At 68.5% G+C, this 115,343-nt stretch carries 89 protein-coding genes, 8 pseudogenes and 1 riboswitch (2 of these 98 cut by a window edge); of the genes and pseudogenes, 62 read left to right on the plus strand and 35 right to left on the minus strand.

Annotated elements, in window-relative coordinates; genetic code table 11:
• A protein-coding gene (locus J7E87_RS05715; protein ID WP_215090585.1) for a sensor histidine kinase crosses the window boundary here: on the minus strand, nt 1-1,239 show its 5' portion. It extends 405 nt beyond the left edge of the window; the window shows 1,239 of its 1,644 coding nt (coding positions 1-1,239); the start codon lies at nt 1,237-1,239; its stop codon lies off the left edge, out of view.
• A gap of 321 nt (nt 1,240-1,560) precedes the next feature.
• Between J7E87_RS05715 and J7E87_RS05720 the strand changes: the two genes are divergently transcribed.
• The 6 genes from J7E87_RS05720 (at nt 1,561) to J7E87_RS05745 (ending at nt 12,181) form a co-directional block, all read left to right on the plus strand.
• Nucleotides 1,561-5,850, plus strand: a complete 4,290-nt coding sequence (locus tag J7E87_RS05720; protein ID WP_215090587.1) for a discoidin domain-containing protein — start codon at nt 1,561-1,563, stop codon at nt 5,848-5,850.
• Between the two features lie 66 nt (nt 5,851-5,916).
• Complete coding sequence (locus J7E87_RS05725; protein ID WP_215090589.1) at nt 5,917-6,924, plus strand: LacI family DNA-binding transcriptional regulator; 1,008 nt, start codon at nt 5,917-5,919, stop codon at nt 6,922-6,924.
• Nucleotides 6,925-7,140: 216 nt separating this feature from the next.
• Nucleotides 7,141-8,562: an extracellular solute-binding protein gene (locus tag J7E87_RS05730; RefSeq protein WP_215090591.1), complete on the plus strand. Its 1,422-nt coding sequence runs from the start codon at nt 7,141-7,143 to the stop codon at nt 8,560-8,562.
• A 3-nt stretch (nt 8,563-8,565) separates the two neighbouring features.
• A complete protein-coding gene (locus J7E87_RS05735; RefSeq protein ID WP_215090593.1) occupies nt 8,566-9,525 on the plus strand; it encodes a carbohydrate ABC transporter permease in 960 nt (319 codons plus the stop codon).
• A gap of 16 nt (nt 9,526-9,541) precedes the next feature.
• Complete coding sequence (locus J7E87_RS05740) at nt 9,542-10,420, plus strand: carbohydrate ABC transporter permease (RefSeq protein ID WP_215090595.1); 879 nt, start codon at nt 9,542-9,544, stop codon at nt 10,418-10,420.
• Nucleotides 10,421-10,576: 156 nt separating this feature from the next.
• Entirely contained in the window at nt 10,577-12,181 is a 1,605-nt protein-coding gene (locus J7E87_RS05745) for an alpha-amylase family glycosyl hydrolase (RefSeq protein WP_215090597.1), read from the plus strand.
• 126 nt (nt 12,182-12,307) lie between these two features.
• Here J7E87_RS05745 and J7E87_RS05750 read toward each other — a convergent pair whose 3' ends face one another.
• Nucleotides 12,308-13,543, minus strand: coding sequence for a citrate/2-methylcitrate synthase (locus J7E87_RS05750; protein WP_215090599.1), 1,236 nt, complete (start codon nt 13,541-13,543; stop codon nt 12,308-12,310).
• Between the two features lie 86 nt (nt 13,544-13,629).
• Here J7E87_RS05750 and J7E87_RS05755 point away from each other — a divergent pair, with 86 nt between their 5' ends.
• On the plus strand, nt 13,630-14,793 hold the full coding sequence (locus J7E87_RS05755; RefSeq protein WP_215090601.1) for a citrate synthase/methylcitrate synthase: 1,164 nt from the start codon (nt 13,630-13,632) through the stop codon (nt 14,791-14,793).
• A gap of 348 nt (nt 14,794-15,141) precedes the next feature.
• Nucleotides 15,142-16,203, plus strand: coding sequence for a GTP-binding protein (locus J7E87_RS05760; RefSeq protein WP_308312862.1), 1,062 nt, complete (start codon nt 15,142-15,144; stop codon nt 16,201-16,203).
• On the opposite strand, the gene J7E87_RS05765 is transcribed toward J7E87_RS05760, so the two are convergent.
• Complete coding sequence (locus tag J7E87_RS05765; protein ID WP_215090605.1) at nt 16,200-18,650, minus strand: DNA topoisomerase (ATP-hydrolyzing) subunit A; 2,451 nt, start codon at nt 18,648-18,650, stop codon at nt 16,200-16,202. The genes J7E87_RS05760 and J7E87_RS05765 overlap by 4 nt on opposite strands.
• 159 nt (nt 18,651-18,809) lie before the next feature.
• Between J7E87_RS05765 and J7E87_RS05770 the strand changes: the two genes are divergently transcribed.
• The 4 genes from J7E87_RS05770 (at nt 18,810) to J7E87_RS05785 (ending at nt 23,614) form a co-directional block, all read left to right on the plus strand.
• Nucleotides 18,810-20,183, plus strand: coding sequence for a pitrilysin family protein (locus J7E87_RS05770; protein WP_215091247.1), 1,374 nt, complete (start codon nt 18,810-18,812; stop codon nt 20,181-20,183).
• Nucleotides 20,180-21,568, plus strand: coding sequence for a pitrilysin family protein (locus J7E87_RS05775; protein WP_215090607.1), 1,389 nt, complete (start codon nt 20,180-20,182; stop codon nt 21,566-21,568). Before J7E87_RS05770 ends, J7E87_RS05775 begins: the two co-directional genes overlap by 4 nt.
• 229 nt (nt 21,569-21,797) lie before the next feature.
• A riboswitch (cyclic di-AMP (ydaO/yuaA leader) is annotated at nt 21,798-21,962 on the plus strand.
• Between the two features lie 12 nt (nt 21,963-21,974).
• Nucleotides 21,975-22,745 carry a M23 family metallopeptidase gene (locus J7E87_RS05780; protein WP_215090609.1) on the plus strand — a complete coding sequence of 257 codons (771 nt, stop codon included), beginning with the start codon at nt 21,975-21,977 and terminating at the stop codon, nt 22,743-22,745.
• A 191-nt stretch (nt 22,746-22,936) separates the two neighbouring features.
• Nucleotides 22,937-23,614 (plus strand): GntR family transcriptional regulator, encoded by a 678-nt coding sequence (locus J7E87_RS05785; RefSeq protein WP_215090612.1) that lies wholly within the window; start codon nt 22,937-22,939, stop codon nt 23,612-23,614.
• Between the two features lie 218 nt (nt 23,615-23,832).
• Here J7E87_RS05785 and J7E87_RS05790 read toward each other — a convergent pair whose 3' ends face one another.
• Nucleotides 23,833-24,114: an HPr family phosphocarrier protein gene (locus tag J7E87_RS05790; RefSeq protein ID WP_215090614.1), complete on the minus strand. Its 282-nt coding sequence runs from the start codon at nt 24,112-24,114 to the stop codon at nt 23,833-23,835.
• 162 nt (nt 24,115-24,276) lie between these two features.
• Here J7E87_RS05790 and J7E87_RS05795 point away from each other — a divergent pair, with 162 nt between their 5' ends.
• The 4 genes from J7E87_RS05795 to J7E87_RS05810 are packed head-to-tail and all read left to right on the plus strand — an operon-like array spanning nt 24,277 to nt 29,909.
• Nucleotides 24,277-27,363: a GNAT family N-acetyltransferase gene (locus J7E87_RS05795; RefSeq protein WP_215090616.1), complete on the plus strand. Its 3,087-nt coding sequence runs from the start codon at nt 24,277-24,279 to the stop codon at nt 27,361-27,363.
• A gap of 37 nt (nt 27,364-27,400) precedes the next feature.
• Nucleotides 27,401-27,985, plus strand: coding sequence for a DUF5998 family protein (locus tag J7E87_RS05800; protein ID WP_215090617.1), 585 nt, complete (start codon nt 27,401-27,403; stop codon nt 27,983-27,985).
• Complete coding sequence (locus J7E87_RS05805; protein ID WP_215090619.1) at nt 27,985-29,178, plus strand: alkaline phosphatase family protein; 1,194 nt, start codon at nt 27,985-27,987, stop codon at nt 29,176-29,178. Before J7E87_RS05800 ends, J7E87_RS05805 begins: the two co-directional genes overlap by 1 nt.
• Nucleotides 29,179-29,228: 50 nt before the next feature.
• Nucleotides 29,229-29,909 carry a thymidine kinase gene (locus tag J7E87_RS05810; protein ID WP_215090620.1) on the plus strand — a complete coding sequence of 227 codons (681 nt, stop codon included), beginning with the start codon at nt 29,229-29,231 and terminating at the stop codon, nt 29,907-29,909.
• On the opposite strand, the gene J7E87_RS05815 is transcribed toward J7E87_RS05810, so the two are convergent.
• Entirely contained in the window at nt 29,881-30,654 is a 774-nt protein-coding gene (locus tag J7E87_RS05815) for a VOC family protein (RefSeq protein ID WP_215090622.1), read from the minus strand. The two genes, J7E87_RS05810 and J7E87_RS05815, sit on opposite strands and share 29 nt — an antisense overlap.
• A 226-nt stretch (nt 30,655-30,880) precedes the next feature.
• Between J7E87_RS05815 and J7E87_RS05820 the strand changes: the two genes are divergently transcribed.
• Nucleotides 30,881-31,711 carry a sulfurtransferase gene (locus tag J7E87_RS05820; RefSeq protein WP_215090623.1) on the plus strand — a complete coding sequence of 277 codons (831 nt, stop codon included), beginning with the start codon at nt 30,881-30,883 and terminating at the stop codon, nt 31,709-31,711.
• A 63-nt stretch (nt 31,712-31,774) separates the two neighbouring features.
• On the opposite strand, the gene sepH is transcribed toward J7E87_RS05820, so the two are convergent.
• From sepH to J7E87_RS05835, 3 genes are all read right to left on the minus strand, one after another.
• A complete protein-coding gene (gene sepH / locus J7E87_RS05825) occupies nt 31,775-32,821 on the minus strand; it encodes a septation protein SepH (protein ID WP_215090624.1) in 1,047 nt (348 codons plus the stop codon).
• A gap of 502 nt (nt 32,822-33,323) precedes the next feature.
• Nucleotides 33,324-34,643 carry a D-arabinono-1,4-lactone oxidase gene (locus J7E87_RS05830; protein ID WP_215090625.1) on the minus strand — a complete coding sequence of 440 codons (1,320 nt, stop codon included), beginning with the start codon at nt 34,641-34,643 and terminating at the stop codon, nt 33,324-33,326.
• Nucleotides 34,603-35,844, minus strand: coding sequence for an MFS transporter (locus tag J7E87_RS05835; RefSeq protein WP_215090626.1), 1,242 nt, complete (start codon nt 35,842-35,844; stop codon nt 34,603-34,605). Before J7E87_RS05835 ends, J7E87_RS05830 begins: the two co-directional genes overlap by 41 nt.
• 187 nt (nt 35,845-36,031) lie before the next feature.
• Here J7E87_RS05835 and J7E87_RS05840 point away from each other — a divergent pair, with 187 nt between their 5' ends.
• Together J7E87_RS05840 and J7E87_RS05845 are read left to right on the plus strand one after the other, a co-directional pair.
• A complete protein-coding gene (locus J7E87_RS05840) occupies nt 36,032-37,159 on the plus strand; it encodes a ferrochelatase (protein ID WP_215090627.1) in 1,128 nt (375 codons plus the stop codon).
• 9 nt (nt 37,160-37,168) lie between these two features.
• A complete protein-coding gene (locus tag J7E87_RS05845; protein WP_215090628.1) occupies nt 37,169-37,969 on the plus strand; it encodes an inositol monophosphatase family protein in 801 nt (266 codons plus the stop codon).
• Between the two features lie 129 nt (nt 37,970-38,098).
• Here J7E87_RS05845 and J7E87_RS05850 read toward each other — a convergent pair whose 3' ends face one another.
• Complete coding sequence (locus tag J7E87_RS05850; RefSeq protein WP_215090629.1) at nt 38,099-38,281, minus strand: hypothetical protein; 183 nt, start codon at nt 38,279-38,281, stop codon at nt 38,099-38,101.
• A 313-nt stretch (nt 38,282-38,594) separates the two neighbouring features.
• Here J7E87_RS05850 and J7E87_RS05855 point away from each other — a divergent pair, with 313 nt between their 5' ends.
• The 4 genes from J7E87_RS05855 (at nt 38,595) to J7E87_RS05870 (ending at nt 42,110) form a co-directional block, all read left to right on the plus strand.
• On the plus strand, nt 38,595-39,248 hold the full coding sequence (locus tag J7E87_RS05855; RefSeq protein WP_215090631.1) for a response regulator transcription factor: 654 nt from the start codon (nt 38,595-38,597) through the stop codon (nt 39,246-39,248).
• A 6-nt stretch (nt 39,249-39,254) separates the two neighbouring features.
• Nucleotides 39,255-40,490 (plus strand): HAMP domain-containing sensor histidine kinase, encoded by a 1,236-nt coding sequence (locus tag J7E87_RS05860; RefSeq protein ID WP_215090633.1) that lies wholly within the window; start codon nt 39,255-39,257, stop codon nt 40,488-40,490.
• 392 nt (nt 40,491-40,882) lie between these two features.
• Entirely contained in the window at nt 40,883-41,179 is a 297-nt protein-coding gene (locus J7E87_RS05865) for a DUF4193 domain-containing protein (protein WP_142213239.1), read from the plus strand.
• A gap of 13 nt (nt 41,180-41,192) precedes the next feature.
• On the plus strand, nt 41,193-42,110 hold the full coding sequence (locus J7E87_RS05870) for an EcsC family protein (protein WP_215090635.1): 918 nt from the start codon (nt 41,193-41,195) through the stop codon (nt 42,108-42,110).
• Nucleotides 42,111-42,122: 12 nt separating this feature from the next.
• On the opposite strand, the gene J7E87_RS05875 is transcribed toward J7E87_RS05870, so the two are convergent.
• Nucleotides 42,123-42,581 carry a DUF3093 domain-containing protein gene (locus J7E87_RS05875; RefSeq protein ID WP_215090637.1) on the minus strand — a complete coding sequence of 153 codons (459 nt, stop codon included), beginning with the start codon at nt 42,579-42,581 and terminating at the stop codon, nt 42,123-42,125.
• 114 nt (nt 42,582-42,695) lie between these two features.
• Here J7E87_RS05875 and J7E87_RS05880 point away from each other — a divergent pair, with 114 nt between their 5' ends.
• The 7 genes from J7E87_RS05880 to J7E87_RS05910 all read left to right on the plus strand — a co-directional run bounded on the left by J7E87_RS05880 (nt 42,696) and on the right by J7E87_RS05910 (nt 49,304).
• Nucleotides 42,696-43,259 (plus strand): PaaI family thioesterase, encoded by a 564-nt coding sequence (locus J7E87_RS05880; protein ID WP_215091249.1) that lies wholly within the window; start codon nt 42,696-42,698, stop codon nt 43,257-43,259.
• A complete protein-coding gene (gene dut / locus J7E87_RS05885) occupies nt 43,259-43,771 on the plus strand; it encodes a dUTP diphosphatase (protein ID WP_215090639.1) in 513 nt (170 codons plus the stop codon). The genes J7E87_RS05880 and dut overlap by 1 nt, the downstream gene beginning before the upstream one ends.
• A 1-nt stretch (nt 43,772) precedes the next feature.
• Complete coding sequence (locus tag J7E87_RS05890) at nt 43,773-44,567, plus strand: DUF3710 domain-containing protein (RefSeq protein WP_215090641.1); 795 nt, start codon at nt 43,773-43,775, stop codon at nt 44,565-44,567.
• 203 nt (nt 44,568-44,770) lie between these two features.
• On the plus strand, nt 44,771-47,314 hold the full coding sequence (locus J7E87_RS05895) for an ATP-binding protein (RefSeq protein WP_215090643.1): 2,544 nt from the start codon (nt 44,771-44,773) through the stop codon (nt 47,312-47,314).
• An 85-nt stretch (nt 47,315-47,399) separates the two neighbouring features.
• Entirely contained in the window at nt 47,400-48,086 is a 687-nt protein-coding gene (locus J7E87_RS05900) for a response regulator (RefSeq protein ID WP_215090645.1), read from the plus strand.
• A gap of 57 nt (nt 48,087-48,143) precedes the next feature.
• On the plus strand, nt 48,144-48,560 hold the full coding sequence (locus tag J7E87_RS05905) for an OB-fold nucleic acid binding domain-containing protein (RefSeq protein ID WP_215090647.1): 417 nt from the start codon (nt 48,144-48,146) through the stop codon (nt 48,558-48,560).
• A 3-nt stretch (nt 48,561-48,563) separates the two neighbouring features.
• Nucleotides 48,564-49,304 (plus strand): DUF3159 domain-containing protein, encoded by a 741-nt coding sequence (locus J7E87_RS05910; RefSeq protein ID WP_215090650.1) that lies wholly within the window; start codon nt 48,564-48,566, stop codon nt 49,302-49,304.
• 88 nt (nt 49,305-49,392) lie between these two features.
• Here the strand turns inward: J7E87_RS05910 and J7E87_RS05915 are convergent, their stop codons facing one another.
• Nucleotides 49,393-50,070 carry a TrkA family potassium uptake protein gene (locus J7E87_RS05915; RefSeq protein ID WP_215090652.1) on the minus strand — a complete coding sequence of 226 codons (678 nt, stop codon included), beginning with the start codon at nt 50,068-50,070 and terminating at the stop codon, nt 49,393-49,395.
• Nucleotides 50,070-50,738 (minus strand): TrkA family potassium uptake protein, encoded by a 669-nt coding sequence (locus J7E87_RS05920; protein ID WP_215090654.1) that lies wholly within the window; start codon nt 50,736-50,738, stop codon nt 50,070-50,072. Before J7E87_RS05920 ends, J7E87_RS05915 begins: the two co-directional genes overlap by 1 nt.
• A 176-nt stretch (nt 50,739-50,914) precedes the next feature.
• Between J7E87_RS05920 and J7E87_RS05925 the strand changes: the two genes are divergently transcribed.
• Together J7E87_RS05925 and J7E87_RS05930 are read left to right on the plus strand one after the other, a co-directional pair.
• Nucleotides 50,915-52,963, plus strand: coding sequence for an APC family permease (locus J7E87_RS05925; RefSeq protein ID WP_215090656.1), 2,049 nt, complete (start codon nt 50,915-50,917; stop codon nt 52,961-52,963).
• 103 nt (nt 52,964-53,066) lie between these two features.
• Nucleotides 53,067-54,395: a class I SAM-dependent RNA methyltransferase gene (locus J7E87_RS05930; protein ID WP_215090658.1), complete on the plus strand. Its 1,329-nt coding sequence runs from the start codon at nt 53,067-53,069 to the stop codon at nt 54,393-54,395.
• A gap of 725 nt (nt 54,396-55,120) precedes the next feature.
• Here the strand turns inward: J7E87_RS05930 and J7E87_RS05935 are convergent.
• The 3 genes and pseudogenes from J7E87_RS05935 to J7E87_RS05945 form a co-directional block, all read right to left on the minus strand.
• Nucleotides 55,121-55,915: pseudogene (locus J7E87_RS05935) on the minus strand (IS256 family transposase); the annotation flags it as partial.
• A gap of 112 nt (nt 55,916-56,027) precedes the next feature.
• The gene (locus J7E87_RS05940) at nt 56,028-57,134 is read right to left on the minus strand and encodes an IS110 family transposase (protein WP_251017012.1); all 1,107 of its coding nucleotides are present in this window, start codon (nt 57,132-57,134) and stop codon (nt 56,028-56,030) included.
• 218 nt (nt 57,135-57,352) lie between these two features.
• Nucleotides 57,353-57,747, minus strand: a pseudogene (locus J7E87_RS05945) (transposase); the annotation flags it as partial.
• Nucleotides 57,748-58,232: 485 nt separating this feature from the next.
• On the opposite strand from J7E87_RS05945, the pseudogene J7E87_RS34855 reads away from it, so the two are divergent.
• A pseudogene (locus J7E87_RS34855) lies at nt 58,233-58,418 on the plus strand (ISKra4 family transposase); the annotation flags it as partial.
• 63 nt (nt 58,419-58,481) lie between these two features.
• Here the strand turns inward: J7E87_RS34855 and J7E87_RS05955 are convergent.
• From J7E87_RS05955 to J7E87_RS05975, 5 genes and pseudogenes are all read right to left on the minus strand, one after another.
• Nucleotides 58,482-59,199 (minus strand): annotated as a pseudogene (locus tag J7E87_RS05955) (class I SAM-dependent methyltransferase).
• 419 nt (nt 59,200-59,618) lie between these two features.
• A complete protein-coding gene (locus J7E87_RS05960) occupies nt 59,619-60,362 on the minus strand; it encodes a dienelactone hydrolase family protein (protein ID WP_215090662.1) in 744 nt (247 codons plus the stop codon).
• Between the two features lie 90 nt (nt 60,363-60,452).
• On the minus strand, nt 60,453-60,740 hold the full coding sequence (locus J7E87_RS05965) for a CbrC family protein (RefSeq protein ID WP_215091251.1): 288 nt from the start codon (nt 60,738-60,740) through the stop codon (nt 60,453-60,455).
• 64 nt (nt 60,741-60,804) lie between these two features.
• Nucleotides 60,805-61,669, minus strand: a pseudogene (locus tag J7E87_RS05970) (WD40/YVTN/BNR-like repeat-containing protein); the annotation flags it as partial.
• Between the two features lie 149 nt (nt 61,670-61,818).
• Nucleotides 61,819-63,009, minus strand: a complete 1,191-nt coding sequence (locus tag J7E87_RS05975) for a cytochrome P450 (protein ID WP_308312875.1) — start codon at nt 63,007-63,009, stop codon at nt 61,819-61,821.
• Nucleotides 63,010-63,761: 752 nt separating this feature from the next.
• Between J7E87_RS05975 and J7E87_RS05980 the strand changes: the two genes are divergently transcribed.
• From J7E87_RS05980 to J7E87_RS05990, 3 genes are all read left to right on the plus strand, one after another.
• A complete protein-coding gene (locus tag J7E87_RS05980; protein WP_251017055.1) occupies nt 63,762-64,355 on the plus strand; it encodes an ATP-dependent Clp protease proteolytic subunit in 594 nt (197 codons plus the stop codon).
• A 64-nt stretch (nt 64,356-64,419) separates the two neighbouring features.
• Nucleotides 64,420-65,076 carry an ATP-dependent Clp protease proteolytic subunit gene (locus tag J7E87_RS05985; RefSeq protein WP_215090667.1) on the plus strand — a complete coding sequence of 219 codons (657 nt, stop codon included), beginning with the start codon at nt 64,420-64,422 and terminating at the stop codon, nt 65,074-65,076.
• A gap of 544 nt (nt 65,077-65,620) precedes the next feature.
• Nucleotides 65,621-66,346: a dienelactone hydrolase family protein gene (locus J7E87_RS05990; RefSeq protein WP_215090670.1), complete on the plus strand. Its 726-nt coding sequence runs from the start codon at nt 65,621-65,623 to the stop codon at nt 66,344-66,346.
• 182 nt (nt 66,347-66,528) lie between these two features.
• Here J7E87_RS05990 and J7E87_RS05995 read toward each other — a convergent pair whose 3' ends face one another.
• The gene (locus J7E87_RS05995) at nt 66,529-68,844 is read right to left on the minus strand and encodes an Rv1355c family protein (RefSeq protein WP_215090672.1); all 2,316 of its coding nucleotides are present in this window, start codon (nt 68,842-68,844) and stop codon (nt 66,529-66,531) included.
• Nucleotides 68,845-68,851: 7 nt separating this feature from the next.
• A complete protein-coding gene (locus tag J7E87_RS06000) occupies nt 68,852-69,556 on the minus strand; it encodes a hypothetical protein (protein ID WP_215090674.1) in 705 nt (234 codons plus the stop codon).
• A gap of 640 nt (nt 69,557-70,196) precedes the next feature.
• Between J7E87_RS06000 and J7E87_RS06005 the strand changes: the two genes are divergently transcribed.
• From J7E87_RS06005 to J7E87_RS06055, 11 genes are all read left to right on the plus strand, one after another.
• Nucleotides 70,197-71,264 (plus strand): methyltransferase, encoded by a 1,068-nt coding sequence (locus J7E87_RS06005; RefSeq protein WP_215090676.1) that lies wholly within the window; start codon nt 70,197-70,199, stop codon nt 71,262-71,264.
• A 248-nt stretch (nt 71,265-71,512) separates the two neighbouring features.
• On the plus strand, nt 71,513-72,259 hold the full coding sequence (locus J7E87_RS06010) for an SDR family NAD(P)-dependent oxidoreductase (protein WP_215090678.1): 747 nt from the start codon (nt 71,513-71,515) through the stop codon (nt 72,257-72,259).
• A gap of 70 nt (nt 72,260-72,329) precedes the next feature.
• Nucleotides 72,330-73,430: an SIS domain-containing protein gene (locus tag J7E87_RS06015; RefSeq protein WP_215090680.1), complete on the plus strand. Its 1,101-nt coding sequence runs from the start codon at nt 72,330-72,332 to the stop codon at nt 73,428-73,430.
• Nucleotides 73,431-73,484: 54 nt separating this feature from the next.
• Nucleotides 73,485-80,726 (plus strand): non-ribosomal peptide synthetase, encoded by a 7,242-nt coding sequence (locus tag J7E87_RS06020; RefSeq protein ID WP_215090682.1) that lies wholly within the window; start codon nt 73,485-73,487, stop codon nt 80,724-80,726.
• Nucleotides 80,723-81,898, plus strand: a complete 1,176-nt coding sequence (locus J7E87_RS06025) for an FAD-dependent monooxygenase (RefSeq protein ID WP_215090684.1) — start codon at nt 80,723-80,725, stop codon at nt 81,896-81,898. Before J7E87_RS06020 ends, J7E87_RS06025 begins: the two co-directional genes overlap by 4 nt.
• A 96-nt stretch (nt 81,899-81,994) precedes the next feature.
• Nucleotides 81,995-83,227: a cytochrome P450 gene (locus J7E87_RS06030; RefSeq protein WP_215090687.1), complete on the plus strand. Its 1,233-nt coding sequence runs from the start codon at nt 81,995-81,997 to the stop codon at nt 83,225-83,227.
• Nucleotides 83,220-84,290, plus strand: a complete 1,071-nt coding sequence (gene pdhA, locus J7E87_RS06035) for a pyruvate dehydrogenase (acetyl-transferring) E1 component subunit alpha (RefSeq protein WP_215090688.1) — start codon at nt 83,220-83,222, stop codon at nt 84,288-84,290. The genes J7E87_RS06030 and pdhA overlap by 8 nt, the downstream gene beginning before the upstream one ends.
• 3 nt (nt 84,291-84,293) lie before the next feature.
• Nucleotides 84,294-85,277 carry an alpha-ketoacid dehydrogenase subunit beta gene (locus tag J7E87_RS06040; protein WP_308312863.1) on the plus strand — a complete coding sequence of 328 codons (984 nt, stop codon included), beginning with the start codon at nt 84,294-84,296 and terminating at the stop codon, nt 85,275-85,277.
• A complete protein-coding gene (locus J7E87_RS06045; RefSeq protein WP_215090690.1) occupies nt 85,270-86,622 on the plus strand; it encodes a dihydrolipoamide acetyltransferase family protein in 1,353 nt (450 codons plus the stop codon). The genes J7E87_RS06040 and J7E87_RS06045 overlap by 8 nt, the downstream gene beginning before the upstream one ends.
• Before the next feature lie 71 nt (nt 86,623-86,693).
• Entirely contained in the window at nt 86,694-87,902 is a 1,209-nt protein-coding gene (locus tag J7E87_RS06050; RefSeq protein WP_308312864.1) for an aminotransferase class I/II-fold pyridoxal phosphate-dependent enzyme, read from the plus strand.
• Between the two features lie 71 nt (nt 87,903-87,973).
• Nucleotides 87,974-89,134, plus strand: a complete 1,161-nt coding sequence (locus J7E87_RS06055; protein WP_215090692.1) for an acyl-CoA dehydrogenase family protein — start codon at nt 87,974-87,976, stop codon at nt 89,132-89,134.
• A gap of 855 nt (nt 89,135-89,989) precedes the next feature.
• On the opposite strand, the gene J7E87_RS06060 is transcribed toward J7E87_RS06055, so the two are convergent.
• Nucleotides 89,990-90,256: a thiamine pyrophosphate-dependent enzyme gene (locus J7E87_RS06060; protein WP_215090694.1), complete on the minus strand. Its 267-nt coding sequence runs from the start codon at nt 90,254-90,256 to the stop codon at nt 89,990-89,992.
• Here J7E87_RS06060 and J7E87_RS06065 point away from each other — a divergent pair.
• Nucleotides 90,221-90,498 (plus strand): annotated as a pseudogene (locus J7E87_RS06065) (flavodoxin family protein); the annotation flags it as partial. The gene J7E87_RS06060 and the pseudogene J7E87_RS06065 sit on opposite strands and share 36 nt — an antisense overlap.
• A gap of 247 nt (nt 90,499-90,745) precedes the next feature.
• On the opposite strand, the gene J7E87_RS06070 reads toward J7E87_RS06065, so the two are convergent.
• From J7E87_RS06070 to J7E87_RS06095, 6 genes are all read right to left on the minus strand, one after another.
• Nucleotides 90,746-91,825 carry an ABC transporter ATP-binding protein gene (locus J7E87_RS06070; protein ID WP_215090696.1) on the minus strand — a complete coding sequence of 360 codons (1,080 nt, stop codon included), beginning with the start codon at nt 91,823-91,825 and terminating at the stop codon, nt 90,746-90,748.
• Nucleotide 91,826: 1 nt separating this feature from the next.
• Nucleotides 91,827-92,915 (minus strand): ABC transporter ATP-binding protein, encoded by a 1,089-nt coding sequence (locus J7E87_RS06075; RefSeq protein WP_215090698.1) that lies wholly within the window; start codon nt 92,913-92,915, stop codon nt 91,827-91,829.
• Nucleotides 92,912-93,757: a carbohydrate ABC transporter permease gene (locus tag J7E87_RS06080; RefSeq protein WP_215090700.1), complete on the minus strand. Its 846-nt coding sequence runs from the start codon at nt 93,755-93,757 to the stop codon at nt 92,912-92,914. Before J7E87_RS06080 ends, J7E87_RS06075 begins: the two co-directional genes overlap by 4 nt.
• Nucleotides 93,754-94,632, minus strand: a complete 879-nt coding sequence (locus tag J7E87_RS06085) for a carbohydrate ABC transporter permease (RefSeq protein ID WP_215090702.1) — start codon at nt 94,630-94,632, stop codon at nt 93,754-93,756. Before J7E87_RS06085 ends, J7E87_RS06080 begins: the two co-directional genes overlap by 4 nt.
• Before the next feature lie 80 nt (nt 94,633-94,712).
• Entirely contained in the window at nt 94,713-96,311 is a 1,599-nt protein-coding gene (locus J7E87_RS06090) for an extracellular solute-binding protein (protein WP_215090703.1), read from the minus strand.
• A 17-nt stretch (nt 96,312-96,328) separates the two neighbouring features.
• Nucleotides 96,329-97,354: an NAD(P)-dependent alcohol dehydrogenase gene (locus J7E87_RS06095; RefSeq protein WP_215090706.1), complete on the minus strand. Its 1,026-nt coding sequence runs from the start codon at nt 97,352-97,354 to the stop codon at nt 96,329-96,331.
• 180 nt (nt 97,355-97,534) lie between these two features.
• On the opposite strand from J7E87_RS06095, the gene J7E87_RS06100 reads away from it, so the two are divergent.
• A complete protein-coding gene (locus tag J7E87_RS06100; protein WP_215090708.1) occupies nt 97,535-99,319 on the plus strand; it encodes a sigma-54-dependent Fis family transcriptional regulator in 1,785 nt (594 codons plus the stop codon).
• A gap of 92 nt (nt 99,320-99,411) precedes the next feature.
• Here J7E87_RS06100 and J7E87_RS35835 read toward each other — a convergent pair whose 3' ends face one another.
• The gene (locus tag J7E87_RS35835) at nt 99,412-101,982 is read right to left on the minus strand and encodes an ATP-dependent Clp protease ATP-binding subunit (protein ID WP_215090711.1); all 2,571 of its coding nucleotides are present in this window, start codon (nt 101,980-101,982) and stop codon (nt 99,412-99,414) included.
• Nucleotides 101,983-102,491: 509 nt separating this feature from the next.
• Nucleotides 102,492-103,183: pseudogene (locus tag J7E87_RS06110) on the minus strand (helix-turn-helix transcriptional regulator); the annotation flags it as partial.
• A 206-nt stretch (nt 103,184-103,389) separates the two neighbouring features.
• Here J7E87_RS06110 and J7E87_RS06115 point away from each other — a divergent pair.
• The 3 genes and pseudogenes from J7E87_RS06115 to J7E87_RS06125 all read left to right on the plus strand — a co-directional run.
• A pseudogene (locus J7E87_RS06115) lies at nt 103,390-103,497 on the plus strand (carboxymuconolactone decarboxylase family protein); the annotation flags it as partial.
• Between the two features lie 69 nt (nt 103,498-103,566).
• Nucleotides 103,567-103,971 (plus strand): cupin domain-containing protein, encoded by a 405-nt coding sequence (locus J7E87_RS06120; RefSeq protein ID WP_215090713.1) that lies wholly within the window; start codon nt 103,567-103,569, stop codon nt 103,969-103,971.
• A gap of 95 nt (nt 103,972-104,066) precedes the next feature.
• The gene (locus J7E87_RS06125) at nt 104,067-105,104 is read left to right on the plus strand and encodes a zinc-binding dehydrogenase (protein ID WP_215090715.1); all 1,038 of its coding nucleotides are present in this window, start codon (nt 104,067-104,069) and stop codon (nt 105,102-105,104) included.
• A 119-nt stretch (nt 105,105-105,223) separates the two neighbouring features.
• Here the strand turns inward: J7E87_RS06125 and J7E87_RS06130 are convergent, their stop codons facing one another.
• The gene (locus J7E87_RS06130; protein ID WP_308312865.1) at nt 105,224-105,646 is read right to left on the minus strand and encodes a hypothetical protein; all 423 of its coding nucleotides are present in this window, start codon (nt 105,644-105,646) and stop codon (nt 105,224-105,226) included.
• Between J7E87_RS06130 and J7E87_RS36085 the strand changes: the two genes are divergently transcribed.
• Complete coding sequence (locus J7E87_RS36085; protein WP_215090717.1) at nt 105,597-105,734, plus strand: hypothetical protein; 138 nt, start codon at nt 105,597-105,599, stop codon at nt 105,732-105,734. The genes J7E87_RS06130 and J7E87_RS36085 overlap by 50 nt on opposite strands.
• 161 nt (nt 105,735-105,895) lie before the next feature.
• On the opposite strand, the gene J7E87_RS34875 is transcribed toward J7E87_RS36085, so the two are convergent.
• Nucleotides 105,896-106,051, minus strand: a complete 156-nt coding sequence (locus tag J7E87_RS34875) for a DUF6131 family protein (RefSeq protein ID WP_251017061.1) — start codon at nt 106,049-106,051, stop codon at nt 105,896-105,898.
• Nucleotides 106,052-106,457: 406 nt separating this feature from the next.
• Here J7E87_RS34875 and bla point away from each other — a divergent pair, with 406 nt between their 5' ends.
• On the plus strand, nt 106,458-107,339 hold the full coding sequence (gene bla, locus J7E87_RS06145; RefSeq protein ID WP_215091259.1) for a class A beta-lactamase: 882 nt from the start codon (nt 106,458-106,460) through the stop codon (nt 107,337-107,339).
• Between the two features lie 210 nt (nt 107,340-107,549).
• Here the strand turns inward: bla and J7E87_RS06150 are convergent, their stop codons facing one another.
• A complete protein-coding gene (locus J7E87_RS06150; protein ID WP_215090719.1) occupies nt 107,550-108,494 on the minus strand; it encodes a DUF5996 family protein in 945 nt (314 codons plus the stop codon).
• Between the two features lie 185 nt (nt 108,495-108,679).
• Here J7E87_RS06150 and J7E87_RS06155 point away from each other — a divergent pair, with 185 nt between their 5' ends.
• From J7E87_RS06155 to J7E87_RS06165, 3 genes are read left to right on the plus strand one after another with little or no spacing between them, the layout of a single operon-like run.
• Complete coding sequence (locus J7E87_RS06155) at nt 108,680-109,108, plus strand: hypothetical protein (protein ID WP_215090721.1); 429 nt, start codon at nt 108,680-108,682, stop codon at nt 109,106-109,108.
• Nucleotides 109,102-109,335 carry a helix-turn-helix transcriptional regulator gene (locus J7E87_RS06160; RefSeq protein WP_215090723.1) on the plus strand — a complete coding sequence of 78 codons (234 nt, stop codon included), beginning with the start codon at nt 109,102-109,104 and terminating at the stop codon, nt 109,333-109,335. The genes J7E87_RS06155 and J7E87_RS06160 overlap by 7 nt, the downstream gene beginning before the upstream one ends.
• Complete coding sequence (locus J7E87_RS06165; protein WP_215090726.1) at nt 109,332-110,303, plus strand: NAD(P)-dependent alcohol dehydrogenase; 972 nt, start codon at nt 109,332-109,334, stop codon at nt 110,301-110,303. The genes J7E87_RS06160 and J7E87_RS06165 overlap by 4 nt, the downstream gene beginning before the upstream one ends.
• A 46-nt stretch (nt 110,304-110,349) precedes the next feature.
• On the opposite strand, the gene J7E87_RS06170 is transcribed toward J7E87_RS06165, so the two are convergent.
• On the minus strand, nt 110,350-110,916 hold the full coding sequence (locus J7E87_RS06170) for a nucleoside deaminase (RefSeq protein WP_215090728.1): 567 nt from the start codon (nt 110,914-110,916) through the stop codon (nt 110,350-110,352).
• A gap of 100 nt (nt 110,917-111,016) precedes the next feature.
• On the opposite strand from J7E87_RS06170, the gene J7E87_RS06175 reads away from it, so the two are divergent.
• From J7E87_RS06175 to J7E87_RS06195, 5 genes are all read left to right on the plus strand, one after another.
• Nucleotides 111,017-111,982: an antibiotic biosynthesis monooxygenase gene (locus tag J7E87_RS06175; RefSeq protein ID WP_251017013.1), complete on the plus strand. Its 966-nt coding sequence runs from the start codon at nt 111,017-111,019 to the stop codon at nt 111,980-111,982.
• Nucleotides 111,983-112,122: 140 nt separating this feature from the next.
• Nucleotides 112,123-113,505 (plus strand): FAD-binding oxidoreductase, encoded by a 1,383-nt coding sequence (locus tag J7E87_RS06180; protein WP_215090730.1) that lies wholly within the window; start codon nt 112,123-112,125, stop codon nt 113,503-113,505.
• Between the two features lie 158 nt (nt 113,506-113,663).
• Nucleotides 113,664-114,356 (plus strand): YoaK family protein, encoded by a 693-nt coding sequence (locus J7E87_RS06185; RefSeq protein WP_215090733.1) that lies wholly within the window; start codon nt 113,664-113,666, stop codon nt 114,354-114,356.
• A 157-nt stretch (nt 114,357-114,513) separates the two neighbouring features.
• Nucleotides 114,514-114,945: a nuclear transport factor 2 family protein gene (locus J7E87_RS06190; protein WP_215090735.1), complete on the plus strand. Its 432-nt coding sequence runs from the start codon at nt 114,514-114,516 to the stop codon at nt 114,943-114,945.
• Between the two features lie 91 nt (nt 114,946-115,036).
• Nucleotides 115,037-115,343, plus strand: partial view of a cell division protein SepF gene (locus tag J7E87_RS06195; protein WP_215090737.1) — the 5' portion only. Its footprint extends 92 nt past the window's final position; the window shows 307 of its 399 coding nt (coding positions 1-307); the start codon lies at nt 115,037-115,039; the stop codon falls past the right edge of the window.

A 115,343-nucleotide genomic window follows, 5' to 3' on the forward strand; every position in this document is an offset into this window, starting at 1 on the left:
CGCGATGCGCAGCGAGACGCCGCGCTCCGCCGCCACCGTCGCCTTGCCCACCAGCAGTGCGGCCAGCAGGGGGTCATGGATCTTCTCGGTGACCTGCTCGGCGGTGGCCCGGTGCACGCCGACCACTTCGGTGACGAACTCCACTGCCTCCTCGTGCATCTCCAGTTCGAGGAGTCCGAGCAGGGTGTGCAGCCGGTTGGCGTGCTCATGGTCCTGTGCGCGCAGAGCGTCGATCAGCCCTCGGGTCGAGTCCAACTCGCGGCCGAGCTGTTCCAACTCGGTGCGGTCACGCAGGGTGACGACAGCGCCGCCGTCGTCGGTCGGCATCCGGTTGGCGATCAGCACCCGGCTGCCGCGCACGGTCAGCAGGTCCTCGCCGGTGACCCTGCCGGCCAGTACATCCGTCGTCCGGCCCTCGCCCAGCATCTCTTCGAGCGGCCGCCCCATCGCCTCGTCGCCGAGGCCGAGCAGCCGCTGCGCCTCGTCGTTCATCAGTCGGATCCGGCCCGCCGTGTCGAGCGCCACGACCCCTTCCCGGATGCCGTGCAGCATCGCCTCGCGCTCCGCCAGCAGCGCGGAGATGTCGGAGAAGGCCAGGTCATGTGTCTGCCGCTGGAGCCTGCGGGAGATCAGATAGGCGGCCAGGGCTCCGACGGCCAGCGCCCCACCGGCGTACGCGAGCAGCCCGGGGATCGCGGCCAGCAGCCGGGCGCGCACACTGTCGTACTCGATGCCGACCGACACCGCGCCGACGATCCTGTCCCCGTCGTCGCGCAGCGGCACCTTGCCGCGGGCGGAACGGCCGAGCGTCCCGCTGTCGATCTCCATCACCTCGTTGCCCGCCAGCGCGGCGCTGGGGTCGGTGGAGACGACGCGGCCTATCTCCCGGGGGGCGGTGTGGGACCAGCGCACCCCGCGCCTGTCCATGATCACGACGTACTCGGCACCGGTGGCCTCCCGGATCCGCTCGGCCTCGGCCTGTACCGGACCGGCGGCCGTCGGCCGTGAGGCGAGCAGCTCTTCGGCGACCTGTGGGGACGCGGTGGTCTCGGCGATGGCGAGCGCCCTGCGCATCGCCTGATCGTCGAGCTGGGCGCTGAGCGGCGCGAGGAAGAGGCCGGTGGCCAGCACAGTGACACCAGTGGCGATGGCCAGCTGCATCAGCAGGACCTGGGAGAAGACCCGCTGCGGCCAGCCGAACCGCCGGCGCCGGGCGGGGGCGGTCGGAACGGGGTTCATGACCAGGAACGGTAGATGGCCGAGCGGCCTTTGCGAAACTTCCATTCCCGCGCAAATGGTTTGCGCATTTTGCCGTCGACTTACGTCTTCTTGGAAATCAGTGGCAAAGGCGCTGGTGCCGCCGGACCCAGGGGTTCTGGGCGGATGAGGACGGGGTATTTGGCGCGGTCATGGCAGTAGACGATTTGGCATATCTCTGCAACTCTCTGACCGCCACGCGCAAAAGACTCAGTCCTACAGTGCACAAACGCCAGTTGCACAGGTATGCCGACAGAGCCGCGCCTCGTTGTGTCAGCGCACGGGGCCGAAGATCGGGGACTTATGAGACCGCAACGCTGGAGTTGGCGGGTGCTCTCCGCCGTGATCACCGCCAGTCTTCTGCTGATCGCCCGGCCGTCGCTCGCCGCATCGGCCGCCGACGGCCCCAACGCCGCCGCGGGCCGCCCCGCGGCGGCGAGCAGCGCCCACAGCGAGTACGCCGCCCGCAACATCACCGACACGGACCAGGCGACCTACTGGCAGAGCGCCGGTACGAGCTTCCCCCAGTGGGTGCAGGCCGACCTCGGCAGCGCCACCCGGATCGACGAAGTGGTCCTCAAACTCCCCGCCGGGTGGGAGAGCCGGCAGCAGACCCTCTCCGTCCAGGGCAGCGCCGACGGCACCAGCTTCGCGACCCTGAAGACCTCGGCCGCGTACACCTTCGGCCCGGGCCAGGCCAATACGGTGGCCATCGTCTTCCCGGCCGCCCAGACCAGGTTCGTGCGCGTCCACATCACCGCCAACACGGGCTGGCAGGCTGCCCAGCTGTCCGAACTCGAAGTCCACGCGGCCGGTGAGTCCTCCGTCAATCTCGCCCGAGGCAAGACTCTGACCGCCGGCAGCCACACCGAGGTCTACGCGGCGGCCAACGCCAACGACGGCAACCGGGCCAGCTACTGGGAGAGCCGCAACGGCGATCTCCCGCAGTGGATCCGGGCCGACCTGGGCACCTCCGTCCGCGTCGACCGGGTCGTCCTGCGTCTGCCCGACGGCTGGGAAGACAGAACGCAGACCCTGCAGATTCAGGGCAGCCTGAGCGGCGCGGACTTCACCGATCTGACCGCGTCCAAGGCGTACGAGTTCAACGCGGCCGGCGGCCGGTCGGTGACGATCTCCTTCGACGCCGCCATCACGCGATACGTGCGGGTACTGGTCACCGCCAACACCGCCCGGGCAGCCGCCCAGGTCTCGGAGTTCGAGATCTATGGCCCGGCGACCGGCGACACCCAGGCACCCACGGCTCCCACCGCGCTCGCCTTCACCGAGCCGGCCACCGGCCAGATCAAGCTGACCTGGGAGGCGTCCACCGACAACACCGCCGTCACCGGCTACGACATCTACGCCAACAACGAACTGCGCACCAGCGTCGCCGGGAACGTCACGACGTACACGGACACGCAGTCCACAAGCGTCACGGTGGCGTACTTCGTGCGCGCGAAGGACGCGGCAGGGAACCAGTCAGCCAACAGCAACACCGTGACCCGCAAGGCAGACACCGGAGACACCCAGGCACCGACCGCACCCGCGGGTCTCGCCTTCACCGAGCCCGCCGCCGGCCAGATCAAGCTGACCTGGGGCGCGTCCTCGGACAACACCGGGGTCACCGGGTACGACATCTACGCCAACAACGCGCTGCGCAGGAGCGTGGCAGGCAATGTCACGACCTATACCGATCCTCAGCCCGCGAGCGCGACGGTCTCGTACTTCGTACGTGCCAAGGACGCCGCCGGGAACGAGTCCGGCAACAGCAACACCGTGACCCGCAACGGATCCACGGGCTCGGCATCCAACCTCGCCGTCGGGAAGCCGATCAGCGCCTCCTCCGTGATCCACACCTTTGTCGCGGAGAACGCCAACGACAACAGTCTGACGACCTACTGGGAGGGCGCTGCGGCCAGTTACCCGGGCACCCTCACCGTGAATCTGGGCGCCAACGCCGACCTGAGCAGCGTGGTCGTCAAGCTCAATCCGGACAGCGGCTGGGGCACACGGACGCAGAACATCCAGGTGCTCGGCCGTGAGCAGAGCGCGCAAGGCTTCACCAGCCTGGCCGCTGCGAAGGACTACACCTTCAATCCGGCGAGCGGCAACGCGGTGACCGTCCCGGTCGACGCGCGAGTCGCCGACGTACAGCTGAAGTTCACCTCCAACACCGGCGCGACCGCGGGTCAGGTGGCGGAATTCCAGGTGCTGGGCGTTGCGGCGCCCAACCCCGATCTGGAGGTCACCGGTCTGACGGCGTTGCCCGCGTCGCCTGTCGAGTCGGACCCGATCACCCTGTCGGTCACCGTACGCAACAGCGGACCCGTCGCCTGTGCCGCGAGCGCGGTCGCGTTCCGGCTCGGCGGCACCAAGGTCGCAACGTCCCAGGCCGGCGCCCTGGCCGCCGGGGCACAGGCGACAGTCAGCGCGTCGATAGGGGCGCGTGACGCGGGCACGTACCAGCTCAGCGCCGTCGCCGACGAGGCGAACGCCGTCATCGAGCAGAACGAGACCAACAACACCTACACCAGCCCGGCTCCGCTGGTGGTGAGGCCGGTCGACAGCTCCGACCTGATCGCATCCGCGGTGAACTGGACCCCGAGCGGCCCCGCGGCCGGTGACACCGTGACCTTCTCCGTGGCCCTGAAGAACCAGGGAACGCTGGCCTCGGCGGGCGGCGGCCACGGCATCGCGCTCACCGTGACCGACTCCAGGGGCGAGACGGTCAAGACCCTCACCGGTGAGCACAGCGGAGCCATCGCCGCCGGCGCGACCACATCAGCCGTGAATCTCGGCACCTGGTCCGCCACCAATGGCTCGTACACCGTCAAGGTGGTCGTCGCCGACGACGCCAACGAGGTGCCGGTCAAGCGTGCCAACAACACGAGCACCCGTCCGCTGTTCGTCGGCCGCGGCGCCAATATGCCGTACGACATGTACGAGGCGGAGGACGGCACGGCGGGCGGCGGCGCAGAGGTCGTCGGACCGAACCGGACCGTCGGCGACGTCGCGGGCGAGGCGTCGGGCCGCAAGGCCGTGACCCTCAACAACACCGGCAACTATGTGGAGTTCACGACCAGGGCGAGCACCAACACCCTGGTGACGCGATTCTCCATCCCGGACTCCCCGGGCGGCGGAGGCAACGACTCGACGCTCAACGTGTACGTCAACGGCACCTTCCGCAAGGCGATCGACCTCACCTCCAAGTACGCCTGGCTGTACGGAGCGGAGGCCAGTCCCGGGAACTCTCCGGGATCCGGCGCCCCGCGCCATATCTACGACGAGGCGCACATCATGCTGGGCGATTCCGTTCCGGCGGGCAGCAAGATCAAGCTGCAGAAGGACGCGGCCAACGGCTCCAAGTACGCGATCGACTTCGTGAGCCTGGAGCAGGTCGCGCCCATCGCCAACCCCGATCCGGCGACGTACACCGTGCCGGCCGGATTCACTCATCAGGACGTCCAGAACGCCCTGGACAAGGCGCGGATGGACACGACCGGCACGCTGGCCGGCGTTTATCTGCCGGCCGGCGACTACCAGACGTCCAGCAAGTTCCAGGTGTACGGCAAGGCCGTGAAGGTGGTCGGCGCCGGGCCCTGGTACACCCGGTTCAACGCGCCGTCGACGCAGGACAACACCGATGTCGGCTTCCGGGCGGAGGCGTCCGCGAAGGGTTCGTCGTTCGCGAACTTCGCGTACTTCGGGAACTACACCTCGCGCATCGACGGCCCGGGCAAGGTGTTCGACTTCTCGAATGTCTCGGACATCGTGATCGACAACATCTGGAACGAGCACATGGTGTGCCTCTACTGGGGCGCGAACACCGACAAGATCACCATCAAGAACTCCCGCATCCGCAATATGTTCGCCGACGGCATCAACATGACCAATGGGTCGACGGACAACCTCGTGACCAACAACGAGGCGCGGGCCACCGGAGACGACAGCTTCGCGCTCTTCTCGGCGATCGACGCCGGGGGCGCGGACATGAAGAACAACGTCTACGAGAATCTGACATCGATCCTCACCTGGCGTGCGGCAGGCATCGCCGTCTACGACGGCTACAACAACACCTTCCGCAACATCCACATCGCGGACACGCTCGTCTACTCCGGGATCACCATCAGCTCCCTGGACTTCGGCTATCCGATGAACGGCTTCGGGACCGAACCAACGACGGTCGAGAATGTCTCGACCGTCCGGGCCGGCGGTCACTTCTGGGGAGGGCAGACCTTCCCCGGGATCTGGCTCTTCTCGGCCTCGAAGGTGTTCCAGGGGATCCGGGTGAACAACGTCGACATCGTGGATCCGACGTACAGCGGGATCATGTTCCAGACCAACTACGTGGGAGGACAGCCGCAGTTCCCGATCAAGGACACGATCCTCAGCGACATCTCGATCTCCGGCGCTCGCAAGAGCGGGGACGCGCACGACGCCAAGTCCGGCTTCGGGCTCTGGGCGAACGAGATGCCGGAGGCGGAGCAGGGACCGGCCGTCGGTGAGGTCACCTTCAACGGTCTGAGATTCAGCAACAACGCTCAGGACGTGAAGAACACGACCTCCACCTTCAAGATCAATATCAACCCCTAGGCGACCTGTCGCCATGAGCGCGGACTAGCGCAAGCCGCTTGCATGGCTTGCGCTAGTCTTGCGTGCATGACGCGACGACTTGCTCAAGTGGCGAAGAAGGTTGGGGTCAGCGAGGCCACGGTCAGCCGGGTGCTCAACGGCAAGCCGGGAGTCTCCGAGGCCACCCGGCAGTCCGTGCTGACGGCGCTGGACGTGCTCGGATACGAGCGGCCCACCCAGCTCCGCGGCGAGCGGGCGCGACTGGTCGGTCTGGTCCTGCCGGAGTTGCAGAATCCGATCTTCCCGGCGTTCGCCGAGGTGATCGGCGGGGCGCTGGCGCAGCAGGGGCTGACCCCCGTGCTCTGCACCCAGACCAAGGGCGGCGTCTCGGAGGCGGACTATGTCGAGCTGCTGCTCCAGCAGCAGGTGTCCGGAGTCGTGTTCGCCGGAGGGCTCTTCGCGCAGGCGGACGCCCCGCACGCCCACTACAGACTGCTCGCCGAGCGCAAGATTCCGGTGGTGCTGATCAATGCCTCCATAGAGAATCTCGACTTCCCTTGCATCGCCTGCGACGACGCCGTGGCGGTGGAGCAGGCCTGGCGGCATCTGGTCTCGCTCGGCCATGAGCGCATTGGCCTGGTCCTCGGCCCGCAGGACCATGTGCCGTCCCGCCGCAAGTTCGCGGCCGCCCATGCGGCCGCGAAGTCGGCCGGCCGTGAGCTGCCCGACGAGCGCGTCGAGCGCTCCATGTTCTCGCTGGAAGGCGGGCAGGCGGCGGCCACGCGACTGCTCGACCGTGGCGTCACCGGGATCATTTGCGCCAGCGATCCGCTTGCGCTGGGAGCGGTACGGGCCACACGCCGGCGCGGTCTGTCCGTCCCCGCCGACGTGTCGGTCGTCGGCTATGACGACTCCGCGTTCATGAACTGCACCGAGCCGCCGCTGACCACCGTCCGCCAGCCCATCGAGGCGATGGGACGGGCCGCGGTGGAGCTGCTCTGCGCGCAGATCCAGGGTGGCGCGGTGCCGCCGGGTGAGCTGCTCTTCGAGCCGGAACTGGTGGTGCGCGGCTCCACCGCCCAGGCTCCGCGCTAAGGCACCGGCCGGGCTGCCGCATCTGTACCGGCTGCCGTATCTGCACCCGCTGTCGCTTCTGCACCGGCTGTCGCGTCCGACGTGCACTCCACTGTCAATCATTTACGAAATTGGCGCTAGATATTGCGGACTCCTGTCGCCGGTGGTTGAGTGTGCCGCGCCCCCGCTGCGTGTCAGTTGAGGGTCGTCCACGCTCTTGCCCGAAGGGGACCACCGATGACAAGTGCTTGGTTCCGTCGTACTCGCCGTAGCGGTCGCAGCACCGCGACCGCCCTCGTCTCCGCGTTAGCCCTCACCGCCCTGGCCGCCTGTGGCACGAGCAGCAGCGGCAACAACGACAACGGATCCGGCGGCGGTTCGTCCGACCCGTCAGCGCCGCTGGACCCGAAGACCAAGCTGACCCTCACCATCGACTGCATGCCGCCGGCCGCCAAGGCCGCGGAGCTCAAGGAGTGGAACGAGGACGTCAAGGCGTTCAACAAGACGTACCCGAACATCAGGATCGAGGGTCGTTCGACGCCCGGTCAGTGTCTCGAGCCGCCGCGCTTCACCGCGATGCTGAAGGCCAAGTCCCAACCCGACGTGTTCTACACATACTTCACCGATCTTCAGCAGGTGCTGGACAACGCGGGCGCCGAGGACATCTCCGCGTACGTGAACGCCAAGACCGTCCCCGCGCTGGCGGACATCGACCCCGACGTCATGAACTCCCTCAAGCACGACGGGAAGCTCTACGGCCTCCCCACCAGCAACTACACCATGGGTCTGCTGATCAACCGCAAGCTCTTCGATCAGGCAGGACTCGACCCCGACAACCCGCCGAGGACCTGGGAAGAGGTCCGCGCGGCCGCCAAGAAGATCGCCGGGCTCGGCAAGGGCATCGCCGGCTACGGCGAGTACAGCGCCGGGAACACCGGCGGCTGGCACTTCACGGCCACCATGTACGGCCTCGGCGGCGACATCGTCGACGCGAGCGGCAGGAAGGCCGCCTTCAACAACGAGCTGGGCAAGCAGATCGCCGGGAACCTCCACGCCATGCGCTGGGAGGACGACAGCATGGGCAAGACTCAGCTGCTCAAGTGGGGCGACCTGCAAAAGCAGATCGCCGGCGACAAGCTCGGAATGTTCCTCGCCGCGCCGGACGACATCGCCTACATGGTCCAGCAACTGGGCACCAAGTACGAGAACTTCGGCATGGGGCCGATCCCCGGCGAGCGGAACACCCTCTTCGGCGGCAACAACTACGTGATCAAGAAGGGGATTTCCCCGGACAAGATCAAGGCCGCGGTCGCCTGGCTCACCCACAAGAACCTCACCGTGGGCAAGGGCCAGTTCGACTGGGCCCGTACCAAGGCGGATGGTCTGCCCGTCGGCGTCCCGCAGCCGAACTTCTGGCTGAACGCCAGCAAGACCAAGGACGACGCCGCGCGCGCGGCCAGCGCAACCATGCCGGTCGAGAACTTCAAGGCCTTCGTGGACAACCCCGTCAAGGGCAAGGCCGAGCCGCCCAAGGCCCAGGAGATCTACAAGGTCCTGGACAACGTGATGTCGGCGGTCCTGACCAACGAGAGCGCGGACGTGGCGGAGCTGCTCTCCACCGCGGAGACGCAGGTCAACCAGATCCTGGCGAACCAGTAGCAGATGCCGGCCCCCACGCTCTCCCCGCGCAAGGCCGCACCGCGCCCCCGGCACGGTGCCGGGCTCCGTACGAACGCATCGCGGGAGGCGTTCGTACGGGCCCTGCGCCACAACCTGTCGGCGCACGGCTTTCTGATCGGCGCCGTGCTCTGCTTCTCGTTCTTCTCCTGGTATCCGATGGTCAGGGAGTTCATCCTGGCCTTCCAGAAGACCGAGGGCGGCCGGACCACCTGGGCCGGCTGGTCCAATCTCACCACCGTCTTCAACGACCCCGCGTTCTGGCAGGCCTGGCGCAACACACTGCTCTTCACCGGCCTCGCGCTGCTCCTCGGCTTCGCCGTCCCGTTCGTCGTCGCGCTGGTACTCAACGAATTCAGGCACGCCCAGGGCTACTTGCGGCTGCTGGTCTATCTGCCGGTGATGCTCCCGCCGGTCGCGTCCGTACTGCTCTTCAAGTACCTGTACGACCCCGGATACGGACTCCTCAACCGGATCCTGGAACTGCTGCACCTCCCGCAGCAGCAGTGGCTCCAGGACCCCGACACCGCCATGCTCTCCGTCGTCATCGCCGCGACGTGGATGAACATGGGCGGCGCCACGCTGATCTACCTCGCCGCACTGCAGGGCATACGCGGGGAGCTGTACGAGGCGGCGGAGCTCGACGGCGCGGGCGTGCTGCGCAAGATCTGGTACGTCACCATCCCGCAGACCCGGCTGATCCTCTCGCTGATGCTGCTGATGCAGATCATCGCGACGATGCAGGTCTTCACCGAACCGTTCCTGCTCGCTGGCGGCGCAGGCCCGGAGGGCTCCACGACGACCGTCGTCTACCTCATCTACCAGTACGCCTTCAACTTCAACAACTACGGCGGCGCGGCCGCGCTCGGCCTGGTCCTGCTCGTACTGCTCGCGGGGTTCTCCGCGGCGTACGTACGGCTCAGCCGCGGCGGCGAGGACGAGTAGGGCGGGGGAGACGGACATGAGCAGCACACGGACACTCATCTCACCGGCCCAACTTGCCAGACCACGCGGGAGATTCCTCTACTGGGTCGTCTTCGCCCTGGTCGTCGGCCTCTTCACGCTGGTCTTCCTCGGCCCGCTGTACTGGATGGTCTCCGGCGGACTCAAGACCACCCAGGAGGTCGTCCAGTCACCGCCGACCCTTGTGCCCCGAACGGTCCACCCGGAGAACTACTCGCGGGCCTGGGACGTGATGGACCTGTCCCGGCTGCTGTTCAACACGCTCTACTACGCCCTCGGGGCCCTCGCCTTCCAGCTGGTTCTCGACGTCGCCGCGGCCTACTCGCTCTCCAGGCTGCGACCGGTGTTCGGCAGGGCCATCCTCGCGATGATGATGGTCACGCTGATGATCCCGGCCACCGTCCTGGTCGTGCCGCAGTATCTGACCGTGCTCGACGTGCCGATCGTGGAGCGCAATCTGCTCAACTCGCCCTGGGTGATCTGGCTTCCGTCCGTCACCAACGCCTTCAACATCTTCCTGCTGAAGCGGTTCTTCGACTCGATCCCGCGCGAGCTCCTCGATGCCGCGTCCATCGACGGGGCGTCCCGGATGCGGACGCTGTGGTCCGTCGTGCTGCCGATCTCCCGGCCGATCCTGGGCGTCGTCTCCATCTTCGCGGTCGTCGGCGTCTGGAAGGACTTCCTCTGGCCGATGCTCACCCTGCCCGATCCGGCCAAGCAGACACTCAACGTCGGCATCTACTCCCTCGCGAACGGCGTGCCCGAGAACGTACTGATCGCCGCGCTCGCCATCGCGTCCGTGCCGACGCTGCTGATCTTCCTTGTCTTCCAGCGCAACATCATGAGCGGTCTTACCGCGGGCGGCCTCAAGGGCTGACGCCTCAAGGGCCGGCCCCCGAGGACTGGTCTGCGCAAGTGCCGCCCGACGGCCCGTCGCACCGCTCATCCCTCACGCCTCCGTCGCCGGCCCGACTCCGGCGCCCCGCTGTCCGGGCCGGGCGACGGAGTCCCACCCTGCCCGAAAGGACCGCACGTGGCAGCTCCTCATTCGGATCAAGCGGAAGACTGGTGGCGCAGCGCCGCCATCTACCAGGTGTACGTACGGAGCTTCGCCGACGGCGACGGTGACGGCACGGGTGATCTCGCGGGCGTACGGGCGAGGTTGCGGCACCTCGCCGAACTCGGCATCGACGCGATCTGGTTCAACCCGTGGTACCTCTCCCCGATGGCGGACGGCGGCTACGACGTGGCCGACTACCGCGCCATCGACCCGGCCTTCGGCACCCTCGCCGAGGCCGAGAAGCTCATCAGCGAGGCCCGCGAGCTGGGGATCCGCACCATCGTCGACATCGTGCCCAACCATGTCTCCGACCGGCACGCGTGGTTCCGGTCGGCGCTCGCCGCCGGGCCGGGCAGCCCCGAGCGCGAGCTGTTCCACTTCCGTCCCGGCCGCGGGGAGCACGGCGAACTGCCGCCCAACAACTGGCCGTCGCAGTTCGCGGGGGAGACATGGACCCGTGTCCCCGACGGCGAGTGGTATCTGCACCTGTTCACACCGGAGCAGCCCGACCTCAACTGGGACCACCCCGTCGTACGCCAGGAGCACGAGGACCTGCTGCGCTTCTGGTTCGAGCGCGGTGCGGCGGGTGTACGGATCGACTCGGCGGCCCTGTGCGCCAAGGACCCGGAGCTGCCGGACGCCGACGAGGACGACACGACCCCCTACGTCGACCGCGATGAGCTGCACGACATCTACCGTGCCTGGCGGGCGGTCGCCGATGAGTACGGCGGCGTGCTCATCGGCGAGTTGTGGGTGCCCGACCCGGACCGGTTCTCCCGCTATCTGCGATCCGACGAGCTGCACACCGCCTTCAACTTCGACTTCCTGGCCCGCCCTTGGAACGCCGCGGAGCTGCACGCCTCCATCGACACCACGCTCGCGTACCACGCACCCGTCGGCGCACCGGCGACCTGGGTGCTGTGCAACCACGATGTGACACGCACGGTCACTCGCTACGGGCGGGACGAGGACACCGGCTTCGACTTCGCGAAGAAGCGCTTCGGCACCCCCACCGACCTGGCCGTCGGCACCAGGCGCGCCAGGGCCGCGGCCCTGCTCTCGCTCGCCCTGCCCGGCAGCGTCTATCTGTTCCAGGGCGAAGAACTGGGGCTGCCCGAGGCGGACATACCGCTCGACCGCATCCAGGACCCGATGCACTTTCGCTCGCAGGGCGTGGACCCCGGACGCGACGGCTGCAGGGTGCCACTGCCGTGGGCCGCGGACGCGCCGTACTGCGGATTCGGCTCGGACACGGAGCCCTGGCTGCCGCAGCCCGGCGACTGGGCGTCGTACGCCGCCGACTGCCAGGCCGCGGATCCCACCTCGATGCTGACGCTCTACCGCCAGGCCCTGCGCATCCGCCGCTCCGAGCCCGGCTTCGGCGACGGACCGCTGCGCTGGCTGCCGTCCGCCCAAGGGGTGCTGGCCTTCACCCGTACCGACGGCTTGATCTGCGTGGTCAATGTCGCCGGGGAACCCGCCGGACTCCCCGGCCACGCAAGCGTCCTGCTGACGAGCGGCCCCCTGGACGATCAAGGCCGGCTGCCGCGGGACACGGCGGCCTGGCTACGGGCCTGACGCCGCCGGAGCGGCCGAAGGCCCGGAGCCGCCGTGCGGACCGGGACGGCCAACACGGGCCTGCCCGCAGCGCGGTTCAGCGAAGTGGAGGTCTGTCGTTCCTGATGCATCGAGTCCTCCGCCCGCTCACGGCAACGGCCTGGGCGGACGGGGGCCGTCGTACTGCCCGCTCGGACGCATCCGCAGCGGGTGCTCGTCGTACTCCTCCAGCGCGTGCGCGATCCAGCCGGCCGTGCGCGCCACGGCGAAGGCCGTCTCGCCTGCCTCGGCCGCCATCCCGGTCGCCACCGAAAGCACCGCGAGCGCCAGGTCGACATTGGCGTGCAGTTCCACATGGCGGGCCGTCGTCGCCTCCACCTCGCGGGCCGCCTCCAGCGCGGCTCGTGCGGCGGGAAGCTCTGCCAGTACGCCGAACAGTGCCTCGGCGCGGGGGTCCTTGCCCGGGTAGAGCCGGTGGCCGAGGCCGGGCACGCGCCGGCCCGCCCGCAGATGGTCCGCCACCACGGCGGCGGCGCTCTTGCGCTCCAGCACCTCGGCCAGCATCCGGTGCGCGAGACCGCTGGCGGCCCCGTGCAGCGGGCCGTCCAGTGCGCCGAGTCCTGCCGACACCACGGCGTACGGATGGGCGCGCGCGGAGGCGGCGACCCGCACCGCGAGCGTCGAGGCGGCCAGATCGTGGTCGATCAACAGGGAGAGCGCCATGTCCAGAACCCGTACGAACGGCTCGTCCGGACGCGCGGAGGTCAGCCGCGACCAGAGCCGCCAGGCGATCCGGTCCTCTCCCCGGTGCGGCCTGCCGATCGTCGGCAGCGCGTCGACCAGGGTGGGGATCAGGGTCCGCGCGCTGCCCAGCACCGCTTCCCGGTCGAGGTCGAAGCGCAGCGGATCCGCGACCGCGGCCGCGACGGCGGCCACCCGGAGCCGGTCCGTCGATCCGCTGTGTGCGGGCAGCGCCTCGACCGCGCGACGGGCTGCGGCGAGCGGCTCGGCGGGGGCGGTGAACCGGACGCCGGGCCGCAGAGTGCCGGTCCAGAGCCAGTCGGCGATCTCCTCGTAGCCGTAGCGGCGGGCGAGTTCGGTCGCGTCGACGCCCCGGAAGTAGTAGCGGTCCTTGTCGATCAGCGTGATGCCGGTGCGGATCCGCTGGGTGACATCGCCGCCTGAAGAGGACTCCCGCCGTCCCCTGCGGACGAGTGCGTCGACCTCCTTGGCGTCGAAGGTGCTGCCGCGTCCCGTGGGATCGCGCCTGCTGGAGAGCTGGCCGCGGCTGACATACGCGTACACCGTCTCGGGTTTCACGCCGAGCCGTGCGGCCGCCTCCTTGGTGGTCAGCCGCTCGCCGTCCGCTGCATGGTCCGTCATGTCGTCACCGTACACACATTGATGCAATCAATATTGACAGTGATCCAGTCAAGCATGGACAGTCGAGTCAAGTTCAGGGAGGAACCATGCAGAGCACCGGGATCACCGCACCCGTCGACGTACCGCGCGGACTCGCGGGCGTCGTCGTCACCGACACCGCGCTGGGTGACGTCAGAGGGCGCGAGGGCTTTTACCACTACCGCCAGTACTCGGCCGTCGAACTCGCCGAGATCCGCGGCTTCGAGGACGTCTGGCATCTGATGTTCTACGGCGAGCTGCCGGACGCGGCGCAGCGTGCGGCCTTCGTGGGGCACACCGCGTCTCTGCGTCATCTGCCCGACGACGTCCGTGCCGCGCTGCCCGCCATAGCCCGCTCGTGCGTGCTGTCCGGGCCGCTCGCCGGACTGCGCACCGCGCTCTCCCTGCTGGGAGCCTCCGCGGGGCTGCGCCCGGTGTACGACCTCGACACCGACCGCCGCCGGGCGGACGCGCTCGCCGCGTGTGCGGCGGTGCCGACGCTGCTCACCGCGCTGTACCGGCTGGGCCAGGGGCTGGAGCCGGTCGAACCGCGTGACGACCTGCCGTACGCCGCCAACTACCTCTACATGCTGACCGGTTCCGAGCCGGAGCCGGCGCGGGCCCGGGCGGTCGAGCAGTACCTCGTGTCCACCGTCGACCACGGCTTCAACGCCTCGACCTTCACGGCCCGGGTGATCACATCCACCGGAGCCGACGTGGCCGCCTGCCTGGTGGGCGCGATCGGCGCGCTCTCGGGCCCGCTGCACGGCGGCGCGCCGAGCCGGGCCCTCGACACTCTCGATGCCATCGGCACGCCCGAGCGCATCGACCCCTGGATCAGGGAACGGGTCCTGGCGGGGGATCGGATCATGGGCTTCGGCCATCCCGTCTACCGGACGGAGGACCCGCGCTCGCGGATGCTGCGGGGGATCGCCGAGAGTTTCGGCGGCCCGCTCGTGGAGTTCGCCGTCGAGGTCGAGCGCCGGGTGGAGACGATCCTCGCGGAACTGAAGCCGGGCCGTGAGCTGCACACCAATGTGGAGTTCTACGCCGGGGTGGTCATGGAACTGTGCGGGCTGCCGCGTGAGATGTTCACGCCGACCTTCTGCGCGGCCAGGGTCGTCGGCTGGAGCGCCAATATCCTGGAGCAGGCGGCAGACTCGAAGATCATCCGCCCGGCGGCCCGCTATGTCGGACCGCCGCCGCCCCAGCCGGTACCGACCGCGTCCTGACCCGTGCTGCAGCCCGGCACCGCTTGGTGGTGCCGGGTTGTGTGCGGTCCTGACGTACGGGGTCAGGCGTCAGGCGCGCAGACTGCGACCGCACGCCGGCCTACGAGCGGATCGTGGTGGTGAGCGCTGTCGCCCTGCCGCCGAGCGGCTCTGATCGGTGAAGGGCGAGAAGTGGAGGCGAGGATGAACCGGTCGCCGTCCCAAGGAGGGCCCGGCGGGCGGCAGTAGCCATCGTGCACCTGAGCGCCTGGCGCGAAGATTTCGGCCGATGGGAGGGGCGGCGGCGCAACATTTGTCGCCCCCCGCCCCGGGAGTGTCTGAATGTCGGGTCGACTACGATCCTGCCGCGTGGCAAGAAAACCGATACCCGTCATCGTCCTCGCGGGCTTCCTGGGATCCGGCAAGACGACCTTGCTCAACCATCTGCTGCGCGCGAGTCGCGGGACCCGGATCGGTGTGATCGTCAATGACTTCGGGTCCATCGAGATCGACGCCATGACCGTGGCCGGTCAGCTGGGCGACTCCACGGTGTCCCTCGGGAACGGGTGTCTGTGTTGCGCCGTCGACGCGAGCGAGCTGGACGTCTTCCTCGACAAGCTCACCCGGCCCGCCGCTCGCCTTGATGTGATCGTCATCGAGGCCAGCGGACTCGCCGAGCCGCAGGAACTCGTTCGTATGCTTCTGGCCAGTGACAACGAGCGCATTGTGTACGGCGGACTCGTCCAGGTCGTCGACGCGGCCGAGTTCGACGCGACACGGGAGCGGCACCCCGAGATCGACCGGCAGCTCGGCATCGCCGATCTGATCGTGCTGAACAAGGCGGACCGTATCGGTGAGGCCGCCGGTCAGCTGTTGCGCGAGAGGATCACTGCGCTCGCCGGGGGAGCCGCCGTGATGCCGGCGACGTACGGGCGGATCGACCCCGAGCTGCTCTTCGAGTGCCGTCCGCGGACCGAGCGGGTGGGGCAGCTGTCGTTCGAGGATCTCCGCGACGACGACCACGACGACGATCACGATGACGAGGATCATGACGGCCATCTGCATGCCGCCTATGAGACCGTGTCCTTCAGCTCGGCCGGTCCCCTCCACCCCCGCAGGCTGCTGGACTTTCTCGACTCACGGCCCGACGGTCTCTACCGCATCAAGGGATTTGTCGACTTCGGCGCGGCCGACCCACACAACCGGTACGCCATTCACGCCGTCGGCCGGTTTCTCCGGTTCCACCCCGAGCCTTGGCCGGACGGCGCGGAGCGGGTGACGCAGCTGGTCCTGATCGGCTCCGGCATCGACACCGGAGCCCTGCTCAAGGAACTCGATGCCGCCCGCACGGCCGGGCCGCAGGACGCCCCCGATGAGCACAGCATGTGGGGCGTCCTGCGGTTCGTACAGGAAGAAGAGGCTGCGCCCTAGCTCGCCGGGCCCGCCAGCACCGCCACCGACGACGTCAGGGGAGTGCCCGAACCGTCGCGGCGCGGGTCGGTCTCCGGCAGCTCGGCCGGTGCGCCGTTCTTCTGCGCCGCCCGCGCCGGAGCCGCGCCCGCCCAGGCCAGTACGAGCACGTCCTCGCCCTTGAGGAACCGCTGACAGCGCACCCCGCCGGTGGCCCTCCCCTTGCGTGGGTACTGGTCGAAGGGCGTCAGCTTCGCCGTCAGTTCCGAGTCGTCCAGCGTGCCGTGCGAGCCGGCGACCGTGAACACCACCGCGTCCCCGGCCGGGTCAACCGCCGTGAACGAGATCACCTCGGCGCCGTCCGCAAGCTTGACGCCGGCCATGCCGCCCGCCCCACGGCCCTGCGGTCGTACCTGCGAGGCCGGGTAGCGCAGCAGCTGCGCGTCGGATGTGATGAAGACCAGGTCCTCCTCGCCCGTACGCAGCTCCGCTCCGCCTACGACCCGGTCGCCGTCCCTGAGGGCGATGACCTCCAACTCGTCCTTGTTGGCGGGGTAGTCGGGCACGACACGCTTGACGACACCCTGCAGGGTGCCGAGCGCCAGGCCCGGCGAGGACTCGTCGAGCGTGGTGAGGCAGACGACCCGCTCGTCCGCCTCCAGTGACAGGAACTCCGAGACCGGCGCCCCGCCTGAGAGGTTGGGCGCCGAAGCGGTGTCCGGCAGCTGCGGCAGATCGATCACCGAGATTCGCAGCAGCCGCCCGGCCGACGTCACCACGCCCACGTCGCCGCGCTGCGTCGCGGGCACTGCGGAGACGATCACATCGTGCTTGGCACGCCTGGCGCCCTCCTCCACCGGCGGCTCGCCCGTGGCCGTACGGGCCAGCAGACCCGTCGAGGACATCAGCACCCGGCACGGGTCGTCCGCGACCTCGAGCGACGCCGCGGCGACCGGCGTGCTCGCCGACTCCAGCAGTACGGTGCGCCGCTCGGTGCCGAACTTCTTCGCCACGGCCGCCAGTTCGCCCGAGACCAGCTTGCGCAGCTCGGCGTCCGAGTCCAGGATCCCGGTCAGCTCGTCGATCTCGCCGTTCAGCCGGTCGCGCTCGCTCTCCAGCTCTATGCGGTCGAACTTGGTCAGCCGGCGCAGCGGGGTGTCCAGGATGTACTGGGTCTGGATGTTGCTCAGCGAGAAGTGCTCGATCAGCCGCTCCTTCGCCTGCGCGGAGTTCTCACTGGACCGGATGAGGCGGATGACCTCGTCGATGTCGATGAGCGCGACGAGCAGGCCCTCGACGAGATGCAGCCTGTCGCGCCGCTTGGTCCGCCGGAACTCGCTGCGCCGGCGCACTACCTCGAAGCGGTGGTCGAGGTAGACCTCGAGCAGTTCCTTGAGCCCCAGCGTGAGCGGCTGCCCGTCCACCAGCGCCACATTGTTGATGCCGAAGGTCTCCTCCATCGGCGTCAGCTTGTAGAGCTGCTCGAGCACGGCCTCCGGAATGAAGCCGTTCTTGACTTCGATGACCAGTCGCAGACCGTGCGAGCGGTCGGTGAGGTCCTTGACGTCCGCGATGCCCTGGAGCTTCTTCGACGAGACCAGGTCCTTGATCTTGGCGATCACCTTCTCCGGGCCGACGGTGAAGGGCAGTTCGGTGACGACCAGGCCCTTGCGGCGCGCCGTGACGTCCTCCACGGAGACCGTCGCGCGGATCTTGAAGGTGCCGCGCCCCGCTTCGTACGCATCCTTGATGCCGGTCAGGCCCACGATCCGGCCGCCGGTCGGCAGGTCGGGCCCGGGGACGAAGCGCATCAGCGTCTCGAGGTCCGCGCCCGGGTGCTTGATCAGATGGCGGGCGGCGGCGATGACCTCGCCGAGATTGTGCGGCGGCATGTTCGTCGCCATGCCGACCGCGATCCCGGACGCGCCGTTGACCAGCAGATTCGGGTAGGCGGCGGGGAGAACGACGGGCTCGCGCTCCTGGCCGTCGTAGTTCGACCGGAAGTCGACCGTGTCCTCGTCGATCGACTCGGTCATCAGTGACGTCGCGTCGGCCATCCGGCACTCGGTGTAGCGCATGGCGGCCGGCGGGTCGTCATTGCCGAGCGAGCCGAAGTTGCCGTGTCCGTCGACCAGCGGCAGGCGCATCGAGAACGGCTGCGCCATCCGAACCAGGGCGTCGTAGATCGACGCGTCGCCGTGCGGGTGCAATTTACCCATGACCTCGCCGACGACACGGGCGCACTTCACATAGCCCCGGTCGGGGCGCAGGCCCATCTCGTTCATTTGGTACACGATCCGGCGGTGCACCGGCTTCATGCCGTCACGTGCGTCCGGCAGGGCCCGGGAGTAGATCACCGAGTACGCGTACTCGAGGAAGGAGCCCTGCATTTCGTCCACCACGTCGATGTCGAGGATCCGCTCCTCGAAATCGTCCGGCGGCGGTGTCTTCGTGCTGCGGCGGGCCATCGCGGCTGCTGCTCCTTCGCGTACCAGATCTGGAACTGACGCCGACCATTGTGGACCGTCCCACTGACAACGCCGACCGCGACCCGGGAACTTCGCCAGCTGTCAGCGCGCTTGCATACAGTGGCAGGACTTCTCCATATCGCGATCGAAGGGACGTACATGCCCATGGGTCACACGGCCACAGCGCAGGCCGGTTCCGGCGGCCTGACAGCGACTGAGCACCGGCTGGCCAACGGCCTGCGCGTGGTGCTCTCCGAGGACCACCTGACCCCGGTCGCCGCTGTCTGCCTCTGGTACGACGTCGGCTCACGCCACGAGGTCAAGGGCCGTACCGGCCTCGCCCACCTCTTCGAGCACCTGATGTTCCAGGGCTCGGGCCAGGTGACGGGGAACGGACACTTCGAGCTGGTGCAGGGCGCCGGTGGCTCGCTGAACGGCACCACCAGCTTCGAGCGCACCAACTACTTCGAGACGATGCCCACACACCAGCTGGAGCTGGCGCTCTGGCTGGAAGCCGACCGGATGGGCTCGCTGCTCGCCGCGCTCGACGACGAGTCGATGGAAAATCAGCGCGACGTCGTCAAGAACGAGCGCCGCCAGCGGTACGACAACGTTCCGTACGGCACGGCCTTCGAGAAGCTGACTGCCCTCGCCTACCCCGAGGGCCACCCGTACCACCACACGCCGATCGGCTCGATGGCCGACCTGGACGCCGCGACCCTCGAGGACGCCCGCGCCTTCTTCCGTACCTACTACGCGCCGAACAACGCCGTGCTGTCGGTCGTCGGCGACATCGACCCGAAGCAGACGCTCGCCTGGATCGAGAAGTACTTCGGCTCCATCCCCGCCCACGACGGCAAGCAGCCGCCGCGGGACGGCTCCCTCCCGGAGATCATCGGCGAGCAGCTGCGCGAGGAGATCGTCGAGGAGGTCCCGGCGCGTGCGCTGATGGCCGCCTACCGGCTGCCGCACGACGGCACGCGCGAGTGCGACGCCGCCGATCTGGCGCTGACCGTCCTCGGCGGCGGCGAGTCGTCCCGGCTGCACAACCGTCTGGTGCGCCGGGACCAGACGGCTGTCGCGGCCGGTTTCGGCCTGTTGCGGCTGGCCGGCGCGCCCTCGCTCGGCTGGCTGGACGTGAAGACGTCCGGCGGCGTGGAGGTCCCGCAGATCGAGGCCGCGGTCGACGAGGAGCTCGCGCGGTTCGCCGCCGAGGGCCCCACGCCCGAGGAGATGGAGCGCGCACAGGCCCAGTTGGAGCGCGAGTGGCTGGACCGGCTGGGTACGGTCGCGGGCCGCGCCGACGAACTGTGCCGGTACGCGGTGCTGTTCGGTGATCCGCAGCTGGCGCTGACCGCCGTGCAGCGGGTGCTGGCCGTCACCGCCGAGGAGGTACAGGAGGCCTCCAAGGCCCGGCTGCGTCCCGACAACAGGGCAGTTCTGGTCTACGAGCCCATCTCGGCCGACGACGGCGAGGGCGACGACAGCGACGACAGCGACGAGACCAACCAGCACGAGGGGACCGACCAGTGAGCGACGCTGCCGTGACCATGCAGTTCCACCCGCAGCCGACGGCCGGAGAAGCCCGGCCCTGGGCGTTCCCCGCCCCCGAGCGAGGCACGCTGGACAACGGGCTCACGGTGCTGCGCTGCCACCGTCCCGGCCAGCAGGTGGTGGCCGTCGAGATCAGCCTCGACGCGCCGCTGGACGCCGAGCCGGAGGGCCTCGACGGCGTCGCCACGATCATGGCGCGCGCCCTGTCGGAGGGCACCGACAAGCGCTCCGCGGAGGAGTTCGCGGCCGAGTTGGAGCGCTGTGGAGCGACGCTCGACTCGCACGCCGACCACCCCGGCGTCCGCGTCTCCCTGGAGGTCCCGGTCTCCCGGCTGCCCAAGGCGCTCGGCCTGCTCGCCGAGGCGCTGCGCGCACCCGCCTTCGCCGACAACGAGGTGGAGCGGCTCGTACGCAACCGTCTCGACGAGATCCCGCACGAGACGGCCAATCCGGCCCGCCGTGCCGCCAAGGAGCTCTCCAGGCAGCTCTTCCCGGCCTCCCTGCGCATGTCGCGCCCCCGCCAGGGCACGGAGGAGACTGTCGCGCGGATCAACTCCGGGGCTGTGCGGGGCTTCTTCGAGGCGCATGTGCGGCCCGCCACGGCCACCGCGGTGATCGTCGGCGACCTCACCGGGGTCGACCTGGACGCCGTACTGGCCGACACGCTCGGCGCCTGGAAGGGCGACAGCGCCGCTCCCCGTCCCGTACCGCCGATCACGGCCGACGACACGGGCCGCGTGGTCATCGTGGACCGTCCGGGCGCCGTGCAGACACAGCTGCTGATCGGCCGCATCGGGCCGGACCGGCACGACCGTGTCTGGCCGGCGCAGGTGCTCGGCGCGTACTGCCTGGGCGGCACCCTCACCTCCCGCCTGGACCGCGTCCTGCGCGAGGAGAAGGGCTACACCTACGGCGTACGGGCCTTCGGCCAGGTACTGCGGTCGGCCCCTGACGGGTCCGGCGCCGCGATGCTCGCCATCAGTGGCTCGGTGGACACCCCCAACACCGGACCGGCGCTGGAGGACCTCTGGAAGGTGCTGGGCACGCTCGCGGCCGAGGGGCTCACCGACGCCGAGCGGGATGTCGCGGTGCAGAACCTGGTGGGCGTCGCCCCGCTGAAGTTCGAGACGGCGGCGTCCGTCGCGGGCACGCTCGCCGACCAGGTCGAGCAGTCCCTCCCGGACGACTACCAGGCGCAGTTGTACCTGCGGCTGGCCGAGACCGGCACCGTTGAGGCGACGGCCGCGGCCGTCAACGGCTTCCCGGTGGACCGGCTTGTCACTGTGCTCGTCGGCGACGCCTCGCAGATCGAGGAGCCGGTCAGGGCCCTGGGCATCGGTGAAGTGACCGTTGTCACGGGCTGATTGACCCCAAGTCGATCGATCGCACCTGGCAAACAACATAAAACAGACAAGCGGAACCCCGGCCTCGAATGCGATGCCGGGGTTCCGGCTTATGCCCGGTTTGTTGGAGAGGCTGCCTGTCTGACCTGTGGGATGCACTACAAAAGGGCCTGGCCGTTTGGTGAATGAAAGATGACACGCCTAGCGTCGGTCCGGCTGTCCGCCAGTAGCCCGCCGCGCCCGCGGCGACGGACAGTCATCGCCGAGTCCCCGTATGGCGCGAGCCTGGGGAGCCGGGGACCCAATCAGTCCCTGGGGTGAATCGGACGCCTACGCACCCGTGCGGAGGAGCCCGTAGGAGACCTTCCTGCTCCGAACCCGTCAGCTAACCCGGTAGGCGAGAAGGAAGGAAAGGACCAGCCACTTCATGGCGTTCACCCGTGCCACCGGGAAGCACCGTGCCCCGAGCCGCCTGACGCGCAAGAGCGCGAGCATGGCCGGCGTCGCGGCCCTTGCCACCACCGGCGTCATCGGAACCCTCGCTTCCCCGGCGCTCGCAGCCGAGACCGGTGCCGCCACGGTCGAGGACACCGGCCTGACCCAGATCGTGGCCGCCGACTCGCTCGCCGACCAGATCGCCGACCAGGCCGCCGCCCAGAAGCGGGAGGCCGCCGAGGCCGCCGCCAAGGCGAAGGCCGAGGCCGAGGCCAAGCGCAAGGCCGAGGCCCGCGCCAAGGAGGCCCGCGAGGCCAAGGAGCGCGCCGCTCGCGAGGCCGAGCGCAAGCGCCTGAACTCCTTCCGGCTCCCCATCGCCGGCTCGTACGTCACCACCGGCTACAAGGCCGGCGGCTCGCTCTGGTCCTCCGGCAGCCACTCCGGCGTCGACTTCCATGCCGCGTCCGGCACTTCGGTTGTGGCCGTCGGCGCGGGCACCGTCGTCGAGGCCGGCTGGGGCGGCTCCTACGGCAACAACATCGTGATCAAGATGAACGACGGCTCGTACACGCAGTACGGACACCTCTCGTCCATCGGCGTCTCGGTCGGCCAGCGGGTCACCCCGGGCAAGCAGATAGGCCTCTCCGGCTCGACCGGCAACACCACCGGGGCGCACCTCCACTTCGAGGCCCGCACCAGCCCCGAGTACGGCTCCGACATCAACCCGGTCGCGTACCTGCGTGCGCACGGCGTCGGCGTCTGAACGACACCTGAGCGAACGAAGGCCCCGGCCGCCGCCGGGGCCTTCGGCGTTGGGCCTCTCCGATCGGCTCTCTGGCCAAAAGATATCCATGGATTTCCAGTGGCCATCGGAAAATCCGGCCGATTGCAATAGAGTCACCGAACAGGCGTCAATCGGCTGCGTTTCGCGCGGATTAAAGCGGAGGTTCGGTCATGCGCATTCCCGCGCACTCGGTATGCACGGCGATCCGCGACGACATCGTCTCCGGTGTATTCGAGCGCGGTGGCAGGCTCACCGAGGAGCAGTTGGCCCGCCGCTACGGCGTCTCCCGGGTCCCCGTCCGCGAGGCCCTGCGCACCCTGGAGTCCGAGGGCTTCGTCACCACCCGCCGCCACGCCGGCGCCTGCGTCGCCGAGCCCACCGAGCAGGAGGCGGCCGACCTGCTGGAGGTCCGAATGCTGCTGGAGCCGCTGGGCGCGGCCCGGGCCGCGCGGCGCCGTACGGAAGCGCACCTCAAAGTCCTGCGCGGTCTGGTCAGACTGGGGCAGGAGCGGGCCCGCCGCGGCCAGGGCGAGGATCTGCGCTCACTGGGCGGCTGGTTCCACGAGACGCTCGCCCAGGCCTCCGGCAGCCCTGGCCTGACCGCCCTGCTCACCCAGTTGCGGCACAAGATCGCCTGGATGTACGCCGTTGACCAGCCGGCCAAGCCCGTCGAGTCCTGGGCCGAGCACGGCGCGATCGTGGATGCCGTGGCGCGCGGCGATGTGGAACGGGCGCGGGCGCTGACCGCACTGCACGCCGAGCGGGCCACGACCGCGTACCGGCTGCGCCGTCCCGAGCGGGTGAGGACTTCGCAACAAGCCGTAAACACCGCGAGCGTCCGCAATTAACAGCCGCACCGTATACAAAGAGAAGATATTCGCGGGGCGGATTTTATGCTGCCCGAATTCATGGTGCCCGTGTCACGAAAACCGGACCGCAAAAAAGCGGAGCCGCGGCATCCTGAATTCGGGATGCCGCGGCTCCGCTGTCGAGCAATTCGGCTGCCGGACTCAGACTGTCGGGGTCGGACTGCCGGGGTCGGACGGTCTTGCTCAGGCGGTCTTGCTCAGACGGTCTCGGGAAGCTCTTCGAGCCCCTCGGAGACCAGCTTGGCCAGACGGTCCAGGGCGGCGTCGGCGCCCTCCGCGTCGGAGACGAGCACGATCTCCTCGCCGCCCTGGGCGCCCAGGCCGAGCACCGCGAGCATGGAAGCGGCATTGACCGGGTTGCCGTCGGCCTTGGCGATCGTCACCGGGACGCCGGCGGCCGTGGCGGCACGGACGAAGATGGAAGCGGGTCGGGCGTGAAGGCCCTCGGCCCAGCCGACATTGACGCGGCGCTCAGCCATGGTGTTGCCCTTCAGGTCTTAGCGGTTGTCTAGACCAGTCTCTCATGTGTTACAGCATGATCGCACCGGCCCTCGGCCCGCGAGCGGCCGCCGACCGGCTTCCCCAGACTGCCCGCGGCCAACGGCCGCCGCGACCGGTGGGTGAGCCGTACGCTTTCTCCCATGCAGACCGAGCCGGACCACGCCTACCCCGATCACTGGGAAGCAGACGTGGTGCTGCGCGACGGCGGCACCGCACGCATCAGGCCCATCACCACACAGGATGCCGAACGCCTGGTCAGCTTCTACGAGCAGGTCTCGGACGAATCGAAGTACTACCGTTTCTTCGCACCCTATCCACGGCTCTCCGCCAGGGACGTCCACCGCTTCACCCACCACGACTACGTGGACCGGGTGGGTCTCGCGGCCACGGTCGGCGGCGAGTTCATCGCGACTGTCCGCTATGACCGGATCAACGGTGAGGGCCGCCCCGCGAGCGCCCCCGCCGACGAGGCCGAGGTCGCCTTCCTCGTGCAGGACGCCCACCAAGGGCGCGGCGTCGCGTCCGCGCTGCTCGAACACATCGCGGCTGTCGCCCGTGAGCGGGGGATCCGGCGCTTCGCCGCCGAGGTGCTGCCGGCCAACAACAAGATGATCAAGGTGTTCCGGGATGCCGGCTACACCCAGAAACGCAGCTTCGAGGACGGCTCCGTCCATCTGACCCTCGACCTGGAACCGACCGCCGAGTCCGTCGCCGTGCAGCGCGGCCGCGAGCAGCGCGCGGAGGCCCGCTCCGTGCAGCGCCTCCTCGCGCCCGGGTCGGTCGCCGTCATCGGCACCGGCCGCGCGCCGGGCGGTGTGGGACGCACCGTGCTGCGCAACCTCCTCCACGCCGGGTACACCGGTCGTACGTACGCGGTGAACCGCGCCTACCCCGAGGGGCAGCCGGAGGTGGACGGCGTCCCCGCGTTCCGCTCCGTCGGCGAGATCGGGGAGCCGGTCGACCTCGCGGTCGTGGCCGTTCCCGCCGAGCGGGTGCCGGAGGTGGTCGCCGACTGCGGCGAACACGGCGTCCAGGGGCTGGTCGTCCTCACCGCCGGGTACGCCGAGAGCGGCGCGGCCGGGCGGGAGCGGCAGCGCGAACTGGTGCGGCAGGCCCGCTCGTACGGCATGCGCATCATCGGCCCGAACTCCTTCGGCATCATCAGCACGTCGGACGCCGTCCGCCTCAACGCCTCCCTCGCGCCCGAGTCCCCGGCGCCCGGCCGCATCGGGCTGTTCACCCAGTCCGGCGCGATCGGCATCGCCCTGCTGTCGGGCCTGCACCGCCGCGGCGCGGGCCTGTCCTCCTTCATCTCCTCGGGCAACCGCGCGGACGTGTCCGGCAACGACTTTCTGCAGTACTGGTACGAGGACCCGGACACGGATGTCGTCCTGCTGTACCTCGAATCGATCGGCAACCCGCGCAAGTTCACCCGCCTCGCGCGGCGTACGGCGGCGGTGAAGCCGGTCGTCGTGGTCAAGGGCGCCCGCCACAGCGGGAGCGAGCCGCCCGGGCACGCGGTGCCGGTGACCCGGATCCCGGACGCCACGGTCGGGGCGCTGCTGCGCCAGGCAGGCGTGATCCGCGTCGACACCGTCACCGAACTCGTCGACGCGGGCCTGCTGCTTGCGGGCCAGCCGCTGCCGGCCGGGCCGCGGGTGGGGATCCTCGGCAACTCCGAGTCCCTCGGCCTCCTCACCTACGACGCCTGCCTCGCGGAGGGCCTGCGCCCGCTGCCGCCGCGCGACCTCACGACGAGGGCCACCCCGGCGGACTTCCGGGCGGCGCTCGCCGAAGCGCTGACCGGCGATGCGTGCGACGCCGTCGTGGTGACGGCGATCCCGTGGGTGGGCGAGAACGGCGTCACGGAATCGGGTGACGGCGAGGTCCTGGCGGCGGCCCTGCGCGACGCGGCGGCGGCGTCCCCGGCGAAGCCGGTGGCGGTGGTGCACGTGGAAATCGGCGGCCTGGCGGAAGCGCTGGCGGCTGCCACGAGCACGCGTACGGGCGCGGCGCCGGCATCGAGCACGGGTACGTCTCCGGCGGGAGCAACGGGTACGGCTCCGGCATCGACCACGGGCGCGGTGCCGGCATCGAGCACGGGCCCGGCTCCGGCATCGAGCACGGGAGCGGCGTCGGCATCGGCCGCGAGCCCGGCTCCGGCCCCGGCCACACCCCCCGCAGCGGCCACCCGCCCCCAGACAGGCATCACCCCGGCGGCCGACGACCCGGACCCTGGCACCGGCCGCGAAGCGCCGCAAGCTGGCACCCGGGCTGCCCCCCGCCGCTCCCCGGGGCAGAGCGCGTCCGACGCTGTGCGCTATGGAGCCCCGGCCCCCGCGATCGCCCCGCACGACTACCGCATCCCCGCCTACCCCGCCGCCGAGCGCGCCGTCCGCGCGCTCTCCGAGGCGGTGAAGTACGCCCAGTGGCGCCGACAAGCCGCCGAGCCCGGCAAGGTCCCCCAGTACGAGGACATCGACGAGCCCGGCGCCGCCGGCCAGATCGACGCGCTCCTCGGCGAGCACGCCGACCCCCGCGGCATCACCCTCGCCCCCGCCCCCGCCCACGAGCTCCTTCGCCGCTACGGCATCTCCGTACGGCCGACCCTCCCCGCCCCCGGCCCCGACGCCGCCGTGCGAGCCGCCGCCCGCCTCGGCTATCCCGTCGCCCTCAAGACCACCGCCCCGCACCTGCGCCACCGCGCCGACCTCGGCGGCGTACGGCTCGATCTGGCCGATGAGATCCAACTGCGGCAGGCATACGGTGAGTTGACCGAAGCTCTGGGCAAGCCCGAGGAGCTGCAGCCCGTCGTGCAGGCGATGGTCCCCCGCGGCGTCGACACCGTCGTGCGCGCCGCCATCGATCCCGCTGTTGGCGCCGTGCTCTCCTTCGGACTCGCCGGTGCCCCCTCCGAGCTGCTCGGTGACACCGCCCATCGGCTCGTCCCCGCCACCGACCGCGACGCGGCCGAGCTGATCAGGACCATCCGGACCGCGCCCCTCCTCTTCGGCTGGCGCGGCTCCGCGCCCGTCGACGCTCCGGCACTCGAAGAGCTGCTGCTACGAGTGTCACGACTGGTCGACGACCACCCGGAAGTCGTCGCGGTCAGCCTCGAACCGGTCGTCGTCGCTCAGCGCGGCCTCTCCGTGCTCGGCGCGTCCGTCCGCCTCGCGCCACCCCTCGCCCGCACCGACCTCGGCCCCCGGCGACTCCCCAGCTACTGAGCGCTCACCGCCCCCGCGGCCCCGTAGGATGGACCGCATGGCGAAGACCGGTATGACGACCCAGGGGCTGCGCGCGGCGATCGAGCGCAGCGGCTACTACCCGGCTCTCGTGGCCGAGGCGGTGGAGGCCGCTGTCGGTGGCGAGCAGATCGCGTCGTACCTGGTGCACCAGGAGACCACTTTCGACGCGAACGAAGTGCGCCGCCATGTCACCGTCCTCGTCCTGACCGCCAACCGCTTCATCGTCAGCCACACCGACGAGCAGGCCGCCGACTCGTCCTCCCCGGCGCCGTACGCCACCACCTCCACCGAATCGGTGAAGCTCGGCCGGATCTCGTCCGTCGTGGTCAGCCGCGTCGTCGCCAACCCCGAGTCGTACACCCCCGGCACGCTGCCCCGCGAGGTCGTCCTCACCATCGGGTGGGGCGCCGTCTCCCGCCTCGACCTGGAGCCCGCCGCCTGCGGCGACCCCAACTGCGAGGCGGACCACGGCTACACCGGCAATTCCACCGCCGACGACCTGAGCCTGCGCGTCAGCGAGGCCGGCGACGGCGCGGACGCCGTCCGCCAGACGCTCGCCTTCGCCCAGGCGCTCTCCGAAGCCACGGCAGCCACGCGCTGATGGCCCAGCCCGCAGCCTGGCCGGACGAACCCGTCCCGCTCGCTCTCGACACCGCGCCCGTCCCCGACTACGGCACCGGATCGCTCGCCGATCTGCTGCCGACGCTCGCCGCGGGTCAGGGGGTGCCGGGCCTGGTCCAGAGCATCCCCGAGCTCACCCCCGCCGACCGGAACTGCGTGTTCCTGATCGACGGCCTGGGCTGGGAGCAGATCAAGGCCCACCCGGACGAGGCCCCCTACCTCACCTCCCTGCTCGCCACCTCGCGCGGCGGCACGGGACGGCCGATAACCGCCGGATTCCCCGCCACCACCGCCACTTCGCTGGCCTCCGTCGGCACCGGCCTGCCACCCGGCGCGCACGGCCTGCCCGGCTACACCGCGCGCAACCCCGAGACCGGCGAGCTGATGAATCAGCTGCGCTGGAAGCCGTACACCGACCCAAGGACCTGGCAGCCGTACCCCACCGTCTTCCAGCTGGCCGACGCGGCAGGCGTGCACACGGCGCAGGTGTCATCGCCGACCTTCGAGCACACCCCGCTCACCAAGGTCGCGCTCAGCGGCGGCAGCTTCCTGGGCCGGCTCTCCGGCGAGGAGCGCATGGACCTCGCGGCTGACCGACTCGCAGCGGGGGACCGGTCGTTGGTCTACACGTACTACAGCGAAGTGGACGGCAAGGGCCACCGATTCGGCGTGGACTCCGATGCCTGGCGCGGCCAGCTGATGTACGTCGACCGGCTCGTCCAGCGTCTCGCAGAGCAGCTCCCGCCCCGCGCGGCCCTGTATGTCACCGCCGACCACGGCATGATCGACATCCCCTTCGACGAGCAGTCGCGCATCGACTTCGACGAGGACTGGGAGCTGCGCGCGGGAGTCGCGCTGCTGGGCGGCGAGGGCCGGGCCCGCCATGTCTACGCCGTTCCCGGCGCCGAGTCCGATGTGCTCGCGGTCTGGCGCGAGGTGCTCGGCGAGCAGTTCTGGGTGGCGAGCCGGGACGAGGCGATCGCGGCCGGCTGGTTCGGCGCCAGGGTCGACAAGCGGGTGTACGGGCGCATCGGCGATGTCGTCGCCGCGGCCCACGACGACGTGGTGATCACCGCATCCGTCAACGAGCCGCACGAGTCGGCGATGGTGGGGATGCACGGCTCGATGACCCCCGTCGAACAGCTCGTCCCGCTCTTCGAAGTACGCTCTTAAGCGCCCGTGGTGGCTCCCCTCCCGCAGACCCGAAAGGTCCTCAACTCCCCATGCCCGAGCTGGTGTTCTTCTCCGGAACGATGGACTGCGGAAAGAGCACCCTCGCTCTTCAGATCGAGCACAACCGGTCCACGCGCGGCCTCCAGGGCATGATCTTCACGCGCGACGACCGCGCCGGCGAGGGCAAGCTCTCCTCCCGGCTCGGCCTGGTCACCGACGCGGTCGAGGCAGCGGAGGGCTTCGACTTCTACGCGTATCTCGTCGCCCATCTCTCCAAGGGCGGACGCTGCGACTACATCATCGCCGACGAGGCGCAGTTCCTCGCGCCCGAGCAGGTCGACCAGCTCGCGCGCGTCGTCGACGACCTCGAAGTGGACGTCTTCGCCTTCGGTATCACCACCGACTTCCGCTCCAAGCTTTTCCCCGGTTCGCAGCGGCTCGTCGAACTCGCCGACCGGGTCGAGGTGCTCCAGGTCGAGGCGCTGTGCTGGTGTGGCGCGCGGGCCACGCACAACGCCCGTACCGTCGGCGGGGTGATGGTCGTCGAAGGCGCCCAGGTCGTCGTCGGCGATGTCAACCAGTCGCCGGACGAGATCGGTTACGAGGTGCTGTGCCGGCGCCACCACCGGCGGCGGATGACCGCCGCCACCTCTCGTGCCGCCGCGCTCTCCCCGGACGTCCTGCCCGTGGAGGTCGCCGACGTCAGTGACCGGTCGTCCGTACGATCGTGAAGACGGCCCCCTCCGGGTCCGCGACGGTCGCGAGCCGCCCGCTGGAATCGTCTCTCGGCGGCCGCAGCACCTGCCCGCCGAGCTCCACCACCCGGCGCGCGGTCTCGTCGGTGTCCTCGACCTCGAAGTACGTCATCCAGTGCGGGCCCCGGTCGCGCGGCAGGCCGTTGCCCACGCCGCGCAGGGCGGCCACCGCACGCCCCTCCAGACGCAGCGTCACATAGTCGGAGTCGGCCGAGACGACCGGCTCCAGCTCGTAGCCGAAGACCGCCTGGTAGAACTTGCCGACCGAAGCGGTCTCCGTGGTCAGCAGCTCTTCCCAGACCGGTGTGCCGTGGGTGCCGTACACGGCTGTGCCGCGGTGGGCGGCCAGCTGCCAGATGCCGAAGACCGCGCCAGCCGGGTCGGTGACGATGGCCAGCCGGCCCGCGTCCCCGGCGTCCAGCGGGCCGACGCCGACCGTGCCGCCGTAGCTCCTGATCTTTTCGACGGTCGGGCCCGCGTCGTCGGTCGCCAGGTACGGGGTCCAGGCGACCCCGAGATGCCGGTCGGCAGGTAGTCGGCCGATGCCCGCGACCTCCTTGCCGTCCAGCAGCGCGCGGACGTACGGCCCGAGCTGCGGCGGGCCGGGCGAGAACTCCCAGCCGAACAGCTCTGCGTAGAAGGCTTGGGTCGCGTCAAGGCTGTGCACCATCAAGCTCACCCAGCAGGGCGCGCCGGGTGTGTGCCCAGTCGCCTCTGTCATCGTCAATCTCTCCTCGGACCATCGTGGTGGTCGTGCGGGGGACCGGATACGCGCCGTTGTGTGCAACGGTCGTGCGCCCCGTGGCGATGCTCGCACCCCCCGGCATCCAGTGCGCCCCGGCCGCGCCGCTTTTGGCCGGTTCCCGATGGAGGATGCCCGTTCTGGCATTAACCATCCGTTTCGGATGCGTTACTTCTGCGCCCGGTTGCTGCGCAAGGATGGCCACATGAACCCCATCGTCTCCGCAACCGATCTCGCGAGCGAACTCTCCGGCCCCACCCCGCCGGTCCTGCTCGACGTCCGCTACCAGCTCGGCGGGCCGAACGGGCGGCCCGACTACGAGGCCGGGCACATCCCGGGCGCCGTCTTCGTCGACCTCGAAGCGGAACTGGCCGGACCGCCCGGAGCGGGCGGCCGCCACCCGCTGCCCGACGTCACAGTCTTCGGTGCGGCGATGCGCCGCGCCGGAATCTCCGCCGGCACCCCCGTCGTGACCTACGACGGCGACAAGGGCTGGGGTGCGGCGCGCGCCTGGTGGCTGCTGCGCTTCACGGGGCACCCGCACGTGCGGGTCCTGGACGGAGGCCTCGCCGCGTGGACGGGGCCGCTGGAGACCAAGATCCCCGAACCGGCCGAGGGCACCTTCGTACCCGAGCCGGGCGCGCTACCGCTGCTGGACGCCGACGGCGCTGGCGCGCTGGCGCGCGAGGGCTTGCTGCTGGACGCCCGCGCGGGAGAGCGTTACCGCGGCGAAGTGGAGCCCATCGACCGGGTCGCCGGCCACATCCCCGGCGCGGTCTCGGCACCGACGACGGAGAACGTGGACGAGGCGGGCCTGTTCCGGCCGCGCGAGTGGCTGGCGGGACGCTTCGTCGCCCTCGGGGCGGGCGAGGACGTGAAAACCGTGGGCGTCTACTGCGGCTCGGGCGTCTCGGCCGCCCAGCAGGCGGTGGCCCTGGCGATCGCGGGCTTCACACCGGCGCTGTACGCGGGCTCCTGGTCGCAGTGGTCGAGGGACGAATCCCGCCCGGTGGCGACGGGCCCGCAACCGGGCTGACGCCCGGGCGCGCCGAGGGGCCCAGCGCCATTGTGGTGCCGGACCCCTCGGCGGTCGGTCGCTCTAGTCCTGCTTCTTGCGGCGCGTGCCGAACACGATCTCGTCCCAGCTCGGCACCGCCGCGCGACGGCCCGGGCGGACGCCGTCCGCCTCCGCCTGCCTGTCCGTCGTGCCCGTCAGCCGGTCGCGGTGACCCGCCACCGACCGCGGCATGAGCACGTCCGCGTATGCCGAACCCGCGCCCGCGGAGGCCGCCGGAGCGACCGGCTCCTCCTCCTCGGGCTCCTGGACGGGCTCGGTCGGCGCCGGCTCCGGCGGTGCGGGCCGTTCGGGCACGACCATGTCGCCCCGGAAGCTCGGCACCGCCTCCAGCAGGCTTGTCAGGGAGTCGCGCTCCCCGCCGTTCTCCTCCGGCTCGGCCGGCGACCCGGGCGGCCGCTCCAACTGGCGGTCGAGCGCGCGGTCCAGCGGACGGTCCCGCGGCAGCCGCGCGATGCGCGGTACGAACGGAAAGCTCGGCTCCTGCGTGGCGATCGTGCCGTCCGTCTCGCCGATCAGCGCGCGCGCCTCGTCGTCGACGGCCTGGACGAGCCGCCGTGGCGGGTCGTACGTCCAGCTCGCCGAGTGCGGCTCGCCAGCCACCCGGTAGACCAGCAGCACCTCCCAGGTGCCGTCGTCCCGGCGCCAGGAGTCCCACTGCACGGCTTCCTTCTCGGCGCCGCGCAGGGTCAGCCGCTCCTGCACCGCCTCGCCGAGCTGCGGTCCGGTGTTCTCGCCGGGGCGGCGTACGGGAGTCTTGCGCGCCCGCTCCGCCATGAACGCGCGCTCGGCGAGCACGGGTCCTTCGAAGCGCCGCACGCGGTCGACCGGAATGCCGGCGAGCTGTGCGACCTCCTCGGCGGAGGCTCCGGCGCGTATACGTGCCTGGATGTCGCGGGGGCGGAGGTGACTCTCCACCTCGATCTCGATCTGGCCGAGGCGTGCACGGTCATTGCGCACGGCAGCGCGCAGCCGCTCGTCAATCGGAAGCGTGTACTCCGTGCTGTCCGCAGCCTTGAGCACCAGTCGTGTTCCGTCGTTGGAGACGGCCACGACACGCAGTTCGGGCATGGGGACCTCCCGGGTGGTGCCTGCCGACGTCACGTGCGTCGCTGCTTCCGCTAGTCGAGTGTGGCCTGCCCGGGTGCAGCCTGCCACAACCTTGCCGAGTTGCCCGGCGTGTCGGGCACAGGCCCTGGATCGCCGTTATGGCACGGTTACCTATTTGCCACTCTGAGTAACGAGCCCATCACTCTGTGCATCCAGTACCCATGCGGTGCCGCGGCGCCGCCGGATCGAGCGCCGCTTTCGGCCCCCTACCTGGGGTCCGGACACCCAAGAGGGAGGCCGGGCCCAGGGCTCGCCAGAGTACTCCATTCGGGCCACGGGGGTGGACCGCCGCGCCGCCGAACTTCTGCTCGGGTACGGGAGTTGGGTGTCTGGGGCATGGGTGACCAGGTGTCCTGATTCACAGATTCTTCCCAAAGGGAACTATTCGGATCGCTCAACTGCCCCTACCTGGTGCATGGTCGGACAGATGGCCGAGCAACTCCCTCGGTGAGGTCCTTGGTCCTCAGTCGCCCAGGACCCGCCGCAGATAGTCGTTGCCGAACAGCCGCTCCGGGTCCAGCCGGTCGCGCAGCGCCGTGAATTCACCGAACCGCGGATACGCCTCGGCCAAGTAATCCGCGTCCCGCGTATGCACCTTGCCCCAGTGCGGCCGTCCGCCGTGCGCGGTCATGATCCGTTCCACCGCGGTGAAGTACGCCTGGAACGGCGTGCCCTTGTAGAGGTGCACGGCTATGTACGCGCTCTCCCGGCCCGATGCCGTCGAGAGCGCGATGTCGTCGGCGGGGGCCGTCCGAACCTCCACCGGGAAGCCGACCCGCAGCGGCGAGCGCTCGATCATCGCTTTCACCTCGCGCAGCGCGCCGATCGCCGCCTCCCTCGGCAGTGCGTACTCCATCTCCAAGAACCGCACCCGGCGCGGAGACGTGAAGACCTTGTAGGGGATGTCCGTGTACGTACGGGCGGAGAGGGCGCGGCTGGAGATCTTGGCGATCGCCGGGATCGTCGTGGGGGCCGCCCGGCCCAGCGAACTGACCACCTGGAAGACGCCGTTGGAGAGCAGTTCGTCCTCGATCCAGCCACTGATCTGTCCGGGCGGGGCGGCGGGGCCCGCGCTGCGGTTGTTGCGCTTGGTGTTGCAGTTGCCGGTGTGCGGGAACCAGTAGAACTCGAAGTGCTCGTTCTCGGCGAAGAGCGCGTCGAATTCGGCGGTGACCTTGTCGAAGGCCATCGGCTCCTCGCGGGCCGTCAGCAGAAAGACCGGCTCCGCGGCGAAGGTGATCGCGCTGACGACGCCGAGCGCCCCGAGCCCGATCCGGGCCGCCGCGAAGACGTCCGGGTTCTCCTTCTCGGAGCAGGTCAGCACCGAGCCGTCCGCCGTGACCAGCTCAAGTGCCTTGATCTGGGCGGCGATCGAAGCCGATTCGCGGCCGGTGCCGTGCGTGCCGGTGGAGGTCGCGCCGGCCACCGTCTGGTCCATGATGTCGCCCATGTTCGTGAGCGAGAGACCCTCACGGGCGAGGGCCACGTTCAGCCGCTTGAGCGGAGTGCCCGCCTCGACGGTCACGGTCATGGCCGTACGGTCGATGTCCCGGATTCCGGTGAGCAGTTCGGGCCGGATCAGCACTCCGTCGGTGGCCGCCGCGGCGGTGAAGGAGTGGCCCGTGCCGACGGCCTTCACCTTGAAGCCGTCCTCGGCCGCCTTCCGTACGGCGTCGGCCAGTTCCTCGACGGAGGCGGGCGAGACCTCCCGTACCGGACGGGCGGTGACATTCCCCGCCCAGTTACGCCACGTGCTGCGCCCCGTCTTCGTAGTCCCGCTCACGCTGCCCCTCCCGCGTCGGCACCGGCCTGCGCAGCCGGCGGTACCCCAGGAACGCCACCACGGCCGCGAGCGCTCCCGCGACGGCGGGCACCACGTACCCCGCTTCCGCTCCCGACGCGTCGACCACCCAGCCGGCGGCCGAGGAGCCGAGCGCCACTCCGACCGCGAGCCCGGTACTGGTCCAGGTCATGCCCTCGGTCAGGTTGGTGCGCGGTACGTGCGCTTCGATCAGGGACATCGTGGTCACCATCGTGGGTGCGATGGAAAGGCCCGCGACGAAGAGCGCCACGGCCAGAAAGGGAAGGTTCCCGGCCAGTTGGAGGGGGATCATACTCACGGCCATCGCACACACTCCCACCAGCCACCGCCGGGAGGCCGAGTCCTTGAGGTGGAGCAGTCCGAAGACCGCTCCGGCGAGGCAGGAGCCCAGCGCGTACACCGCCAGGACCAGGCTCGCCGCGGCCTTGTGCCCCTGTTCCTCCGCGAAGGCCACCGTGACGACGTCGACCGCGCCGAAGATGGCGCCCGTCGCCACGAACGTGGCCACCAGAACCTGCAGTCCGGGGGAGCGCAGCGCGGAGCCGGCGGTGTGGTGCTCGCGTGGATGCGGCACGGGCTCGGTGGCGCGCTGTGCGGTCAGCCAGAAGACGCCGACGAGCAGGAAACCGGCGGCGAGCAGCGGGCCCGCCTCGGGGAACCAGGCAGTGGAGAGTCCGATGGAGATGATCGGGCCGAAGATGAAGCACACCTCGTCGACGATCGACTCCCAGGAGTACGCGGTGTGCAGCTCGCGCGGCGAACCCCGGTAGATCTCTGCCCACCGGGCGCGGATCATCGAGCCCACGCTCGGCACACAGCCCGCGCCCGCAGAGAAGACGAACAGCGTCCAGTCCGGGGCGTCTTGCTGGGCACAGACCAGCAGGCCCGTGACGGCCGCCACCGAGGCGAGGGTGGCCGGGCGCAGCACCTTGGCCTGGCCGTGCCGGTCGACCAGCCGGGAGATCTGCGGGCCGAGTACCGCGGCCGACATCGCGAGCGTCGCCGAGAGCGCGCCCGCGAGTCCGTAGCGCCCCGTGATCTGGGAAATCATGGTCACGATGCCGATGCCCATCATGGACAGCGGCATCCGGCCGAAGAAGCCCGCGGCGGAGAACCCCTTGCTGCCTGGGGCGGCGAAGATGGCGCGGTACGGACTGGGCAAGGAGTGCTCCGGTAAGTCGCCTCACCGGAGCCGTTGTGGGCGTGGGCCGGGGGGCATTGTTGATCGCTGTGCCTGGGTGGCCTCGCGAGCGTAAGGCGTATGAGAGGCCTTGACAGCTTACGCCGGTACGGCTGTTCCCCGCACGGCGGTTTTCCCGCTGTCAGAGGCTGGTGGCAGGATCGGTCCCATGTCGGATCAGCGTGACCCAGCCCCCTACGACGCCCTGCTGCTGCTCTCCTTCGGCGGTCCCGAAGGCCCGGACGACGTCGTCCCGTTCCTGGAGAACGTCACCCGCGGTCGCGGCATCCCCACGGAACGGCTCAAAGAGGTGGGGCAGCACTACTTCCTGTTCGGCGGGGTCAGCCCGATCAACGACCAGAACCGCGCCCTGCTGGACGCCCTGCGCAAGGACTTCGCAGAACACGGCCTGGACCTGCCGGTGCACTGGGGCAACCGGAACTGGGCGCCGTATCTGACCGACACCCTGCGCGAGATGGTCCAAGGCGGCCACCGTCGCATCGCCGTCCTCGCCACCAGCGCGTACGCCTCCTACTCCGGCTGCCGCCAGTACCGCGAGAACCTCGCGGACGCGCTGGCCACCCTGGAGGCGGAAGGGCTCGAGCTGCCGCGCGTGGACAAGCTGCGGCACTACTTCAACCACCCCGGTTTCGTACGCCCCATGATCGAAGGCGTCCTCGAGTCGCTGGCGGACCTTCCCGAGGAGCTCCGCGCGGGGACCCACCTCGCGTTCACCACGCACTCCATCCCGACGTCCGCGGCCGACGCGTCGGGCCCGGTCGGCGGGCACGGCGAGGGCGGTGCCTATGTACGCCAGCACCTCGAAGTCGCCCGGCTGATCGCCGAAGCCGTGGGCGAGCAGACAGGTATCGAGCACCCCTGGCAGCTCGTCTACCAATCACGCAGCGGGGCCCCGCACATCCCGTGGCTGGAGCCGGACATCTGCGACCACCTGGAGGCGCTGCACGGCTCCGGCGCGCCCGCGGTGGTGATGGTGCCCATCGGCTTCGTCTCCGACCACATGGAGGTCCTGTACGACCTCGACACCGAGGCCACCGCGAAGGCCGCCGAGCTGGGGCTGCCCGTGCGGCGTTCGGCGACGGTCGGCGCCGACCGGCGGTTCGCCGGCGCGGTGCGCGACCTCGTCCTGGAGCGTGCCGCGACGGAACGGGGCCTGCCCGCCGAGCGCTGCGCGCTGGGGGCGCTCGGCCCGTCGCACGACCTCTGTCCGGTCGGCTGCTGCCCGGCCCGGGCGCCGAAGCCCGCGGCCGCCGGCGCCGACAGCCCTTACGCGTAAGGAAACTCCGTGACCGATCCTCTCCTGCCCGAACTGCTCGACCTCGCCCTGGAGGCCGCCCGCAGGGCGGGGGAGTTGCTGCGCGACGGCCGCCCCGCCGACCTGGGCGTCGCCGCCACCAAGTCCAGCCCCATCGACGTGGTCACGGAGATGGACATCGCAGCCGAGAAGCTGATCACCGGCTTTCTGGCCGAGCACCGCCCCGAAGACGGCTTCCTCGGCGAGGAGGGCGCCTCCACGGCCGGCACCAGCGGCGTCCGCTGGGTCATCGACCCCCTCGACGGCACCGTCAACTACCTGTACGGCCTGCCGACCTGGGCGGTCTCCATCGCTGCCGAGCGCGACGGCGAGGCGGTCGTGGGGGTCGTGGCGGCCCCGATGCGCCGCGAGACCTACCGGGCGGTGCTCGGCGGCGGCGCGTACGCCGACGACAAGCCCCTGAGCTGCCGTCCGGCACCCCCGCTGGACCAGGCCCTGGTCTCCACCGGCTTCAACTACGTCACAGCCGTGCGCGCCCACCAGGCGGACGTCGCCCAGCGGCTGATCCCGCGGCTGCGCGACATCCGCCGAAGCGGCTCCGCGGCCGTGGACCTCTGCGATGTCGCCGCGGGCCGCCTGGACGGCTACTACGAGCGCGGCCTCAACCCCTGGGACCTGGCGGCGGGCGACCTGATCGCCCGCGAGGCGGGAGCCCTGACCGGCGGCCGGCCCGGGCAGCGCCCTTCGTACGATCTGGCGGTGGCGGCGAGCCCGGGCGTCTTCGAGCCGCTGCAGGCACTGCTGGAAGAGTTCGGCGCCTGGCACGACTAGAGCGGCGCGGCTGGAACAAGCGGCACGGTGCGACAAGCGGCGCGGCCGGAACAAGCAGCGCAGAAGGGCCCCGGCGCCGTCCCGCGGCGTCGGGGCCCTTCTCATGTCCGGTACCTGAACGGCCCGGCGCTACGCAGCGCTTACCTCCGCGGCGCTGACCTCCACGCCGTGCTCCGCGGCCAGGCGGCGCAGGTCGTCCAGCTCTGCCTGCTCGACATCCGCGAGGAAATCGTCGCCCGTCTCGCGAGCCAGCGTGAGGTCCGTCTCCGCGGCCCTTATGCGCTGCAGCAGTCCTGCGGTGAATGCGTCCATGTTGCGCCCCCTCGTCGTGGGTCGGTGGCACGGGGGTGTGCCGACGGCGGGTTGATCAACCCTGGAACAGGACGTGGCGTGCCTCATACAGGGCGTGATCTCGGGTGTGCAGTCGTCTTCCCCAGCGGTTCCCTCAGAGAAACCTGAACTGTCCCGGGAATCCGGATATTTCCTGGGCGCCCGGCCGGCCGTCCCGGAGCCCCACCGCCTTACAGCCGGTTTACGCGCGTAACGGGCAGGATGGATGCACACAGCCAGTGCCCACACCCTGCTCCGAACACGGGGGTGACGGGCCCAGAGGAAGGATCACGACGTGCGCGTACTCGTCGTCGAGGACGAGCAACTGCTCGCCGATGCGGTGGCCACCGGACTGCGCCGGGAGGCCATGGCCGTCGACGTCGTGTACGACGGCGCCGCGGCCCTGGAGCGCATCGGGGTCAACGACTACGACGTAGTCGTCCTGGACCGCGATCTTCCGCTGGTCCACGGCGACGACGTGTGCCGCAAGATCGTTGAGCTGGGGATGCCGACACGGGTGCTGATGCTGACCGCGTCCGGCGACGTCAGCGACCGCGTCGAAGGCCTGGAACTGGGCGCGGACGACTACCTCCCCAAGCCGTTCGCCTTCAGTGAGCTCACCGCCCGCGTGCGGGCGCTGGGCCGCCGTACGACTGTGCCGCTGCCGCCCGTCCTGGAGCGCGCCGGCATCAAGCTCGACCCCAACCGCCGTGAGATCTTCCGCGACGGCAAGGAGATCCAGCTCGCGCCCAAGGAGTTCGCCGTCCTGGAGGTCCTGATGCGCAGCGAGGGCGCTGTCGTCTCGGCCGAGCAGCTGCTCGAAAAGGCCTGGGACGAGAACACCGACCCATTCACCAACGTCGTGCGCGTGACCGTGATGACCTTGCGTCGCAAGCTCGGTGAGCCGCCTGTGATCGTCACCGTGCCCGGCTCCGGCTACCGGATCTGATGGGCGATGGCCACCACACCCGCGCCACCGGCGGCGCCTCCGAAACCGACCTGGGACCCGCGGGAGCCGGTGCGGCCCTGGCTGCGCCCGACCATCCGGATACGGCTCACGCTGCTGTACGGCGGGATGTTCCTGATCGCCGGAATCCTGCTGCTGTCGATCATCTATCTGCTCACCGCGCAGGCGCTGCACGTCAGGGCCGGCGACCTGCCCTTCGAGATCGTGACCGGAGAGGTGAAGCCCACCAACGAGTGGTGCCGGCTGCCGAAGCAGGGCACCGGCAAGCAGTTCAACGAGGCCATCGCGGGGTGCCTCCAGTACCAGCGGGAGATGGCCCTCGACGATCTGCTGCGCCGGTCGCTCTTCGCGCTGCTCGGCCTCAGCGTCATCGCCTTCGCCTTCGGCTACGCCATGGCGGGCCGCGTCCTGTCCCCGCTAGGCCGGATCACCCGCACCGCCCGGCAGGTGGCCGGCTCCGACCTCGCGCGGCGGATCGAACTCGGCGGCCCGGACGACGAGCTCAAGGAGCTCGCCGACACCTTCGACGAGATGCTGGACCGCCTGGAGCGGGCCTTCACCGCGCAGCAGCGGTTCGTCGCGAACGCCTCGCACGAGCTGCGTACACCGCTCGCGATCAACCGCACGCTGCTGGAGGTCCACCTCTCGGAGCCCGGGGCGCCCGTGGAGCTTCAGCAGCTCGGCAAGACCCTCCTGGCCACCAACGAGCGCAGCGAACAACTGGTCGAAGGCCTGCTGCTGCTCGCCCGCAGCGACAACCAGGTCGTCGAGCGCAAGCCGGTGGACCTCGCCGAGGTCGCCACGCGCGCCGTCGACCAGGCGCGCGCCGAGGCCGAGGCGACATGCGTCGAGATCCGCGGCGAGCACGCGCCGGCCGTCGTGCAGGGCAACGGCGTCCTGCTGGAGCGGATCGCCATGAACCTGGTGCAGAACGCCGTGCGCTACAACATCCCGGAAGGGGGCTGGGTGGATGTCACCACGGAGATCCAGCAGGGCCAGGCGGTGCTGGTGGTCTCGAACACGGGGCCGGTGGTTCCCGCGTACGAGATCGACAACATTTTCGAGCCCTTCCGACGGCTGCGCCAGGAGCGCACAGGCAGCGACAAGGGCGTAGGCCTGGGGCTTTCGATCGCCCGCTCGGTGGCCCGCGCTCACGGAGGCCGTATTATCGCGGAGCCTCGGGAGGGCGGCGGCCTCGTAATGCGCGTCACCCTCCCGGTCTGAGATGCTGATCGACGCGACTCGCTCGTTCGCTTTACGCGGAATTTTCGGGACGCGTGCCCGAGATGCCTGTGTGTGATCGATCACAGGAGCGAATTTCAGGCCATCTACTCTCCGTGATCAAGGATCTGCCGGAAAACCGGGAAAAGTCCGGGTTTCCAGGGGTCGAGATCACGGGAAGTACACGGGGTGGCGCCCGTGAAGTGCGACATTCGGACCGTGTACGGTCCCGATCGCCATCCAACCGGAGCACTCTTGAGGAATCCGGTTGGGTGTCGATTGAGTAACAGACCTTGATGTGAGGCAAAATCTCCGCCTCAGGTCGGGCACAAGTCCGGCCTCTCACGCGTTACGTGCGCTGGAGACACTGCAGACACCCAGAGGGGGAGAGCGACATGGCAACGGACTACGACACCCCACGCAAGACCGACGACGACGTCGATTCGGACAGCCTTGAGGAACTGAAGGCTCGCCGGAACGACAAGACGACGTCGTCGGTAGACGTCGACGAATTCGAGCAGGCCGAAGGCCTGGAGCTGCCCGGAGCGGACCTTTCCAACGAGGAACTGTCCGTTCGCGTGCTGCCCCGGCAGGCCGACGAGTTCACCTGCATGAGCTGCTTCCTGGTGCACCACCGCAGCCAGCTGGCACGCGAGAAGAACGGCCAGCCGATCTGCCGCGACTGCGACTGAGGTCCGGTCGGCCGTGGCAGGCGAGAAACCGTCCAGGAAGCGGCGCTTGCGGCGTCACAAGCCGCCGGAGGTGCACCAGGGCGGTACGGGCCCGGCACACGACGCCAAGTCGTCTGCCGAGCACTCGGCCGCTCTGCTGCCCCACGGCGCAGCAGAAGACGACGGACGGGGCCTGCCGGCCTCGTCCGAAGCAGCCGGTCAGGCGGGGTCCCCGACCAGGGCTCCACGCCTGACCGCCGTACGGCACAGCGTCCGGAAGGGTGGCGAGAGCGCCAGAGCGGGGCTCACGTACATCGCCGACCGGATCATCGAGAACGCACCACGCGTGCCGGTGCGCGATCTCGCGACGCTGCGCAAGCAGTTCCCCGGCCTCGCTCCCGAGCAGCTTGCGGACAAGCTGGTCGCGGGCGCGGCCAACGGCACATCCACGGTCGGCGCGGGTATCGGCGCGGCCGCGATGATGCCCGTACCGCCGGCGATGCCGGCCGAGCTGGCCGCGGAGATCACCGGCGTCGCCGCTATCGAACTCAAGCTCATCGCCGAGCTCCACGAGGTCTACGGCATCCGGGCGCCGGGCAACCTCAGGGAGCGCAGCGCCGCCTATCTGACCTCCTGGACGGAGGAGCGCGGGATCGACGTCACCAAGCCCGCAACGGTGAACGCCGCACTCGGCGGCCGTTTCAAGCGCGAGTTGCGGCAGCAGATCCTGAAGCGCATGGTCCGCAATCTGCCGAACCTGATGCCGTTCATGGTCGGCGCGGCCGTCGGCGCGGTGCTGAACCACAGGGACACCAAGAAGCTCGCGGAGCACATCCGCAAGGATCTGCGCAGCAAACAGGTCCCCTGGGACGCACTGCCCCCGCTCCCGCCGCTGGAGCAGCCCAAGGACCCGCTGGAGACGGTTCGGGCGCCCGGCGAACCGGGCCGCTGACCCCATTGGCCGTCAGGCCGCGCGCACCGCGGTCAGAGCGGCAGCCAGCGCCTTCGGTTTCCGGGTCGAGAGATAGACGTACGGCGTCGGGTCGGCCGGATCCGTGATCTCGATCCGCAGGGCCGTCGGGACATAGCTGCGCAGCAGCATGAAGGCCCGGGGATCCGCCTTGTACGAGCGCCAGGCGCGCGCCTCCTCCGCGTCCAGCACCTCGGCTTCACCGAGCGCCGTCAGCGGGATCCGGGCGTCCCCCGCGACCAGCGATCCCGCCACCACGCGGATGCGTACCGAGCCGTACGAACTGACCACGACGCCCGCCATCGCTGTCGCGCCGATCAGGCCGCCGAGCATCGGCAGCGTCCCCAGCGGCAGCATCAGCACGCCGCCCGCGACGCCCACGAGGGCGGTGATGACCCACCACGAACGGGGTGCGGTCAGACGTTCTTCGTAGTGCGGGGCGGAAAGCTGCATGAAACCAGCTTGGCACGGTGCGGTCTGCGGGTAGCCGCGCGGGTAAGGTCTGCGCCTGTGAGCACTGCGAAATCCCCGGGAGCGGCCCCCGGACCCTTTGGCCGGGCCGCGGCCATGACCCCTCCGGCCGACGCCATACCGCCGGTGAGGCACCCCGAGGCCCCGGCCCCAGGTGAGCTCCTCGGCGCGCACTACGAACACTGCTTCGGCTGCGGTGAGGCGCAACCGCACGGCCTGCACCTCCAGGCGCGGGCCGGTGAAGGTGTGAGCGTCACCGCCGAGTTCACCGTCAAGCCCGCGCACCAGGGCGCGCCCGGCCTCGCGCACGGCGGCGTACTCGCCTCCGCCCTGGACGAGACGCTCGGCTCGCTGAACTGGCTGCTGCGGACCATCGCGGTCACCGGCCGGCTCGAGACCGACTTCGTACGCCCGGTGCCCGTGGACACCGTGCTGCACCTGGAGGCGGAGGTGACCGCGGTCGCCGGACGCAAGATCTACTCCACCGCCGTGGGCCGGATCGGCGGCCCCGACGGGCCGGTCGCCGTTCGTGCCGACGCCCTCTTCGTCGAGGTCAAGGTCGACCACTTCATCGACAACGGCCGCCCGGAGGAGATCCAGGCAGCCATGGCGGACCCCGACCAGATCAGGCGCGCCCGCGCCTTCGAGGTGAACCCCTGATGCGCGAGCCTGTCGATGTGCTGATCCGTCGCGTGGACCCCGAGGTGCCGCTCCCGGCGTACGCACACCCCGGCGACGCCGGCGCCGATCTCGTGACCACCGAGGCGGTCGAACTCGCCCCGGGTGAGCGAGCCGTTCTGCCCACCGGAGTGTCTGTCGCTCTCCCCGACGGGTACGCGGCCTTCGTGCACCCGCGGTCCGGTCTCGCAGCCCGCTGCGGAGTAGCCCTCGTGAATGCCCCGGGGACGGTGGATGCCGGGTACCGTGGGGAGATCAAGGTGATCGTGGTCAATCTCGATCCGCGCGAGACCGTGCGGTTCGATCGGTTCGACCGGATTGCCCAACTGGTCGTCCAGCAGGTCGAGAAGGTGCGCTTCCACGAGGTGGCGGAGCTTCCCGGCTCGGCGCGGGCCGAGGGGGGCTTCGGGTCCACCGGCGGTCATGCCGCCGTGGACGGCTCAACGGGTGGGAATCGATACGCTTCGGTCGTATCCGACCGGGAAGGACAGTGACGTGTTCGGACGTCGCAAGAAGAGTGGTTCTGCCGGGGACGCGGCGGACGCAGCGGGCGAGGTCGAGCAGGTCGTCGACGAGCGTGACGCTCGGCACTCCGACCAGACAGCCGAGTCCGCCGGGAAGGGCACGCCCCGCCGGGCGAACCTTCCGCCGGCGCCCCGGCCCGACGGCCCCTGGGACGTCTCCGAGGTATCCAGGCCCGGCGAGGGCCGGGTCGATCTGGGCGGTCTTTTCGTGCCCGGAGTCGAGGGCATGGAGCTGCGCGTCGAGGTCGCGGGTGACGCGATCGTCGCCGCCACCGTCGTGCTGCGCGACAGCGCCGTACAGCTGCAGGCCTTCGCGGCGCCCAAGAAGGAAGGCATCTGGGGCGAGGTCCGCGAGGAGATCGCCTCCGGCATCACGCAGCAGGGCGGCATCATCGACGAGGTCGAGGGGCCGCTCGGCTGGGAACTGCGGGCCCAGGTTCCGGTTCAGCTGCCGGACGGCACGGGCGGTGTACAGCTGGTGCGCTTCGTCGGCGTCGACGGGCCGCGCTGGTTCCTGCGCGGAGTGATCTCCGGACAGGGCGCCGTGCAGCCGGCAGCCGCCGGGCTGCTCGAGCAGATCTTCAAGGACACCGTCGTCGTACGGGGCGACGGGCCGATGGCGCCGCGCGACCCGATCGTCCTCAAGCTGCCGGACGACGCGCAGATGGTCCCCGAGAGCGTCCAGCAGGACGAGCAGGAGAGTTCCCGCTTCTCCGGCGGCATGGGGCAGCTGCAGCGTGGCCCCGAGATCACCGAGGTGCGCTGACACCTCGGACGGAAGTCGACCGGGCCGGTGGGCCGCGCTCCCTCAGGGGAGTGCGGCCCATTGGTCTGCCCGGCCCCGGCGGGAACGGGCGCATCAGAATCGCGTCAATACGCCGCTGAGGCCCGCCCCATGCCCCGAAATGTCGGAAACTCTGGCCGTATGGTTCAGCCAGCGCGAACAGCTGTCTGAAAGACAATGAGGCCATGGGACGCGGCAAACTCCGGATCTACCTCGGCTCGGCACCGGGCGTCGGCAAGACCTACGCCATGCTGTCCGAGGCGCATCGCCGTGTGGAGCGTGGCACCGACTGCGTGGTCGCCTACGTCGAGCACCACGGGCGACCGCGCACCGAGGTGATGCTGCACGGCCTGGAGCAGATCCGGCGCCGCGAGATCGAGTACCGCGGCACGGTCTTCACCGAGATGGACGTCGACGCGGTCCTGGAGCGCCGTCCGGCCGTCGCGCTCGTGGACGAACTGGCTCACACGAATGTGCCGGGCTCGCGCAACGCCAAGCGATGGCAGGACGTCGAGGAGCTGCTCGCGGCGGGCATCGACGTCATATCGACGGTCAACATCCAGCACTTCGAGTCCCTGGGCGACGTCGTCGAGTCGATCACGGGCGTACGACAGCGGGAGACCGTCCCGGACGAGGTCGTCCGCCGTGCGGACCAGCTCGAACTGGTCGACATGTCGCCACAGGCGCTGCGCCGTCGCATGGCCCACGGCAACATCTACCAGTCGGACAAGGTCGACGCCGCCCTCGCCAACTACTTCCGTCCCGGAAACCTCACCGCCCTGCGGGAGCTGGCCCTGCTCTGGGTCGCGGACCGGGTCGACGAATACCTCCGGCAGTACCGCGGCGAGCACAACATCCGCTCCACCTGGCAGGCGCGTGAGCGAATCGTCGTCGGCCTCACCGGCGGCCCCGAGGGCCGCACCCTGATCCGGCGCGCCGCCCGGCTCGCGGAGAAGGGCGCCGGCGGCGAGGTGCTGGCCGTCTACATCGCCCGCAGCGACGGGCTGACCTCTGCCTCACCCAAGGAACTGGCCGTCCAGCGGACCCTCGTCGAGGATCTCGGCGGCACCTTCCACCACGTTATCGGCGACGATGTCCCCTCCGCGCTCCTGGAGTTCGCCCGCGGAGTCAACGCCACCCAGATCGTGCTCGGTGCCAGCCGCCGCCGGGCCTGGCAGTACGTCTTCGGCCCCGGGGTCAGCGGGACGGTCGCCCGTGAGTCCGGTCCCGACCTCGACGTACACATCGTCACGCACGACGAGGCAGGCAAGGGCCGGGGGCTGCCGGTGGCCCGCGGCGCCCGGCTCGGCCGGTCCCGGATCGTGGCGGGCTGGCTGGTCGGCGTCGCCGGTCCCGTACTGCTCTCGCTGATGCTGACCAGCCTCAGCGACAGCCTGGGGCTCGCCAACGACGTCCTGCTCTTCCTCTTCCTGACCGTGGTGTCAGCGCTGCTCGGTGGACTGCTGCCGGCGCTCGCCTCGGCCGCTGTCGGCTCGCTGCTCCTGAACTACTACTTCACGCCACCCACCCACACACTGACCATCTCGGACCCGAAGAACATCGTCGCCATCGTGATCTTCTTCGCGGTGGCAGTCGCCGTGGCCTCCGTGGTGGACCTGGCGGCCCGCCGCACCCATCAGGCTGCCCGGCTGCGCGCCGAGTCCGAGATTCTGTCCTTCCTGGCCGGCAGCGTGCTGCGGGGAGAGACCACGCTCGACGCGCTGCTGGAGCGGGTCCGAGAGACATTCGCCATGGAATCCGTGGCGCTGCTGGAGCGGCAGAGCGACGTCGAGCCGTGGACCTGCGCGGGCAGCGTAGGCCCCAGCTCCGTCCAGCGCCCCGAGGACGCCGACGTGGACATGCCGGTCGGCGACCATATGGCGCTCGCGCTCTCCGGCCGTGTCCTGCCCGCCGAGGACCGCCGGGTGCTTGCCGCCTTCGCCGCCCAGGCAGCCGTCGTACTGGACCGCCAGCGACTGGTCGGCCAGGCGGAGGAGGCCAGCAGGCTGGCCGAGGGCAATCGCATCCGTACGGCACTGCTCGCCGCCGTCAGCCACGATCTGCGCACCCCGCTTGCGGCCATCAAGGCAGCCGTCTCCTCGCTCCGGTCCGACGACGTGGCCTGGTCCGACGAGGACGAGGCGGAACTGCTCGAAGCGATCGAGGACGGCGCCGACCGCCTGGACCATCTCGTCGGCAACCTCCTCGACATGTCCCGCCTCCAGACCGGCACTGTCACCCCGCTCATCCGGGTGACGGATCTCGACGAGGTCGTCCCGATGGCGCTCGTCGCGGTGCCCGCCGAGAGCGTCGAGCTCGACGTACCGGAGACACTGCCCATGGTGGCCGTCGACCGGGGGCTGCTGGAACGTTCCGTCGCCAACCTCGTCGAGAACGCCGTCAAGTACAGCCCCGACGCCACACCCGTCACCGTCTCCGCGAGCGCGCTCGGCGACCGGGTCGAGGTGCGGGTCACGGACCGCGGCCCCGGTGTCCCGGATGACGAGAAAGAGCGGATTTTCGAGCCGTTCCAGCGCTACGGTGACGCTCCACGCGGTGCCGGTGCGGGCCTCGGTCTCGCGGTCGCCCGCGGCTTCGTCGAAGCCATGGGCGGCACACTCACCGCGGAGGACACCCCCGGCGGTGGCATGACCATGGTCCTCACCCTCAGGGCGGCACCCGGAGCCGCTCCGGTCAGCCCCGACCTTCCCGCCCGGGTCACCTCATGACCTTCACGAACCTCAGGACACGACCCTCACGACCCTCATGACAGGCGACAGCGTTGTCAGTGCAGAGCAGAAAGGCAGGCCGGCAATGACCAGGGTGCTCGTGGTCGACGACGAGCCGCAGATCGTACGCGCCCTCGTGATCAACCTGAAGGCGCGCAAGTACGAGGTGGACGCGGCCCCCGACGGCGCGACGGCGCTCCAGCTGGCTGCGGCCCGCCACCCCGACGCCGTCGTGCTCGACCTCGGTCTGCCCGACATGGACGGCGTAGAGGTCATCAAGGGTTTGCGCGGCTGGACCCGCGTCCCGATCCTGGTCCTCTCCGCCCGCCAGACCTCCGACGAGAAGGTCGAGGCGCTCGACGCGGGCGCCGACGACTACGTCACCAAGCCCTTCGGCATGGACGAGCTCCTCGCCCGGCTGCGCGCGGCGGTCCGCAGGGCGGAGCCCGTCGGCGGCGGGGACGACGACGCCGTGATCGTCGAGACGGAGGGCTTCACCGTCGATCTCGCGGCGAAGAAGGTGCACCGCGACGGGCGCGATGTACGGCTGACCCCGACCGAGTGGCATCTGCTGGAGGTCCTCGTACGCAACACCGGCCGGCTGGTCAGCCAGAAGCAGCTGCTCCAGGAGGTCTGGGGCCCGTCCTACGGCACCGAGACCAACTATCTGCGGGTCTACATGGCGCAGCTGCGGCGCAAGCTGGAGACCGATCCCTCGCACCCCAAGCACTTCGTCACCGAGCCGGGTATGGGATACCGCTTCGAGCGCTGAGCCGGATCTTGAACTCCGGCCGGATCCGGTGTCTGCGGTGGCCGGTAGGCTTTCTGTATGAGTGCCGTACCCCGCTCCGAGAAGGCCGAGAGGCCGGCGAAGCCCGCCGGTCGTTTCCGCCGCATGCTCGACCGGCTGTCCACGTCCCAGCAGGACCTCGAGTCCGAGGAACTGCAGGAGGACGCGGAGGCATCGGGGTGCACCCGCATCGCCGAGTGCAACGACCGACAGATAGTCCGGGTGACTGGTACCTTGCGCACGGTCACCCTGCGTCCGCGGGCCGGGGTGCCCGCGCTGGAGGCTGAGCTTTTCGACGGTACGGCCCCGCTGGACGTCGTCTGGCTCGGCCGCCGTTCCATCGCGGGCATCGAACCGGGCCGCAGGCTCATCGCCTCGGGCCGGATATCGATGAGCCACGGCCGTCGAGTGCTCTTCAACCCCAAATACGAACTCCGACCGCTCGGACAGGAGTAGCCGGTGACGTCTCTCGACAAGCCGACCACGACGAACGACCAGCAGCAGCAGGACAGCGACGCCAAAGCAGTCACGGAGGCGGCTCTGTTCGAGGCCTTCGGCGGCGTGCGCGGCATGGTGGAGACGGTCCTTCCCGGACTGCTGTTCGTCACGATCTTCACGATCAACAAAGACCTGCACATCTCCGCCATCGCGGCCCTGGCCGTCTCGGTGCTGCTCGTCGCAGTCCGGCTGATCCGCAGGGACACCGTCAAGCACGCGTTCAGCGGGGTCTTCGGGGTGGCCTTCGGCGTCGTCTTCGCGATGATGACGGGCAATGCGAAGGACTTCTATCTGCCGGGCATGCTCTACACGCTCGGCCTGGCGGTGGCGTACATCGCGACGACGATCGCGGGCGTCCCGCTGATCGGCCTGATCCTGGGTCCGGTCTTCAAGGAGAACCTCTCCTGGCGGACGCGTAACCCGGGCCGCAAGAAGGCGTACGCGAAGGCGAGCTGGGCGTGGGGCCTGATCCTGCTCGCCAAGTGCGCGATCCTCTTCCCGCTCTACTGGTGGGCGGACACCGCGCAGCTCGGCTGGGTCCTGGTCACCCTGAAGATCCCGCCGTTCCTGCTCGCGGTGTACCTGACCTGGGTCTTCCTGGCGAAGGCGCCGGCGCCGATCGACGCCTTCGCCGAGATGGAGGCGGAGGAACGCGCCGAGAAGGAACGCGAGGCGGCGTCGGCCGCGCAGCGCGACGCATAGCCGCGGCCGGACTCGCGCGAAGGGGCCCGGGGAACCTGATCAGGTTCCCCGGGCCCCTTCGCGTACGCAACGCGTCAGCAGCAACGTGTCAGCTCGTCGCTTCCTCGCGGCGGACCGACAGCAAGTCCTCCAACTGCTCCTCGCGGGCCTGCGCCGCCACGAACAGCAGCTCGTCGCCCGCTTCCAGCGTTTCCTCCGTGCCCGGCGTCAGCACCCGCGAGCCGCGGATGATCGTCACCAGCGTGGTGTCCTCCGGCCAGGCCACATCGCCCACCTGCGTGCCCGCGAGCGCCGACTCCGGGGGCAGCGTCAGCTCGACCAGGTTCGCGTCGCCATGGCTGAAGCGGAGGAGCCGTACGAGATCGCCGACGCTCACCGCCTCCTCCACCAGCGCCGACATCAGGCGCGGCGTGGAGACCGCGACATCGACGCCCCAGGACTCGTTGAAGAGCCACTCGTTCTTCGGGTTGTTGACCCGGGCGACCACCCTCGGCACCCCGTACTCCGTCTTCGCGAGCAGCGAGACGACCAGATTGACCTTGTCGTCACCCGTCGCCGCGATCACGACGTTGCACCGCTGCAACGCCGCCTCGTCCAGCGACGTGATCTCGCAGGCGTCCGCCAGCAGCCACTCGGCCTGCGGCACCCGCTCCACCGAGATCGCGGTCGGCGCCTTGTCGATCAGCAGCACCTCGTGCCCGTTCTCCAGCAGCTCGCCCGCGATGGAACGGCCCACCGCGCCGGCGCCCGCAATAGCGACCCGCATCAGTGACCACCTTCCTCAGGGCCCTCGGAGAAGACCGCCTCGACCTTCTCGATCTCGTCCGTACGCATCATCACGTGGACGAGGTCGCCCTCCTGCAACACGGTCTGCGACGTCGGCAGAACCGCTTCCCCCAGCCGGGTGAGGAACGCGACGCGCACGCCCGTCTCCTCCTGCAGCGTGCTGACCTTGTGCCCGATCCAGGACGGCGAGGTGTGCACTTCCGCCAGCTGCACCCCGCCGCTCGGGTCGCGCCACAGCGGCTCCGCGCCGGACGGCAGCAGCCGCCGCAGCATCTGGTCGGCTGTCCAGCGGACCGTGGCGACGGTCGGGATGCCGAGACGCTGGTACACCTCGGCACGCCGCGGGTCGTAGATGCGGGCCGCGACGTTCTCGATGCCGAACATCTCGCGAGCCACCCGCGCGGCGATGATGTTGGAGTTGTCGCCGCTGCTGACCGCGGCGAAGGCGCCGGCTTCCTCGATCCCTGCTTCACGCAGAGTGTCCTGGTCGAAACCGACTCCGGTGACGCGACGGCCGCCGAACCCGGAGCCCAAGCGGCGGAAGGCCGTGGGGTCCTGGTCGACGACGGCGACCGTGTGCCCCTGCTGCTCCAGGGTCTGCGCGAGAGCGGATCCCACTCGCCCGCATCCCATGATGACGATGTGCACGACCGTCCTTCCGGCTGTCAATGGTCTTGCTCAGGCTTAACAGGGTCTCAGACCGCGGCCCAAGCTACACACGCGCGGGCCGCCCCGGGACCCCCTTGCGCTGCGAGAACGGAGATTCCGGGGGAGAGGGGGTAGCGGGTGGGCGTTCTCCATACGGAACGCTTACGATCCTCTGCGTGTCCAAACTGACCGACGTGCCCAAACGGATCCTGATCGGCAGGGCGCTGCGCAGCGACAAGTTGGGGGAAACACTCCTCCCCAAGCGCATCGCACTGCCCGTCTTCGCGTCCGACCCGCTGTCCTCGGTGGCCTACGCACCGGGCGAAGTCCTTCTGGTGCTCTCCATCGCGGGTGTGTCGGCCTACCACTTCAGCCCGTGGATCGCGGCCGCTGTCGTGGTGCTGATGTTTACGGTTGTCGCCTCGTACCGGCAAAACGTCCGCGCCTACCCCAGCGGCGGCGGCGACTACGAGGTCGCCAACACCAACCTCGGTCCCAGGGCAGGCCTCACCGTCGCCAGCGCCCTGCTCGTCGACTATGTCCTCACCGTGGCCGTGTCGATCGCCTCCGGAGTGGAGAATCTCGGCTCCGCGATCCCCTTCGTCGTCGAGCACAAGGTGCTCTGCGCCATCGGGATAATCGTCCTGCTGACGCTGATGAATCTGCGCGGCGTGAGGGAGTCGGGCAAGCTCTTCGCCATCCCGACGTACGTCTTCGTCGCCGGCGTCTTCATCATGATCGCGTGGGGCGCGTTCAAGGGCCTGGTCCTCGACGCACCGATGAAGGCCCCGACCGCCGACTTGGAGATCAAGGCCGAGCAGGGCGGGCTGGCCGGCTTCGCGCTGATCTTCCTGTTGCTGCGGGCCTTCTCCTCCGGCTGCGCGGCGCTCACCGGCGTCGAGGCGATCAGCAACGGCGTCCCCGCCTTCCGCAAGCCCAAGAGCAAGAACGCCGCGACCACCCTGCTGCTGATGGGCGCCCTGGCCGTCACCATGTTCTGCGGCATCATCGGCCTGGCCATGGCCACGAAGGTGAAGATGGCCGAGACGCCCGCGCAAGACCTGCTGCGAGACGGCACCCCGGTCGGCGCCGACTACGTCCAGAACCCGGTGATCTCCCAGGTCGCGGCAGCCGTCTTCGGCGACGGAACGTTCTTCTTCGTACTGCTCGCCGCGGCCACCGCGCTGGTGCTGTTCCTGGCCGCCAACACCGCGTACAACGGCTTCCCGCTGCTGGGCTCGATCCTCGCGCAGGACCGCTATCTGCCCCGGCAACTGCACACCCGCGGCGACCGGCTCGCCTTCTCCAACGGCATCGTGCTGCTGGCCGGCGCGGCCATCCTGCTGGTCTGGCTGTACGGGGCCGATTCGACCAAGCTGATCCAGCTCTACATCGTCGGCGTCTTCGTCTCCTTCACGCTCAGCCAGACCGGCATGGTGCGGCACTGGAACCGCCATCTGAAGACCGAGAAGGACCCGGCCAAGCGCCGCACCATGATCCGCTCCCGCGCGATCAACACCTTCGGCGCGTTCTTCACGGGCCTGGTGCTGGTCGTCGTACTCGCCACCAAGTTCACGCACGGCGCGTGGGTCGCACTGCTCGGCATGGTGATCTTCTACGGAACGATGTCCGCGATCCGGAAGCACTACGACCGGGTCTCGGAGGAGATCGCCGCACCCGACGAGCCGAGCGACGACAGCGTGCGACCGTCCCGGGTGCACGCCATCGTGCTGGTCTCCAAGGTCCACAGGCCCACCCTGCGGGCCCTCGCGTACGCCAAGCTGATGCGCGTCGACAAGCTCGAAGCGCTCTCCATCAGCGTCGACACGGCCGAGACCAAGGCGCTGCGCGAGGAGTGGGATCGGCGTGGCATCAATGTGCCGCTGAAGATCCTCGACTCCCCGTACCGCGAGATCACCCGGCCCATCATCGAATACGTCAAGGGGCTGCGGCGCGAGAGCCCGCGGGACGTGGTCAGCGTCGTCATCCCCGAGTACGTGGTGGGCCACTGGTACGAGCATCTGCTGCACAACCAGAGCGCCCTGCGCCTCAAGGGGCGGCTGCTGTTCACGCCCGGTGTGATGGTGACCTCGGTGCCGTACCAGCTGGTGTCCTCGGAGGTCGCGAAGAAGCGGGCGAGGAAGCGCCAGGAGTGGAACGCGCCGGGTTCGGTGCGCCGCGGACCCGTGGACCAGCGCCCCAAGGAGCCCAGCGGCAAGGGCTGAGCCAGATGGTTGGCGAGCGGCCGGACGATGCGCACGTAGACTGGTGGGCTGGTCGTCCGGCCGTTGTCCGCTGTACCCCTTGATCCTCTGGAGTCACCCCGCCATGCAGAACGCATCAGAGTCTTCGCTGGTAGGGGAGGAGTACGAGGTAGAGGTCGGCCCCGTCGCGCACGGCGGCCACTGCATCGCCCGCACCGAGGAGGGGCGCGTGCTGTTCGTACGGCACACGCTGCCCGGCGAGAAGATCGTGGCCCGTGTCACGGAGGGCGAGGAGGACTCCCGCTTTCTGCGCGCCGACGCCGTCAAGATCCTCGAGGCGTCCAAGGACCGCGTCGAGGCGCCGTGCCCGTACTCGGGTCCCGGGAACTGCGGCGGCTGCGACTGGCAGCATGCCAAGCCGGGCGCCCAGCGTCGTCTCAAGGGCGAGGTGATTGCCGAGCAGCTGCAGCGGCTCGCGGGCCTCACCCCTGAGGAGGCCGGCTGGGACGGCACGGTCATGCCCGCGGAGGGCGACAAGCTGCCGAAGGGCGAGGTGCCGGCCTGGCGCACGCGCGTGCAGTACGCGATCGACACGGAGGGCCGCGCGGGGCTGCGCAAGCACCGCTCGCACGATGTCCAGCCGATCGATCAGTGCATGATCGCCGCCCCGGGGGTCACCGAGCTCGGCATCGAGAAGCAGGACTGGTCCCAGATGGCCACGGTCGAGGCGATCGCGGCGACGGGATCCAGCGACCGCCAGGTCATCCTCACTCCGCTGCCCGGCGGCAGGCTGCCGCTGGTCGAGCTGGACAAGCCGGTCTCGGTGCTGCGCGTCGACGAGCGCGACGGCGGAGTGCACCGGGTGCACGGCCGCGCCTTCGTCCGGGAGCGCGCTGACGGGCGCACCTACCGCGTCGGCATGGGCGGCTTCTGGCAGGTGCATCCGCAGGCCGCGGACACCCTGGTCAAGGCCGTGATGCAGGGCCTGATGCCACGCAAGGGTGAGACGGCGCTCGATCTGTACTGCGGCGTGGGCCTGTTCGCGGGCGCGATCGCCGAACGGGTGGGCGAGAAGGGCGCGGTGCTCGGCATCGAGTCCACCAAGCGCGCCGCCGAGGACGCCCGGCACAACCTCGAGGACCTGGACCGCGTACGCATCGAACACGGCAAGGTCGACCAGGTCCTCCCGCGCACCGGCATCACCGAGACGGACCTGATCGTCCTCGACCCCCCGCGCGCGGGGGCGGGCAAGCAGACGGTGAAGAACCTGGCGGGCCTGGGCGCACGGCGTATCGCGTATGTGGCCTGCGACCCGGCGGCGCTCGCGCGGGACCTGGCGTACTTTCGCGAGGGGGGCTACAAGCCGCGCACGCTGCGGGCGTTCGATCTCTTCCCGATGACTTCGCACGTTGAGTGTGTGGCGATTCTTGAACCGGCCGCAAAGGGCGTCTGACCTGCAGTTTCTTCGAGATCTCGTAGATTTCGGTTGGGCCGGTCGACCTGTTGCACTGAAGTGCACCACGTGGAGCGCCTCGCAAGCCTTGAATGGCCCGCAAAGGGAGCCTGACCCGCTAGTTCGAGAGATGTGCTTTTTGGGCGGTGTGGTCGTTACACGCGATAGCGCCTTGCCGAAATGATGTTCTGTCGCGTATGGCGACGCTCGGTTGACGCACATGCTGACGGGTCGTCAGGTGGACGGTCGCAGCGTGACTAGCGTGATCGTCAGGGTTGCGGCTGAGGATGGCAGCTTGGGTGGTGCGGGACCGTGGCGTCGGTACTCGCTGAGGTCAACAGGCAGCAACGGGGCCCCTGAGTCGTGCACTCCAGGAAGATGCCCGGCCGGGTGGGCCAGCATGGTGTACGGCTGGTACTCAAAGCCCACAACGACCCCGAGTCGCCCGCTGCCACGCTGCCAATACTTCTGGAGCTCCCCACCGAAGCCATCACGGAGATCCTGGACACCGAGTTCGATTCCGACTTCTCCGAACTGGTCTTGAGGCTCCGCAGGCTGCCCGTCTGCGAGCACGGGTGTGTCAGACGTCGGTCCATCCGTGCTCGCAGTCGGAAAGTGTCGGCGGCACCGCCCTCGTCAGCATCCAAGCTGCTGGTAGCGGGGCTGGCGCACTGCGCAGCTACTCGGGAGTGTCAAGTTAACAGCTGACCTGGTTGTTGAGGTGTTCAGTGGCCGGCCGGGGTGAGCCGGCCTTCGAAGGTGATCTGGAAGGCGTGCAGCGGTGCTTTCCACCGCATGGTCCACTTCTTGCGGCCCTTGCCGGTCAGGTCCAGCGACATCAGGGCCATGTAGACACACTTCATCGCGGCGGCCTCGTTGGGGAAGTGTCCGCGGGCGCGGACGGCCTTGCGTATGCGGGCGTTCACGGACTCGATGGCGTTGGTCGAGCAGATGACCTTGCGGATCTCGACGTCGAAGGAGAGGAAGGGGACGAACTCGGCCCAGGCGTCCGACCACAGCTTGATGATCGCCGGATACTTCGTGCCCCAGGCATCGGTGAACTCCAGGAACCGCTCCTCGGCCGCGTCCGCGCTCGAGGCGGTGTAGACAGGCTTGAGCGCCTTGGCGACCTTGTCCCAGTCCTGGCGGGCCGCGTAACGGAAGCTGTTCCGCAGCAGGTGAACGACACACGTCTGGACAATCGTGCGAGACCAGACGGTCTCCACCGCCTCGGGCAGACCCTTCAGCCCGTCGCAGACCAGCATCACCACGTCCTCGATGCCGCGGTTCTTCAGCTTGGTGAAGACGTGCAGCCAGTACTTGGCGGCCTCGCCGCCGTCGCCGGCCCAGATCCCCAGGATGTCGCGGTGGCCATCGGCGGTGACGGCCATCACGACGTAGATGGGGCGGTTCGCGAACTGACCGTCCCGGATCTTGACGTTGATCGCGTCCGTGAACAGCACTGGATAGACGCGGTCGAGCGGCCTGTTGGACCACTCGGCCATGCTGTCCATGACCTTGATGCTCTTATCGTTGGTCAAGCGGCAGCGAGCCAGCTGCGATAGGCGTCGGCGAAGGTATCGTCACGGCGCAGGCCCCGTTCAATGTTGGAGATGACGGCGGGCCAGACCCCTAGGTGTTCGCCGCGGCGGTGAGCGTGATGTTCTTGGCCTGGCGAGCGGACCTGAGGTCCGCAATCTCGGGGACCTCGACCGTCGTGGTCAGGCGGCGGAAGACCTCCCGGGCGATGGCGCGTTTGAGGAGCCGGATGATTTCCTTCTTCGTTCGGCCGGCATCGGTTTGACGCTCCACGTAGTCACGGGTGCGCTGATCGCGGCGCATGCGGACGAGCGCGATGCGGTAGAGGGCCCCATTGGCGGCGCGGTCACCGCCGCGCGAGAGCCGGTGGCGGCTGGTCTTGCCGCTGGAGGCCGGAACCGGGGCGACACCGCACAGGGCGGCGAAGGACGCTTCGGTGCGCAGGCGGGCGGGGTTGTCACCGGCGGTGATCAGCAGTTGCGTAGCGGTGTCGGGACCGATGCCGTAGGCGGCGCGCAGGCCGGGGTTGAGTCGCGTGACCAGGACATCCAACTCCGCGGTCAGAGTGGCGTGTTCGGTGGTCAGATTCTTGACGCGTTGCGCGAGCATGCGCAGAGAGGTCAGGATCGGGTCGCCGCCGGCCCGGAGCCGGGCCAGGGCGTCGATGCGCTTGTCACCGCGCAGCACCTCGTACTTCGCGCGGATATTCTCGGGCGCGCTGATCAGGATGTGTCCGATCTGGTTCAGCGCCGCCGTACGGGCCTTGACCGCGAATCGTGCCGCGTTGTGCAGTGACCGGATCCCGGTGACGGCATCGCCCTTGGGAGCACTGCTGGCCCGGCCGGACACGACCGCACGGGCGGCGGCGTAGGCGTCGATCGGGTCGGACTTGCCGATCCGGCGGCGCTCGACCTTGTCCGGCCGGTTGACCTCGATCACGGTCAGGCCGGCCCGTCGGGCCGCGCGTGTGAACCCCGAGCCGTAGGACGAGGTGCCTTCCACGCCGATGGCGGCAACCGTACCGTGCGCGGCCAGGAAGGCGATGGCGGCCGTGTATCCGGCGGCCGTTGTTGGAAATTCGGCGTCAGCGAGCTGCCCGCCGCGGTCCGTCACTACGGCGACGTGGACCGTGTCGGCGTGGGAGTCCACGCCGCCGATCACCACGTGTTCGACGACGGCGTCAGTATCCGTTCCTGTCATGCTGAGGATGCCTTCCTGACCGGAGGTGGCTCCAGCCGGGTGGGGCAGACAGGACAGTGATGGGGCCTCTGGCCAGGCTCCTATAAGGTCATGATCCACCCGGCCGGGGCCTGGGGAACGGGCCCCGGCAGCTGGACAGACCAAGGCGAAGACAGTCCAGCAGGACGTCAGTTAGTGATCGAGTCACGACCACCGGGAACCCGGATACCACTATCACTGTCGGTGATCGTGGAGATCGTCTGCTTGGACACTTCGGCGCCGTAGACCTCGGCCAGATGTGCGGAGATCTCCCCGTGGGTGAGCCCCTTCGCGGACAGGGACAGCACCATCTCATCCACCCCGGTCAGCCGGCGCTGCCGCTTTACGATCTGCGGCTCGAAGGTGCCCGCCACATCGCGCGGCACCTTCACCTCGACCGGACCGACGTCGGTCAGGACAGTCTTCGACCGGGTGCCGTTGCGACTGTTGCCGCTGTTCCGGCCTTCGACGTCGTGCTTGTCATAGCCAAGGTGATCGGTGATCTCGCCCTCCAGACCCGCTTGGTCAGCTGCTGCAACAGCCCGCCCTCACCGGTCAGCTGCAGGCCCTCGGTACGGGCCCGGTCGACCAGCATCCCGATCAACTGGTCGTCCGACACCGCCTCCACAGCCGGTACCACGGCCGCCTCCGCGGCGGTCTCGCTCTCGACGATGGTCTCGCTCATCTGGCGTCTCCTTGATCATCGGATCTGCCGTTGATTAGACGCTCCCTCCGCCTACTGAACTGGGCGCTCTCTAGGGTTCGTTCAGTCAACGGGGCATCCGCTGACCACTTCTGCGGGCCGACCCCGCCCAGCTGCCCCGTCTTCTCGAGATCCGCGACAACCTCCTCGCCCGGATCGACGAAGCACGCCACCACGGCTGGTTCGGCGAGGCCGACGGCCTCAACGTCAGCCTCTCCGCCGCCAATAACAAGATCGCCCAACTCGAGGAGTCAGCACACCGGACCACCGACCTCGGAATGCCCCGCTTCCACGACGTCGCCCCGCACACCATCACCCCGACGACCGGTCCACACCTCTTGCCGGACGCCTGAGCGGGCATCGCACTGGTTCAGATAATGATCGCCGATCGCCTGGACATTACCGGTGCCCGGTGGGGACTTGCTGGTGCCGAAGCCGTCCTCCAACTCCGTGCAATGATCACGAACGGCGGCTTCGACGACTACTGGCATCACCACACCCGTCGCGAGCACCAGCGTCTCTATCTCTCACCTCACCAGCATGAATACGGACTTACCGCCTGATTATCCTGCACCGCCGAACCGGGAGTGCATGCCGTCGCAGGCAATGGTATAGATGACCAACGATCACGAACGCCGTGCCAGGAAGACGAATTCTTTGCCTGGGCGGTCGTGCGCACCACGAACGTCGTCCCCCGCGTATCCGTGCGCGACCAAGTCCTGCTCGATTGCTTCCCGTTCACGGAACCGCAGCGTCGCATCGGACGTCAGCACGTTTCCGTCCGATGCGAACTTGCAGGTCCAGCGGAACGTCACCAGCGGCCCGCTCACCTCTGTCAGCTGAACCCAGCTCTCGATGGAGCCGACGCCGGGGATCTCCGTCACGCGGTAGGAGTTTTCCGGAGTCCACTCGTCCCAGGCACGGTAGGCGGGATCTCGTGTCTCGAAGACGAGGCGCCCTCCAGGGAGCAGTGCTTGGCGAGTTCCCCGCAGCGTCTCCTGCCACGTCTGCGGATCCACGATGGCCTGCGCAACGTTCGCGGTCATCGTCGCGAGATCGACCTCCAGCGGCGGAAGGTCCGTCGCGTCGCCCCAGATCCAACGCACCCGCTCGCTCGCGGGCTTGGCCCGGCGACGTCAATGGACCACCGGGCGGGATCCACACCGGCAACCTCAATTCCGCGGTCAGCCAGGAGCAGCGCGAACACCCCCTTACCGCATGCGATGTCCAGTACTCGTAGCGCCCCGAACTCCCCAGTCATCTGCACGGACGCACCGAGGTCGCTGCGGTCCAGGCCAAGCAGATCGCAGCGTGTCGTGGATGCTTGAAGCAGTCGTCAGCCATGAAGCCGAACGTATGCAGAGCCAGGCCGAACCGCCACCGAGTGTGGTCGACAGACAACCTTTACGGTCGCAGGACACTGACCTTGATCTTCACTCCAAAGGAACCGCACCCAAAGCCGATCCGACCTGCACCTATCGGGACTCCGAGAAGGAACTCGTGATCCGGGCACTTCGGCTCATTCTGCGAGACAAGGGCATCAGGCTGGAGGGCCAACGCGGCGTCTCGGACTTCGGGGCCGACGCTTCACTCGACCGGGCGCTTCTTCGAGACGTCAACGGCGCTCTCCGCATCCAGCACACAACAGGTGATGCCCACCCGTCCGCGATCGGGTACACCCCCACATCCGCGACAGAGCCCGGAATTTGTGCCAGACCCCAACTCAAACCGTTAGAGCTAAGAATGCTCACGACTCGGCTTACTCAGGTGCGGGGAGCGTGAAGGTGAGTGGCAAAGAAGGTCTCGATGCGCTGCCAGGCGTCCGCCGAAGCGTCCGGATCCGGACCGATGTTCATGACGCGGAACAGGGGGCGCAGCGGCCTGGGGCCGGCCTCGGCGTCGTTGAGAAAGGCGTGGCCTGCTTGCGGGTACTCCTTGACGTCGTGCACGACTCCATGATGTTCGAGGGCCGCGCTCAGCTTGCCGGCCGCCCCCTTCAGGGTGCGGTCCTTCCCGCCGAAGCTGGCGACGACGGGGCAGGCGTCGGCGAGGACATCCAGGTCCTTGGGAAGCTGTCCGTAGTTGGCGGACGCCGCGTCGTAGTCACCGCGTCCGGCCGTCATCAAAGCGAACGCGCCTCCCATACAGAAGCCGATGATGCCGACCGCGCCGGTGCAGTCACTCTGGGCCAGCAGATAGGAGTGGGCAGCCTCCAGGTCCTGGTAAGCACGCCCGGTCCCGGACATGGCCGCGCGGATCGTAGGGATCAGGCAGCGCCGTGCGCCGCCCTCGGTGAACAGGTCGGGCATCAGCGTGAGGTACCCGGCGCCGGCCAGGCGCTCGGCTTGGCGGAGCATGACGTCGTCAACGCCGAGTACCTCGTGTGCAATGACCACGCCCGGCCAGGGTCCTGGGCCTTCCGGTCGGATGAGGTGCCCCTTCAGCCTCTGCGAGCCCCCGGCCGGGGCACTCAGGCTGCTCAGGTCAATGGCTTCAACAGCAGACATGGAGCTTCTCCCGGAGGCTAAGTGCGTTGGGTGCGGTTCTTTTGAAGGGATGATCAGTTCGATCTCGCGAGCCGCCGAGCTCAGTGGTCGTTATGAGGCGTCGGCGTAGGTGAGATGGGTGTCGCAGTCGGTGCAGCGGAACAGCACCGCGGTGGCACCTTCGCCAAGGTGGGCGAGGAACTGCTCGAGTTGGGCGGCGTCGTGCCGGCCGTCGATGCGCAGGTCTTGCCTCAGTTGGTTGAGGGCCTCGGGATGGGCTGCCAGCTCGCTGTAGCTGATCTCGCCGATGAAGGCGGCCACGTCGTGGCAGTGGACGAGCCAGTGGGGGTCCTGCCAGGCGTGGAAGCCGGGAGTGCGGCGGGTGACCCTGTGCAGGATCTCCTTGCTACCGCACGCGGGACGCGGGCGCCAGCTGGCAGCCGCTCACCCGCGGCCTGCCCGACGACGCGCGCACGACGCGGCAGCGGCGCTCGGCGGGGACGCGGTCGGTGTCCGCGTTGAGCGGGAAGACGTACGCCACCGAGCCGCGCCGGGGGTGCGCGGCGACCGGGAAGCCGAAGGTGGACGGCAGCCCGGCGCCGATGTCCTGCCAGCTCCCGCCGCCGTCGTCGCTCCGGTAGACCCCCAGTGGTTCTGGAGATAGAAGCGCTCCGGATCGTCCGCGTCCCGCGCGATCTTGTGCACGCACTGCCCGTACTCCGGATACGACTCCGGCAGGAAGCGCGCCTCGATGCCCTCGTTGGACGCCTGCCAGCTGGCGCCCGCGTCCTGCGTGCGGTACGTGCCGCCCGCCGAGATAGCGACGGTCAGCGCGCTCGCGTCCTCCTTCTCGCGGGCGGGCAGGATGGTGTGCAGTCCGAGCCCGCCGCCGCCCGGCACCCACCGGGGGCGGTGCGGGTGGTCCCACAGGCCGCGTACGAGCTCGAAGGTCTCGACCCCGTCCGCGGAACGGAACAGCGCGGCGGGCTCCGCCCCCGCATACACCACCTCGGGCCCCTCGGCGGGCGCCGGGATCAGCTGCCACACCCGGTCGAGCGAGGCCCCGGTCTCCTCCGGGAAGCGCACAGCGGGCCGCTCGGGCTCCTGCCAGCTGGCGCCGAGGTCGTCGGAGTGGAAGACGCTGGGCCCCAGTGCGCGGTGTCCCCGGAGGCGAGCAGCCGGGGCCCGCCCGGGTGCCGCGCGTGGATGGCCTCGGCGTACACGGCCTGGTCGGGGAAGCGCGGCTCCTCGAACTCCCATGCCCCGTCGCGCCGGTGGGCGAGGAAGAGCCCCTTCCTGGTGCTCGCCAGCAGCAGGGTCGCGGTCATGACGATCGCCTCTCTCCTGCCCGGTGCGTGACGCCTCTGTCGCAGCACTGCGGACAGTGTGGACCCCGTCACTGACAGTCCCCGCTGACCTGCACGAACGGCGTGCCGCGACCGCTCACCCGCCCGTAAGCCCGCCCGCGGCGGGCGTGTCACCACCGCACCGGCAGGCTCCGCCTCCCCCGGATCAGCATCCCCGGGAGCCATTCCCCCGGCTCCCCGTCCGCCGTCAGATCCGGGCAGCGCTCCAGCAGCGAGCGCAGCGCCACCTCGCCCTCGAGGCGGGCGAGGGGGGCGCCCAGGCAGAAGTGGATCCCGTGTCCGAAGGAGAGATGGCCCCGGGCCTCGCGCCGTACGTCGAAGCGTTCCGGATCGGGGAAGCGCGCCGGGTCGCGGTCCGCGCCGGCCATGGCGATCAGCACGATGGCACCGCGCGGCACCCGTACGCCGCCGATCTCGGTCTCCTCCAGGGCGATGCGCGGCGTGGTGGTCTCCACCGGCCCGTCGTAGCGCAGCGTCTCCTCCACCAGCCCCGCCGCCAGCCCCGCCGGATCGGCCCGTACGGCCGCCAGCTGTTCGGGGTGCGCGAGGAGCGCGCGCACCGCGTTGCCGATCGTGTTGACCGTCGTCTCGTGCCCGGCGACGAGCATTAGGAAGGCCAACGAGACCAGCTCGTCCTCGGTGAGCTGGTCGCCGCCCTCGTCGACCGTGTGGACGAGGGCGCTGAGCAGGTCCTCCCCGGGGCTCTCGCGCTTGGCGGCGATGAGCCCCGTGAGATACGGCATGACCTGCTCGTACGCCTCCTTCTCCGCCTCGGGGCTGGTGGGCGCGAGGGTCTCGTTGGACCAGGCGTGGAAGGCGGCGCGGTCCAGGCCGGGGACGCCGAGCAGTTCGGAGATGACGATCATGGGGAGCGGGGAGGCGAACGCCTCGATGAGGTCGGCGCGGCGCGCTCCGTCCGCCGTCATGCGGTCCAGCAGCTCGTCGGTGATCTCCTGGACGCGCCCCCGCATCCCCATGACCCGCCGGGCCGTGAACTCCTGCGACACCAGCTTCCGCAGCCGGGTGTGGTGGGGCGGGTCGCTCATCAGCATGTTGGCGTTGCCGAGCATGTTCAGGGCGTACGGCGGGCTCCAGCCGGGCTGCCGCCACTCGCGCTGCCAGTCCCGGCTGAGCAGCGGGGAGGTGAAGGCCTCGCGCGCGGCCTCGTACCCGACTACGAGCCACACCACCCCCCTGTCGGGCCCCACTACCTGGTGCACCGGACCGCGCTCGCGCAGCCGCCGGTAGGCGACGTACGGGTCGGCGTCGAAGTCGGGGCTGAGTGAGGCGAGCACCTCGATCCCGTCGGGCCGGTCGGCTTTGTCGGGTATCGCGGAATCGGTGGCGGCTTTCTCGGTCTCGGTCACGACAGAATTCCCTTTCCTCAGGCCCGGGTTACCGGCCCCCGCCGATCACTCCGAGCACGGCCGTCACTCTAATCCCGCACCCCCACCCGCACAACACACCTTCCGGCAAAGTAAGACCATCACCCCGCGTTCACCAAACCGACAGAAGGCATCAACAGAATTCGCTTACCGGAGTCACATGCGCGAGTGCGTCGGCAACTAACCAGAGCCACATACGCGAGTGCGTCGGCAACGCGCCCGTGCGGACGAGCCAACTCCGTGCCTGTGCTTCGACGTGGGTTTCCGCCGCATCGTCTGCCCTGTCCACAGGGGGACAGGGCAACCGCTTTGCTCCTGGCCGGATTCAAGCGCCGATAATTTCTTTATGCACCATTTTTTGCAGACGTCGTCCCGGTTCCACCGCTGTCAAGACCAACGATGGGGCCGAACTCTGCCTGGTTTTAGGCCAATTGAAACTCAGTCACATCCTCCGCTCTGAGCGAACGGCTCCTCAACTCCCCCTGGATAGGGACGGAGTGCGTGTTAGCTTCGTTAAGCGCGAGGGGGCGAGTGGAGTGCTCCTTCCGGCTCCAATTGGTCGGACAGCAGCTGAACGGACTCAATCCAGGCCCTTTAGCGGACACGCAAGGACAGAGGAGTGGAATCGCATGAGCTCTCGGCAGTTGCCTCTCGAAGCAGGACAGATGATGCCTTACGCCCGCGGTGGTGCCGGTGAAGGGGCCAGCGTGGATGCGGTTTACAACCGTCTTCTTGAGGACCGCATCATTTTCCTCGGCAAGGAAGTTGACGATGACATCGCCAACCGCGTTACCGCGCAGATGCTGATGCTCGCCACGGATCCGACCCGTGACATTTACTTGTACATCCACTCACCGGGCGGCTCGGTCACCGCCGGCATGGCGGTCTACGACACCATGCAATACATCAAGAATGACGTCGTGACCATCGCAATGGGATTCTGTGCCTCCATGGGCCAGTTCCTTCTCACCGCCGGTACGAAGGGAAAGCGGTTCGCATTGCCGCACACCAAGATCCTCATGCACCAGCCCTCGGCCGGTTTCGCCGGCTCGGCCTCGGACATCAAGATCTACGTGGACCAGTTGGTCCGCACCAAGCGGGAAATGGCTGAGCTCATCGGGCGCCACTCCGGCCAGGACACCGACACGATCACCCGTGACTCTGACCGGGACCGCTGGTTCACTGCCCAGGAGGCCAAGGAATACGGCCTGATCGACGAGGTGATGACCGTGGATCATCCGGGACTTGGCGCTGTCGGCTAGTCCTCCGCACCACGGACCAGCACATCCATCCACCTCGGGAGGACCACGCCCAGTGAGCACGTCTATGCCCACATCAGCCTCGCCCCCGCTCGGGTCCGGTCACTTGCGTCCGGAAAGCCGTTACGTCGTACCGCGTTTCGTGGAACGTACGTCGCAGGGCACCAGGGAGTACGATCCCTACGCGAAACTCTTCGAGGAGCGCGTAATCTTCCTCGGCACCCCGGTCGATGACGTCGTGGCGAACGACATCATGGCCCAGCTCCTGTGCCTCGAGTCGCAGGACCCTGACCGGGACATTTCTCTCTACATCAATTCACCCGGCGGTGACCTCACTCCGCTCACCGCTGTCTACGACACCATGCAATTTGTGCGGCCCGATATCCAGACGGTCTGTCTCGGGCAGGCCAGTTCGGTGGCCGCCGTGATCCTGGCGGCGGGCACCCCCGGGAAGCGTCTGGCTCTGCCGAGCGCTCGGATCCTCCTCCAGCAGCCGCACAGCGACGGCACCCAGGGCCAAGTGTCCGACCTGGAGATCCAGGGCCGTGAGGTCCAGCGTCAGCGGGAGTTGATCGAAGGGCTTCTCGCCAAGCACACCGGCCGGGACGTCGCACAGATCAACAAGGACGTCGACCGAGCCCAAGTCCTTACCGCCGATCAGGCGCTGAAGTTCGGACTTGTCGACCAGGTGGTTGCTCCTCGCACCATCGCGGGTGTGCATTGATGCAGCAGGATGCAGCGGCCTGAGGTTCGACTGCGAAGGCAGGCCCAGGAGAGTACTGACGGCGAGGTGATCAGCTTCCACAGGTGATTCTCCGCGGAGGATTCTCCAGGGCTGCCTGCCGCAGGAGAGATGCCTTGCGTGGCGCTAATCTGTTGACGGGGTTGGTTATGGGCCTACCCCCGCCGTGCGAGTTCTTTCCCCTCCTCCTCGCTTCCCTTGTATACGAGGGAACCGGCACATGCCGGGCCCGGTCTCTGGATGGCCGTCGTCGGTGATCGTCACGATCTTGCCGACGACAGCCATCGTGCTGGACGAACCCCTCCCATGTCCTGCAGTCGTCGAGGCTGTCGGCGGAGGGCGCGGCAAGTCGTGACATCGACCGTTGCCGAGGTCAACAGCGGCCTGTACTCCATGCTGGTGACATGCCGGGACCAAGATCGGCGACCTATCGGCCATCGTCGCACTTCAGAGAGGTACCAGCGTTGTTCCGGTCGGCTCTGTCGGTTCGATCGTCCTGGCCCGGAGGTCGCTACAGTTCGTTCCCATGATCACGGTTACCACACGCTCGGTCGCCTACCCGGCCGACGGTCTGACGATGGTCGGGCACCTGGCGCTCCCGGCCGGCGCCGACCGTCGGCCCGCAGTTCTGGTCGGGCCCGAGGGGACCGGACTGAACGACTTCCAGCGCAGCAGGGCCGACGCCCTGGCCGAGATGGGGTACGTGGCGTTCGCCTTCGACATCCATGGCGGACGGTGGTTCACCGACCCCGAAGAGATGCTGGCCCGTTGCATGCCACTGCTCGCCGATCCCGACCGGATGCGGAGGATCGGTCACGCGGCGCTCGACGTGTTGCGTGCCGAACCGCGGACCGATCCCGACCGGATCGCCATCATCGGCTACGGCACCGGGGGCGCCATCGGGCTGGAACTCGGGCGCGACGGTGTCGACCTGCGTGCGATCGGGACAGTCAACGCCCTGACCACGGGCCGACCGGGTGAGGCGGCGCGCATCCGCTGTCCTGTGTGGGCAGGGGTCGGATCGGAAGACCCGATCATGCCGCCCGCGCAACGGGACGCTTTCGCCGCCGAAATACTGGCCGCGGGAGTCGACTGGCGTCTCGTGGTCTACGGCGGTGCTTTGCACGCCTTCCACCACCCCCCGGTGGACCAGCGTGTGCGCCCCGGAGTGGGCCACCACCCTCGACACGCGCGACGTGCCTGGAGTGACGTCGTCGGTCTGCTCGACGAGTGTCTGCCCGTAACGGAGTGATGCTTCCAGGAGTGCCGGTTGGGGGCTGCGAACCAGCAGGCGTCTTGTCTCGCGGCCGGGTCAACAAGGGCGAACCTCCTTATGACGCATCCGTTGTTGCGGACGCTCTCGGCATCACGCGCTGTCGAAACATGGACGCTTGAAGATCACCAACAGCGTTCCGCGGCCGTGCCGGAGCCACGTCACGCCCTGCTCCGCGAAGGCGGCCCTCCGAATTGAAGCACCGAGTCGACGGTGCGGCGCAGTGAGCGGGTCGTTGGCGGCGACGCGTAGGAGAGTCGAAAGAGCATGAGTTCGGCCTCGTCCGGCTTGCCGGGAATGATGGCGGTGAACCTGGTGTGCAGAGTGCGCAGAACGTCGGTCTCGGTGGCATCGAGTCCGGTCTCGCTGCCACCTTCCACGCGGGCGAACAGGTAGAGCAGGGAGGTGTGGGGCTGGAATCCCAAGCCGAGGGAAGTGGCGGTGAGCCAGAGCCGTTGCAGGGCGCGGCCGCCGTTGACGAAGGCGTGAGGGCCCTTGCCCGGGATGGTGAGGCAGCCGACGGCCGACGAGGCGGCAAGGGCCTTTCCGGCACTCTCCTCGAAGGCCTTGCCGCCGCCGATCCGGCGAACGAAAGCCAGACCGGGCCATTGTCGTGCCAGACGGAGGCCCGCGAGGTCGACGTCGTCGAACCCCAGAGTGGCGACGTCTATGCCGTCCCGCGTGCGCCGCGTCTCCTCGGGGTCCCAGCGCAACTCGTTCATCATGTCCCGATGCAGTTGCGGAGAAAGTATCCGCAGCCGGTCGCCCGCCCCCAGGACCCGTCCCATCTCGTCCAACTGATCCCGGTCGGTGACGAGGTGGAGTCGGGCGCCGCTCTCGGTGGCGCAGTCCGTCAGCGCTGCAGCGTGCGACTCGACGAGTGGGCGAACAGGGCCGGGACTGCGGTTGGTGGTGCGGTGCTCGATCCAGTCGAACAGTGCGGGGCGCGGGACGTCAGCCGCGCTAGAGAAGGTGAGTCGGCAGACCAGGCCGGGGTCGGCCGGGGTGGGGAAGTACTGCACATGGCAGGCCCAGCCCGAGGCTTGGGCCGCGAGGTGAATGTTCTCCACCGCCGCGCCGATGGCCAGATGGGTGGCGCAGCCTTCGAAGTCGAGCAAGGTCTGCGGCTGCGCGGCGTCGACGCGGCAGTCCAACGCCTCGTCATGGGCTATGAACTGCCAGGGCTGGCTGTTGCCGCCGGACGGCGCCTGGATGCCGTGGGCGACCAGGCGGCGAATGCCTTCTTCACCCAGGGTGGCGCCGGCGTTGCTGGGCGGCGGCGGCGGCAGGAGGAGGAGGGGAGGGGAGGCCACCTCCGCAGTGGGCTCGGACGTAGGCTCCGCTGGTGTCAAGGAGGTCTCCGCGCCCTCGCGGATCAGCGTGCCGGGATCGACGAAATACCTTCCCGAGGCAGTGAATTGACCGAGCAGGAGGCGGCGAGCGGTATCTGTCACCAGCGCGGCGCCCAGGCTGACTCCCGAGGCGAGCTGTGGCCATGAGGAGATGGTCTTGCCTGTCTCGACGAGGGAGGAGACCAGACGCTCGGAGGGCTCGTCCTGACCGAGGATGCGGAGGAGGTGCGGGAGCTTCTCGCGGGTCGACATCGCCTTGACTCCGGCGGCCGCCACTCCCTGCAGAAGGCCGTGCAGAAGGGGACGTTCAGGTTCGAGGTCGAACCGCTCCACATCCAGCATGCCGCGCTCGTTGGTCTCCATCAGGACGGGGATGCCGAGCGCGCGGGCGCGTTCACGGACGTGGACCTTGAGGAACATGTCGTCGCACTCCTCGACGAGGAGGTCGGTGCGGCCACCGCCCGCGAGGAAGGCGTCGGTGTTCTCCTCGGTCAGTCCCTCCGGCCAGACAGTGATGTCGAGGTAAGGGTCGATCTCGTACATCTGCCGTGCGGCGATGACGACTTTGGGCAGGCCGACATCGGCGACCGAGGCGCGGAGCCGGTTGAGGTTGGAGAGGGAGAGGTGGTCGAAGTCGGCGAGCCGGAAACGGTCGCCCACGCCCTCCTGAGCGAGGGTGACCGCACTTGCGGCGCCCACGGAGAGGCCGACCACGGCCACGGTCTTCCGTGACAGGAGGTTCTGCTCCTCCGCGGTGATCTTGTAGCGGTTGCGGGACTGACGGAGCTCGCGGTGCTCGGCCGGCGGTAGGACGTGGACAAGCTGCCGAGACCAGGCGTACCACGCCCATGTGCCGTACTCCGCCGGGGGCCTACTGCCGAGGTGGTCAGTGACCGCAACGGCCAACTCGTCGGCGTCCGGACGCCAGTCGGGGCGCCGAGCGGAGAGGAGCTCTGCCAGCTGGTCGGCGAACGTGTCGTGGACGGAGTCGACGACACCGCTTTCGAGGAGCTCTGTCAGGGCAGAACGTTGCTCGGGCTCGACCGGTGCGTACAGCCTCGGTCGCCATGGAGCAATGTTGCCGGCGGTCTGGGTGAGGGTGCCGAGATGCGCTTCCAGGTTCATTGATCTCCTAACGTGCGTTGCCTACGAATGACCTGAGGCCGAGTTTCTCGGCGACGGCCCGGGCCACGTCGGTGGGGATAAGGGGCGCTTCGTCCAGGGCGCGGTCCAGCAGCACCGCCGCATTGGTAAATCGCTCCTCGCGATGGCGGATGGCCTCGGCCCGGTTGATGAAGTAGTACGCCGTGATGCCCGGAAAGGGGCGGTCGTGCAGGGGGCGGTCATGCCGGAAACGGAGACCGCCCCGTTCGTATCCCTTGATTCGTTCAGTGGGGCCGCTGCCACAGATCACGGTTGCCCCCAGTCGCTGAGCCGCCACGACGGAGGCGAAGCACAGCAGGGACGAGAGGTTGCGGCCCCTCCAGTCGTTTTCCGCCCAGGTGCCGGAGATCTCTGCCACCGACTCGCCGGCGGCGACTTCGTCCGCCAAGGCATCGTTGAAATCTTGGCTCGCGAGGTGGATCTCGGACGGCAGCTGGCCCGCTATTTTCCGGTGGATGCGGATACCGCCGACGAGCCTCTCGCCCTCGTCGCCTGCCGTCTCGTCGAAAACAGCAAGGTAACTCAACGGGTCGCGAGTAGTGCGCGGGTCCGTGCTTCCGTACTTCGTCACCGTCTCGTAGCCGGTCGCGGAGTAAGCGCGCTGCTGGGCTTCGAGATAGGCGTCGTAGGCGGGATCATTGAACTTTGCGTCGAGTAGCCGGAGGTACATCAAGAATCCTTGTGGGTTGGGTCGGCTCCGGATCACGGATGTGGCTGCGGACGGCATCAAAAAATATAGGACGCCCCATAGTCGGCCGAATACTTTTTGGTCTTCTTCGACGCTTGCGCGTCTCGCAGACATATTCCGGAGCGGGTCGCCGACTGTAGTCGACGAATGGGGCGTCGCAATCCGGCAGCCTGTCCATTTTGGAAAGATGATCCAGCTATCTTCCGCTCTATCCAATAAGCAATTTTCAGCCCCTTGATCGCTCAGGATTGGGGCTCCTGCGGCCAAAAATGAAGGGGTGCAGAGGTGGAAGCGATCGATTCACGCCATCAACGAGGGGGTTGGGGCGTGAACGGTCTTGCGCGGTTCTCTGGTTTGGTGTTGCCTCATGGTGCATCGTGCACCTAAACGGATTCGTCATTCGGACAGGACGCGTCAACGGGGAGGAAATTTTCGATGATGCAGGTGAGGGTGACGATCTAGCCCCGCCCACTTGGTGCCGCGCCCCCGGGACAGGGTGCGGCACGCTGCGGGGATCTCGCTTCCACTGTCTGTCTCAATGCCGCCAATCGGTAAAACCGGACGTTGCTGGATTTCGCCACGACACGACACGGCCGAGGGTGCACGCCCGAGGGCTCTTAGCACCGTGAAGGAGATCATCATGACCAAACCGTCAGCGACCGCCCTGGACGAGCTGTGGAAGCTGGTTTATACCAGCTTTCGGTTCCCATTCCTGCACGCCGCACTGCGCCTGAAGTTGTTTGCTCTGCTCAAGGAGCGGCCAGGCAGTACTCGCGAAGAGATAACCCAGGCGCTGGAATTGGAGGAACGTGCGGGTCACGTGCTGCTGCTGGGGTGTAGCACATTCGAGCTCGTGCGCAAGGAAGACGGTGGGTACCACAACACTGCCGCGACCGATATCCTCGCGGGCGATCCGGACGAATTCATGCCGGTCATCATCCGCTACACCCACGAGATGTTGTATCGCCCGATGGGCTGGCTCTACGAATCGCTGGTGGAGAACGATAACTTGGGGCTGGACCGTGAGCTGCTTGCCGGCTCGTCGGCGACCACGCTCTACGAGCTGCTTGGCGAGGACAAGAACCTCGAAAAGGTATTCACCGCCATGATGGAACATCAGAGCCGCTCGGTGGTTGAGGACTTCGTCAACTCCGTGGACTTCTCCTCCTACCAGCATGTACTGGACATCGGCGGCGGCACTGGAACAAATGCCATCGCCTTCGCCCAGCGGTGGCCGCACCTCCACGCGACCATCCTCGAACTCCCCAACGTGGCGAAGATGGCGGAAGAGCAGATCGCCGAGGCGGGTCTTGTCGACCGTGTTCACGCTGTCGGAGCCGACATCTGGCAGGAGGAGTTCCCCACTTCCCACGACTGCGTCGTATTCTCTCGATTCCTTGAGATCTGGTCGCCGGAGCAGGTTCGCGACCTTTTCGCGAAGACCTACCGGGCGCTGCAGCCGGGAGGACACCTGGTGATCGTCGCTTGCGCCCAGGACGACGACGAGACCGGTCCCGCCCACGCCGCGTTCATGTCGGCCTACGTGCACACGATTGCGTCGCCCGAGGGCCGCATCTACACGCCGCAGGAATTCGAGCAGTGGTACACCGAAGCGGGGTTCGAGCCGATGGACCGGCAATATCCCGGGCGGTTCGACGTCATCCTGCGCGCCCGTAAGCCCGACGTCGGCTGAGTCGTCCCACAGCTGAGGGCATTTGTCGCTTTGTTCGGTGGGGGCATGCGTCAGGTTGTGCGGCGGATTCGCCGCAGGCCCCTGTCCGGCGCCATCCATGCGCACTGCCACAGCCCCACAGCCCCACAGGCGCGAGCCGCAGCAGCGCCCTGGCAGTCGGCGGTCGGTTCGGCGGGGTACGCCTCCCCGGCCGCTGTGATGTCGCCACGGCAAGGGAAAGAACGAACAATCCACTATGCGGAGCTTGAATGAAATCGCCTGACAAACTGGCTATAGTTACCGGTGGAACCAAGGGAATTGGGCTCGAATTCAGCCGCAGGCTCACTCGGATGGGATATCGAGTAGTCGCAACTTTTCGCAGTGACGAGGATTCGGCGAACCGGGCTGCGCAGGAGATGAAGAAGGATCTCTCGGTCATCCAGTCCGATGTGTCGGATCCCGATGATGTGGCGCGGCTGGCCGACCTGGTGCGTACCGGTCACGGAACGCCCCAAGTTCTGGTCAACAATGCTGGACTGAACATAGACCGGCCGGTGCTTGAGATCTCCGACATGGACTGGCGCCAGGTGCTGGACACAAATCTTTCGGGGCCCTTCTACATGACCCGGGCATTTGCTCCGCACATGTTGGAGGCCGCCGGTGGTTCCATTGTCAACATCGGTGCGACCACGGCGATCCGCCCCCGGCTGAACGGTGCCAACTACTGTTCGAGCAAAGCGGGGCTGCTCCACCTGACCAAGTGCCTGGCCATGGAGCTGGCCCCTAGTATCCGGGTAAATTGCCTCATCCCAGGAATGATCGACACGGAGGAGATGCGGACTCGATTCCGCCTCGCCGAGCCGGAGCATATGAACTCACTCCTGGATGAAATTCCGCAGCGGAGGATCGGCTCCACCTACGAGATGGCGGACGCTCTGGAATTCCTCGTGAGCGCAGGAGCCACCTATGTGACGGGCCAGAAGCTCATCGTGGACGGTGGCCAGTTCATGTGGTAGAGGCCTCGGCCGCCGACTGAAGTTCGTGAATCAATCGCTGACGTGAGAAACCGCAGAGAAAGAGAAGCTCATGCGACCGCGCCTTGAACGCTATCAGGAATTCTTGGAGCAGGAGTACCGCTCCGGTTTCACGAAGTCGGACGAGTACGACATCTCCGGGATATCGGAAGATCTCGCGAAGAAGATGTGGAGCGGTCATTTCACCCGCATCGTCTTCAGCGGCATGGGCTGCTCGGCCATCGTGTCGGACGTGATCAAGGTCTTCTTCAACTCGATCAGGAGCGACCTCGAAGTACATGTCTTCAACGACTACGACTTCGAGTACCTGATACCGCGCTCAGTGATCGAGGACGACCGGACGCTCATCATCCTGAGTTCGTACAGCGGCCACTCCAACGAGCCCGTCCGGGCCTTCCACGCGCTGAGCCCGATGCACGACCGGGTTCTGCTGCTCACCTCGGGCGGCCGGCTCGGCGAGCTGGGGGAGGAGCACGGTGTGTCCATCGCGCGCTGGACCCTGAGCAAGCCGGACCGTGAGTACCCGCTGTTCCACGTCGGCCAGTACTTCTCGATCCTGGTCGACATGTTCCTGAAGCTCGGGCTCCTTGACAAGGACCACGGTCCGGAAGTCCGCGCCCTGGCCCAGACCTTGGAGACCGACTTCACGCCTTCTCTGCGTGAGTTGGCGGCCGATGCCGCTGTCCGGAGCGAGAACTCCAACATCATTATGCTCGGCTCGCCCAAGTGGCACGAGAGCCTGTTGAAGCTCGCCAAAATGCACTTCAACGAAATCGCCATGGTGCCCGCGACGCGGAACTACTTCCACGAGTTCTGCCACAGCGAGGTGGCCACGCTGTCGGATCCCGTGCGTCGTCACAGCATCCTCATCTTCTCCGACCCGGAGGAGGACGACTACACCCGCGCCAAGCGCAAGAACCTGCTGTCGTTGCTGACCGCGCCGATCCCGCAGAACGCGAACGTCACGGTGACCGAGGTCGAGCTGGACCAGCCGACCTTCATGCGCCAGTACTTCACCGCTCTGGAATTCGTCCAGTACCTGACCCTGGACCTCGGAAAGGCGCGGGAGACGGTATCACGGAATCTTATTTCGGAGGCAGCAGGAAACCCCTGGTACCACGGCACCACGATTGACGCGGAGAACGCAGGCTGACGTATTCGCGCAGCCCAGGGATCGAAAGCAACAGCCGAGGAAAATGGAGCGATCGTGGATTTCCGGGGGCGTAGCACTCTCACGGCCTATCAGCAGGACATCTGGGCGGCGAATTCTCTCTTCCCCGACCTCCCGCAGTTCAACTGTTTCATCGCGGACCGATTCACCGGCGAGGTTGACGTCGATCTGCTCAAGGAGTGCTTACGCCGTGCGGTCGACCGCAATGACGCGTTCCAGCTCCGGATCGACCCCGAAGACGGGACTCCGAGCCAGTGGGTCGAGCACGAGACGTTCGACATACCGACGATCGACCTGTCCGGAACTGACGCGCCGCGTGCGGCCTGTGAGGCGTGGATCAAGGATGCGTTCGACGTCGCGTTCGAGGTGGAACGTCGTCGGTTGTTCACGATCGCAGTGCTCAAAGAAGGCGAGGACACCGTCCATGCCTACGTCAAGGTGCATCACATCGTTGCGGACGCCTGGGGCCTGAACCTGTTCATGTCCCAGGTACGCGCCGAGTACGACCAGGTGCGGCGGACCGGGAGGTTCGACGACCGGCCCGTGCCGTCCTACTTGGACTTCGCCGACGACGAGCGCCGCTACCGGGATTCGGCCGACCATGGTGAGGACCGCGAATTCTTTCAGGAGCAGTTGAAGGGCGTCGCACCGGCCTTCTTCCGCCGCGCCGCACCGGCCGGATCGCGGGGAAGCGCCCGTCATAGCTTCCTGATCGAGCGCTCTCTCATCGAACGCATACGTGAGCGTGGGCATTCGGTCTTCGCGTTCGTCGCGAGCGCCTTCTCCGTCTATCTCTCCCGGATCCACGGCAGCGACGAGGTCGTTCTGGGCGTACCGCTGCTGAACCGGCCCACTGACGGGCAGAAGCGGACCGTCGGGCATTTCGCCAACACGCTGCCCCTGCGGGTGAACCCGCGCAAGGACCTCTCGATGAGCGAACTGGTCGCAGAAGTGCAGTCCGCCACCCGGGCGCTCAAACCCCACGAGCGATTCTCCTTGGGCGACTTGTTGCGCGCGGTTCCGCTCCAGGACAGCGGCCGCAAGCGGCTGTTCGACACCACCATCGCTTACCTGCGCTGGCCGAGCCCGGTCGGTGTACAGGGCATGACGTATGAAACCGTCGTGCAGGCTCGGGCCCATGACGATGACGTACTGGCGGTCGTCGTGAACGAGCTGGACGATGTCAGTGACGTCCTGGTCGACATGGACTACGCCGTCGACGTCTTCGACGCGGATTTTCCCATCGAGTCGGTGGCCGCCCACCTGGAGGCGATCCTCAAGGGCGCTCTCGACCGGCCGGACCGTCCCCTGTCGGAGATATCCATGGTCGGCGCCGCAGAGCGCGCCGCCCTGGTCGCAGTGGGCAGCGGTCCGGTGACCGACTACACGCGGGACTCCACGGTCCATGCTCTCTTCGAGAAGCAGGCGGCCAGGACGCCGAACGCGGTGGCCGTCATGGCGGAGGATCCCGCCGATTCGCTCACCTTCGCCCAGTTGGACGCCTGGGCGAACCACGTCGCACACCAGTTGCAGGGCGACGGCGTGGCCACCGGTGACCGAGTGGCCGTGGCGGTCGAGCGCGGCCCGCAACTGGTCGTTGCGGTGCTGGGGGCGCTCAAGGCGGGCGCCGCGTATGTACCGGTCGACCCGAGCCATCCCGTGGAACGGATCAGGTTCCTGCTGACCGACAGTGGGGCCAAGTCCGTACTGCTGGGCACCACCGTGTCCGAGCGAGTGGTGGGCGACACCGTAGCTGTGCGCCGCCTGGAAGCCGCCCCGAGCGCTGGGCCCGCGCCGCTCGTGCCTGCCGGCGGCCCGCACGATCTCGCATACGTCATCTACACCTCGGGGTCCACGGGGCAGCCCAAGGGCGTGCAGGTCGAGCATCGGTCCGTGGTGAACCGGCTGGAGTGGATGCAGCGCGGCTATCCGGTCGGCTCCGGCGACGTTCTGCTGCAGAAGACACCGGCGACCTTCGACGTTTCGGTGTGGGAGCTGTTCTGGTGGTCGATCACCGGTGCCGGACTCGCACTCCTCCCGCCCCGGGGCGAACGCGATCCCCGCGCCATCCTCACGACGATGCAGGCGCACCGGGTGAGCGTGGCCCACTTCGTGCCCTCGATGCTCGGTCCCTTTCTCGATCTGCTCGAAGAGGCCCCGGCGCTGCTGGACGGGATCACCTCCCTGCGCCTGGTCTTCTGCAGCGGTGAGGCGCTGACGCCCGCACACGTGCACCGGTTCAACCAGGTCTTCGCGGCGGCCGGCACCTCGGCGCCACAGCTCGTCAATCTCTATGGTCCGACCGAGGGGACGGTCGACGTCACGTACTACGACTGTCCGGCGGACCCGGCCGACGAACCGCGGCGCGTACCGATCGGACGGCCCATCGACAACACCCGGCTCTACGTGGTCGGTGCTCACGGCGACCTCCAGCCCACCGGAGTTCCCGGTGAGTTGTTCATCTCAGGCGTCGGCGTGGCACGCGGCTACCTGGGCCGGCCCGATCTGGACGCCGCAGCGTTCGTCGACGACCCGTTCACTCCGGGCGAGCGGATGTACCGTACCGGGGACCGCGCGCGATGGCTCGCGGACGGCACCCTCGAGTACCTGGGCAGGCTCGACGACCAGGTCAAGATCCGCGGAAACCGGGTGGAACTCGGCGAGGTCCGCAACCACCTGACGGCCTTGGCCGGCGTCAGGGACGCAATCGTGGTGGACCGGACCACGCCGTCCCGAGGCGCCCATCTGGTGGGCTACTACGTGGCGGACGAGGGAGTGCAGCTCACTGATCTCCGGTCCCAACTACTGGACGCCCTACCGGAGTTCATGGTTCCCGCATTCTTCATGCGGATTGACTCGATACCCCTCACGGCGAACGGGAAGGCAGACCGCAGCAGGCTGCCCGCCCCCGCCGTCGAAGCGGATGCCGGAGCCGCAGCACCCGCCAACGAGATCGAGGCGAAGATTGCGGCGGCTTGGGCGGTGGTGCTGGGAACCGAGGAGATCGGCGTCGACCAGGACTACTACTCCCTGGGCGGCGACTCGATCCTGATGCTTCGCATCCAGGCCGAGGCACGCCGCGCGGGCATCCACTTCACACTGGCCGACATGGTCCGCAACCCCACCGTGGCGGCGCTCGCCGCCCGCGCGACCACTTCGTCACCGGACGTGCGGGACGCACCGCTGGAGCCGTTCGCGCTGGTGTCCGGAGTCGACCGCGCCCGACTGGCGGACTTGGCGGACGCCTACCCGGCGACGCGGCTGCACCTCGGCCTGCTCTACCACAGCCGGGAGCACGAGAGGACGGCCGTGTACCACGACGTCTTCCGCTACTCCCTCAAGACGGCCTGGAACGAGAAGGCGCTACGCAGTGCCTTCGACGACCTGGTTCGACGCCACCCTGTGATGCGCTCCGCGTTCGACCTCGGCGGATACTCCGAGCCCCTGCAACTCGTTCACCGGGAGGCCGTCGGTGGGCTGGAGATCGCAGATCTGCGGAAGCTCGGTGACCAGGAGGCGCAGGCCGAGATCGCCCGGCACATCGAGGAGCGGAGGTACCACGCATACCGGCTGGACAGGCCGCCGCTCTACCTCTTCCGCGCGCACGTCCTGAACAACGACACCGTGGAGCTGGTGTTCAGCTTCCACCACGCGATACTGGATGGCTGGAGCGTCGCCACCCTCGTTCGCGAACTGCTGCAGGACTACCTCCACCACGCCGGCCGTCCTGTCGAAGCCGTCCCGTCCGGACAACTGCCGTCTCCCGCCCTCTACGTACGCGAGGAACGGCGGGCCCTCGCCTCCGACGAGACCAAGCGGTACTGGCAACGGCTGCTCACCGGCGTCGAACTGGCCCAGATCGACGGACTGAGGCCCCACGAGCCCGCAGGCAGCGAGGGCGTCATCCACCACCAGGTGGAACTGCCGGACGGCCTCGGCACAGAGCTGCACCACCTGGCGCGCACCCACGCCCTGCCCGTCAAATCCCTGCTGCTTGCTGCCCACTGCCTGACCCTGCGGCTGTTCTCCGACACACGGGACATCACCACCGGTCTCGTCACCGGCGGGCGGCCGGAGGAGGCCGACGCCGAGAGGATCACCGGGCTCTTCCTTGAGACACTGCCGCTGCGCCTCGACACCCAGCCGCGCAGCTGGATCGACTCGGCGCGTGAGGTTTACCAGCAGGAGCAGGACAGCCACCCCCACCGTCACTACCCGCTCAGCGCGATCCAGGAGGACCGCGGTGGCGACGTCATCTTCGAGACGGCCTTCAACTACGTCAACCCGCACGTCCTCAGCTCGCTCTTCGAGGGCCCCGACATGGAGCTGACCGACTTCAGGACGTGGGAGGAGACGAACTTCAAGATCCTGGTCAACGCGGTCATCGACCCGGTGGACGAACGCCTCTGGCTGCGCATGGACTGCGACGGGCGCACCTTCTCCGCGTCGCAGGTGGAGAGCATCGGTCAGACGTACCTGGCCATCCTCCGGCAGATGACCGAACACCCCGAGGAGCCGGCCGATTTCGCCTTCCTGTGCGTTTCGCCGACCGAGGCGGTACTGCGGACCGGCGCTGAGCCCCGCACCCCTGGGGAGCCTCCCAAGAACGTCGTACGGCGCATCGACGAGCACGTCGCAGCCACCCCGGACGCGATTGCAGTCTCCTGTGGAACACGGCAGTGGACATACGCCCAGCTCGACGAGGCGGCGAATCGAATCGCCCAAGGCCTGATCGGCGCCGGAGCACGGCCCGGATCGACCGTCGGCATCGCCATGGACCGCTCTCCCGAGACACTGGCCACTGTCCTGGGCGTCGGGAAGGCAGGCGCCACCTGTGTCCCGCTCGACGTGAGCTATCCGCCGGCCAGGCTCGCGGCGATGGTCGCGCAGGCCGATCCGGTACGGATCCTCACGCACGAGGCGCACGCGCACCTCTTTGAGGAGTCCTCGCGGCTGTTGTACGTCGCCGACCTGCTCGCCGCAGAGCCGGCGCCCGGGGGCGAGCCGGAACTGCCGGACATCACCGGCGAGACCGTCGCCTACCTGCTCTTCACCTCCGGATCCAGCGGCGAACCCAAGGGAGTCGAACTCCCGCACCGCGTGCTCGCCAACTACCAGGAGTGGCAGATCCCCTCGGCCAGCGGAGCGGCCGGAGGCAAGACCCTCCAGTTCGCACCGCTCAGCTTCGACGTGGCGTTCCAGGAGATCTACTCCACGCTGTGCGGCGGCGGCACCCTGCAGCTGCTCGCCGAGGACGAGCGGAAGGACATGCCGGCCCTGCTGCGGCTTCTGGACCGCGAGGAGGTGGAGCGGGTCTTCATGCCCTACGTCGCGCTCCAGCAGCTCGCAGAGACGTCCCAGGCGCTGGGCATCCGCCCCGCTGCCCTGCGGGTGGTCATCTCCTCCGGAGAGCAGCTGAGGATCACCGACGAGATCCGCCAGTTCTGTGCGGCGCGGCCGGACACGGTCCTGGAGAACCAGTACGGACCCACCGAGACCCACCTGCTGACCCATCACACGATGACCGGTGACCCGGCCCTCTTCCCCGACCTGCCGCCCGTCGGCGTGCCCGTGGACGGCATCGAGCTGCACCTGCTCGACGGCCTGATGCGGCCGGTGCCGCCGGGCGCGAAGGGCGAGATCTACGTCGGAGGGTTATGCCTGGCCCACGGCTACCGCAACCGCCCCGACCTGACCGAGCAGCGGTTCGTACCGGACCCGTCCGGTGAGCCGGGCGCCCGTCTGTACCGCACGGGCGACCTGGCCAGGGTCATGCCCGACGGCAACCTCGTCTGGCTCGGCCGCGTCGACTCCCAGGTGAAGGTGCGCGGCTTCCGGGTCGAGCTGGCCGAGGTGGAACTCGCGATCGCCAAGCTCGCCGAGGAGCAGGCCGCGTCCGGTATCCGCGAGGTGGCGGTGGTGTCCCGGCGCCGGGAGAGCGGAGACGCGTTCCTCGCGGCGTTCCTCGTCGGCGACACCGACGTCGTGGACCTGGACGAGGTGCGCAGCCGACTGCGCGCGGTGCTGCCGGACTACATGATGCCCGCGCACCTGGAGTGGCTGGCGAGCCTGCCCCTGACGCCCAGCGGCAAGCGGGACGACGCGCTGCTGCGCCGCATGCCGCTGGCCGCGCCGTCGTCGGACGCCACCCCGCCCGCCGACGAGCACGAGAAGGCACTGGTGGGCATCCTGGCGGAACTGCTGGAACTGCCCACGGTGGGCGTGCGGGACAACTTCTTCGACATCGGAGGCACCTCACTGACCGCGATGCGGCTGGTGATGACGATCGAGAAGCGCTACGGCGTCAACGTCCCGCTCTCCGCGTTCGTCGCCGCCCCGACCGTCGCCGGTCTGGCACAGCACCTGCGGGGCAGCGGCTCCGCGGCCCGGTTCGACCCGGTCGTGCCGATCCGCACCGAGGGCGACAAGCCGCCGCTGTTCCTGGTCCACCCGCTGGGCGGCCATGTGCTGTGCTACGTACGCCTCGCCCGTCACCTGCCGCAGGACCAGCCGGTCTACGCGCTCCAGGCGTCGGGGACCGTGGCGGGCACCGAGCCCCTCAGCTCGATCCCCGAGATGGCGGCGGGCTACCTGGAAGCCGTGCGGCGCGTGTGCCCCGAAGGGCCCTACGTGATCGGAGGGTGGTCCTTCGGCGGCTTCATCGCCTTCGAGATGGCGCGACAGCTGCGGCGCAGCGACCCGGACGCCCTGCACGGCACCGTGCTGATCGACCCGATCGCCGTCAAGCAGGGGGAGCGGCCCGACGTCGCCGACCACTCGCTGCTGGAATGGTTCTTCTGGGAGCTGCTGTGGATGGAACGCGGCGGCACCGCACCGGTGGTCTCGCTGCCGGACGGCCTGGAGGAGGAGGCGAAGTTCGACTTCATCGTCGAACACGCCACACAGGCGGGCGTCCTGCCGGCGGGCAGCTCACGCACCACCGTGCGCCGCCTGTTCGAGATGTTCAGGGCGCACTGGCAGGCGATCCTCACCTACCAGCCCGAACCGGTCGACGGGGACGTGGTGCTGCTCCGTGCGACCTCGGAACTGCCGGAGATCCTCCAGCCGATGCACGGGGCCGCGCAGAGCCTGCACACGGACCCCACCAACGGCTGGGGCGACCTGACCACGGGACGGCTCCAGGTGGTCGACGTCCCCGGTGACCACCTGGTGCTCCTGGAGGAACCGCACGTGAACGTCGTCGCCGAGAAGGTGGCTCAGGTGATGACGGCCGGCCAACCGGGCCGGAGGCGGCCGTCGAAGAGGAGTGGGAAATGACGCAGCACCCCCCGCGCAAGGCTCTTGTCATCGGAGCGGGCATCGGCGGCCTCGCAGCCGCCGCGACACTGCGCCGCGCAGGCGTCGAGGTGCAGGTCTTCGAGCGGGCTCCCGAGCTGCGCCCGGGCACCACGGCGGTGTCGTTGATGTGCAACGCAGTCCTGGCGCTGCGCACCCTCGACATCGACATCGCCCCGGGGCTCGACAAGCGCGGCGAGGTCTTCGACGAGCTCAAGTTCCTCACCCGGCGCGGCCGTCCGATCAGGGCCCTTCCGTTCCGTGAGGTCTCGGACCGGCTGGGGGCCTCGAACTACGCCGTACACCGGGCCGACCTCCAGCAGACGCTGCTGGACGCGCTCGGGGACGAGAGCGTCATCGAATTCGGTGCCACGGCAGCCGGGTTCGTCAGCGGCGAGGACGGGGTCGAAGTCACCTTCGAGGACGGCAGGACCGCCTCGGGCGACTTCCTGATCGGGGCGGACGGCTTCAACTCGGCGATTCGCAGGCAGGTGGCGGGCGCCGACGAACCGCGGCCCGGCAACTACGCGTGCTGGCTGGCCACGGTGCCCTTCACGCACCCGCGGATGAGCAAGGGCTACGCAGCGCACTACTGGGGGCGTGGACAGCGTTTCGGCCTCGCCGACATCGGCCGTGGCCGCGCCTACTGGTGGGCGACGAAGAACGTGCCCCCGGGCGCCTCCGGACACCTGCGGCGCGGCAAGGAAGGGCTCGCGGGCCTCTTCGCGGGCTGGGCCGACGAAGTGCGGGAGGCGATCCGTACCACCCCCGAGGAATCGATCGTCCGCATCACCGCCCAGGACCGCCCGTTCCTCCAGCGGTGGGGCACCGGGCGCACGACCCTGCTCGGCGACGCGGCCCACCCGATGCTCGTGAGTCTGGGCCAGGGGGCGGCGCTGGCCATCGAGGACGCCGTCGTCCTCGCCCAGCACCTGCGCGCGACAGCGGACCCGGTCGCGGCGCTGCGCGGCTACGAGGACGAGCGCAGGCCGCGGACGGAGGGACTGGTCGCCGCGGCCCGTGCGTTGAGCGAGACCGAGCAGCTGGAGGACCTCTTTCCCGCCCTGACGCGCGACCTCTACTTTCGGTTCGCACCGCTGTCCAAGCTCACCAGCCAGAATGAAGCGGTCCTCACCTGGCCCCCACTGGGCTGACCACACCCCATGACCGCTGATGGCCGACCCGCGGGTGGGCATACACGTGCCCACCCGCGGCCGCACCGGTATCCCCGCTCTTCGTAGGAGCACATCATGGATCTTTCCCATCCGCTGTTCACCCTTGACCCGTTCGCCGCCGACGCCCGAGCGGAAGCCAAGCGGTTGCTTGAGGCCGGACCCGTCGTACCGGTCGACGTGGTCGGTGTGCCCGTCTGGGCAGTCACCCGCCACGCCGTCGCCCAACAGATTTTTGAGGACCCGAGCTTCTCGATGAACAGCAGCAACTTCGGAGCGCTGCAGCGCGGTGAAGTCCCCGCAGGCTGGCCCCTGATGAAGATCATCACCGCCCAGTACATGGGCACCGCTGATGGGACCGAGCACCGGCGGCTGCGCAACCTGGTGTCCCCGGCGTTCACTGCGCGCCGGGTCGAGGCCCTGAGGCCGCAGATCCAGCGGATCGTCGACGACCTGCTGGAACGGCTCGCCGCCGCGCCCGCGCACGAGGCGACCGACCTCAAGGAGGCGTTCGCCGTCCCGCTGCCGATGGGGGTGATATGCGAGCTGTTCGGCGTGCCCGACGAGCAGCACGCCCCGCTGCACTCCCTGTGCCAGGCGCTCTTCGACAGCACCGAACAGCCGACGGAGGTGACCGCCACTGAGGAGGCGCTCTACCGCTTCATGGCCGAACTGGCCGCGAGCAAGGCCGCCGATCCTGGCGACGACCTCACCTCCGTGCTGGTCGAGCAGCACACCAGCGGTTCCATCACCCACGACGAACTCGTCGGCACCCTCATTCTGGTGCTGACCGCCGGACACCATACGACCATCAACTTCTTCACCAACTCCCTCCTCGCTCTCATGACGCACCCCGAGCAGCTGGCGCGGGTGCGTGCCGGCGAGGTGTCGTGGCATTCGGTGACTGAATCGGTGCTGGCCTGGGACTCGCCGGTCAACCAGGGTGCGTTCCGGTACCCGGCGCGGGACATCGAGCTCGGGGGGGTGCTGATCCGCGCCGGCGAGCCGATAATGATGTCGTACGTGTCTCTGGGGCATGACCCCGCCCAACACGGTCCGCTTGCCACGTCGTTCGACGTCGCGCGTGACACCCGTCACCTGTCCTTCGGGCACGGCCCGCACTTCTGCGTGGGCGCGCCGCTGGCCCGCCTCGAGGCGCACATAGCGCTCCCGGCGTTCTTCGACCGCTTCGACGCCGAACTGGCCGTCCCCAGGGACGAGGTCGAACCGTTCCACTCGTTGGCACTCAACGGCGTCCGTGCCGTCCCCGCCATCATCCGGCCACGTCAGGAGGCTGTGGCTGGTGGCTGACTTCGATCCGCAGCCGGTCGCTCTCATCACCCCCGAGGGCCTGCCGGTGGACCACCCGCCGTTCGACGTCACGCTGTCATCGGAGGAACTGACCGAACTGTACGAATGGATGGTCGTCACCCGCGCCGTAGACGCGGAGTTCGTCAACCTCCAGCGGCAGGGACAGCTGGCCCTGTACCCCTCGTGCAGGGGACAGGAAGCGGCCCAGGTCGGCTGCGCCGCCGCCCTGCGCCGCGACGACTGGCTCTTCCCGCAGTACCGCGAGCTCGGCCTGTTCCTGATGCGCGGGATTCCCGCCTCCGCGGTCGGTGCGGTGTGGCGCGGTACCTGGCACGGCGGCTGGGGCTTTCCCGAGCACGCCTGCGCGGCGATGTCCATCCCCATCGGTACGCACGCCCTGCACGCCGTCGGGGCGGCCATGGCGGCGCCCAGGCTCGGCGAGGACTCCGTGACCGTCGCCTTCATCGGGGACGGCGCGACGAGTGAGGGAGACGTGCACGAGGCGCTGAACTTCGCCGCCGTGAAGGCGGCACCGTGTGTGTTCTACATCCAGAACAACCAGTGGGCGATCTCCGTGCCCCTCTCCGAGCAGACACGGGCCCCCTCCCTCGCGCACAAGGCCGTCGGTTACGGCATGCCGGGGGTACGAGTCGACGGAAACGACGTCCTCGCCTGCTGGGCGGTGACCGAACAGGCCGCCGCTCGGGCCAGGTCGGGCGGCGGACCGACCCTCATCGAGGCGGTCACCTACCGGCTCGCTCCGCACACCACCTCCGACGACCCGACCCGGTACCGCACACAGGACGAGGTCGACCACTGGGAGCGGCTCGACCCCCTGCCCCGCTACCGGCGCTACCTCACCCACCGGGGCCTGTGGCACGAGGAGGTCGAGGACCGTGCACGGGACAGGGCGGCCCGGATGTGCGCCGAGCTGCGGGACGGCGTGTTCGACGCTCCCGACGTGCCGCCCAGCGAGTTGTTCGCCCACGTACTGCACGAGCCGACGAAGGACCTGCTGGAGCAGTCCGGGCAGCTGCTCGCCGAACTGTCCCGGAAGGAGTGAGCCGTGGCGGCGACCATGGTGGAAGCGATCAACACGGCGCTGCGCGAGGCCATGGCCGAGGACGAGCGAGTCGTCGTCTTCGGCCAGGACGTGGCTCGCCAGGGCGGAGTCTTTCGGGTGACCGAGGGCCTCGCCGAGCGGTTCGGCCCCCAGCGCTGCTTCGACACACCGCTCGCTGAGTCGGCGATCGTCGGAGTGGCCCTGGGCATGGCGATGCGGGGGCTGCGTCCGGTGCCCGAGATCCAGTTCGACGGGTTCACCTATCCCGCACTGGACCAGATCGTCAGCCACCTGGCCAAGTACCGCAACCGCACCCGCGGCCAGCTCTCGGTGCCCGTGACGCTGCGCGTCCCGTCCTTCGGCGGCATCGGCGCGGTGGAGCACCACTCGGAGTCCACCGAGACGTTCTGGGCGCACACGGCGGGGCTGCGGGTGGTGACGCCCGCCACGGCTGCGGACGCCCATGCCCTGCTCCGGCAGTCCATCGACTGTGACGACCCGGTGATCTTCCTTGAGCCCAAGCGGCGCTACTGGCAGAGCGGTGACGCGACGGCCGAAGTGCCCACGGCGGGCTTGGGGCAGGCACTCGTCCGCCGCAGCGGTACGGACGTCACGGTGGTCGCCTACGGCGGCACCGTCGGCACCGCGCTCGACGCCGCGGAGACCGCCCGGCGCGAGTACGGCTGGGAGCTGGAAGTGGTCGACCTGCGCTCCCTGGCCCCCCTCGACTTCCCTGCGATCGCCGCCTCGGTGTCCCGCACCGGGCGCTGCGTCGTGCTGCACGAGGGCCCGCGCACCCTGGGACTGGGAGCGGAGATCGCGGCCAGGGTGCAGGAGGAACTGTTCTGGGACCTGGAGGCCCCCGTGCTGCGGGTCACGGGATTCGACACTCCGTATCCACCCGCACGATGGGAGAAGGCATGGCTTCCGGGCGTCGACCGGTTGCTCGACAGCATCGACCGGTCCTTCGGGTACAGCCATGACTGACGCCGCGGACCGCACGATCCGGGAGTTCCTCGTGCCCGACCTGGGCGAGGGGCTGCTCGACGCGACCATCGTCGAATGGCTGGTGGTGCCGGGGGACACCGTCACCGTCAACCAGCCGCTGTGCGTCCTGGAGACAGCCAAGGCCGAGGTGGAGATCCCGTCCCCGTACGCCGGGACCGTCGTGGAACGGCGCGGCGAGTCGGGACAGACCCTGCCGGTGGGCACACCGCTGATCTTCATCGACAGCGGGGCGCCCGCGGGCACCGGCAGGGGGCTGGGCGTCGCTGCGGACCCAGGTGCGGCCACGAGTGCCGGGCCGGACACGGCCGTCGGCGCGGTCAGCGCCGACCGTACCGGCGCTGATTCGGGACCGGTGCTCGTCGGATACGGCACGCGGGCAGGGACGGACACCGGGCGGCGCGCGGTCCGCAGACGCCCCGCTCCCCGCCGTTCGCCGTCCACTGTGCCGACCGACACCGGGCGCCCCCGCGCCAAGCCGCCCGTACGGCATCTCGCCCGCAGGCTCGGGGTGGACCTGGCCGCGCTGGGCGCCGGCTCGGGTCCGGAGGGAACCATCACCCGCACGGACGTCCACGCGGCGGCGGCTTCCCTCACCACGGGGACTGCCGGGGACGGCGGGAGCGACTCCGGGACACGTTCGATCCCCGTGCGCGGCATCCGCGCACGCACGGCAGCACACATGGAGCGTGCACGCCGGGAGATCCCGGACGCCCACTGCTCCCTCGTCGTCGACTTCTCCCGCCTGCTTGTCCTGCGCGACAGGCTGCGCGCGCAGGACGCCGAGCACGCCGCCACGCCCTTCGCCCTCCTGCTGCGGCTCCTGACGCTCACTCTGCGCGAACACCCCAGGCTCAACGCCACGTATGTCCAGGACGGCCCCGAGGTCCGTACGTACGACGCAGTGCACCTGGGCATCGGCGCGGCCACACCGCGCGGCCTGGTCGTGCCCGTGGTGCGCGACGCCCAGGACCTGTCGACTGTGCGGCTCGCCCAGGAGGTGGCGCGGCTGGCGGACGGGGCGCGCGTGGGCACACTCACCCCCCGCGAGCTGACCGGCTCCACCTTCACGGTCTCCAACTTCGGCGCACTCGGCCTGGACGAGGGCGTGCCGGTCGTCAACCACCCTGAGGCGGCGATCCTCGGCGTGGGGTCCATCCGTCCCCGCCCCCACGTCGTGGACGGCGACCGGCTCGTTGTACGGCCCACTGCGAAGCTCACCTGCGCGTTCGACCACCGGGTGTGTGATGGCGCCGAGGCCGCGGCCTTCCTCACCGCACTGGGCGCACTCGTGGAGGACCCCGACACCATCCTGCTGCGGCTGTGAGCGGGCACCCCCGTGCCCACTCCTGTTCATGACTCCCGACTCCCTGCACCCGAGGAAAGGACACCACCACAGTGCCGTCGGCACAGCCCCTGCCGCCCACGCGCCCGCGCCTGCGCAGGGCCGATCGCATCCAGAACTTCCGCCCGTCCGTCTTTACCGAAACCCGCGAGCTCGCCGAGCGGTATGGTGCGATCGACCTGGGCCAGGGCGCACCCGGGCTGAGCGCCCCCCGCGCCCTCCTGGACGACGCCATGGCGGCCATCGCCGAAGGGCACAACCAGTACCCGCCCGCAGCGGGCCTGGCCGAGCTGCGGCGGGCGATAGCAGACAGCCGGTTGCGTCGCTCCGGAATCCGTTACGACGCCGACCGCGAGGTCGTCGTCACCGCCGGAGCGACCGAGGCCGTCACAGCGGCCCTGCTGGCACTGTGCAACCCCGGGGACGAGGTCCTCACCCTTGACCCCTGCTACGACGCCTACGAAGCCGCCGCCTCGCTGGCGGGCGCCCGGCTCGTCGCCGTCCCGCTGGCGACGGAGGGCGACCGGTTCTGCCTGGACGAGGCCGCGCTGCGGGCGGCGGTCACCCCGCGCACCCGGTTGCTGCTGCTCAACTCACCGCACAACCCCACGGGCAAGGTCTTCACCGCTGCGGAACTCGCCGCCGTGGCCCGGGTGTGCCTGGACCACGAACTGACCGCCGTCACGGACGAGGTCTACGAACACCTCGTGTACGACGGGGCCGGGCACCACTCGCTCGCCTCGGTCCCCGGCATGCGGGAGCGCACCCTGGTGGTCTCGTCCGCGGGCAAGACGTTCAACGTCACCGGTTGGAAGGTCGGCTGGGCCTGCGGACCGGACAGGCTGGTGGAAGCTGTCCTCTCCGTCAAGCAGTTCCTCACCTTCGCCTCCGGCACGCCGTTCCAGCTCGCCGTGGCGCGCATGCTCGGCGACGAGGAGGCGTGGACGGCGGAGCTGCGCAGCACGCTGCAACGCCACAGGGACCTGCTGCGCACCGGTCTCGAACAGGCCGGACTGCGCACCTATCGCTGCGAAGGCGGGTACTTCCTCCAGGCGGACGTACGGGGAGCCGGCTATCTGGACGGGACGCGGTTCTGCCGGGACCTTCCCGCGCGCGCGGGTGTAGCGGCCATTCCCTGTTCCGCATTCCGCCACAGCCCACAGAACCCGCACACCGACCGTCTCGTGCGCTTCTCCTTCTGCAAGCCTGCGGACGTGGTGCGCGAAGCCACCTCGCGACTGACCGGGAAGTGGCAGGCCTGACCCGCCGGGCGGACTGACCCCGCCGGCTCTTCTTGTGTACGAACCCTCTCACTTAAGGACCGCCGAAGACCATGGACCATCGCCTCACCCTCGAGCACGAGGAACTGCGCCGCACCGTCGCCGAGTTCGCCCATGACGTGGTGGCCCCGAAGATCGGGGATCTGTACGAGCGCCACGAGTTTCCGTACGAGATCGTGCGGGAAATGGGACGGATGGGGCTGTTCGGGCTGCCGTTCCCGGAGGAGTACGGAGGGATGGGCGGGGACTACCTGGCCCTGGGGATCGCGTTGGAGGAGCTGGCGCGGGTGGACTCCTCGGTGGCGATCACGCTGGAGGCGGGTGTCTCGCTGGGGGCTATGCCGGTGTTCCGTTTCGGGACTGAGGAGCAGAAGCGGCAGTGGCTGCCGAAGTTGTGTGCGGGGGAAATGCTGGGGGCGTTCGGGCTGACGGAGCCGGAGTGCGGTTCGGATGCGGGCGGGACGCGGACGACGGCGGTGCGGGACGAGGCGACGGGTGAGTGGGTGATCAACGGGTCGAAGTGCTTCATCACCAACTCGGGTACGGACATCACGGGCCTGGTGACGGTGACGGCGGTGACGGGTCGCAAGCCGGACGAGCGGCCGCTGATCTCGTCGATCATCGTGCCGTCCGGGACGCCGGGGCTCACGGTGGCGGCGCCGTATTCAAAGGTGGGCTGGAACGCGTCGGACACGCGTGGGCTGTCGTTCTCGGACGTGCGGGTGCCGGGTGGGAATCTGCTGGGTGAGGAGGGGCGTGGGTACGCGCAGTTCCTGCGGATCCTGGACGAGGGGCGGGTGGCGATCGCGGCGCTGGCGACGGGGTTGGCGCAGGGGTGTGTGGACGAGTCGGTGAAGTACGCGCGTGAGCGTCGCGCGTTCGGGCGCCCGATCGGTGATTACCAGGCGATTCAGTTCAAGATCGCGGACATGGAGATGCGGGCCCACATGGCGCGGGTGGGCTGGCGGGACGCGGCGTCGCGGTTGGTGCGGGGGGAGTCGTTCAAGAAGGAGGCGGCGGTGGCGAAGCTGTACTCCTCGACGGTGGCGGTGGACAACGCGCGTGAGGCGACGCAGATCCATGGTGGGTACGGGTTCATGAACGAGTACCCGGTGGCGCGGATGTGGCGGGACTCCAAGATCCTGGAGATCGGCGAGGGCACGAGCGAGGTCCAGCGCATGCTAATCGCGAGGGAACTGGGCCTCCCGGCCTGAGTTCTCGCAGGCCGCAGTGCAAGGTCACCGCAACGCTCTCTTGCACCTCGGCGACGTACTGAGCGAGACGGGGAGACCGACGAGGCGGCGACATCTTGGCGGCTGGCGGCCGACGCCGGAGCTACCACGGCGGCCATCGCGCTCGCCACGGTCCTCACCAGTCATGCTGACCGCCCTTGCCTTCGCACCGTCCTGCAAAGAGCGGCGGACACAGGCGACGGCGATCCGGCCTTGCTGCTCGCAGCCCTGGACGGCGGATCCTGGGCGAGACATCGGCCAGCAGGGTCCGTCTGCCGGGGGCCTCGACCCAGCTACGACGCTCATGCCACATGCAGGGTCCGCCCAGGAGGCTGCTGGGCCGTGACGCTCGTTTGACGCTCCAGCCCCGGCCCCCCGACGTTCAGAAGCCGGAAAATCCTCCTGACCTGCGCATTCTTCGGCAACTCAAAATCGTACTTGTTTCCGATGACGCATCATGTGGAGTGCGTGGCGATCCTTGAGCCCGCGGACAAGGCCGACTGACCTGCGGTTTCAGGCCGTGTGCGTCATGTGCGTTACAAGCGATATCTTGACCCACATGACGCTCGCCCTGATGGGTCGTCATCCATGCTGAGATGCAGGTCAGGCGTCGCTGAAGGCGGCTGTTCCCCGGGGATTGTGCCGGTAAAGCGCTCGCCTGCTGTCCGCGATGTTCCGGTATTGGCGGGATCGGCTATCCGGTAACGCCCCCAACCGCGCGGCAGCCGCAGGCCGCGCGGCAGCATCAGGGCTCAAGCCCACACAGCCCTTCGGCTGAGAGAGCCGCGAGCCATGAGCATCAGTCACGGCAAGTGTGCCCCCCCTTCAGCTGCAGGGTCAGAGTCGGAGGGGGCCGTGGAGCTCGGCGAGCCGGTCGGTCAGGCGCAGTTTCTCGGAGTAGTCGACAGGGCAGGCGATCACGGACACGCCGTCGTCGTGCAGCGCGCGCCGCAGCGTCGGCAGCAGTTCACCGGCGGCCTTGATGTAGTGGCCGCGTGCGCCGAAGCTCTCGGCGTAGGTGACGAAGTCCGGGTTGGTGAAGCGGGCATGGCTGTGGCATCCGAGTTCGAGCTCCAGCACCTCGGCTACACCATCCCGACGCATCCCGACGCATCCCGACGCGGGTTGGATCGGCGAGGCCGGACCCGGGACTGTCGTACCTCGACCCCGGGTCCGGCGGGCCCGAGAACGAGTTCACCAACCGCAACACCACCTTCAGGACCTGGAACCTGATGCACCTCGCTGCCAAGCTCAAGCAGGCGGGCGGCATTCCGGCGCACGGCAACCGGCGCGCCGAGTGGGACGCCGACTGCCGCTTCGGCTACCCGAATCCCGGACACCGCTGAGAAGCGGCGGACGGCCCGGCCGGCGCACCATGAAGGCATGGACGACGCCCGCCTGATCCGTGCCGCAGTCTGCCGACCATTGGTGCGGTTCAGAAAGACCTCCGCAAGACCGGTCGTTCGCGCGTGTACGACCGGCCCCGCGGTCCGCTGCGGATGATGCCGTCTACGCCGGCGTGAGAGCCGGCAGCGACAGCGGGGACTGCTGTTTCTCCGACTGCAACTGGCCTCCCGTCGGCAACCACTCGCTCTACGACTGGAGAACCAGGTAACCGTCCGAATAGGGGAGCGCCTTCGCGCGCGGTAGATGCACCAGGAATTCCTCGATCGCAGGAACCCCGTCCTCTCGCGGCACCTTCGCCTTCATGGGCTGGCCGGCCACGTCGATCTCGAGCACGCGCTGAGGGCCGTGGTCCTGGACACCGCGAAGCCTGGCGGCAAAGGTGTTTGGCCCGGGTTCCGTGACGACCTTGACGTACTCGGGCCGGATTCCCACCTGGACCTCGCTGGTGCTCCCCGGGATGTCCCACGCCACGGCCAGGGTCCGGCCTCCGAGGGTGAACTCCTGGTGCGCCCGGTCCAGGGTGAGGAAGTTCATGGCCGGTGAGCCGATGAAGTAGCCGACGTATGCTGATGAGGGTGCCTCGAAGAGCTGCTCCGGAGTGCCCTGCTGCATGGCCTGGCCGTCCCTCATGACCAGCACTTCCTGCGCAACGCTCATGGCTTCGTACTGGTCGTGGGTAACGTAGATCACCGTGGGCTGGAACTGCTCGGTGATCTCACGGATCTTCCGCCTCAAAGAGTGCTTCAGCTGCGGATCGATGACGGTCAGGGGCTCGTCCATCAGCACGGCCGCCACGTCGTCACGGACAAGGCCACGGCCGAGCGAGATCAGCTGCTTGTCGTCCGCGGTGAGCCGCCGGGCGGGCTGCCCCAACCGGTCGTCCAGGTCCAGCGCCTCCGCCACCTGATGGACCTTGGCATCGATCCTTGCCTTGTCCCACCGGCGGCACTGCAGCGGGAAGGCGAGGTTCTCGTACACCGTCATCGAGTGGTAGATGACGGGGAACTGGAAGACCTGGGCGATGTTGCGCGCCTTAGTCGGCAGAGCCGTGACGTCGACGCCGTCGAACAGGACCTGGCCCTGTGACGGTTTGACCAGCCCGGACAGGATGTTCAGCAGCGTCGTCTTGCCGCAGCCCGACGGTCCCACCAGTGCGTACGTCTTGCCGGCCTCGAAGGTCAGCCTCAGTGGCTTGAGGGCCCACTGCTTCTCTTCGGCGCCGGGCGTGTAGCTGTGCCCGACGTCGACGATGTCCAACTGCGCCATCTCAACGCCCTCCCACTGAAACAAGATCGTACGAAGGTGTCCGCACGAGCGAGCCCTTCTCGTCGAAGGCGTACAGCCGCTCGGGGCGTAGCCGGAGTTTCACAAGGTCACCGAGAGCGACGTCATGGATGCCCTCGATCTGTATGACGAACGGAGTCTTGCCGACAGCCGCGTGAACGAAGGTCTCGGAGCCGGAGATCTCCACGAAGGTGACCGCGCCCTCGACACCGGCGGAGGCCAGGCTGACATCCGTTGCCCGCAGGCCGAACTGGTAGGCACCGTCGGGCAGTTGGGCGAGATGCGCGGATACGTGCGTGGCCTGGAAGCCGGCCACCGTGACCTGACCCCCCTCGATCCGGCCAGGGAAGATGTTCATGGGCGGGTCGTTGATGATGGATGCCACGGTGGTCGTCGCCGGGCGCTCGAAGACCTCCTGCGGGGGGCCGACCTGGAGGATCCGTCCCTCGTGCATGACCAGCACCACGTCACCGAGCATCATCGCCTCGGCGGGCTCGGTCGTCGTATAGACCACTATCGTGTCGCCCTGGTCCGAGAAGAGGGTCTTGAACTCGTCGCGCAGCTGTTCGCGCAGTTTGTAGTCGAGGTTGGCCAGTGGCTCGTCGAGCAGGAGAATTCCCGTGCCGCGTGCGAGGGCGCGCGCCACGGCGACGCGTTGCTGCTGTCCGCCGGAGAGCTGCGACGGCTTGCGCCGCTCGAAGCCGGTCAGGCCGACAAGCGCCAGGCTTTTGCTGACCCGTCGTTGGATCTCGTCCCGTGACAGCCCCTGGCGCCGGAGCGGGAAGGCCACGTTGCCGAACACGCTGAGATGTGGGTAGTTGATGAACTGCTGGTAGACCATGGCGGTGTCGCGCCGCCAGACCGGCGTTCTCATGAGGTCGGCTCCGTCCCTGGTCAGGGAGCCGGAGTCAACCTCCTGCAGGCCGGCCAGGGCCCGCAGCAGCGTCGTCTTTCCCGCCATGGTCCGGCCGATGACAGTGTGGAGCCGTCCCGGTTCAAACGTTGCGGTCACGCTCTTGAGATGGTCGACGCCATCGACGGTCAGGCTCAGATCAGTGGCACTCAGGGTCATCGGACTGCTCCCGACAGGTTGCCTTTTGACAGATAGCGCTCCACCCAGATGGCGAGCAGGACCAGCGGCGCCACACCGAACAGGGCAGCCGCGGACAGGGTCCACCAGGGCGGGATGGACGAGTTGAGGGCGACGACCGCCTGGGGCAGAGTCTGGACCTCGGTGAAGGTCAGCCTGAAGGCGAAGAAGAAGTCGTTCCAGCCGAACACCGCGCAGAACATCGCGGCCACGGTCAGCCCGGGCAGGGAGTTCGGCAGGATCGCCCGCACGAAGGTCTGCAACGGCCCGCATCCGTCGAGCATGGCCATCTCGTCGATCTCACGCGGGATGCCGTTGAAGAAGTCCACCATCACCCACACCGCGATCGGCAGCAGCAGGGCGACCGTCACGATGACCAGTCCCGCGATGGTGTCCAGGAGGCCCGCCCACTGCAGCAGATAGAAGAAAGGGATCACCAGGACGACGGGCGGCATGATCCGTTGTGACACGAAGAAGAAGACGATGTCGCTGTTCTTGATAAAGCCGATCTTGAACCGGTAGCGGGACAACGCGTAGGCGGCCAGGGATCCGAGAACGAGGCTGATGGCCGAGGCGGCGATGGTGACGATGGCACTGTTGAGGAAGGGCTGGATCACATCGATGCCACCGGCTCCGCCAAATATGTTGCGCCAGCCGGTGGCGGTGGGCTGGTACTGGATCCAGGGAAGATATGTGGCGCCGCCCTGCACTGCGTTGGCGTCCTTGAAACTGGTCGTCATGGCCCAGAAGAACGGACCCGCGACGAAGCAGGCCCACAGTGCGATCACGGTGTATTTGAATACGGGGTAAAGGCGTGGCCTCATGAGTGCCCCTTCAGCTTGAGGGCTCTGGTGAGCATGGCGGCGACAACGGTGAGCGTGACGATCATCAGGACCAGGTAGGTGAGGGACATCGCCCCGCTGTAGCCGGTCTGCTGATCCCGCAGCCCCTGGATGTAGAGGTAGTAGCCCGGAGTCTCCGTGGAGGAGCCCGGCCCCCCGGAGGTCAGCACGTAGACGCTGTCGGAGAGTTTGGAGGCCTCGATCAGCCGGATGATGACCGCCGCGACCGACACCGGCGCCATGAGCGGGAAGGTCACCTTCCAAAAGGTGCGCCACACGTCGGCGCCGTCGATCGCGGCGGCCATGAACGGTTCCTTGGGAAGGCTCAGCAGGCCGGCCAGCAGCAGCAGGAACATGAACGGGGTCCATTGCCAGACCTCGACGGTCATCAGCGCGACCAGCGCCGGCCCGGACTCGGTGAGCCAGGCAACCTTGGTCAGGCCCAGCATCCCGAGTAGATCGTTCAGTGGCCCCAGCGACTCGTGGAAGATCATCTGCCAGATGGCGGCCATCACGACGGGAGTGGTCATCATGGGGACGAGGAACAGCACCCGCCAGAACCTGCGGCCGCGTACGTCGCGCCAGACGAGCAGGGCCATGCCGAACCCAACGACGTACTGGATCAGGACGGTGCCGCCCGCCAGCAGGATCAGGCGCATGATCGCGGACCAGAAGCGGCTGTCGTGCAGCATCGCGGCGTAGTTGGCCCCTGCGATGAAGTCCATCTGAGGGCTGCTGACGTTCCAGCCGGAGAAGCTGACGCGGATGGTGAACAGAAGAGGGAAGATGATGATCAGTAGGAGTGTGAGCAGTCCTGGGAGCAGGAACATGCTCTTGTGCCGGCGCAGGCCGTACATGGTTCTCCTTGCGGAAAGGGGCGGTCGCCCCCGGGTGGCCGGCCGAACCGGCCGGCCACCCGGGGCGTCCTGCGGTCGGGTCAGCGGTAGTCCTCGAGCGCGACCACGTTGCGATAGGCGTCGCGGACCTTGTCCTTGCCGATCTGCTCGGTGATCTTGGACCATTCCCGGGCCGCCTCGTCCAGTGCCTGCTGCGGCGCCTTCTGCCCCGCCAGAGCCGCGGCGACGCCGTTGGCCAGCGCGGACATGTACTGGTTGACACCGGGGACACGCAGGTCGAAGACGCGGTTGGTGCTCTTCTCCATGCCGGAGAGCGTCTGCACGTACGACTTCGCGACGTCCTTGTCCCAGCCCTGCTTCTCCCAGAACGCCGCATCGAAGTGGGCGTTGCGGTAAGGATTGACGCCGAAGCGGCCGACGGTCAGGTCGAGGGCGGTATTCGCCTCGTTGCTGAAGAAGCACAGATAGTCGAAGGCCATCTTCTGGTGGCCCGAGGCCTTGGACACCGCCGAGGTCCACCCCCAGGTGAAGTAGGGAGCCTGGTTCGGCTTCTTGTCCCAGGTCTTTGTGGTGCGGTTGTAGACCTCGGTGGAACCGGGCAGCGCCGCCGCTTCGATCTTGTTGCGTATCCTGCTGTCCGGTTGCTGGGCCTGGATGAACGCGTCGTCCCATGAGTAGGACATCAGTGTCTGGCCGCCTCCGAAGGAGAAGATCTCGTCGCCCAGACCGAAGTTGGCGCCACCGGGTGCCCAGGTCGACTTGGCTTTCACCATGTCGTCGAGAGCGCGTACGAAGCCGGGGGTGTTGATCAGAGGCTTCATGGTGTCCAGGTCGAAGAAGAGGCCCCCCTTGACGTCCGGGTGCTTCACATACGGTGCCGCACGGCTGATGAAGGCGGAGAACGTCAGGTCGTCACGCTTGGTCACCTCGGCACTGCCGAAGTTGGGTTTGCCGTCACCGTCGAGGTCCTTGCCGCTGAAGAACGCGGCGATCTCCTGGTATTCGGCCCAGGTTTTGGGCGTGCGCAGGTCCTTGCCCGTGGCCGCCTTGTACGCCGCCTGCCGCTCCGGGTCCTTCAGTACGTCCGTGCGGACCTTGAGGTAATGCCGGTCACCGTCCACGGGGTACTGAACGACCTTCCCGTTCCAGGTCGCCACGTCCATATAGGCCTTCGTGACGTCCTTCATGCCGGGGGTGTCCAGGTACTCCTTCGGCACCGGGGCCAGATACGGGGCCATGTCGCCGATCCACAAGGAGGGGTAGAACATGACGTCGTACGCCGGCTGGCCCGCTTGCAGGGGCGTGAGGATCTTCTGGTGCAGCTCCCCGAACGGGACGTTGACCACCTCCACCTTTGCCCCGGTGATCTCCTCGAACTGCCTGGCATGCAGCTTGGTCGGCTCGCCGATGACGGGGACGGCATGGCTGATGATCTTCAGCGTCTGCCCGGAGTAGTCCTTACGGCTGATCGACTCGTAACTGCAGGGACCCGGTACGTCCTTGACCTCCGTGGCCGGGTAGTCCTTGCCGTACTTTCTGTAGCTGATCTCCTCACCCGGCTTGAACAGCGCCGGCCTGTCGGGCTTGCTCTCCGGCTGGTCCTGACTGGTACATCCTGTGGCGGTGAGGGCTACGACGGCCGCGGCGGCGATCATGCCCTTGTACGAGTTGTTGCGCATGGGTCTGCTCCTTCGACTCACGGGATCAAGATCGCTCGGCCGCGGACGGCACCGGCGGACAAGTCGTCGAGGGCGTCATGGAAGGACGCCAGGGGGTACCGCTGGGTGTGCAGGCTGACCTTGCCTTGGGCCGCCAGGACCATCAGCTCGGAGAGATCGTTGTAGGACCCCACGAGGTTGCCGATGAAGTTGATCTCGGTGGAGATGACGTCGATCGTCGGAACGTCGAGACGGCCCCCGTAGCCGATGACGTAGTAGTTGCCGTTGCGGCGCAGGCAGGCCACGCCGGTCTCGACGGCACCGCCCTCGCCCACGAAGTCCAAAACCGCCTCGGCACCGTGCCCGCCGGTGAGTTCCAGGACGCGTTCGCTCTCACTCCCGTCCGCGACCAGCGTGTATTCGGCGCCCAGTTCCTTGGCGAGGGCAAGAGCGTCCGGGCTTCGGTCGATCACGATCATCTCGACCGGCGACAGGGCCCGGAGCACTTGGATGCCGATGTGCCCGAGACCTCCGGCGCCGATCACCACGGCCCGATCGCCCGGCCGCAGGGCCCGGGCCGCCTTGGCGACAGCGTGGTACGCCGTGAGCCCGGCATCGGCCAGGGCCGCAACCGAGGCCGGCTCAAGGGACGGGTCGAGTGCCACCACTGAGCGGGCGGTGGTCTTCAGGTACTCCGCATAGCCCCCGTCGGTGTCGATGCCCGGGAAGGCCGAGTTCATACAGTGCACGTCGTCGCCGGCCCGGCAGGCACGGCACAGACCGCAGGTCACGAGCGGGTGCAGGATGACCGGATCGCCGACCTTGACGTTGGTGACGGCCTGTCCCACCTCCTGCACCCAGCCGGCATTCTCATGACCGATGGTGTAGGGCAGGACAACACCGCTCTTGTCGCTCCACTGTCCTTCGAGAATGTGCAGATCGGTGCGGCAGACCCCCGCGCCCCCGACCTTAACGATCACATCCAGCGGACCGGTGATCTGCGGGTCCGGCACATCCACGAGCACTGGCGGCTCGTCGTACTCGATGACCTGCACGGCTTTCATGGCGCTCCCTGCGAATCGGCGGGGTGGATGGTGCGCCGATTACACAGCCCGCCGCGCGCAGGCCGATGTCTCAGAAGCGGTCCGCGGATGTATCAATGTGATACAGGCCATAGGCGCGGCGTCATCGAGCTGCTCCAATCACTCCACCGAGCGATGACGCGCGCGATACGGGAGTGTTAAATGCCCCGACATCAACCTGGCAGCTCTCTGACAGCAGCCAGAGAGCTCTACCAGGAGATCACCAAGGATCCGAGCGCCCGCCCGCTCGTGGTCGCCTCCTGGCAACGCTCGATCGAGTACCAGGTGAAGTCGAGCTGCATCGACGCTCCCTATCTCGAGAACCCCAATCTGGACAGCCCGCTCGCCAAAGCGGCGCTACCGATCCTGAGCGCGCTGCACGAGCAACTGGCCGACGACCCGGTTTCCACGATGGTCACCGACCGCAACGGCGTGGTGCTGTCCCGCATGGTCTCCCACCAGGCTCTGACGACGCGGCTGAACCGAGTGCAACTGGCCCCGGGCCACGTGTTCGCCGAGCGCTACGTGGGCACCAACGGCATTGGGACCGCACTGGCCAGCGGCCGCCCGGTCATGATCGCCGGAAGTCAGCACTACGTCGAGGCGCTGCGGGACTTCCACTGCGCGGCCGTGCCGATCCTGCATCCCACCCGGCGCACCCTGCTGGGAGCCTTCAACCTGACCACGGCCCGTCAGGGCTCAGCCGGCATGCTCATGGCCCTGGCCCGCTCTGTCGCGGGCCAGATCGAAAGTGAGATCGCCGCGATCAGCTCGCGACGGGAACGGGCCCTGTTCCAGGACTACATGGACGCGTGCTCCTCGGTGCGCCCCGGGCCTGTCCTGGCCATCAATCGCGATGTCGTCATGATGAACGAGCAGCTGAGATCGGCCGTTACAGGGACGGATCACTACGCACTGCTCGACCACGCACATGAGATCGCCGACGACCCCCGGTTCGAAGGTACCCGGAGCATCGCACTCCCCTCCGGACGCATCGCCGAGCTCCGGGTCAGCCGTAGCCGGCGCGAGGACAGCGACGCGGGCACCATCTTCCGAGTCCGGGTCATCGGGCGTCCCCAGTCCGGACCGGTCGCTTCCGCTGGATCCACACGATCGGGCCTGGGCCTGGTGGGCTCCTCACCGCGATGGCTGAGCGCGGTCGCCGAAACCGAAGCGGCGTTCGTCGCCGGGTCCTGGCTTCATCTTGTGGGAGAAGCCGGGGCCGGGAAGCGGACGCTGATCGAAGCCCTCCACCGAGCCAAAGGTGCCGGGCGCCGGCTCGAGAGGGTGGAAGCGCCGCTGTCGGAGTCCGCTCACGCCACCGAGCAATGGCTGCGCAACGTCCGCGAGCTGCTGGCCGAGCCGTCGAACGTGGTCGTCCTGCGCGATGTCCACCTTCTTGCCGCTCACTTGCGCCAGCAGCTGCGAAGCCTCCTGACACGCCTGGACACGACCGCCACCGGGCAACTGATCATGACCAGCCAACCGTCCATGGTCACGACCGACGACGTGCTCGACCGTCTGTGCGACGCTTCGGTAGAGGTGCCTCCCCTCCGTCATCGCTATGGAGACATCGAGCACTTGGTCCGGTTCTTCCTGCTCAAATACAGGCCGAGCGGAGAGAGTAGCTGCTCCCCGGATGCGCTGACGATGCTGCAGCGCTGCCCCTGGCCGGAGAATGTCCGGCAGCTCGAGTCGGTGATCCGCGGCCTGGCGCGGCGGCCGTCCGTCCGGATCCTGCGAGTGGAGGATCTCCCGCCGGAATGCCGGGTGTCCTCGCACAAAGTCCTGACCACCATCGAAGCGCTGGAACGGGACGCTATTCTCCGCGGGCTGATGGACCGCAACTCCAACGTCCAGCGCACCGCACAGGATCTCGGTATCTCCCGCGCCACCATGTACCGCAAGATGCGCCGTTACGGGATCGTCCCGTCGAGCCTCACCTAGGACTCCCGCAGGCTTCCCCAGTGGCGTACACACGCAACGCACACGGGATTGTCGTGGCCGCGAACATGAACGGCGCCTCGTCAGTTTTAGACCTAGCCGACGGGTGCCGTGGTTTCTTCCTCCCTGTGGAAGGCCAGCTCGCCGTCGGCGACATCGATCCGGAGGCGGCTGTGGGGCTGCAGGTTGCCCTCGAGCAGCATGCGGGAGAGCCGGTTGTCGACCTCGCGCTGGATCGTACGGCGCAACGGTCGGGCGCCGTATTCGGGCTGGTAGCCGCGTTGGGCAAGCCATTCGACAGCGGCCGGGGTGACCTCGACGGTGACGTCCTGAGCGCGGAGCCGACGCCTGGACTCGTCCAGCAGCATGCTGGTGATCTGCCGTAGCTGCTGGTCGGCGAGCTGGCGGAAGATCACGATCTCGTCGATGCGGTTGAGGAACTCCGGCCGGAAGTGTTCGCGCAGTGGGCGCAGCACCCGCTCGCGGCGGGCCTGCTCGTCCGTGTCCGTGTCCGTGTCGCCGGCGCCGAAGCCCATCGCACCGCCGCGACCGGTGATGGCCTCAGAACCGAGGTTGCTGGTCATGACGATCACGGTGTTCTTGAAATCGATCGTGCGGCCCTGGGAGTCGGTGAGCCGCCCGTCGTCGAGCACCTGCAGCAGGATGTTGAAGACGTCGGGGTGCGCCTTCTCGATCTCGTCCAGGAGCAGCAGCGAGTAGGGGTTCCTCCGCACCGCTTCGGTGAACTGTCCGGCCTCCTCGTGGCCGACGTAGCCGGGGGGAGCGCCGACCAGGCGGCTGACGCTGTGCCGTTCCTGGTACTCGCTCATGTCGAGGCGGATCATCCGGTCCTCGCTCCCGAAGAGCGCCTCCGCGAGCGCGCGGGCGAGTTCGGTCTTGCCCACACCGGTGGGGCCGAGGAAGAGGAAGCTCCCGATCGGACGGCCGGGGTCGGCCAGACCGGCCCGAGAGCGCAGTACGGCGTCGGCGACGGCGGTCACGGCTTCGTCCTGGCCGATGACGCGCTTGTGCAGATGCTCCTCGAGACTCAGCAGTCGGTCCCGCTCCTCCTGGGTGAGGCTGCTCACGGGAATCCCGGTCTGGCGGGACACAATGCCGGCGATGTCTTCGACGGTGACCTCGGCGACATGGCTGCGCGGCTGCTTCGTGGGGCCTTCACTGGTGATCTGCCGGTCGAGGTCGGCGAGGCGGTCGCGCAGCTCGGTCGCCCGCTCGTACTGCTCGGCGGCGACGGCCTGGTCCTTGTCCCGCGTGAGTTGCTCCACTTCGCGTTCCATGGCGCGGATGTCGGTGCCGCGGGTGGAGGAGCGGAGTCGGACCCGTGCGCCGGCCTGGTCCATGAGGTCGATCGCCTTGTCGGGCAGGTAGCGGTCTGTGAGGTAGCGGTCGGACAGCTCCACGGCGGCGAGCAGTGCCTCGTCGGTGTAGCGGACCTGGTGATGGGCTTCGTAGCGGTCCCGGAGACCCTGCAGGATCTCGACGGCGTCCGCGGGGCTGGGCTCTGAGACCAGAACCGGCTGGAAGCGGCGGGCGAGCGCGGCGTCCTTCTCGATGTAGCGGCGGTACTCCTCGAGCGTGCTGGCGCCCACGACATGGAGTTCGCCGCGGGCGAGGGCGGGCTTGAGCATATTGCTCGCGTCCATCGGGCCGCCCTCGGAGCCGCCGCCCGCTCCGACGACGGTATGCAGTTCGTCAATGAAGACGATCAACTCGTCCGAGTGGGCGCGGATCTCGTCGATGAGGCCGGTGAGCCGTTCCTCGAAGTCCCCACGGAAGCGGGTACCGGCAACGACTCCCGGGAGGTCGAGCTGGATGACACGCCGACCGAGCAGGATGTCCGGCACGTCGCCGTCCGCGATGCGCTGGGCCAGTCCCTCGACGACGGCGGTCTTGCCCACTCCGGCTTCGCCGATCATGACGGGATTGTTCTTGCCTCGGCGGGCGAGGACCTCAATGGTCTGCTCGATCTCCTCGTCACGGCCGATGACCGGGTCAATGCGGCCCTCCCGCGCCAGGTAGGTCAGGTCACGGCCGAACTTGTCCAGGTTGGGGGTGTTCCGCTCGTTGTGACCGGGTCCGGGTCCGGGTCCGGGACGCTGGCCGGCGCTGCCGGGCAGGGGAGTGAAGCCGTCCCCGGCACCGGCGGACGGCGAGAAGTGCGCGGCGTTGAGGATCTGCCCCGCCGCGGAGCCGCGGTTGGCGGCGAGTGCGACCAGCACGTGTTCCGGGCCGATATAGGAGGCGCCGGTGGAGCGCGCGATCTCATGGGCGTCGAGCAGAGCGCGCTTGACCGCCGGCGTGACGGCGATGAAGCTGCGTGGCGGCCCTTCCCCGGCCTGCCGGTCGATCTCGGCGGCGAGCGCGTCGGGATCGGCACCCGCCCGCGAGACCATGCCACGGGTCGGCTCGGTGGAGAGCGCCGCCCGCAGGAGGTGCTCCGTGTCGAGGTCGGTGCTCCCGTGCTGGGCGGCATAGGACGCTGCGGCGGTGACGAGCTGCCGGGCGGGGCCGCTCATCATGCGGCTGAAGTCGATGCGCCGCGGATCGGGCGGTTCCCCGCCCTGGCCGCTGCCGAGAAAGTGCGAGAGGAATTCTCCGAGGGGGTCGGGACCGTGGTCCTCGGGACCCTTCTGTCCGTCGGTCATGGGTATCCGTCCCCGTGGCCCGGCCGGACCGGGCCACGCTGTCTCACTGGCACGAGCAGCCGTGTTGGACGCGGTCCCGCAAGTCGGTGGTGACCGCGGATCGCCGCAACCCCACTCGCACCAATTTAGACGAGATAGGAGCTTTATGCCGGTACACGGGACTGGGGGACCGGGATCGCAGGGGTGCTCGGCGGGCAGCGATTAGCTGCTCCGGGCGCGCGGTAACCGAGGCCGGGGAGCGCGATGCGCTGAAGGTCCTCGTCCGTCGCGCCTGACGCAGCCGACAGCCCGGCGGATGGGGCGCGGCCGCAGGTCCGCAGGCAACTGCGAGCGCCGCGTAGCCGGAGAGCAGGCCACTGAGCGCGGCCATCGCGCCGCGGGTGATGTTCGTAGGCGGCCGACGGCGCGACCTGCGGACACGTCACCCTCTTCAACGCTGCGACGGTCGACAGCATGCAGTTCTATGCAGACCCGGTCGACGGATCCGCGGTGGCACTGGGTCGGGAGGAATGGTTCTTCTTGGTGCCCACGCCCAGGGTGGCGACGTGGTGGGCGGCCCACCACTGGCGGAAATGCGGGTCCTGGACGGACAGCTCGCCGACAAGGGCGGTCAGCCGGGGGTCGTCGGGGTACTTGGCGGCTTCCATGCGCAGCTGTGCGACGCAGGTGCGGGCGACGGTCTCCCAGTCCGCGTACAGCGTCCTCAGGGCGGGGTCGGTGAAGACGAGTCGAATGTAGTTCCGTTGCTTTTCGGGAATCCGTCCGAAGTCAGTCACCAGCGCTGCCGCGAGTGAATTCCGCGCGAGAATATCCATGCGGCGGCCCATGACGATTGCCGGAGTCGCGCTGAGGTCGTCGACCAGTCGCCGCAATTGCGGCTGGACCTTCTGTCGCGCCCGTCGGCGGGGCTGCGCATTGCATTTTCCGGCCAGGCCGAGAGGTAGTCGCGCTGGTCGTCGTTCAGGTGCAGCACGCGTGCGAGCGCCCCCGGTACGGGGGCGGAGGCCTGAATGCGGCCTTGCTCCAGGCGCGTGTAGTAGTCGGTGCTGATCGCCGCCAGCTGGGCCACTTCCTCCCGGCGCAGGCCGGCTACTCTGCGCGGGCCACCGGCGTCGGGCAGTCCCACGCTGCGGGGGCTCAGCTCGGCGCGCCGCGCCTTGAGGAACTCGCCCAGCTCGTTGAGGTGGGCGTCGCGGGTGATGCGCCCAGTCCGGCACCGGCCGCCCCCTGCGTGACGGGGAGGGTTTTCTTCCAGGATGTTTTTGTCCTGGGAGGGAACTCTCCCCTTTGCGGGGCCCCCGTGGGAATGCGAGTCTCAATGGAGTGGCCATCACAAGCCCCGGGCTCGGCATCGCCGCAGATCTGTGGTGGCGGTTTCGCGGGAGGAATTTCACGGCCACACGGAACGACGAACTGGTCGAGGCGATTACTCACCTGGCGTTCCATGCCGGCTGGCCCGACGCGATGTCCGCGATCCCGCAGCTGAAGGACGCCGACGAAAACAGCGTCGGCTGACTGCGCACCATCCGGTGCCGCGGCGGAGTGCTCGCGGCACCTGGCACGACTGCAGGGAGAAAGACCGGCATGGAGATCCTGCCGAAGAAGCCGTCGACCAAGGGTCCGGAGGAGATGTTCACCGGGGACGTGTGGTTCGACGTCGTCTACGCCGGCCAGGAGCCGTCCAGGATGCGGGCGAACGTGGTGCGCTTCGCACCGTGCGCGCGTACCGCCCGGCACACGCACGCGTTGGGGCAGACGCTGCACGTCACTGAGGACATCGGGCTGGTGCAGTCCCGCGGCGCCGAGATCGTCGCCATGCGCCCGGCGACACCCTCTACACCCCCGCCCGGCGAATGGCACTGGCACGGCGCCGCTCCGGACCACTTCATGACCCACAGCGCGATGCGTGAGAGCACCGGCGGCGACAGCCCGAGACCGAGTGCGGGTGAGCACGTCACCGACGACGAATACCGCTGCCGCCAGACCTGACCGGACCGCCGGAAGGTGCCGCAGGCAACGGCCGGTGTCCCGGCCGGGAAGAGGGTCCGGATCCTCAATTGTCACAACGATTCTGAAGGTGTCTCATGCGAGCAACGTTCATGTACGGTGCCGGCGACGTGCGCGTGGAGAACGCGCCCGACCCCGCGCTGCAGCAGCCCACCGACGCGATCGTGCGGATCGTGCGCTCATGTATCTGTGGCAGCGACCTGCACCCCTATCACAACCTGCCGGCCTCCGAGCAGGGCACGCCGATGGGCCACGAGTTCCTCGGCGAGGTCGAGGAGCTCGGTTCGGAAGTGTCCGGCCTGAAGCGCGGCGACCTTGTCGTGGCCCCGTTCGCGTGGGCTGACAACACCTGTGACTTCTGCCGTGAGGGCCTGCAGACCTCCTGCCGCAACGGCGGGTTCTGGGCCGCCGGCGGTATAGGCGGCGCGCAGGCCGAGGCGATCCGCGTCCCGCAGGCCCAGGGCACCCTGGTCAAGCTGCCGGCCGGCGAGGACTCCGCTCTGCTGCCGTCGCTGCTGACCTTGTCCGACGTGTACGGCACCGGGTACCACGCCGCGAAGAAGGCCAATGTGAACCCGCGCACCACGGTGACGGTGATCGGTGACGGCGCGGTCGGGCTGATGGCGGTGCTGTCCGCCAAGCAGCTCGGCGCCGAGCGGATCATCCTCATGGGCCGCCACAAGGACCGCACCGACCTGGGCCGCGACTTCGGGGCGACCGACGTCGTGCCCGAGCGCGGCCAGGAAGGCATCGAGCGGGTCCGCGAACTCACGGGTGGCGACGGCACCCATACGGTGCTGGAGGCTGTCGGGTACATGAGCGCGTACGAGATGGCGGTCGGCGTGATTCGTCCCGGTGGCGTCATCAGCCGCGTCGGCGTGCCGCAGTACGAAGAGGCCCCGATCGGGTTCTCCAGCCTGTTCGGGCCCAACATCACCCTCACAGGCGGCCCCGCCCCGGTGCGCGCCTACATCGACGAGCTCCTGCCCGGTGTGCTGGAGGGCAAGGTCGAGCCGGGCCGCGTGTTCGACCGCACCATGAGCCTGGACGAGGTGCCCGACGGCTACCGGGCGATGGACCAGCGGGAGTCGCTGAAGGTCCTGGTCCGTCCCTGAACGCCCGAGTCCCGGTGTGGATGCGGCACTGGCCGCACGGGGGCAGGCGTCATGGGCGACGTACGTGATCGGCCGCCGGCCAGGGCTGCTCAGTGGATGTCCTGGGGTCAGGGCGAAGGTTATACGGCCCCGTCCGGGGTGGTTGCCGACAGCCGGCTGTTCGGCGCCGCCACGTTCGCGGTGAGCTCGTGCGCGGCCATGTCGAGCAGGACCAGGGCGCCGTGTTCGTGGGTGCCGGGTTCGGCGTAGTACGCGACCAGGCGGTGGCCGGGGGTGCCTTCGAGCTGCATGGACTGGTAGCCGAGGGTGAGGTCGCCGACGTCGGGGTGGTGGAAGGCCTTGCGGCCGTGGCTGCGGCCTTGACGTCGTAGCGCTCCCTGAGACGGGCGAACTCTTGGCTCTTGAGGCCCTGTTCGTGCTCGTGGGACTGGAGTCGCAGAGGCTTCCGAGACCTGATCAGCGACGACCGCACCCACGACCTGATCGCCGTCGGTGTCGTCTACGTGGTGCTCATCGGCGTGGGGCTTCGCCGTCCTGTTCACCGTGACGTACTTGGTCCGCCTGATCGACCGCCGCCCGGAGCAGCGCCTGCGCCGGGTCAGCCACCGCGCCCGGGTGGTCAGCGGGTGATCGCGGGTCCAAGTGGTCAGGACCGCAGGCCTGTTGCAGGAGCAACCGGTCTTCTGCAGGGCAGGGCACCCATGAACCGAGTCAGGGTGACAACCGACGCAGTGCGGGGAGGGTAAATCCCCGACACGCCCGCCGGACGCCCTGATGGAAGTGCTGCGGCGCTACCAGTAGTGCCGTCGGCCGCCGACCGCGTGACCCACCGCTCCCAGAATCCACAGAACGACCCCGATTGCCACCAGGATGATTCCGATGGTCCAGAGAATACCGATGCCGGCCAAGAGGCCGATGATGAGCAGAATGACTCCGAGGATGATCATGATGTCCTCCGGTAGGGGAACGGCCCCCTCTCCATACAGCTCCCCGTCTTTGTTCGGGGCAAACCCGGGCTCGCCCTGACGAGCGCGTGCCCGACCACCGTGCGTGATCACGGCAGGCTCCAAAGAGGCGCGCGTCGCACGTCCGGGGTGGCTGCCGTGGTCAGGAGGGCGGGGGGCTTCGAGCATCCCGCGGTCATGGAGTGGTAGCCGTCTTCCCCACCCGGGCCGGCCAGGTGCCGAAGCGCTGTGCCCGCGCGCCGGCTGAGGGCAGCAGCGGCAAATGGGATGAGACGGAGGCGAAGTGAAACCAGAGGAATTGCTGACGCGTCCTGCATGACGTACTCGCCGCAGGAGACGGGAGATTTCGATCTTGAAGATCGTAGGAGCACGCCCAACCCGCCGCGCCATGCTGGCCGTTGGCGCTGGGGCAGCGCTGGCCGCCGGCATGTCCACGGGCAGGAGTGCATACGCCTCGCCCCCCGGCGGGCACGAGATCTCCGGGCAGCTGAGCGAGCTTGAGCGGGAGCATTCCGCCCGTCTGGGTGTGTTCGCCCGCAACATGCGAACGGGCAGAACGGTGCTGTACCGCGCGGACGAACGCTTCCCCATGTGCTCGGTGTTCAAGACGCTCGCCGTCGCGGCCGTCCTGCGGGACCTCGACCGGCACGGCGAGTTCCTGGCCAAGCGCATCCGGTACACGGAGCAGGACCTGGAGGACTCGGGATACGCCCCCATCACAGGTAAGCCCGAGCATCTCGCGGGCGGCATGACTGTCGCGGATATGTGCGCCGCCACCATCTGCTACAGCGACAACGCTGCGGCAAACCTCCTGCTCCGCGAACTGGGAGGCCCGACCGCCATCACCCGCTTCAGCCGCTCGATCGGGGATACGACAACCCGGCTCGACCGCTGGGAGCCCGAGCTGAACTCGGCGGAACCGTGGCGTGCGACCGACATCACCAGCCCCCGCGCCATCGGGCAGAGCTACGCGCGACTGACTCTCGGCAATGCGCTCACACCCAAAGACCGGGACCGGCTGACCGGCTGGCTGCTGGCCAACACGACCAGTGGGGAGAGGTTCCGCGCGGGCCTTCCCGGGGCCTGGCTCCTTGCGGACAAGACCGGCGGCGGAATGTACGGGAGCAACAACGACGTGGGTATCACCTGGCCTCCGGACCGCTCACCGATCGTGCTGGCCGTCCTCACGACCAAGCATGAACCCGAGGCTCCGGCGGACAACCCGCTCATCGCCAGGACCGCCGCACTTCTGGCTGCTGCACTCGCCTGACCGGGCTCCCTCTCGTGACCGGGCCCCTCTCGTGACCGGGCCCCTCTCGCCGACGGCCGCATGCACGCCGCCGATGCCGGGGCGGGTCACGCCTCCGTGCGGGCAGCAGCCGGGCCTGGCAGGTCCGGGTGCGGGAGTCGCGCCTGCGGCGTTGCGCGGTCCGGGAGCAGTACGTGCGGTGACGTTGCTGTTGACCCCGGCGTTCCGGAATCAGGCGCGTGGGACCAGCAGTTGCGGGTCCGTGATCCCGCCCGGAGAGGCGAACTGGGCGATGTCCCAGCCGGCGCGTCGGGCCCCGGCCTGGTACGCGCTTTCATAGAAGGCCAGTACGACGGCGCGAGGATCGCCTTCGCCGCGGGCTTCGTCGTACCGCAGCACGGCCAGGTGGCTTTCATTGCGTGCAACCCAGTGTGCCGTGGCCGGTGTGAGTGGCTCCGCGGTCAGTCCCGCAGGCTCGGGGGCGGTGTACGAGTAGAAGGCGGGCTCGGCGAACTTGTCGTCACCGAACCAGAATCCGAAGCTGATCAGCTCTCGGGAGTACGCCTCCCGCGTAACCGGATCGACCTGCGGCGGCTGGTCGACGTGGCGCTCTGAGAACCGGCTGTGGGCGATGTCGAAGGTGTGCCAGAAATGGTGTACGGGGCTGGCTTTTCCCGAGAAGCCGACTGCGAATTCCTCCAGCACCAGCGCCACCTGGCTGAGGACCCGCCAGTAGCGGTTGGCGAGTTCAGGATCGTAGGCCGCGTGCTCGGTGTCCTCGGCGAACGGCCGGTCGGAATCAGGCAGATCGTACGGCCTCGGAATGCGGATGCTCGCCCGGACGTCCAGTGCGGCCAGAGCGTCAAGGGTGTTGTTGAAAAAGGACGCCACGGACTGGCCCATGAGCGGGAGGGATATCGCTCTGCCGTCCAGGGTGGTGACGATCAGTTGATGGTCGACGAAGTCGAAGTCGATCGTGAAGACCGGATTTCCGTCCACCAGTCCCATTGGGCGTGTGGTCATGCCGCGTCCGGTGAGATGGAACGGAACGTTCCACCAGTGGTTGCGCCGGGCACTCGCGGCGAGGTGGATCTTGCCGACGACTTGGGCGAATCGGTGCAGCGTTTCTTTGGTGTCCTGCCATTGCCCGAGCGGTATGGGCGGGAACAACTCCATCACGCTCCCCTTCCTGCCCCGCGCTCGTGCGGCCGGGTAATTCCATGATGACCGTCGCCCGCCACGTGCCGCACCTCGCCGGACCCTCGAGATGCGTACAGGTGTTCGAGTTGACCACCCGCCCGTCGGAGGCGGTGATGTTAAGAAGATTTGACATGGTGTCGGTGTTGCTTTACATTCGCGTCATGCCATACGAAGAGAAGAGCGCATGGGTCATGGGGGTGCTCGCGGTCGGTACGTACACGGGCTACCTCGTCGTCATCCTTGGGCGGGCGGGGGACACACCCCTCGCCGAGGTGCCGTACGTGGCCGCCCTGCTGTGGGCCTTGGGCATCTCGATCGCGGCGTCGATCGTGCTCCATACGCTCGTCGCGACTTTCGGGCCGAAGGACGCCCGCAAGAAGGATCAGCGCGACAGGGAGATCAACCGGTTCGGCGAACACATCGGCCAGTCATTCGTCGTCATCGGGGGAGTTGCGGCTCTCGGTATGTCGATGGCCGAGCTGGACTACTTCTGGATCGCCAACGCGGTCTACCTCGCGTTCGTACTGTCGGCGATCCTCGGTTCCACGGCCAAGATCGTCGCGTATCGCCGAGGATTTCACTCATGGTGAAGCCGACCAGAGTCACCAACGCGATCCGGGCCCTCCGGTTCACGCACGGAGAGATGACACAAGCGGATCTGGCGGAACGCATTGGTGTGTCACGACAGACAGTCATCGCCATCGAACAAGGCAAGTATTCGCCCTCACTCGAAATGGCATTTCAGATCGCCAAGGTGTTCGGCGTCCCGCTCGACACTGTGTTCCAGTACCCCGACAGCGAAGGAACGACGCCATGAAGGCAATAGTCCGCGAGACGTACGGGCCACCCGAAGGCCTGGAACTCAAGGAAATCGACAAGCCGGTGGCCGGCGATGACGACGTGCTCGTACGTGTTCACGCCGCCGGCGTCGACCAGGGCGTCTGGCATCTCGTCACGGGTAAGCCGTATCTCCTTCGCATCCTGGGATTCGGGCTGCGCAGACCCAAAAACCGTGTTCCGGGTCTGGATGTCGCGGGGCGTGTCGAGGCAGTTGGCCGGAACGTCACGCGGTTCCAGCCCGGTGACGAGGTGTTCGGCACCTGCGCGGGCTCCTACGCCGAGTACGCCCTCGCGCGCCAGGACAAGTTGGCGCCCAAGCCGTCGAACATCAGCTTCGAGCAGGCGGCGGCTGTCCACTCCTCCGCTTTGGCCGCCTTTCAGGGGCTTCGCCGTAGTGCACGGGTCCAGGCGGGGCAGAAGGTGCTCGTCGTCGGAGCGGGCGGAGGTGTCGGAACGTTCGCAGTGCAGTTGGCCAAGGAATTCGGAGCGAACGTCACCGGTGTGTGCAGTACAAAAAAGATGGACCTCGTCCGCTCGATCGGCGCCGACGACGTCATCGACTACACACGCGAGGACTTCACTGCCGGGCCGCGCCGCTACGACCTGATCGTCGACATCGCGGGTGGTCGTTCGTTGTCACGCCTTCGGCGTGCTCTCGCTCCTCGGGGAACTCTCGTCGTCGTCGGATCCGAAGAGGGAGGACGGTGGGTGCAGGGCGTGGACCGCGCGATCCGGGCGGCGATGCTGTCGCCGTTCGTGAGTCAGAAACTGCGGATGCTGGTGTCCATGGAGAACGAGGAGGACCTCGAGTCGGTGCGGAAACTGATGGAGGCCGGCAAACTCACCCCGGTCGTCGACAGGACGTACTCGCTGAGTGAGGTTCCCAAGGCCATTCAGTACCTGCGGGCCGGCCATGCATGCGGGAAGGTCGTCATCACGGTGTGAGGACGGCTCTCCCGCCGGCGGTTGAGGGTCGCGCACGGACTGCGCGTCAGTACGGATGCTTGTTCGGCTTGGTCGCCCATGCCTGGTAGGACATGGCCCCCAACTCGGGGTGGAGTTGCTCGAGAGTGATACTCCGCTGGTCCGGCTCCTTCGCGAAGTCCTCGTACTGGAAGGCGTCGTCGAAGCCGATTTCCTGAGTCGCCTTCCAGTCGCAGCTGTAGTAGACGGTGTCGATTCGCGACCAGTAGATGGCACTCATGCACATGGGGCACGGGGCGCCACTGGTGTAGATGGTGCACCCCTGCAGCATGCGGGCGCGCTCGGGTACGACGTCGGGGGAGCCCTCAGGGCGAGGCACCAACTCCAGGGTGTACTCGTTGTGGTGCTCCTCGGAGATGCTGGGCGCCTCGGGGTTGAGCAGCTGAACGGCCTTGCGGATGGCTTCCACTTCGCCGTGCGCGGTCGGGTCGGCCGTGAGAAGTACGCGATTTTGCCCGCGAGCGATGATCTCACCGTCATCGGTGATCACCGCGCCGAACGGGCCGCCCCAGCCGTTCTCCACGGACTCCGTGGCCAGCCGAACCGCTTCGGCCATGAACTCCTTGTGTCCCATATCAGAACCTCCCGCTCGCTGACCGTTCGTCGACCGGCCGCGTATTGGCGCAGATTTCGCCAATTGTCCGATAACTTCCTTTTGATCTAGACTACTCCGTATGGGTATCCGTGCAAGCCGTGACCTCCGCGGCAGCGCTACGGTCGTGACCTCCCAGAGGGTCCGTGCGGGCCGGGATGACGACTACAAGCGCTGGCAGGAGAAGACCAACCAGGTCGTGCGGGGCTTTGACGGGTTCCAGGGCACGGAGCTTTACCCACCGGCCTCCGGCGAAGAGAACGAGTGGGTCGTCGTATTCCGGTTCTCCGGTGTAAAGCAGCTGACCGCATGGCTGGATTCCACTGACCGTCGACAACTCCTCGATGAGGGCCTCCCATTGTTCGACGGGACCCCGACGCAGGAGGTGCTCACCGGTGGGACGCCGGCCCACGATGTCGTCACGGCGGTCATCTCGCACGAGGTGCTGCCGGGGCGGGAGCGGGACTTCATGCGCTGGCAGGACAAAATCCTGAAGGAGCAGGAGAGGCGGCCCGGCTTCATGGGGTCGGAGATGTTCAAGCCGGTGGAGGGTGTTCAGGACCGGTGGGTCGTCGCCTTCCGCTTCGATACACGCGAACACCTGGACGGGTGGCTCGACTCGGAGGTCCGCGAGAAACTCCTGCAGGAAGGACGCGGCTACTTTCGCTCGTACGACGTACGCAAGATCGGGTCGGCGTTCGGCGGCTGGTTCCGCTTCGGCGAGGGTTCGGATGAAGGCGTTCCGCCCAACTGGAAACAGGCCATGTCCGTGGTGCTGGCCCTGTATCCCACGGTGATGATCCTGGACCTGACGGTCGGCGACTGGTTCAGGAGCCTCGGACTGCCCGGGTATCTGGCTCTGTTCATCAGCAACGTGCTGAGTGTCAGCATCCTGACGTGGTTGCTGATGCCGCTGGTCAACCGGGCGCTCGCCTTCTGGCTGCTGCCCAGCCGGGCGCGTTCCCTCCGCATCCATGTGGCGGGTGCGGCGCTCGTGGCGGTGTGCTGCCTGGTGCTCGTCACCATCTTCGGTCTGACCACGGGTTAGCCGGATCTTCGGTCTGACCACGGGTTAGCCGGCGCATGGGCGGACGACGCATGGGCAGATGGCTCATGGTCGGGCGGCAAGACTCATCAAACGCACTTCAGCTTCATCAGCAGCCGCAGCCTGCGCAACTCCTGGAGCCCATGATGCGCGAACACGGGCAGGCCCGAGGTATCGAGGGGGCAATCGTCCAGCGAGGCGACGCCGACTACGAAGCTGTCAGGGCAGGCATGGTGTGGAACGGGCTCAAGCCCGAGCGATTCCCGGAGGTGATTGTCCGGGCCGCCTCCGAACGGGACGTTCCCGAAGCCATCGGGCTGGCCCGCTCCCGGGGTCTCCGCGTCGCCGTACGGGCGGGCGGCCACAGTTGGTGCGGATCGTCCCTCCGCTCCGACGGCATGCTCATCGACCTCTCCCGGCTCCGGCGGTTCGACATCGACGTGGCTTCCGCGACGGCGACCGTGCAGCCCGCTGTCACCGGCAGTGAACTCGCTCCGGAACTCGCCGCCCGCGGCCTCGCCTTTCCCACGGGGCATTGTGGGTCGGTCGCCGTCGGCGGATATCTCCTCAGTGGTGGTCTCGGGTGGAATTCCGGTGCCCTGGGGCCGGCTTGTCGGAGCGTTTACGAGATTGAAGCCGTGACCGCGGACGGCGAAGTGGTCCGATGCAACGAGGACGAGAATCCCGACCTGCTCTGGGCGGCGCGTGGAGCGGGGCCGGGTTTCTTCGCCGTCGTCACCAGCTTTCGCCTTCGGCTGCACCGGCATCCCGGGGCGATCATGTCGACCACGTATGCCTTTCCCCTCGCGGACATCGAAAAGGTGGCGAACTGGGCAGCCGGAACCGCGAACGAGCTCGAGCCGACCGTGGAATTGTCTCTCGTACTCTCAACGGCCGCGCCGCACATGACGAAGGAAAGGCCGCGGCCGAAGGTGATCGTCGTAGCCGCCACCGCATTCGCGGAATCGAGCGAGCAGGCCGCACAGTCCCTCGGGCCGCTCCAGAACTGCCCCTTCGCCGATCGCGCCCTTTTCCGGGAGGCGGACGAACCGGTGTCCCTCGACGCCCTGTACGACGCCTCCACCGACGTCTGGCCCGCACAGCACCGCTACGCCGCCGACACCCTGTGGTCCCAGGCGGACTTGGGAACGCTGTTGTCCAAGCTCGGCGACGCGGTCGCGAGCGCCCCCTCCGACAAGTCCCTCGTCCTGGCACCCGTATCGCCCGCGTCGCACGATCAGGATCTGCTGTGCGACATGGCGTTCTCGGTGCTCGGCGACAGCTACGTCGTGCCCTACGCCATCTGGGACGACCCTGCGGAGGATGGCATCAACATCCGCTGGCTGCGTGAGGCGATGAGCGCCGTGGAGCCGCTCGGGACCGGGCACTACATCGCCGAGGCCGACCTCACCGCCAGTCCGACCCGCGTCGAGCGGTCGTTCACGACGAGTGACTGGCAGCGGCTGCAGACCCTGAGGGCGCGCTACGACCCGGAGGGCGTCTTCCACTCCTACCTGACACCCTGAGCGCTCGTCGCTACCGCTCGGCCCGCGGCTACTGTGGTCCGCCGATGACCAACTCGGGCTCGCACCGTGGCCGCTCCGGCTGAACATTGTCGCCCCCGGCGTGGCCGGCGAGTTGCTGACCGGCTCGCACCGCACCGGGTTTCCGCCGAAGGAAAAGCATGAACACATTGCTCGAGCGGGCCGCCGCCCGCCTCTTTCCCGGCACCCCCGGACACCACGGCGTACTGCCTCCGCTGCTCGTCCTCCTGACTTTCGTCACCGGCATGGTGGACGCTGTCAGCTATCTGGGCCTCGGCCATGTCTTCGTCGCCAACATGACCGGCAATGTGGTCTTCCTGGGCTTCGCGCTGGCGGGCGACAGGGAACTGTCCGCCCTCGCCTCCGTGCTGGCGGCCGGGGCCTTCTTTGCCGGTGCACTCGCCGGAGGGCGGATCGCACCCAGGGTCGCCGAGCCGGTACGGCTGTTCGCGCTGCTCGTCGCGGCGCACGCGGTCCTGGTCGCGGCGGCTCTGGCGGCCGATCTCGCCGATGCCACGAAGCACGTACTGATCGTGCTGCTCGCACTCGGCATGGGCGCGCAGAACGCGGTAGTCCGCAAGCTCGCCGTACCGGACATCACCACCACGGTCCTCACTCTCACCCTGACCGGCATGGCGGCCGACCGGCCGGGGCCCGCCACCGTGCGCCGGCTGCTGTCGGTCACCGCGATGTTCACCGGCGCTCTCGCGGGAGGCCTGCTCCAGCTCGACCACGGCACGGCCGCGGCGCTCGCGCCGGCTCTCCTCCTGCTCACCGCTGTCGCCCTGGCGGCAGCCACCGCGCCCCTACCCGGGCAAGGAGTCACGTCCTGACCGAGCTCAGCGAAGCCCGTACTGGAGCCAGGGCCATCGGACGCAGCCCCCTTTCCCTCGGTGTCTCCCGCATGATACTCAAGAAAGTGACTAGTCAGATTCTTGAGTATCGGGATCTGTGTCATCTGTATCAGTGGTAACCGTTTCAGGAGGAGTCATGGACGCTACCGAGCGTTTCCGAGCAGCTGTCGAGACGCAGGACCTGGCCGCCGTGGACGACCTGTTCACCGAGGACATCCGCTTCTACAGTCCGGTAAAGTTCACCCCCTTCGAAGGCCGGCCGATGGTCCTCGGCCTCCTCGGCGTCCTGCTGCGTACCTTCGAGGACTTCCGCTACGTCGGCCGGTTCGCCGGCGCGGCCGAGACCAGTACGGACGGCGAGGAAGCTCCCTCGGAGATCCTGCTCTTCCGGGCAGCCGTGAACGGCAAGCAGATCCATGGCATCGACCTGCTCCAGTTCGACGAGGCCGGCCGGATCAAGGAGTTCACCGTGATGGTCCGACCCATGTCCGCGGTCCAGGCCCTGAGCGAGGCGGTGCTCGCCGGGCTGGTCGAGGACGGCCTCGTCCCCGACCCCGCAGGGCACTGAGCGGCCGCCCAGAACAGCCCGGACCGATCCGCGGCCGACTCGCCCGTGTCGCTCTTGGGCCGAATGGGTGAGGAGCGCGAGGATGGGACGCATGAGTAGGTACGAGAGGTACGACGTCACCGACGAGCAGTGGGAGGGCCTGGCCCAGGTCGTCCCGCTGCGCAGCCGTAACGAGTGGCCGTCGCGGGTCGACCACCGCACCGTCCCCCGGGACTACGCGGCGGCGGAGCAACGTCGTTTCGTCGTGCTGCGGGTGCAGGTCTTCGCCGACGCGCGTGAGGTCGCCGACTACCTCATCGCCCAGATCCCGGTGCTGCTCGACCTCACCGGCGCCGACACCGATGTCGCCAAGCGGATCCTGGACTTCAGCAGTGGTGTCGTCTTCGGGCTCGGCAGCG

It is taken from the genome of Streptomyces sp. ISL-1 (assembly GCF_018614585.1).
GTDB lineage: Bacteria > Actinomycetota > Actinomycetes > Streptomycetales > Streptomycetaceae > Streptomyces > Streptomyces maoxianensis.

What these genes read in the sequence shown, in the direction of transcription:
- J7E87_RS06010 (WP_215090678.1), top strand. Translation starts at nt 71,513, where the DNA reads ATGAAATCGCCTGACAAACTGGCTATAGTTACCGGTGGAACCAAGGGA.
- J7E87_RS05815 (WP_215090622.1), bottom strand. Translation starts at nt 30,654, where the DNA reads ATGACAGAGGCGACTGGGCACACACCCGGCGCGCCCTGCTGGGTGAGC.
- J7E87_RS06100 (WP_215090708.1), top strand. Translation starts at nt 97,535, where the DNA reads ATGCCCCGACATCAACCTGGCAGCTCTCTGACAGCAGCCAGAGAGCTC.
- J7E87_RS06185 (WP_215090733.1), top strand. Translation starts at nt 113,664, where the DNA reads ATGAACACATTGCTCGAGCGGGCCGCCGCCCGCCTCTTTCCCGGCACC.
- J7E87_RS05850 (WP_215090629.1), bottom strand. Translation starts at nt 38,281, where the DNA reads ATGGACGCATTCACCGCAGGACTGCTGCAGCGCATAAGGGCCGCGGAG.
- J7E87_RS05785 (WP_215090612.1), top strand. Translation starts at nt 22,937, where the DNA reads ATGCGCATTCCCGCGCACTCGGTATGCACGGCGATCCGCGACGACATC.
- J7E87_RS06175 (WP_251017013.1), top strand. Translation starts at nt 111,017, where the DNA reads ATGGGTATCCGTGCAAGCCGTGACCTCCGCGGCAGCGCTACGGTCGTG.
- J7E87_RS06120 (WP_215090713.1), top strand. Translation starts at nt 103,567, where the DNA reads ATGGAGATCCTGCCGAAGAAGCCGTCGACCAAGGGTCCGGAGGAGATG.
- J7E87_RS05900 (WP_215090645.1), top strand. Translation starts at nt 47,400, where the DNA reads ATGACCAGGGTGCTCGTGGTCGACGACGAGCCGCAGATCGTACGCGCC.
- J7E87_RS06075 (WP_215090698.1), bottom strand. Translation starts at nt 92,915, where the DNA reads ATGACCCTGAGTGCCACTGATCTGAGCCTGACCGTCGATGGCGTCGAC.
- J7E87_RS06170 (WP_215090728.1), bottom strand. Translation starts at nt 110,916, where the DNA reads ATGGGACACAAGGAGTTCATGGCCGAAGCGGTTCGGCTGGCCACGGAG.
- J7E87_RS06055 (WP_215090692.1), top strand. Translation starts at nt 87,974, where the DNA reads ATGGACCATCGCCTCACCCTCGAGCACGAGGAACTGCGCCGCACCGTC.
- J7E87_RS06085 (WP_215090702.1), bottom strand. Translation starts at nt 94,632, where the DNA reads ATGTACGGCCTGCGCCGGCACAAGAGCATGTTCCTGCTCCCAGGACTG.
- J7E87_RS05875 (WP_215090637.1), bottom strand. Translation starts at nt 42,581, where the DNA reads ATGCAGCTTTCCGCCCCGCACTACGAAGAACGTCTGACCGCACCCCGT.
- J7E87_RS05840 (WP_215090627.1), top strand. Translation starts at nt 36,032, where the DNA reads ATGTCGGATCAGCGTGACCCAGCCCCCTACGACGCCCTGCTGCTGCTC.
- J7E87_RS06080 (WP_215090700.1), bottom strand. Translation starts at nt 93,757, where the DNA reads ATGAGGCCACGCCTTTACCCCGTATTCAAATACACCGTGATCGCACTG.
- J7E87_RS06060 (WP_215090694.1), bottom strand. Translation starts at nt 90,256, where the DNA reads ATGCGTCGGGATGGTGTAGCCGAGGTGCTGGAGCTCGAACTCGGATGC.
- bla (WP_215091259.1), top strand. Translation starts at nt 106,458, where the DNA reads ATGCTGGCCGTTGGCGCTGGGGCAGCGCTGGCCGCCGGCATGTCCACG.
- J7E87_RS35835 (WP_215090711.1), bottom strand. Translation starts at nt 101,982, where the DNA reads ATGACCGACGGACAGAAGGGTCCCGAGGACCACGGTCCCGACCCCCTC.
- J7E87_RS05740 (WP_215090595.1), top strand. Translation starts at nt 9,542, where the DNA reads ATGAGCAGCACACGGACACTCATCTCACCGGCCCAACTTGCCAGACCA.
- J7E87_RS05780 (WP_215090609.1), top strand. Translation starts at nt 21,975, where the DNA reads ATGGCGTTCACCCGTGCCACCGGGAAGCACCGTGCCCCGAGCCGCCTG.
- J7E87_RS05770 (WP_215091247.1), top strand. Translation starts at nt 18,810, where the DNA reads ATGCCCATGGGTCACACGGCCACAGCGCAGGCCGGTTCCGGCGGCCTG.
- J7E87_RS05990 (WP_215090670.1), top strand. Translation starts at nt 65,621, where the DNA reads ATGATCACGGTTACCACACGCTCGGTCGCCTACCCGGCCGACGGTCTG.
- J7E87_RS05765 (WP_215090605.1), bottom strand. Translation starts at nt 18,650, where the DNA reads ATGGCCCGCCGCAGCACGAAGACACCGCCGCCGGACGATTTCGAGGAG.
- J7E87_RS05980 (WP_251017055.1), top strand. Translation starts at nt 63,762, where the DNA reads ATGCCTTACGCCCGCGGTGGTGCCGGTGAAGGGGCCAGCGTGGATGCG.
- J7E87_RS05895 (WP_215090643.1), top strand. Translation starts at nt 44,771, where the DNA reads ATGGGACGCGGCAAACTCCGGATCTACCTCGGCTCGGCACCGGGCGTC.
- J7E87_RS06025 (WP_215090684.1), top strand. Translation starts at nt 80,723, where the DNA reads ATGACGCAGCACCCCCCGCGCAAGGCTCTTGTCATCGGAGCGGGCATC.
- J7E87_RS34875 (WP_251017061.1), bottom strand. Translation starts at nt 106,051, where the DNA reads ATGATCATCCTCGGAGTCATTCTGCTCATCATCGGCCTCTTGGCCGGC.
- J7E87_RS05930 (WP_215090658.1), top strand. Translation starts at nt 53,067, where the DNA reads ATGCAGAACGCATCAGAGTCTTCGCTGGTAGGGGAGGAGTACGAGGTA.
- J7E87_RS06125 (WP_215090715.1), top strand. Translation starts at nt 104,067, where the DNA reads ATGCGAGCAACGTTCATGTACGGTGCCGGCGACGTGCGCGTGGAGAAC.
- J7E87_RS05755 (WP_215090601.1), top strand. Translation starts at nt 13,630, where the DNA reads ATGCAGAGCACCGGGATCACCGCACCCGTCGACGTACCGCGCGGACTC.
- J7E87_RS05820 (WP_215090623.1), top strand. Translation starts at nt 30,881, where the DNA reads ATGAACCCCATCGTCTCCGCAACCGATCTCGCGAGCGAACTCTCCGGC.
- J7E87_RS06090 (WP_215090703.1), bottom strand. Translation starts at nt 96,311, where the DNA reads ATGCGCAACAACTCGTACAAGGGCATGATCGCCGCCGCGGCCGTCGTA.
- J7E87_RS05810 (WP_215090620.1), top strand. Translation starts at nt 29,229, where the DNA reads ATGCCCGAGCTGGTGTTCTTCTCCGGAACGATGGACTGCGGAAAGAGC.
- J7E87_RS06165 (WP_215090726.1), top strand. Translation starts at nt 109,332, where the DNA reads ATGAAGGCAATAGTCCGCGAGACGTACGGGCCACCCGAAGGCCTGGAA.
- J7E87_RS05790 (WP_215090614.1), bottom strand. Translation starts at nt 24,114, where the DNA reads ATGGCTGAGCGCCGCGTCAATGTCGGCTGGGCCGAGGGCCTTCACGCC.
- J7E87_RS06070 (WP_215090696.1), bottom strand. Translation starts at nt 91,825, where the DNA reads ATGGCGCAGTTGGACATCGTCGACGTCGGGCACAGCTACACGCCCGGC.
- J7E87_RS05995 (WP_215090672.1), bottom strand. Translation starts at nt 68,844, where the DNA reads ATGAACCTGGAAGCGCATCTCGGCACCCTCACCCAGACCGCCGGCAAC.
- J7E87_RS05880 (WP_215091249.1), top strand. Translation starts at nt 42,696, where the DNA reads ATGACCCCTCCGGCCGACGCCATACCGCCGGTGAGGCACCCCGAGGCC.
- J7E87_RS06155 (WP_215090721.1), top strand. Translation starts at nt 108,680, where the DNA reads ATGCCATACGAAGAGAAGAGCGCATGGGTCATGGGGGTGCTCGCGGTC.
- J7E87_RS06150 (WP_215090719.1), bottom strand. Translation starts at nt 108,494, where the DNA reads ATGGAGTTGTTCCCGCCCATACCGCTCGGGCAATGGCAGGACACCAAA.
- J7E87_RS05735 (WP_215090593.1), top strand. Translation starts at nt 8,566, where the DNA reads ATGCCGGCCCCCACGCTCTCCCCGCGCAAGGCCGCACCGCGCCCCCGG.
- J7E87_RS05905 (WP_215090647.1), top strand. Translation starts at nt 48,144, where the DNA reads ATGAGTGCCGTACCCCGCTCCGAGAAGGCCGAGAGGCCGGCGAAGCCC.
- J7E87_RS05985 (WP_215090667.1), top strand. Translation starts at nt 64,420, where the DNA reads ATGCCCACATCAGCCTCGCCCCCGCTCGGGTCCGGTCACTTGCGTCCG.
- J7E87_RS05960 (WP_215090662.1), bottom strand. Translation starts at nt 60,362, where the DNA reads ATGTCTGCTGTTGAAGCCATTGACCTGAGCAGCCTGAGTGCCCCGGCC.
- J7E87_RS05915 (WP_215090652.1), bottom strand. Translation starts at nt 50,070, where the DNA reads ATGCGGGTCGCTATTGCGGGCGCCGGCGCGGTGGGCCGTTCCATCGCG.
- J7E87_RS06030 (WP_215090687.1), top strand. Translation starts at nt 81,995, where the DNA reads ATGGATCTTTCCCATCCGCTGTTCACCCTTGACCCGTTCGCCGCCGAC.
- J7E87_RS05725 (WP_215090589.1), top strand. Translation starts at nt 5,917, where the DNA reads ATGACGCGACGACTTGCTCAAGTGGCGAAGAAGGTTGGGGTCAGCGAG.
- dut (WP_215090639.1), top strand. Translation starts at nt 43,259, where the DNA reads ATGCGCGAGCCTGTCGATGTGCTGATCCGTCGCGTGGACCCCGAGGTG.
- J7E87_RS05940 (WP_251017012.1), bottom strand. Translation starts at nt 57,134, where the DNA reads ATGACAGGAACGGATACTGACGCCGTCGTCGAACACGTGGTGATCGGC.
- J7E87_RS06190 (WP_215090735.1), top strand. Translation starts at nt 114,514, where the DNA reads ATGGACGCTACCGAGCGTTTCCGAGCAGCTGTCGAGACGCAGGACCTG.
- sepH (WP_215090624.1), bottom strand. Translation starts at nt 32,821, where the DNA reads ATGCCCGAACTGCGTGTCGTGGCCGTCTCCAACGACGGAACACGACTG.
- J7E87_RS06015 (WP_215090680.1), top strand. Translation starts at nt 72,330, where the DNA reads ATGCGACCGCGCCTTGAACGCTATCAGGAATTCTTGGAGCAGGAGTAC.
- J7E87_RS05805 (WP_215090619.1), top strand. Translation starts at nt 27,985, where the DNA reads ATGGCCCAGCCCGCAGCCTGGCCGGACGAACCCGTCCCGCTCGCTCTC.
- J7E87_RS06160 (WP_215090723.1), top strand. Translation starts at nt 109,102, where the DNA reads ATGGTGAAGCCGACCAGAGTCACCAACGCGATCCGGGCCCTCCGGTTC.
- J7E87_RS05750 (WP_215090599.1), bottom strand. Translation starts at nt 13,543, where the DNA reads ATGACGGACCATGCAGCGGACGGCGAGCGGCTGACCACCAAGGAGGCG.
- J7E87_RS05795 (WP_215090616.1), top strand. Translation starts at nt 24,277, where the DNA reads ATGCAGACCGAGCCGGACCACGCCTACCCCGATCACTGGGAAGCAGAC.
- J7E87_RS05865 (WP_142213239.1), top strand. Translation starts at nt 40,883, where the DNA reads ATGGCAACGGACTACGACACCCCACGCAAGACCGACGACGACGTCGAT.
- J7E87_RS05730 (WP_215090591.1), top strand. Translation starts at nt 7,141, where the DNA reads ATGACAAGTGCTTGGTTCCGTCGTACTCGCCGTAGCGGTCGCAGCACC.
- J7E87_RS05720 (WP_215090587.1), top strand. Translation starts at nt 1,561, where the DNA reads ATGAGACCGCAACGCTGGAGTTGGCGGGTGCTCTCCGCCGTGATCACC.
- J7E87_RS05800 (WP_215090617.1), top strand. Translation starts at nt 27,401, where the DNA reads ATGGCGAAGACCGGTATGACGACCCAGGGGCTGCGCGCGGCGATCGAG.
- J7E87_RS05860 (WP_215090633.1), top strand. Translation starts at nt 39,255, where the DNA reads ATGGCCACCACACCCGCGCCACCGGCGGCGCCTCCGAAACCGACCTGG.
- J7E87_RS06095 (WP_215090706.1), bottom strand. Translation starts at nt 97,354, where the DNA reads ATGAAAGCCGTGCAGGTCATCGAGTACGACGAGCCGCCAGTGCTCGTG.
- J7E87_RS06045 (WP_215090690.1), top strand. Translation starts at nt 85,270, where the DNA reads ATGACTGACGCCGCGGACCGCACGATCCGGGAGTTCCTCGTGCCCGAC.
- J7E87_RS06180 (WP_215090730.1), top strand. Translation starts at nt 112,123, where the DNA reads ATGATGCGCGAACACGGGCAGGCCCGAGGTATCGAGGGGGCAATCGTC.